This window comes from Dietzia maris, assembly GCF_036287335.1.
Classification (GTDB): domain Bacteria; phylum Actinomycetota; class Actinomycetes; order Mycobacteriales; family Mycobacteriaceae; genus Dietzia; species Dietzia cinnamea.
In genome coordinates this window covers 690,066-802,259 of the sequence record NZ_CP143053.1, presented here as the reverse complement: position 1 = coordinate 802,259, position 112,194 = coordinate 690,066, and the positions used below count along the sequence as shown (strand labels likewise).

General features: G+C 69.3%; 106 protein-coding genes, 1 tRNA gene and 3 pseudogenes (2 of these 110 running past the window's edge). 55 read left to right on the top strand and 55 right to left on the bottom strand.

The features are described from left to right. Together VYL96_RS03675 and VYL96_RS03670 are read right to left on the bottom strand one after the other, a co-directional pair. On the bottom strand, positions 1-818 hold the 5' portion of the coding sequence (locus tag VYL96_RS03675; protein ID WP_131886170.1) for a family 43 glycosylhydrolase. The gene continues 643 nt to the left of window position 1, outside the view; the window shows 818 of its 1,461 coding nt (coding positions 1-818); the start codon lies at positions 816-818; the stop codon falls past the left edge of the window. Between the two features lie 54 nt (positions 819-872). Next, positions 873-2,513 (bottom strand): AMP-binding protein, encoded by a 1,641-nt coding sequence (locus tag VYL96_RS03670; protein ID WP_131886169.1) that lies wholly within the window; start codon positions 2,511-2,513, stop codon positions 873-875. A 147-nt stretch (positions 2,514-2,660) separates the two neighbouring features. Here VYL96_RS03670 and VYL96_RS03665 point away from each other — a divergent pair, with 147 nt between their 5' ends. Beyond that, positions 2,661-3,800 carry an acyl-CoA dehydrogenase family protein gene (locus VYL96_RS03665; protein WP_131886168.1) on the top strand — a complete coding sequence of 380 codons (1,140 nt, stop codon included), beginning with the start codon at positions 2,661-2,663 and terminating at the stop codon, positions 3,798-3,800. A 146-nt stretch (positions 3,801-3,946) separates the two neighbouring features. Further along, on the top strand, positions 3,947-4,510 hold the full coding sequence (idi, locus tag VYL96_RS03660) for an isopentenyl-diphosphate Delta-isomerase (protein ID WP_061229017.1): 564 nt from the start codon (positions 3,947-3,949) through the stop codon (positions 4,508-4,510). A gap of 69 nt (positions 4,511-4,579) precedes the next feature. On the opposite strand, the gene VYL96_RS03655 is transcribed toward idi, so the two are convergent. After that, positions 4,580-5,722: an IS630 family transposase gene (locus tag VYL96_RS03655; RefSeq protein ID WP_061917901.1), complete on the bottom strand. Its 1,143-nt coding sequence runs from the start codon at positions 5,720-5,722 to the stop codon at positions 4,580-4,582. On the opposite strand from VYL96_RS03655, the gene VYL96_RS03650 reads away from it, so the two are divergent. Then, complete coding sequence (locus VYL96_RS03650) at positions 5,721-6,185, top strand: hypothetical protein (RefSeq protein WP_254425955.1); 465 nt, start codon at positions 5,721-5,723, stop codon at positions 6,183-6,185. The genes VYL96_RS03655 and VYL96_RS03650 overlap by 2 nt on opposite strands. On the opposite strand, the gene purD is transcribed toward VYL96_RS03650, so the two are convergent. Further along, entirely contained in the window at positions 6,182-7,438 is a 1,257-nt protein-coding gene (gene purD, locus VYL96_RS03645; RefSeq protein ID WP_061916057.1) for a phosphoribosylamine--glycine ligase, read from the bottom strand. The two genes, VYL96_RS03650 and purD, sit on opposite strands and share 4 nt — an antisense overlap. A gap of 63 nt (positions 7,439-7,501) precedes the next feature. Continuing rightward, positions 7,502-8,215, bottom strand: coding sequence for a TetR/AcrR family transcriptional regulator (locus VYL96_RS03640; RefSeq protein WP_061916885.1), 714 nt, complete (start codon positions 8,213-8,215; stop codon positions 7,502-7,504). A gap of 123 nt (positions 8,216-8,338) precedes the next feature. Between VYL96_RS03640 and VYL96_RS03635 the strand changes: the two genes are divergently transcribed. Then, positions 8,339-8,767 (top strand): HIT family protein, encoded by a 429-nt coding sequence (locus VYL96_RS03635; protein ID WP_061229426.1) that lies wholly within the window; start codon positions 8,339-8,341, stop codon positions 8,765-8,767. 33 nt (positions 8,768-8,800) lie between these two features. On the opposite strand, the gene VYL96_RS03630 is transcribed toward VYL96_RS03635, so the two are convergent. The 3 genes from VYL96_RS03630 to VYL96_RS03620 all read right to left on the bottom strand — a co-directional run bounded on the left by VYL96_RS03630 (position 8,801) and on the right by VYL96_RS03620 (position 9,823). Then, entirely contained in the window at positions 8,801-9,226 is a 426-nt protein-coding gene (locus VYL96_RS03630) for a nuclear transport factor 2 family protein (protein WP_232303149.1), read from the bottom strand. Then, a complete protein-coding gene (locus VYL96_RS03625) occupies positions 9,210-9,584 on the bottom strand; it encodes a nuclear transport factor 2 family protein (RefSeq protein ID WP_061229428.1) in 375 nt (124 codons plus the stop codon). The genes VYL96_RS03630 and VYL96_RS03625 overlap by 17 nt, the downstream gene beginning before the upstream one ends. 166 nt (positions 9,585-9,750) lie before the next feature. Further along, a tRNA-Thr gene (locus VYL96_RS03620) sits at positions 9,751-9,823 on the bottom strand. 79 nt (positions 9,824-9,902) lie between these two features. Here VYL96_RS03620 and VYL96_RS03615 point away from each other — a divergent pair. The 3 genes from VYL96_RS03615 (at position 9,903) to VYL96_RS03605 (ending at position 13,020) form a co-directional block, all read left to right on the top strand. Then, positions 9,903-11,285 carry a threonine/serine exporter family protein gene (locus tag VYL96_RS03615; RefSeq protein WP_243699803.1) on the top strand — a complete coding sequence of 461 codons (1,383 nt, stop codon included), beginning with the start codon at positions 9,903-9,905 and terminating at the stop codon, positions 11,283-11,285. A gap of 69 nt (positions 11,286-11,354) precedes the next feature. After that, entirely contained in the window at positions 11,355-11,537 is a 183-nt protein-coding gene (locus VYL96_RS03610; RefSeq protein ID WP_007633643.1) for a hypothetical protein, read from the top strand. A 34-nt stretch (positions 11,538-11,571) separates the two neighbouring features. After that, on the top strand, positions 11,572-13,020 hold the full coding sequence (locus tag VYL96_RS03605) for an alpha,alpha-trehalose-phosphate synthase (UDP-forming) (RefSeq protein ID WP_131886515.1): 1,449 nt from the start codon (positions 11,572-11,574) through the stop codon (positions 13,018-13,020). 36 nt (positions 13,021-13,056) lie between these two features. Here the strand turns inward: VYL96_RS03605 and VYL96_RS03600 are convergent, their stop codons facing one another. The 12 genes from VYL96_RS03600 to VYL96_RS03545 all read right to left on the bottom strand — a co-directional run bounded on the left by VYL96_RS03600 (position 13,057) and on the right by VYL96_RS03545 (position 24,732). Continuing rightward, on the bottom strand, positions 13,057-13,839 hold the full coding sequence (locus VYL96_RS03600) for a hypothetical protein (RefSeq protein WP_061229430.1): 783 nt from the start codon (positions 13,837-13,839) through the stop codon (positions 13,057-13,059). Beyond that, positions 13,836-14,378, bottom strand: coding sequence for an Rv1363c family protein (locus tag VYL96_RS03595; protein WP_061229431.1), 543 nt, complete (start codon positions 14,376-14,378; stop codon positions 13,836-13,838). Before VYL96_RS03595 ends, VYL96_RS03600 begins: the two co-directional genes overlap by 4 nt. Then, complete coding sequence (locus tag VYL96_RS03590) at positions 14,378-15,796, bottom strand: MCE family protein (RefSeq protein ID WP_061229432.1); 1,419 nt, start codon at positions 15,794-15,796, stop codon at positions 14,378-14,380. The genes VYL96_RS03595 and VYL96_RS03590 overlap by 1 nt, the downstream gene beginning before the upstream one ends. After that, positions 15,793-17,031, bottom strand: coding sequence for an MCE family protein (locus VYL96_RS03585; protein ID WP_061229433.1), 1,239 nt, complete (start codon positions 17,029-17,031; stop codon positions 15,793-15,795). Before VYL96_RS03585 ends, VYL96_RS03590 begins: the two co-directional genes overlap by 4 nt. Further along, positions 17,031-18,296, bottom strand: coding sequence for an MCE family protein (locus VYL96_RS03580; RefSeq protein WP_109148670.1), 1,266 nt, complete (start codon positions 18,294-18,296; stop codon positions 17,031-17,033). Before VYL96_RS03580 ends, VYL96_RS03585 begins: the two co-directional genes overlap by 1 nt. Next, positions 18,293-19,432 (bottom strand): MCE family protein, encoded by a 1,140-nt coding sequence (locus VYL96_RS03575; RefSeq protein ID WP_061229435.1) that lies wholly within the window; start codon positions 19,430-19,432, stop codon positions 18,293-18,295. The genes VYL96_RS03580 and VYL96_RS03575 overlap by 4 nt, the downstream gene beginning before the upstream one ends. Beyond that, positions 19,425-20,480: an MCE family protein gene (locus VYL96_RS03570; protein WP_082767781.1), complete on the bottom strand. Its 1,056-nt coding sequence runs from the start codon at positions 20,478-20,480 to the stop codon at positions 19,425-19,427. Before VYL96_RS03570 ends, VYL96_RS03575 begins: the two co-directional genes overlap by 8 nt. Then, positions 20,477-21,715, bottom strand: a complete 1,239-nt coding sequence (locus VYL96_RS03565; protein ID WP_061229436.1) for an MCE family protein — start codon at positions 21,713-21,715, stop codon at positions 20,477-20,479. Before VYL96_RS03565 ends, VYL96_RS03570 begins: the two co-directional genes overlap by 4 nt. A gap of 10 nt (positions 21,716-21,725) precedes the next feature. Continuing rightward, on the bottom strand, positions 21,726-22,577 hold the full coding sequence (locus tag VYL96_RS03560; RefSeq protein WP_061229437.1) for an MlaE family ABC transporter permease: 852 nt from the start codon (positions 22,575-22,577) through the stop codon (positions 21,726-21,728). Position 22,578: 1 nt separating this feature from the next. Further along, on the bottom strand, positions 22,579-23,343 hold the full coding sequence (locus VYL96_RS03555; protein ID WP_061229438.1) for an MlaE family ABC transporter permease: 765 nt from the start codon (positions 23,341-23,343) through the stop codon (positions 22,579-22,581). A 269-nt stretch (positions 23,344-23,612) separates the two neighbouring features. After that, positions 23,613-24,530, bottom strand: coding sequence for a 3-oxoacyl-ACP reductase (locus VYL96_RS03550; protein WP_061229439.1), 918 nt, complete (start codon positions 24,528-24,530; stop codon positions 23,613-23,615). Positions 24,531-24,537: 7 nt separating this feature from the next. Continuing rightward, positions 24,538-24,732, bottom strand: coding sequence for a ferredoxin (locus VYL96_RS03545; RefSeq protein ID WP_061229450.1), 195 nt, complete (start codon positions 24,730-24,732; stop codon positions 24,538-24,540). A 107-nt stretch (positions 24,733-24,839) separates the two neighbouring features. Between VYL96_RS03545 and VYL96_RS03540 the strand changes: the two genes are divergently transcribed. From VYL96_RS03540 to trhA, 4 genes are read left to right on the top strand one after another with little or no spacing between them, the layout of a single operon-like run. Then, on the top strand, positions 24,840-26,102 hold the full coding sequence (locus tag VYL96_RS03540; protein ID WP_061229440.1) for an acyl-CoA dehydrogenase family protein: 1,263 nt from the start codon (positions 24,840-24,842) through the stop codon (positions 26,100-26,102). 1 nt (position 26,103) lies between these two features. After that, on the top strand, positions 26,104-27,174 hold the full coding sequence (locus VYL96_RS03535) for an acyl-CoA dehydrogenase family protein (protein WP_061916871.1): 1,071 nt from the start codon (positions 26,104-26,106) through the stop codon (positions 27,172-27,174). Then, on the top strand, positions 27,171-28,859 hold the full coding sequence (locus VYL96_RS03530) for an AMP-binding protein (RefSeq protein WP_109148669.1): 1,689 nt from the start codon (positions 27,171-27,173) through the stop codon (positions 28,857-28,859). Before VYL96_RS03535 ends, VYL96_RS03530 begins: the two co-directional genes overlap by 4 nt. A gap of 21 nt (positions 28,860-28,880) precedes the next feature. After that, positions 28,881-29,612: a PAQR family membrane homeostasis protein TrhA gene (trhA, locus tag VYL96_RS03525; protein ID WP_181365941.1), complete on the top strand. Its 732-nt coding sequence runs from the start codon at positions 28,881-28,883 to the stop codon at positions 29,610-29,612. 128 nt (positions 29,613-29,740) lie between these two features. Here the strand turns inward: trhA and VYL96_RS03520 are convergent, their stop codons facing one another. Beyond that, entirely contained in the window at positions 29,741-30,847 is a 1,107-nt protein-coding gene (locus VYL96_RS03520; protein ID WP_061916891.1) for an NAD(P)H-dependent flavin oxidoreductase, read from the bottom strand. A gap of 2 nt (positions 30,848-30,849) precedes the next feature. After that, positions 30,850-32,487 carry an acyl-CoA synthetase gene (locus tag VYL96_RS03515; protein WP_109148668.1) on the bottom strand — a complete coding sequence of 546 codons (1,638 nt, stop codon included), beginning with the start codon at positions 32,485-32,487 and terminating at the stop codon, positions 30,850-30,852. 82 nt (positions 32,488-32,569) lie between these two features. On the opposite strand from VYL96_RS03515, the gene VYL96_RS03510 reads away from it, so the two are divergent. Next, the gene (locus VYL96_RS03510) at positions 32,570-33,376 is read left to right on the top strand and encodes a crotonase/enoyl-CoA hydratase family protein (RefSeq protein WP_061916879.1); all 807 of its coding nucleotides are present in this window, start codon (positions 32,570-32,572) and stop codon (positions 33,374-33,376) included. Between the two features lie 13 nt (positions 33,377-33,389). Here the strand turns inward: VYL96_RS03510 and VYL96_RS03505 are convergent. Continuing rightward, positions 33,390-34,766, bottom strand: a pseudogene (locus tag VYL96_RS03505) (aldehyde dehydrogenase family protein); the annotation flags it as partial. A 230-nt stretch (positions 34,767-34,996) separates the two neighbouring features. Here VYL96_RS03505 and istA point away from each other — a divergent pair. Further along, positions 34,997-36,538, top strand: a complete 1,542-nt coding sequence (istA, locus tag VYL96_RS03500) for an IS21 family transposase (protein WP_109148667.1) — start codon at positions 34,997-34,999, stop codon at positions 36,536-36,538. Then, on the top strand, positions 36,535-37,332 hold the full coding sequence (gene istB, locus VYL96_RS03495) for an IS21-like element helper ATPase IstB (RefSeq protein WP_061917874.1): 798 nt from the start codon (positions 36,535-36,537) through the stop codon (positions 37,330-37,332). The genes istA and istB overlap by 4 nt, the downstream gene beginning before the upstream one ends. A 300-nt stretch (positions 37,333-37,632) precedes the next feature. On the opposite strand, the gene VYL96_RS03490 is transcribed toward istB, so the two are convergent. The 3 genes from VYL96_RS03490 to VYL96_RS03480 form a co-directional block, all read right to left on the bottom strand. Further along, the gene (locus VYL96_RS03490; protein WP_070721325.1) at positions 37,633-37,827 is read right to left on the bottom strand and encodes a hypothetical protein; all 195 of its coding nucleotides are present in this window, start codon (positions 37,825-37,827) and stop codon (positions 37,633-37,635) included. A 39-nt stretch (positions 37,828-37,866) separates the two neighbouring features. After that, positions 37,867-38,547 carry a class F sortase gene (locus VYL96_RS03485; RefSeq protein ID WP_239550776.1) on the bottom strand — a complete coding sequence of 227 codons (681 nt, stop codon included), beginning with the start codon at positions 38,545-38,547 and terminating at the stop codon, positions 37,867-37,869. A 105-nt stretch (positions 38,548-38,652) separates the two neighbouring features. Next, positions 38,653-42,285: a CLIPPER-2 domain-containing protein gene (locus VYL96_RS03480; RefSeq protein WP_456237600.1), complete on the bottom strand. Its 3,633-nt coding sequence runs from the start codon at positions 42,283-42,285 to the stop codon at positions 38,653-38,655. Between the two features lie 123 nt (positions 42,286-42,408). On the opposite strand from VYL96_RS03480, the gene VYL96_RS03475 reads away from it, so the two are divergent. Next, positions 42,409-43,809 (top strand): IS1380 family transposase, encoded by a 1,401-nt coding sequence (locus VYL96_RS03475; protein ID WP_039867814.1) that lies wholly within the window; start codon positions 42,409-42,411, stop codon positions 43,807-43,809. A 118-nt stretch (positions 43,810-43,927) separates the two neighbouring features. Here the strand turns inward: VYL96_RS03475 and VYL96_RS03470 are convergent, their stop codons facing one another. The 4 genes and pseudogenes from VYL96_RS03470 to VYL96_RS03455 form a co-directional block, all read right to left on the bottom strand. Further along, on the bottom strand, positions 43,928-45,172 hold the full coding sequence (locus tag VYL96_RS03470) for an NHL repeat-containing protein (RefSeq protein ID WP_131885715.1): 1,245 nt from the start codon (positions 45,170-45,172) through the stop codon (positions 43,928-43,930). A 174-nt stretch (positions 45,173-45,346) separates the two neighbouring features. Continuing rightward, positions 45,347-45,541: pseudogene (locus tag VYL96_RS03465) on the bottom strand (transposase); the annotation flags it as partial. 133 nt (positions 45,542-45,674) lie between these two features. Beyond that, positions 45,675-47,075, bottom strand: a pseudogene (locus VYL96_RS03460) (IS1380 family transposase). A gap of 76 nt (positions 47,076-47,151) precedes the next feature. Continuing rightward, positions 47,152-48,339 carry an ISL3 family transposase gene (locus tag VYL96_RS03455; protein WP_243699674.1) on the bottom strand — a complete coding sequence of 396 codons (1,188 nt, stop codon included), beginning with the start codon at positions 48,337-48,339 and terminating at the stop codon, positions 47,152-47,154. Here VYL96_RS03455 and VYL96_RS03450 point away from each other — a divergent pair. Then, complete coding sequence (locus VYL96_RS03450; protein ID WP_131885714.1) at positions 48,338-49,258, top strand: IS3 family transposase; 921 nt, start codon at positions 48,338-48,340, stop codon at positions 49,256-49,258. The two genes, VYL96_RS03455 and VYL96_RS03450, sit on opposite strands and share 2 nt — an antisense overlap. Before the next feature lie 80 nt (positions 49,259-49,338). On the opposite strand, the gene VYL96_RS03445 is transcribed toward VYL96_RS03450, so the two are convergent. After that, a complete protein-coding gene (locus VYL96_RS03445) occupies positions 49,339-50,412 on the bottom strand; it encodes an IS630 family transposase (RefSeq protein WP_031264836.1) in 1,074 nt (357 codons plus the stop codon). Positions 50,413-50,484: 72 nt separating this feature from the next. Between VYL96_RS03445 and VYL96_RS03440 the strand changes: the two genes are divergently transcribed. From VYL96_RS03440 to VYL96_RS03430, 3 genes are read left to right on the top strand one after another with little or no spacing between them, the layout of a single operon-like run. Continuing rightward, positions 50,485-51,741 (top strand): HEAT repeat domain-containing protein, encoded by a 1,257-nt coding sequence (locus VYL96_RS03440; protein WP_070722236.1) that lies wholly within the window; start codon positions 50,485-50,487, stop codon positions 51,739-51,741. Then, the gene (locus VYL96_RS03435) at positions 51,738-53,180 is read left to right on the top strand and encodes a glycosyltransferase family 2 protein (RefSeq protein ID WP_131885713.1); all 1,443 of its coding nucleotides are present in this window, start codon (positions 51,738-51,740) and stop codon (positions 53,178-53,180) included. The genes VYL96_RS03440 and VYL96_RS03435 overlap by 4 nt, the downstream gene beginning before the upstream one ends. Continuing rightward, positions 53,177-54,721 carry a sensor histidine kinase gene (locus tag VYL96_RS03430; protein ID WP_061915880.1) on the top strand — a complete coding sequence of 515 codons (1,545 nt, stop codon included), beginning with the start codon at positions 53,177-53,179 and terminating at the stop codon, positions 54,719-54,721. Before VYL96_RS03435 ends, VYL96_RS03430 begins: the two co-directional genes overlap by 4 nt. 6 nt (positions 54,722-54,727) lie before the next feature. Here the strand turns inward: VYL96_RS03430 and VYL96_RS03425 are convergent, their stop codons facing one another. After that, positions 54,728-56,188, bottom strand: coding sequence for an aldehyde dehydrogenase family protein (locus VYL96_RS03425; RefSeq protein ID WP_131885712.1), 1,461 nt, complete (start codon positions 56,186-56,188; stop codon positions 54,728-54,730). A gap of 174 nt (positions 56,189-56,362) precedes the next feature. Between VYL96_RS03425 and VYL96_RS03420 the strand changes: the two genes are divergently transcribed. After that, positions 56,363-57,202, top strand: a complete 840-nt coding sequence (locus VYL96_RS03420) for a hypothetical protein (protein ID WP_061915886.1) — start codon at positions 56,363-56,365, stop codon at positions 57,200-57,202. Positions 57,203-57,304: 102 nt separating this feature from the next. On the opposite strand, the gene VYL96_RS03415 is transcribed toward VYL96_RS03420, so the two are convergent. Further along, positions 57,305-58,900 (bottom strand): acyl-CoA synthetase, encoded by a 1,596-nt coding sequence (locus tag VYL96_RS03415; protein ID WP_181366016.1) that lies wholly within the window; start codon positions 58,898-58,900, stop codon positions 57,305-57,307. A 106-nt stretch (positions 58,901-59,006) separates the two neighbouring features. On the opposite strand from VYL96_RS03415, the gene VYL96_RS03410 reads away from it, so the two are divergent. The 3 genes from VYL96_RS03410 (at position 59,007) to VYL96_RS03400 (ending at position 60,893) form a co-directional block, all read left to right on the top strand. Next, a complete protein-coding gene (locus VYL96_RS03410) occupies positions 59,007-59,885 on the top strand; it encodes a DUF1707 SHOCT-like domain-containing protein (RefSeq protein ID WP_061915890.1) in 879 nt (292 codons plus the stop codon). Positions 59,886-59,955: 70 nt separating this feature from the next. Next, on the top strand, positions 59,956-60,612 hold the full coding sequence (locus VYL96_RS03405) for a DUF1707 SHOCT-like domain-containing protein (RefSeq protein ID WP_061915893.1): 657 nt from the start codon (positions 59,956-59,958) through the stop codon (positions 60,610-60,612). Then, the gene (locus tag VYL96_RS03400; protein ID WP_157076971.1) at positions 60,582-60,893 is read left to right on the top strand and encodes a hypothetical protein; all 312 of its coding nucleotides are present in this window, start codon (positions 60,582-60,584) and stop codon (positions 60,891-60,893) included. Before VYL96_RS03405 ends, VYL96_RS03400 begins: the two co-directional genes overlap by 31 nt. Before the next feature lie 9 nt (positions 60,894-60,902). On the opposite strand, the gene VYL96_RS03395 is transcribed toward VYL96_RS03400, so the two are convergent. The 3 genes from VYL96_RS03395 to VYL96_RS03385 all read right to left on the bottom strand — a co-directional run bounded on the left by VYL96_RS03395 (position 60,903) and on the right by VYL96_RS03385 (position 62,556). Then, entirely contained in the window at positions 60,903-61,157 is a 255-nt protein-coding gene (locus VYL96_RS03395; RefSeq protein ID WP_061227386.1) for a BrnT family toxin, read from the bottom strand. Then, positions 61,139-61,399 (bottom strand): ribbon-helix-helix protein, CopG family, encoded by a 261-nt coding sequence (locus tag VYL96_RS03390; RefSeq protein WP_061227387.1) that lies wholly within the window; start codon positions 61,397-61,399, stop codon positions 61,139-61,141. The genes VYL96_RS03395 and VYL96_RS03390 overlap by 19 nt, the downstream gene beginning before the upstream one ends. A 122-nt stretch (positions 61,400-61,521) precedes the next feature. Then, complete coding sequence (locus VYL96_RS03385; RefSeq protein WP_131885710.1) at positions 61,522-62,556, bottom strand: LLM class F420-dependent oxidoreductase; 1,035 nt, start codon at positions 62,554-62,556, stop codon at positions 61,522-61,524. Positions 62,557-62,622: 66 nt separating this feature from the next. On the opposite strand from VYL96_RS03385, the gene VYL96_RS03380 reads away from it, so the two are divergent. From VYL96_RS03380 to VYL96_RS03360, 5 genes are read left to right on the top strand one after another with little or no spacing between them, the layout of a single operon-like run. Next, entirely contained in the window at positions 62,623-63,660 is a 1,038-nt protein-coding gene (locus VYL96_RS03380; RefSeq protein ID WP_082767556.1) for a Zn-ribbon domain-containing OB-fold protein, read from the top strand. A gap of 10 nt (positions 63,661-63,670) precedes the next feature. Continuing rightward, on the top strand, positions 63,671-64,738 hold the full coding sequence (locus VYL96_RS03375) for a thiolase family protein (RefSeq protein ID WP_061227389.1): 1,068 nt from the start codon (positions 63,671-63,673) through the stop codon (positions 64,736-64,738). Then, entirely contained in the window at positions 64,735-65,919 is a 1,185-nt protein-coding gene (locus VYL96_RS03370; protein WP_061227390.1) for a thiolase family protein, read from the top strand. Before VYL96_RS03375 ends, VYL96_RS03370 begins: the two co-directional genes overlap by 4 nt. Next, complete coding sequence (locus VYL96_RS03365; protein ID WP_131885709.1) at positions 65,916-66,434, top strand: nuclear transport factor 2 family protein; 519 nt, start codon at positions 65,916-65,918, stop codon at positions 66,432-66,434. The genes VYL96_RS03370 and VYL96_RS03365 overlap by 4 nt, the downstream gene beginning before the upstream one ends. Position 66,435: 1 nt before the next feature. Beyond that, positions 66,436-67,341, top strand: a complete 906-nt coding sequence (locus tag VYL96_RS03360) for a TIGR03619 family F420-dependent LLM class oxidoreductase (protein ID WP_061227392.1) — start codon at positions 66,436-66,438, stop codon at positions 67,339-67,341. A gap of 248 nt (positions 67,342-67,589) precedes the next feature. Here VYL96_RS03360 and VYL96_RS03355 read toward each other — a convergent pair whose 3' ends face one another. Then, positions 67,590-68,834: a cytochrome P450 gene (locus VYL96_RS03355; protein WP_061227393.1), complete on the bottom strand. Its 1,245-nt coding sequence runs from the start codon at positions 68,832-68,834 to the stop codon at positions 67,590-67,592. 166 nt (positions 68,835-69,000) lie between these two features. Between VYL96_RS03355 and VYL96_RS03350 the strand changes: the two genes are divergently transcribed. From VYL96_RS03350 to VYL96_RS03335, 4 genes are all read left to right on the top strand, one after another. Continuing rightward, on the top strand, positions 69,001-70,167 hold the full coding sequence (locus tag VYL96_RS03350; RefSeq protein WP_061227394.1) for a steroid 3-ketoacyl-CoA thiolase: 1,167 nt from the start codon (positions 69,001-69,003) through the stop codon (positions 70,165-70,167). Between the two features lies 1 nt (position 70,168). Continuing rightward, on the top strand, positions 70,169-70,756 hold the full coding sequence (locus tag VYL96_RS03345; protein WP_061227395.1) for a GNAT family N-acetyltransferase: 588 nt from the start codon (positions 70,169-70,171) through the stop codon (positions 70,754-70,756). Next, positions 70,753-71,274 (top strand): nitroreductase family deazaflavin-dependent oxidoreductase, encoded by a 522-nt coding sequence (locus VYL96_RS03340; RefSeq protein WP_061227396.1) that lies wholly within the window; start codon positions 70,753-70,755, stop codon positions 71,272-71,274. The genes VYL96_RS03345 and VYL96_RS03340 overlap by 4 nt, the downstream gene beginning before the upstream one ends. A 106-nt stretch (positions 71,275-71,380) precedes the next feature. After that, on the top strand, positions 71,381-72,295 hold the full coding sequence (locus VYL96_RS03335; RefSeq protein ID WP_131885708.1) for a hypothetical protein: 915 nt from the start codon (positions 71,381-71,383) through the stop codon (positions 72,293-72,295). A 253-nt stretch (positions 72,296-72,548) separates the two neighbouring features. Here the strand turns inward: VYL96_RS03335 and VYL96_RS03330 are convergent, their stop codons facing one another. Both VYL96_RS03330 and VYL96_RS03325 read right to left on the bottom strand, forming a co-directional pair. Continuing rightward, positions 72,549-73,466, bottom strand: coding sequence for an SDR family oxidoreductase (locus VYL96_RS03330; protein WP_061227398.1), 918 nt, complete (start codon positions 73,464-73,466; stop codon positions 72,549-72,551). Between the two features lie 42 nt (positions 73,467-73,508). After that, positions 73,509-74,300 carry an SDR family oxidoreductase gene (locus VYL96_RS03325; protein WP_061227399.1) on the bottom strand — a complete coding sequence of 264 codons (792 nt, stop codon included), beginning with the start codon at positions 74,298-74,300 and terminating at the stop codon, positions 73,509-73,511. A gap of 78 nt (positions 74,301-74,378) precedes the next feature. On the opposite strand from VYL96_RS03325, the gene VYL96_RS03320 reads away from it, so the two are divergent. From VYL96_RS03320 to VYL96_RS03295, 6 genes are all read left to right on the top strand, one after another. Then, a complete protein-coding gene (locus tag VYL96_RS03320) occupies positions 74,379-75,155 on the top strand; it encodes an enoyl-CoA hydratase family protein (RefSeq protein WP_131885707.1) in 777 nt (258 codons plus the stop codon). A 114-nt stretch (positions 75,156-75,269) separates the two neighbouring features. Next, complete coding sequence (locus VYL96_RS03315; RefSeq protein WP_243699675.1) at positions 75,270-76,127, top strand: CoA transferase subunit A; 858 nt, start codon at positions 75,270-75,272, stop codon at positions 76,125-76,127. Continuing rightward, complete coding sequence (locus tag VYL96_RS03310; protein ID WP_061227402.1) at positions 76,127-76,897, top strand: CoA-transferase subunit beta; 771 nt, start codon at positions 76,127-76,129, stop codon at positions 76,895-76,897. The genes VYL96_RS03315 and VYL96_RS03310 overlap by 1 nt, the downstream gene beginning before the upstream one ends. Next, positions 76,894-77,976 (top strand): NAD(P)H-dependent flavin oxidoreductase, encoded by a 1,083-nt coding sequence (locus VYL96_RS03305; RefSeq protein ID WP_061227403.1) that lies wholly within the window; start codon positions 76,894-76,896, stop codon positions 77,974-77,976. The genes VYL96_RS03310 and VYL96_RS03305 overlap by 4 nt, the downstream gene beginning before the upstream one ends. A 161-nt stretch (positions 77,977-78,137) precedes the next feature. Beyond that, complete coding sequence (locus tag VYL96_RS03300) at positions 78,138-78,731, top strand: hypothetical protein (RefSeq protein ID WP_061227404.1); 594 nt, start codon at positions 78,138-78,140, stop codon at positions 78,729-78,731. A gap of 166 nt (positions 78,732-78,897) precedes the next feature. Beyond that, the gene (locus VYL96_RS03295) at positions 78,898-79,455 is read left to right on the top strand and encodes a hypothetical protein (RefSeq protein ID WP_061227405.1); all 558 of its coding nucleotides are present in this window, start codon (positions 78,898-78,900) and stop codon (positions 79,453-79,455) included. An 85-nt stretch (positions 79,456-79,540) separates the two neighbouring features. Here the strand turns inward: VYL96_RS03295 and VYL96_RS03290 are convergent, their stop codons facing one another. From VYL96_RS03290 to VYL96_RS03275, 4 genes are all read right to left on the bottom strand, one after another. Then, the gene (locus tag VYL96_RS03290; RefSeq protein ID WP_061227406.1) at positions 79,541-80,710 is read right to left on the bottom strand and encodes an acetyl-CoA C-acetyltransferase; all 1,170 of its coding nucleotides are present in this window, start codon (positions 80,708-80,710) and stop codon (positions 79,541-79,543) included. 27 nt (positions 80,711-80,737) lie between these two features. After that, the gene (locus tag VYL96_RS03285; RefSeq protein WP_061227407.1) at positions 80,738-81,319 is read right to left on the bottom strand and encodes a TetR/AcrR family transcriptional regulator; all 582 of its coding nucleotides are present in this window, start codon (positions 81,317-81,319) and stop codon (positions 80,738-80,740) included. Positions 81,320-81,466: 147 nt separating this feature from the next. After that, positions 81,467-82,273, bottom strand: a complete 807-nt coding sequence (locus VYL96_RS03280; protein ID WP_061227408.1) for an SDR family oxidoreductase — start codon at positions 82,271-82,273, stop codon at positions 81,467-81,469. After that, a complete protein-coding gene (locus VYL96_RS03275) occupies positions 82,270-83,517 on the bottom strand; it encodes an acyl-CoA dehydrogenase family protein (RefSeq protein WP_061227409.1) in 1,248 nt (415 codons plus the stop codon). The genes VYL96_RS03280 and VYL96_RS03275 overlap by 4 nt, the downstream gene beginning before the upstream one ends. A 78-nt stretch (positions 83,518-83,595) precedes the next feature. Between VYL96_RS03275 and VYL96_RS03270 the strand changes: the two genes are divergently transcribed. The 8 genes from VYL96_RS03270 (at position 83,596) to VYL96_RS03235 (ending at position 91,663) form a co-directional block, all read left to right on the top strand. Continuing rightward, positions 83,596-84,450, top strand: coding sequence for a mycofactocin-coupled SDR family oxidoreductase (locus tag VYL96_RS03270; RefSeq protein WP_061227410.1), 855 nt, complete (start codon positions 83,596-83,598; stop codon positions 84,448-84,450). A gap of 39 nt (positions 84,451-84,489) precedes the next feature. Continuing rightward, entirely contained in the window at positions 84,490-86,133 is a 1,644-nt protein-coding gene (locus tag VYL96_RS03265; protein ID WP_131885706.1) for an AMP-binding protein, read from the top strand. After that, on the top strand, positions 86,130-86,402 hold the full coding sequence (locus VYL96_RS03260) for a hypothetical protein (protein WP_243699673.1): 273 nt from the start codon (positions 86,130-86,132) through the stop codon (positions 86,400-86,402). The genes VYL96_RS03265 and VYL96_RS03260 overlap by 4 nt, the downstream gene beginning before the upstream one ends. A gap of 83 nt (positions 86,403-86,485) precedes the next feature. Further along, the gene (locus VYL96_RS03255; RefSeq protein WP_109148484.1) at positions 86,486-87,436 is read left to right on the top strand and encodes an enoyl-CoA hydratase; all 951 of its coding nucleotides are present in this window, start codon (positions 86,486-86,488) and stop codon (positions 87,434-87,436) included. Positions 87,437-87,440: 4 nt separating this feature from the next. Then, a complete protein-coding gene (locus VYL96_RS03250) occupies positions 87,441-88,610 on the top strand; it encodes an acyl-CoA dehydrogenase family protein (RefSeq protein ID WP_061227414.1) in 1,170 nt (389 codons plus the stop codon). A 19-nt stretch (positions 88,611-88,629) separates the two neighbouring features. Next, positions 88,630-89,655: an acyl-CoA dehydrogenase family protein gene (locus VYL96_RS03245; RefSeq protein ID WP_061227415.1), complete on the top strand. Its 1,026-nt coding sequence runs from the start codon at positions 88,630-88,632 to the stop codon at positions 89,653-89,655. Beyond that, positions 89,652-90,818 carry an acyl-CoA dehydrogenase family protein gene (locus VYL96_RS03240; protein WP_061227416.1) on the top strand — a complete coding sequence of 389 codons (1,167 nt, stop codon included), beginning with the start codon at positions 89,652-89,654 and terminating at the stop codon, positions 90,816-90,818. The genes VYL96_RS03245 and VYL96_RS03240 overlap by 4 nt, the downstream gene beginning before the upstream one ends. A gap of 23 nt (positions 90,819-90,841) precedes the next feature. Further along, entirely contained in the window at positions 90,842-91,663 is an 822-nt protein-coding gene (locus VYL96_RS03235) for an inositol monophosphatase family protein (RefSeq protein WP_109148483.1), read from the top strand. Between the two features lie 3 nt (positions 91,664-91,666). On the opposite strand, the gene VYL96_RS03230 is transcribed toward VYL96_RS03235, so the two are convergent. The 5 genes from VYL96_RS03230 to hsaA all read right to left on the bottom strand — a co-directional run bounded on the left by VYL96_RS03230 (position 91,667) and on the right by hsaA (position 96,844). Then, the gene (locus tag VYL96_RS03230; protein WP_109148482.1) at positions 91,667-92,848 is read right to left on the bottom strand and encodes a sulfotransferase family protein; all 1,182 of its coding nucleotides are present in this window, start codon (positions 92,846-92,848) and stop codon (positions 91,667-91,669) included. Between the two features lie 30 nt (positions 92,849-92,878). Continuing rightward, positions 92,879-94,063 (bottom strand): hypothetical protein, encoded by a 1,185-nt coding sequence (locus VYL96_RS03225; protein ID WP_109148481.1) that lies wholly within the window; start codon positions 94,061-94,063, stop codon positions 92,879-92,881. After that, positions 94,060-94,644: a 3-hydroxy-9,10-secoandrosta-1,3,5(10)-triene-9,17-dione monooxygenase reductase subunit gene (gene hsaB / locus VYL96_RS03220; RefSeq protein WP_061227420.1), complete on the bottom strand. Its 585-nt coding sequence runs from the start codon at positions 94,642-94,644 to the stop codon at positions 94,060-94,062. Before hsaB ends, VYL96_RS03225 begins: the two co-directional genes overlap by 4 nt. Positions 94,645-94,732: 88 nt before the next feature. Further along, entirely contained in the window at positions 94,733-95,635 is a 903-nt protein-coding gene (hsaC, locus tag VYL96_RS03215; protein ID WP_061227421.1) for an iron-dependent extradiol dioxygenase HsaC, read from the bottom strand. 33 nt (positions 95,636-95,668) lie between these two features. Next, positions 95,669-96,844: a 3-hydroxy-9,10-secoandrosta-1,3,5(10)-triene-9,17-dione monooxygenase oxygenase subunit gene (hsaA, locus tag VYL96_RS03210; RefSeq protein WP_131885705.1), complete on the bottom strand. Its 1,176-nt coding sequence runs from the start codon at positions 96,842-96,844 to the stop codon at positions 95,669-95,671. Between the two features lie 190 nt (positions 96,845-97,034). On the opposite strand from hsaA, the gene VYL96_RS03205 reads away from it, so the two are divergent. The 4 genes from VYL96_RS03205 to VYL96_RS03190 all read left to right on the top strand — a co-directional run bounded on the left by VYL96_RS03205 (position 97,035) and on the right by VYL96_RS03190 (position 100,050). After that, on the top strand, positions 97,035-98,258 hold the full coding sequence (locus VYL96_RS03205; protein ID WP_061227423.1) for a 3-ketosteroid-9-alpha-monooxygenase, oxygenase component: 1,224 nt from the start codon (positions 97,035-97,037) through the stop codon (positions 98,256-98,258). Then, positions 98,258-98,653 carry a hypothetical protein gene (locus VYL96_RS03200; RefSeq protein WP_061227424.1) on the top strand — a complete coding sequence of 132 codons (396 nt, stop codon included), beginning with the start codon at positions 98,258-98,260 and terminating at the stop codon, positions 98,651-98,653. The genes VYL96_RS03205 and VYL96_RS03200 overlap by 1 nt, the downstream gene beginning before the upstream one ends. 118 nt (positions 98,654-98,771) lie before the next feature. Beyond that, positions 98,772-99,833: a ferredoxin--NADP reductase gene (locus tag VYL96_RS03195; RefSeq protein WP_061227425.1), complete on the top strand. Its 1,062-nt coding sequence runs from the start codon at positions 98,772-98,774 to the stop codon at positions 99,831-99,833. A 7-nt stretch (positions 99,834-99,840) separates the two neighbouring features. Then, positions 99,841-100,050 (top strand): hypothetical protein, encoded by a 210-nt coding sequence (locus tag VYL96_RS03190; protein WP_131885704.1) that lies wholly within the window; start codon positions 99,841-99,843, stop codon positions 100,048-100,050. Between the two features lie 60 nt (positions 100,051-100,110). On the opposite strand, the gene dmpG is transcribed toward VYL96_RS03190, so the two are convergent. From dmpG to VYL96_RS03175, 3 genes are all read right to left on the bottom strand, one after another. After that, positions 100,111-101,175 (bottom strand): 4-hydroxy-2-oxovalerate aldolase, encoded by a 1,065-nt coding sequence (gene dmpG, locus VYL96_RS03185; protein ID WP_131885703.1) that lies wholly within the window; start codon positions 101,173-101,175, stop codon positions 100,111-100,113. 5 nt (positions 101,176-101,180) lie between these two features. Next, on the bottom strand, positions 101,181-102,098 hold the full coding sequence (locus VYL96_RS03180) for an acetaldehyde dehydrogenase (acetylating) (protein WP_131885702.1): 918 nt from the start codon (positions 102,096-102,098) through the stop codon (positions 101,181-101,183). Positions 102,099-102,181: 83 nt separating this feature from the next. After that, the gene (locus VYL96_RS03175; protein ID WP_165928474.1) at positions 102,182-103,717 is read right to left on the bottom strand and encodes an HNH endonuclease signature motif containing protein; all 1,536 of its coding nucleotides are present in this window, start codon (positions 103,715-103,717) and stop codon (positions 102,182-102,184) included. Between the two features lie 121 nt (positions 103,718-103,838). Here VYL96_RS03175 and VYL96_RS03170 point away from each other — a divergent pair, with 121 nt between their 5' ends. Continuing rightward, positions 103,839-104,600 (top strand): IclR family transcriptional regulator, encoded by a 762-nt coding sequence (locus VYL96_RS03170; RefSeq protein WP_131885701.1) that lies wholly within the window; start codon positions 103,839-103,841, stop codon positions 104,598-104,600. On the opposite strand, the gene VYL96_RS03165 is transcribed toward VYL96_RS03170, so the two are convergent. Then, positions 104,597-105,382, bottom strand: a complete 786-nt coding sequence (locus VYL96_RS03165) for a 2-keto-4-pentenoate hydratase (protein ID WP_207913563.1) — start codon at positions 105,380-105,382, stop codon at positions 104,597-104,599. The two genes, VYL96_RS03170 and VYL96_RS03165, sit on opposite strands and share 4 nt — an antisense overlap. A 60-nt stretch (positions 105,383-105,442) precedes the next feature. On the opposite strand from VYL96_RS03165, the gene kstD reads away from it, so the two are divergent. After that, a complete protein-coding gene (gene kstD, locus VYL96_RS03160; protein WP_207913562.1) occupies positions 105,443-107,149 on the top strand; it encodes a 3-oxosteroid 1-dehydrogenase in 1,707 nt (568 codons plus the stop codon). Position 107,150: 1 nt separating this feature from the next. Then, positions 107,151-108,011 carry an enoyl-CoA hydratase ChsH3 gene (locus VYL96_RS03155; protein WP_061227431.1) on the top strand — a complete coding sequence of 287 codons (861 nt, stop codon included), beginning with the start codon at positions 107,151-107,153 and terminating at the stop codon, positions 108,009-108,011. A gap of 17 nt (positions 108,012-108,028) precedes the next feature. On the opposite strand, the gene VYL96_RS03150 is transcribed toward VYL96_RS03155, so the two are convergent. Genes VYL96_RS03150 through VYL96_RS03140 form a run of 3 tightly spaced genes read right to left on the bottom strand, consistent with a single transcriptional unit; the run spans position 108,029 to position 109,714 of the window. Continuing rightward, complete coding sequence (locus VYL96_RS03150) at positions 108,029-109,072, bottom strand: LLM class F420-dependent oxidoreductase (protein ID WP_061227559.1); 1,044 nt, start codon at positions 109,070-109,072, stop codon at positions 108,029-108,031. Positions 109,073-109,082: 10 nt separating this feature from the next. Beyond that, the gene (locus tag VYL96_RS03145) at positions 109,083-109,427 is read right to left on the bottom strand and encodes a hypothetical protein (RefSeq protein ID WP_131885698.1); all 345 of its coding nucleotides are present in this window, start codon (positions 109,425-109,427) and stop codon (positions 109,083-109,085) included. Continuing rightward, positions 109,424-109,714 (bottom strand): hypothetical protein, encoded by a 291-nt coding sequence (locus tag VYL96_RS03140; protein WP_131885697.1) that lies wholly within the window; start codon positions 109,712-109,714, stop codon positions 109,424-109,426. The genes VYL96_RS03145 and VYL96_RS03140 overlap by 4 nt, the downstream gene beginning before the upstream one ends. 34 nt (positions 109,715-109,748) lie before the next feature. Between VYL96_RS03140 and treS the strand changes: the two genes are divergently transcribed. Further along, positions 109,749-111,560 carry a maltose alpha-D-glucosyltransferase gene (gene treS / locus VYL96_RS03135; RefSeq protein ID WP_243699672.1) on the top strand — a complete coding sequence of 604 codons (1,812 nt, stop codon included), beginning with the start codon at positions 109,749-109,751 and terminating at the stop codon, positions 111,558-111,560. Further along, on the top strand, positions 111,557-112,194 hold the 5' end (the start) of the coding sequence (locus VYL96_RS03130) for a maltokinase N-terminal cap-like domain-containing protein (protein WP_131885696.1). Its footprint extends 754 nt past the window's final position; only the first 638 of its 1,392 coding nucleotides appear in the window; the start codon lies at positions 111,557-111,559; its stop codon lies off the right edge, out of view. Before treS ends, VYL96_RS03130 begins: the two co-directional genes overlap by 4 nt.

The window sequence follows — 112,194 nt, the reverse complement described above, 5'->3', positions numbered from 1 at the left end:
TCGCCCGCGCCGCGCTCGAGCAACGGCCGTCCGGTCCTGTCCTCGTACGGGCCGAGGAGGTCGTCCGCGCGTCCGCCGAGCACCCGGTACTGCGACCGCTCGCCGTCGCAACACAGGCCGGCGCTCGTGAACAGGTGGGTGCGCCCGGCGCGGGCGACCACGGCCGGCGCCTCGACGCCCGGCCCCGCGACGAGCACCGGATCGCCGTCCAGTGCGGTGCCTGCGGCGTTCATCGGTACGGCGTGGATGCCCTCGAAGTTGCCCATGAGCATCACCGGGCCGTCCTCGGTGAACACGACCTCCGGGTCCATGGGGTCGAGGTCCTGGTAGGGCTCGTCGGCGCCGTAGCAGACGATCGGGGTGGCGTCGTGGATCCACGGGCCGTCCGGGCCGGGCGCGGTGGCGCGGCCGATGCACGGCGCGGAGCCGCCGGTGGTGTAGTACATGACCGCCCCGGCGTCGGCGAGGTGGACGTCGGGCGCCCACAGCGATGATCCGGCCGGCGCCCACGCGGGCGGCGCGGCGAACGCGTCGCCCACGTACTCCCACTCCACCAGGTCGAAGGACCGGAAGTGCGGCACGAGGCGTCGCCCGGCGCCGTCACCCCAGTCGTCGGAGGTGGCGTGGACGTGGAACGCGCCGTCGGCGCCGCGCTGCACCGAGGGGTCGGGGGCGACCGACGAGATCACGGGGTTGGCCGCGGCCGTCGCGGTGGTGGCCGTGGCGACGGCGGTGGCGGCCACCGTGACCGCCGTGACGAGGGCGACGACGACGAGGGCCGCCGACCCGGGGGAACGGACGGAGGCCGCGGGAGTCATGGGCTGAGGATAGTTCCCCGCGCGCCGGCCCGCAGCACCCCGGTCCGCGACCCGTCAGGCCTGCCCGGAGCGCTCCTTGCGCAGCAGAAAGCGCTGGATCTTGCCCGACGGCGTCTTGGGCAGCTCGCGCACGAAGTGGACCCGGCGGGGGAAGGCATGGGCCGCGAACTCGGTCTTGACCCACTTCTGCAGCGCGGCCTCGGCCTCCGGGCCGCCGTCGACCCCGTCGCGCAGGACGACGTACGCCTCGAGCACCTCGCCCGCGAGCTCGTCGGGCACGCCGATCACCGCGGACTCGAGCACGTCCGGGTGCTTGGCCAGCACGGACTCCACGTCGAAGGGCCCGATGCGGTAGCCGGACATGATGATGACGTCGTCGTCGCGGCTGGAGAAGTAGAAGTGGCCGTCGGCGTCGAGCTTGGCCGCGTCGCCGGTGTAGTACCAGCGGCCGTCCGCGCTGAAGCGCTCGGCGGTCTTCTCCGGCGCCTCGTGGTAGCCGGTGAACCACATGAGCGGGCTGGCGGGCACGTCGATCGCCACGCGGCCCAGCTCTCCGGCCGGCGCCGGATCGTCCGAGTCCGCGGCCAGCACGGTGCACGACCAGCCCGGCAGGGGCACGCCCATCGAGCCGGGGCGGACCTCCTCGCGCAGGGAGTCGTGCCACGGGTTGATGATGAACATGCCGTGCTCGGTCTGCCCGTACTGGTCGCGCACCTCCACACCGAACTGCTCGCGCGACCACTCGATCACCTCGGGGGTGAGCGGCTCGCCGGCGGCCGAGGCGCGGCGGAGCTTCACGTCGGCCGGCGCGATGTCGCGCTTGGCGCGCATGGTCCGGTACACGGTCGGGGCGGCGGCGAAGTTGGTGACGCGGTAGTACTGCAGCACGGCGAAGGCCAGCTCCGGCGTGTAGCGCGCGTGCAACAGCAGACTGCGGCGCCCGACGGCCAGCGGGCCGAGGATGCCGTAGTACAGGCCGTACGCCCAGCCCGGGTCGGCGCCGTTCCAGAACACGTCGTCCGCGCGGACGTCCAGGCCGGTCTCGATGTACTGGTGGAACGCGGCCAGCGCGCGCACCGGCACGACGACGCCCTTCGGGGTGCCCGTGGTGCCGGAGGTGAAGAGCATGACCATGCCGGCGTCCGGGCCGGTGACCGCGGCGGGGCGACCGGGCTCCTGCGCCGCGACGATCGTGGCCAGGTCGAGGTCGCCCTCCCGGGCCTCCGGGCAGTCGGCCAGGCCGGCGACGACGACCGGCACGGACGTGGACTCGAGCTTGCCGCGCTGGTCGGCGTCGGAGACGATCACCTTCGCGTCGCCGCCGGTGATGCGCATCTCGATGGCCGGCCACGCGAACGCGGTGAACAGCGGCATGTGGACGGCGCCGAGCCGCCAGATCCCCATGAGCGTGAACACCAGGTCGGCGGACTTGGACATGAGCGTGGCCACGCGGTTGCCCTCGGCCACCCCCAGCGCGGCCAGTGCGGCGGCGACCTTCTCGCTCTCCGTGCGCAGCTCGGCGTACGTGATGTCGCGGCCGGACAGGTCCGCGTCGATGACGGTGAACGCGACCGCGTCCGGATCGTGTCGGTCGCACAGGAACTCCGCGGCGCTCGCGCCGGGGACGTCGTAGATCGCCAGCAACTCCTCCGGCGACAGGGGCGTGGACGCGGTCGACGCGGTGTTCTCGGTCATAGTCGGCGATTGTGGTCCAGACGACGGGGTGAGCACCACCACCACCCACCGACGGGCACCCCCGCTTTCGGGGCTACAGGGCCCGCGATCCGGACGTGCACTCTAATGGGACCCAGTATCTTTCCCGCACGCACCCGGAGGACCCCCATGGCCGTGGACCGACTGCTCCCCAGCGACGAGGCGTACGAACTCCTCGAGATGACGCGCTCGGTCGCGGACAAGCTCCTCGAGCCGATAGCCGCGGAACACGAGCGGAACCACACCTACCCCGAGGGGCTGTTCGCCCAGCTCGGCGAGGTCGGCCTGCTCGGCCTGCCCTACCCGGAGGAGTTCGGCGGCGGCGATCAGCCCTACGAGGTGTACCTGCAGGTCCTCGAGGAGCTCGGCGCCCGCTGGGCGGCCGTCGCGGTGGCCACGAGCGTCCACGGGCTGTCCTGCTTCCCGCTGGCCACCGCCGGCACCGACGAGCAGAAGGCCGAGTGGCTGCCCGGGCTGCTCGCCGGCGAGCAGATCGGTGCGTACTCGCTGTCCGAGCCGCAGGCCGGATCAGACGCCGCCGCCCTGCGGTGCCGCGCCGAGCGGGACGGTGACGCGTACGTGGTGACCGGCACCAAGTCGTGGATCACCCACGGCGGGATCGCCGACGTCTACAACACCTTCGTCCGCACCGGCGAGGGCTCGCGCGGCATCTCCTGCCTGCTCGTGCCGCGCGACACGGAGAACCTGCACTTCGGCAAGCCCGAGGACAAGATGGGCCTCAACGGCGTGCCCACCACCACGGCCTCCTACGAGGGCGCCCGCATCGACGCCGGCCGGCTCATCGGCGCCGAGGGCGAGGGCCTGCGCATCGCGTTCTCCGCCCTGGACTCGGGCCGCCTCGGGATCGCCGCCGTGGCCACGGGCATCGCACAGCGCGCGCTCGACGACGCGGTGGCCTACGCCAACGAGCGCGAGGCGTTCGGCAAGACCATCATCGGCCACCAGGGACTCGGCTTCCTGCTCGCCGACATGGCCGCGGCCGTGGCCTCGGCCCGCGCGGCGTACCTCGACGCGGCGCGCCGCAAGGACGCCGGCCGGCCGTACTCGCGCGAGGCCTCGATCGCCAAGCTCACCGCCACCGACGCCGCGATGAAGGTGACCACCGACGCCGTGCAGGTCCTGGGCGGCGTGGGCTACACCCGCGAGTTCCCCGTGGAGCGGTACATGCGCGAGGCCAAGATCACCCAGATCTTCGAGGGCACCAACCAGATCCAGCGCCTGGTGATCGCCCGCAGCCTCGCGGGCTGAGGCGCGGGGCCGGCGGCGGGCTGCGGCCCGGGTTCGGCGGCCCGGGGTCGGCGGCCCGGGGTCGGCGGTCGGCGGCCCTCCCCCGAGCGGGCCGTCCGCCCGTCGGCCGCGGTACCGCCACCGGCGGAACTGCCTAGGCTGGCCTCATGTCCTCCCTCTCCGTGCCCGTCACCGGGTCAGCCTCCGGTCCGGTCGAACTGGTCGTCCTCCTCGACGAGGACGGGACGCCGACCGGCACCGCGGACAAGGCCACCGTCCACACCGCCGACACCCCGCTCCACCTGGCGTTCTCGTGTCATGTCGTCGACGACGAGGGCCGCGTCCTCCTCACGAGGCGGGCGCTGAGCAAGCGGACCTGGCCCGGAATCTGGACCAACTCGTTCTGCGGCCACCCCGGTCCGGGCGAGGATCCGATGGAGGCGATCGTCCGGCGGGCCGAGCAGGAACTCGGGACCCGGGTCGACTCCATCGAGACGGCGGTGCCGGATTTCCGGTACCGGGCCGTCGACGACTCGGGGATCGTGGAGAACGAGATCTGTCCGGTGTTCACCGCCCGCATCCGCGCCGACGTGAACCCGCGCGCCGACGAGGTCTGCGCCCACCACTGGGCCCGTCCCGAGGACGTCCGGACGGCGGTCGACGCCACGCCGTTCGCGTTCAGCCCCTGGCTGGTGGCGCAGGTCCCGCACATGGAGCTCTACGCACGCTGATCCGCGCACGGAGCGACCCTCGTGGGGAGCCCGGCCGGCTAGTGGGCATCTCCGTTAGTTCGTCGGGGGTCATGCTGCGCGGAGGGTGCCGTCGTTGTTGAGGCGGTCGAGGTGGCGGTTGAGGTCGTCGCGGGTGTACTTCCAGCCGAACGGTTCGGCGCTTCGGTTGTAGCGATCCTGGAACGCGAGGATGCGTGCGGCGAGATCGTCGAGGTCTGCGAAGTCGCCGGTGGCGATGGCTTTGCGCTGCAGGATCGAGAAGTAGATTTCGACCTGGTTGAGCCACGAGGCGTGCACCGGAAGGTGCACCAGGACCGCGTTGGGAAACGCATGACGCATCCGGTCTTTCGAGGCCTGACCTGCGTGGGATGAGCCGTTGTCGACGACCCAGAACACTCGCTTCGCGGATGCGTATGGCTCTTGGGTCATCACCTGCTCGACCAGTTCGGTGAACGGGGCGATCCCTGTCTTGGGTGCGGTCATCCCCATCACGCGGGCCTGGTGGACGTCGTAGGCGGCGAAGTAGGCCAACGTCCCACCGCGGCGGTACTCGAACTCCACGCGCCGCGGCTGACCGGGCCTGGCGGGAGTCTCGGCGTGACGGCGTTTGAGGGCTTGGAGCTGTGATTTTTCGTCCGCACTGATGACGTACTCATCGTCGCCGAGAGCAACGCCGTTCCAGCGCCGGTGGTACAGGTCCAGCACCCGGGCGGCCTTGACGGCGAAGTCGGGGTCGCGGGGAAAAATCCACGACCGGTGCTGCCACGGCTTGATCGCATCTGCGGCCAGCCAGCGCCCGATCGTCGCCGACGCCACGGGGCGCACCAGCCCTGTGGCCACGGCGTGGGCTCTCAACTCGGCGGCCGACCATCTGGTCAGTGGCAGACCGTGGTCAGCCGGGCGCGTACACGCCAACGCTTTGACCTGGGCGACCTCGACGGGGGTGAACACTCGCGGTCGTCCCGAGCGGGGCCGATCTTTGAGACCCTCCAGGCGCTCGGTGCAGAACCGATGCCGCCACTGGCGCACCGTGTCTTCGCACACCCCGACCTCGCGGGCGATCGCAGCGTTGGCATCACCGGCAGCGGCCGCCAGGACGATCCGGGCTCGCAGTACATCGCGGTGCGCACAACGAGCAGCGTGCGCGCGGCGGGTCAGCACGTCGCGTTCTTTGCCGGACAGGATGACGATAACGGCGCTGGTGGGAGGCATGTTCATTTCTGACGCACCCAGCGGCGCCCGCCAAGCCGCCACGCCGGAACAAGCCGAAAGTCGAGGGCGAGAAACGGCGGCGGCGATGATGGAGACCATGGCCAAGATCCCCGACTCGACACAGACCTCACTGCGACAGAAACTCCTGGCCCGCGCTGCCGAACGGTGGCCCCAGATCCAGGCCCTGCACACCCGCTACCGGGCCGGATTCGCCTACATCGATGCCACCTTGACCGACGGGGACGAAGTCAAGCTCTGCCGACTGCGCTACGCCGGATCAGCCAGCCAGTGGGGTTTTGCGATCTACCGCGCCAGCCACGACGACTACCAGCAAGCCGCCCTGCCAAACGGATGGCCCTCAGGCACTCCCGCAGAAGCCCTCGACACCGCCTGCGGCCTCTATCTCGGCGACCCCACCGCCTGGATCACCGACCCCCGACGAACTAACGGAGATGCCCACTAGCCCGGGACGCTGATGCGTCCCTCTTCCGCGGCGAGACCGATGTCGCGGCGGAAGTGTCCGCCGGGCAGGTCCACCCCGTCGAGGATCCGGTAGGCCTCGGCGCGCGCGGCGGCCAGATCCGGGCCCGTGCCGACGACCGACAGGACGCGGCCGCCGGCGGAGACCAGGCGCCCGTCCGCGTCGCGAGCGGTGCCCGCGTGCAGCACACCCGGCTGCTCCGCGCCCTCGATGAGGTCACCACGGCGCGGCGTCGACGGGTAGTGCTCGGCGGCCAGCACCACGGTCACGGCGGCACCGTCCCGCCACACCAGGGGCGGCAGCTCCGCGAGCCGGCCGGTGGCCACGGCGTGGAGCGTCTCGCCCAGGGGCGACTCGAGCAGCGCCAGCACGGCTTGCGTCTCCGGATCGCCGAAACGGCAGTTGAACTCCACGACCTCGGGGCCCTCGGCGGTGATCGCCAGGCCGGCGTACAGCAGGCCCGAGAAGCCGCAGCCGCGGGCCACCATCTCGCGGGCGACCGGCTCGCAGACCTCGGCGACGATCCTGTCGACCATCCCCGCCGGCAGCCACGGCAGGGGCGTGTACGCGCCCATGCCGCCGGTGTTGGGTCCGCGGTCGCCCTCCCCGACGCGCTTGTGATCCTGCGCGGGCAGCAACGGGACGACCGTCTCCCCGTCGACGAGGCAGAACAGCGAGACCTCGGGGCCGTCGAGGAAGGACTCGAGCAGCACCGGGTGGCCGTCGTCGAGGCAGGCCAGCGCGTGGGCGTGGGCGGCCGCACGATCGGGGGTCACCACGACCCCCTTGCCGGCGGCCAGTCCGTCGTCCTTGACGACCCACGTCGGGCCGAACCGGTCGAGCGCCTCGTCGAGGTCGGCGGGCGAGTCCACGATCTCGGCCCGCGCCGTCCGGACACCCGCGGCCGCCATCACGTCCTTGGCGAACGCCTTGGAGCCCTCGATGCGGGCGGCCTCCGCCGACGGGCCGAAGACCGGGATGCCGGCCTCCCGCAGCACGTCGGCGACGCCGGCCACCAACGGCACCTCGGGCCCGATCACGACGAGGTCGGCACCGATCTTCCGGGCCAGGGCGGTCACCGCAACGGGGTCGGTCACCGCGACCGCGTGACACGTCGCCTGCACCATCCCCGGGTTCCCGGGCGCGGCGTGCAGCTCGGACACCGCGGGGTCCGCCGCGAGGGCGACGAGGAGGGCGTGCTCACGGGCACCGGAACCGATCACGAGAATGCGCACAGCGCCTACAGTAGCGTCGCGCCCGCGCCGCCTCGATCGGGCCCGGATCGAGGCGGTCTCTAGCTAGCCCTCCGCGTCGGCGGTGATATCGCCGGGTTCCGACACCTCGTCGCGGACCCGCAGCCCCTCCTCGGTGAGGAGATCCGTCAGGCACAGGTCGATCGTGCGCGCCGACGCGCTCGCGGCCGACGGCGTGCTCATGGACCTGATGCCGTACATCGCCTGCGCGCTCAGCCCGTCGATCGCGGCCCAGAGCGACAGTTCGTCGTTCACGACGGTGCCGCCCACGAACGTGCCCGCCTCGACGCCCCGGTCGATGAGGGACTGCAGGACCGCGTTGATGTCGTCGGCCCGGGCCCGGACGACCTCGGAGGTGCCCAGGTTCTCCATCATGGTCCGCGCCCACGCCGGTTCCTCGGTCGAGAACTCGACCACCGCGAGCGCGGCGCAGCGCAGCTCGAGATACGACGCGCGGACGGTCCCGGCCTCGTCACCCGCTCTAGCGGCGGCCGCCGCGGCCTCGACACGCTCGATCATCTCGACGAACCCGCGGGAGGCGACCTCCTCGACGAGCTGCTGCCGGTTGGCGAAGTGCCGGTACGCGGCGGTCGCGGACACGCCGATGTGCGGCGCGATCTCGCGGAGGACGATCGCCTTCTCTCCTGAGACCCGGGCCCGCGCGATGGCCTCCTGGATGATGGCGTTGCGGAGGTCGCCGTGGTGATAGGCCTTCTTCTTCACCGCGCCCTCTGCTGGCGCAACACTTGCCTCGACCATGTCGATGCTCCTTCGCGTGAGTAGAGGGCCCGATGCCGTCCGACGAACGGCGGACACTCTATTAGATCACTTGTTACCACTCATCCACCGCAAAGCGCCGAGACGAATCCGTAGTCTGGTGACATGTCGACGGTTTTCAGCAAGATCATCGCCGGTGAACTACCGGGTCGTTTCGTGTGGCAGGACCCCGATGTGGTGGCGTTCCTCACCATCGCGCCGGTCGCACCGGGCCACACCCTCGTCGTCCCGCGGGCGGAGGTCGATCGGTGGACGGATCTCGAGCCCGCACTCCTCACGCGCCTCAACGAGGTCGCGCAGGCCGTCGGCAAGGCGGTCCTCTCCGGCTTCGGGGCGAAGCGGGCCGGCTACCTCATCGCCGGCTTCGAGGTACCCCACACCCACATCCACGTTTTCCCCGCCAACGACATGTCGGGTTTCGACCTGTCGCTCGCGAATCCCGACACACCGGCCGAGGAGGCCGACGCGGCGGCCGCGACCCTCCGACAGTCATTGCGGGATCTCGGTTACGGGCAGTTCGTCCCCGGGGACTGACCCGTATTTCCGGACCGGGTCACCGACCCCGACTCAATGCCCCAGAGCTCGCGTGACGACCCGCATGTCCTGGTAGTCGGTCCACTCCGCGACAAGACCGTCACGAACGACGAAGAACGACCCGACCTCGAGGTGGATCCGCTTACCACCGATCGTGAGATGGGTGGTCCGGTTGATCGCCGCGGTGTTCCCTGAACCGAGGACGTGGTGGATATCGACACCGACGTCCCGGGAGACCTCGGCGTTGAACTCCATCACGTGTCTCAGGCCCTGGTGTCCGTGAACAGTCTGGATTCCCTCCATCGTCAGGACGAGATCAGGAGCGCAGCATGCCCTGGCGGCCTCGAAGTCGCCGGAGAACGCCGCCTCGACCAGCGCCTTCGCCACCTCCCCGGGGCACCCGTAGCGTGGCCGTCGCCCGCCCGTGCCGGCCCCCACCCCGTCATCCGATGACGGCATCGATCGTCTCCATACTCTTGTAGTCCGCCCATCGCGTGACCACCCCGTCCTCCACCTCCACGAAGGAACACCCACGGATCTCGATCCCCCCGCTGGGCAGCGTGAACCGCTCGATCCGACGAAGCGCGACCACACCCTCGGATTCCAGGACCTCCCCCTCCACCCCGATCGTGAGGAAGCCTCCAAGCCGCGCCAGATCGGACACGATGTCGTGGATTCCGTCGTGACCGACGTAGCGTCTGACCTGGCCCGTCGTGTAGACGATCGAAGGGGACGACAATGCGATGGTCCGCTCGGCGTCACCGGCGGCGAGGGCGGCCATCCATGCGATGGCGGTATCTGTGGCGGACTCAGTCATCTCGGCGGCGTCTTCCTGGCGGCGGAATTTGAGAACATTCTACTCACCGGCGTTAACACGCTGACGTTGTCCACTGATCTGCGAATTCTCGCCCGGGGCCGGCATTCCGCGGCCACAACCTTGGCGTGTCCTCTGCATCCGACCGGGCTGCCGGGACGGGCTCGAGAGCTGGAGACGAGACTTGAACTCGCAACCGCCCGATTACAAGTCGGGTGCGCTACCAATTGCGCCACTCCAGCACGGGTCACCGCGCCGTCGCGGGACCCGGCACACATCCTAACCCGGCCACCGTGGGGGCTCTTGACTACGGTGTGCACCGTGGAGACCCGCGACGCACCGGCACCGCTCACCCGCCCCCTGGCGTGGTTGGGACTGCGCAAGTCGGCCATGGACCTGGCGGTCGAACCACCACTGTCCCCCATGGCCCCGGTCGACCTCGACGACGACGGTGCCGTCACCGACGTGCTCAACCTCGCCCTCGAGATCGGCGGGATCCTGCTGTCCTCGGGCGAGGGTGCCGCGGACACCGTCGCCCAGGCGGAGTCCGTGGCGGCGGCGTTCGGGCTCCCCGGCGCGACGGTCGAGGTCACCTTCACGTCGCTGACCATCGGCGTCAACCGGCGACGCGGGCGGCCGCCGATCTCGGTGATCCGGGTGGTCAACTACCGGACCGTCGACATGACGCGGGTGACCCGCGTGTCGCGGCTGATCGACCTCATCGTGCGACGCCAACTCACCGTCGACCAGGCCACGGCGGAGGTCGACAAGATCGTCACCTCGCCGCACCCGCACTCGTTCCGTGTCGCCGTGCTGGGGTGGGCGATGCTCGGCTGCGCGGTCGTCATCCAACTCGGGGGCAGCCCACTGGCGGGGCTCATCTCGATGGTCTCGACGTTCGCCCTCATGTACGCCAACCGGTTCCTGGACGGCCACCGGCTCCCGTCCTTCTTCCAACAGGTCGTGGGCGGGTTCATCGCCGCGGGGTGGGCGTTGGCCGGGTACGCGGCCCTGAGCGACAACTTCATCGAGGTCCAACCGTCCCAGCTGGTGGCGGCGGGGATCATCGTGTTGCTCGCCGGCCTGACCCTCGTCGGCGCGATCGAGGACGCCATCACCGGGTTCCCCGTGACCTCCGCCGGGCGAGGGGTCGAGACGATGGTCATGACCGGAGGGGTCCTCGGCGGGATCACGATCGCGCTCGCGGCATTCGACCGCCTGGGTATGTCCCCTCCCCCGATCGATCCGGCCATCGCCGGCAACGCCGCTGTCCACGTGGCGGTGCTGGCCGCCGGTGTGGGCGCCGCCGGGTTCGCCGTGGCCAGCTACGCGACGGTGCGCGCGACCTGGCTCGCCGCAGCAGTCGGGGCGATGGGCATGCTCATCTACCAGGGCGTCATCGCCACCGGCCTGGGTGTGGTCGTGGGGTCGGCACTCGCCGCCTGCTTCATGGGTCTGTTCGGCGGCATTCTCGCCCGTATCGCGACCGTCCCGCCGCTGGTCGTCACCATCGCCGGCATCACCCCGTTCCTGCCGGGCCTGTCGGTGTACCGCGGCCTGTCCGCGCTGACGAGCGATCAGACGGGTATCGGTCTGGGGCTGATGTTCCAGGCGTTGGCGATCGCGGTGGCGCTGGCCGCCGGGATCGTGTTCGGTGAGTGGGTCACCCGCAATCTGCGCCGGTCGGCCGCCGCCGACCAGTGACGTAGAATCGGCCGCGGACGACGCCGCCAGCCGGCGCTCTCGTCCCCCACCGACCTCAGGAGGACACCGATGGCATCCGCCGCCGCCAGCAAGGAACCCGAACTCGACGATCTGGAGCCGGTCGCCGACGAGACCGCCGATCAGGCCCGCCGGGTCGTGGCCTCGTACTCGGCCGACGCGGACGAGTGCCGGATGCTCCTCGACATGCTGGGGATCGGCCCGGAACCGCAGGTGACGGCGGACGCGGAGTAGGCAGAGCACGACGACTCGAAACGAGGGCACGCGGATGACGAGCGGTACCGGGCAGACGTCGACCGGAGCGGGAGCCGACTTCGTCGTCGTCGCCAACCGACTCCCCGTGGACCTCGTCGTCGATCGGGACGGCACCGAACACTGGAAGGCCAGCCCCGGTGGCCTCGTCACGGCGCTCGAGTCGATCCTCAAGGCCAACGACGGCGCCTGGGTCGGGTGGCCCGGTGTCCCGGACGCCTCCCCCGAGCCGTTCGACGCGGACGGCATCCGTCTCCACTCGGTCACCCTGTCCGCGCGCGACGTCGAGCTCTACTACGAGGGCTTCTCGAACGCCACGCTGTGGCCGCTGTTCCACGACGTCGTGGTGCCGCCCGAGTACCACCGCGAGTGGTGGAACGCCTACCGCGAGGTCAACACGCGCTTCGCCGAGGCCACGGCCGAGGCCGCCGCCGAGGGTGCCACTGTCTGGGTGCAGGACTACCAGCTGCTGCTGGTGCCCGCGCTCCTGCGCGAGCTGCGCCCCGACCTGACCATCGGGTTCTTCCTCCACATCCCGTTCCCGCCCGTCGAGCTGTTCATGCAGCTGCCGTGGCGGACCGAACTCGTCGAGGGCATGCTCGGCGCCGACCTGGTCGGCTTTCATCTGCCCGGCGGTGCGGACAACTTCCGGATCCTCGCCAGCCGGCTGCGCGGCCATCCCTCCGTGCGGCTGCGCTCCGCCCGGGGCCGTGCCTCCGAGATCCGCGTCGGAGACCGCATGGTGCGGGTCGGCGCCTTCCCGATCTCCATCGATTCCGCGTCCGTCGACGCCACCGCCCGCAGCCGCGAGACCCGCGCCCGTGCCTCCCGCCTGCGCGAGGAGTTGGGATCGCCGCGGGTGCTGATGTTGGGCGTCGACCGGCTGGACTACACCAAGGGCATCGACGTCCGCCTGCGGGCGCTGGAGGAGCTGTTCGAGGAGGGCCGTCTGGAGCCCTCGGATGTCACCCTGCTGCAGTTGGCCACGCCGAGCCGCGAGCGCGTCGAGCAATACCAGATCATGCGGTCGCGGATCGAGGAGTCCGTCGGTCGCATCAACGGGTCGTTCGGCGAGATCGGACACCCGGTGGTCACGTACATCCACCGGCCGGTGCCGAAGTCGGAACTGACGGCGTTCTACGCGGCCGCCGACGTCATGCTGGTGACGCCGGTGCGCGACGGCATGAACCTGGTGGCCAAGGAGTACGTGGCCTCGTGCACGGACGGCGACGGCGCATTGGTCTTGAGCGAGTTCGCCGGGGCGGCCGCGGAGCTGCGCCAGGCGTACCTGTGCAATCCGCACGACCTCGACGGCGTCAAGGACGCCATCATGACCGCGGTCAACGACTCCGCCGAGGAGCGTCGCCGCCGCATGCGCACCCTGCGTCGCCAGGTGTTGGGCAACGACGTCCACGCGTGGGCCCGCCGCTTCTTCCAGACGCTCGACGCGACGTCCGGCGACTAGCCTCCCGCCGCGGCCGTCGTGCCGGCCGAGAGGCCTCTACAGTGCCTCGAGTTCGGCGAGCTTCCACGTCCCGTCCTGACGCTCCATGGCCACGCTGAGCCGCGACGCCGAGCTCGCGGCCTCGGGGTTCTCCTTGGTGGAGACCATGCGGTTGAGCATGACCAGCACGGTGACGTGATCGGCGTCCACGACCTCCTGCGGGGCCGCGGCGGCGACGGTCGCGTAGACGGTGGCCTCCTGCTGCTTGGCGGCCGAGGCGACGGTCGGCATGGATTGTTCGACGAACTCGGTCAGGGCCGGGTCAGCGAGCCGGTCGCGCACGGCGGCGAGGTCGGCGTCGACCGTCCGGTGGTCGTAGGTGAACATCTGGGTGGTGATCTCGCGCGCCGCGTCGGTGGCCGCGCGGGGCGCGTCCGCGATCCGCTGTTCGGTGGCCGTGGCCTCACGCGCCTCGACGTACTGCCAGCTCGCGAGACCGGCGACGACGACGAGGAGGACCGACACCACCGACAGGGCCGTGATCAGGGTGCGCCGGCGGGCCGGGTCGAGCGGGGTCCGGGCGGCGGCCGGTGCAGGGGCGGCCCCGGTGGCTCCCGAGTCCTCGGCCGACCCGGCGGACCCGGTGTACCCAGAAGTGTCGACGGCCTCGGAGGTCTCGGTCCGGGGCATGGCCGACATCCCCTCGAAGAGACCGCCGGCGCGGGCGGCTTCGAGTGCGCGTTCCCGCGCGGCGTCGGCCTTGCGCTGGGCGCGCGCGGCGCGTTCGGCTTCACGCTGGGCGCGGCGGGCGGCGCGCACGTCGGAGTTCGGGCTGCTCATGGGATGAAGTTCACCCCCGACACCTTCATCGTGCCGTCGTCGTGCCGGTTGACGGTCACGCGGACGCGGTACTGGCGGTCCTGGTCCTCGTCGGACTTCGGATTGCCGATGGTCTGGTCGATGGCCATGATCACCTCGGCCCGGTCGGGGTAGGAGTGCTCGACCGCCGCCGCCGTCACCACGCCGTCGGCGACGACCTTGGTGGTGGTCACCACGTCCTCATACGAGTCGCGGCGCGGGGCGAACTGCTCCGAGAAGTCGCCCTCGATGAGGCCCACGATCTCGTCGACGTCCTCCGACAGGGTCTCCTGCCGGATGGTCATCAGCTTGGTCATGACGTTGACGGCCGTGTCCTGGTACGCGGCATCGAGCTCGGCCTGCGAGGCCCGGTCCGCCCGGACGTCCGACGCCTGGTTGCGCTCGCCGAGCCACAAACCAGTGGCGACGAGCGCCAGGACCAGGCAGATCGCGGCGATCACCGCAGCCGTGATCAGCCCGGCCCTCCCACCGTCGGTGGAGGCCTGGTCTGGTTGTGGCACTACGCGACTCCATTCGTCATCATGGCGGCCAGGTCGGCGTCCTTGTCGAGCCGACTGTCGGCGCCCAGGTCCAGCTGACGGTACGCGGCGCCGTCCGCGCCAACGTACTCGCCCGTAGACGGGTCGTACACGGCCGCCGAGGTGGTCCCCTCCTGACCTGCGGTGGCGCCCGACGGCACCACGTTCCAGGCGTTCGGATTGTCCCCGGGCGGTCCCACCTCACTGGTGTTCGGCGGGTTGATGCCCTGGGGGACGAAGTCGTCCGCCCGGCACTCCTCAGGGGAGGCGCCGGTGCGGCCCGGGAACTCCATGCATGGCAGGTTGCGCGCACCACGGACGGTCATGGTGGAGTCCTTGGCGATCTTGCAGTAGATCCCGTTGATCTGCGCCGGCACCGTGAGATCCGCCGGGCTGCGCCGGTCCTCGGCGGGCAGGAACCCCGTGGTGCACGGAGGGGGCTCGTTGATCTGCAGGTTGAAGTCAACCTTGATCTGCCCGGTGTCCCTGGCCCCGTCGATGGCGGTGAGCAGCGCCGACACCAGCGCCGGGTAGATCACCAGCAGCTGCTCGATCGAGCGGTTGTAGACCACGCCCACCTCGCCGACGCTCACCAGGTTCGCCACCAGCACGGGCAGAGTGGGCTGGAGGTCGTTGAGCAGTTTGGTGGCCCGGCCCAGTGCGTCGGGTCCCCGCTGGATGATCGAGGTCAGCTGGGGCTCGTTCCCCCGCAGCTGGTCCGTGATGTCCGCGACGTTGCGGGTCCACGCTCGGATCGAATCCGCGGACTCCAGCTGCGAGTCGAGTACCGGCTCGGCGTCGGCGATGAGCCTGCGCGTCACGTCCTCGTTCGTCCTGGCCTCCTCCAGCAGGAGCTGGGCGGAATCCAGGAACTGTTGCAGGTCGCGCGCCGACCCGTTGAACGCGTCGAACGACTCCGAGATCACCCGGCGCATCTTGGCGTCATCGATCGACGCCATGAGCACCGTCGCCTGGTCGAGCACCGGGCCGATGCCCTGCGGCATGTCCACCCTGTCCTCGCCGAGCACCGTGCCGTCGGCGAGCCGGCCCTCGGGGGCCCCCTCGGGGACGAACTCGACGAACTGCTCCCCCACCGCCGAGACGCTGCGGATCTCGGCGCGGACGTTCTCGGGCACATCGGCCCGCGAGTCGAAGTGGAGCTTCGCCATCACCATGCCCGGCTTGAGCGTCACCGAGTCCACCCGGCCGATCGTGTTGCCCAGGTAGGCGACGTTGGCGTTCTCGTACAGCCCGCCGGTGTCCGGCATCTCCAGCGCCACTTCGGTGCGCTTCCAGCCGAGCGCCCGCGGCAGCTGCAGGTAGACCACGGCCATCACGGTGAGCGCCACGACCGTCACCACGGCGAAGACCGTCAGCTGGATCTTGACCAGTCGCGTCATCGGGGGGCCTCCTCGGTCGGTGCCGGGGACTGGTCCGGCGCGGGCGCGGGTGCCTCGCCGGCCGGCGGCTCGGCGGGTTCGGCCGGTGCGACGTCCAGCGCGAACGGGTCCGGCTCCATCGACGAGCCGGGCGCCAGTCCCACGTAGCCCTCCAGGCCCGCCATGCGGTTACCGAACTCGGTACCCAGCAGCAGCGTCTCGCTCAGACGCGGCATCGACATGTCGGCGTGGATGTACAGGTTGGCGTAGTCGCCCCGCAGGAAGTTGTCGATGCCCGACTGCGGGAACGGGAACGTGATGAGCGTGCTCAGCACCTGGGTGAGGTCACGCCCGGAGTTGGCCAGTGCCTCGAGGACCGGGACGAGGTCCTCCAGATTCGCGACGAGGTTCTGCCCGCCGCCGGCATCGATGATCTGGTTGGCCTTGTGGCCGAAATCGCCCAGCGACACCAGGGCCGTGGTGAGCTCCTGTTTCTGGTCGTTGATGAGCTCGAGCGCGGCGGGCATCTGCGAGAGCGCCTTGGCCAGAGTGTCGTTCTGCTCGTCGATCTGCCGGGCCAGGCGGTCCAGGCCCTCCATGGCCGCGATGATGTCGGCCCGCTGGTCGTCGAGACCGCTGACGGTGGTCTCCAGCTGACCGATGACCTCCTTGGCCTCCACCTGCCGTCCGTCGAGGGCGGTGTTGAGCTCCTCGGAGATGGTCGAGAACTGGGCCAGGCCGCCGTCGGTGAGCACCACCGACAGGGCCGAGAGGGTCTGCTCCGTGGTCGGGTAGACGCCCGCCCGCTCGATCGGGATCACGTCACCGTCCGCGAGCGTGCCCTCCGCCCCTCCGTCCGGCGGTGGGAACAGCTCGAGATGCTGCGAGCCGAGGAGGCTGGTCTGCCCGATCTTGGCGTGGGCGTTGGCCGGCAGCCGCACGTCCCCGTTCAGGGTCACCGTGACGATCGCCGTGTAGTCCTCGACCTCCATGTGGCTGATCGAGCCCACGTTGACGTCGTTGACGCGCACCGGCGAGTTACGCGTGATCGTGGTGACGTCGGGCATCTCGATGGTGACCTGGTAGGCCCCGTCTCCGTGGCCCTGCGCCCCGGGCAGGGGCAGTGAGTTGAGCCCGTTCCAGGTACAGCCGGTCCCGGCCAGCAGGACGGCCGCGCCGAGCGCGCCGCCGACCAGCAGCCGGGAACGCCGCGGCCCGTTCCGCTGCGCGCGGTCGCGGGAAGTCGCCTCGGCCATCACGCACCTCCCGTCGGAAGCAGGGTGTCGGTGAGGTTGTCACCCTTGTTGACCACGTTGACCAGCGGATCCGGCTGCGCCGAGGGCGGCTGTACGCCGGGCGGGGTCTGGGTGCCCGGACGCTGCGCCTGGATGATCTGATCCGGCTCCGCGGTCGGGGTGATGGGCGGGGTCACCTGACCGTACGGGTAGTTGGAGGTCAGCGAGTTAAACAGTGGCGCCATGTACTGCGCGCACAGTGCGGCGTCGGACTCCGACGTGTTGTTGTCAAGGCCGGCGATCGCGCCGCAGAGGAAGTTGGCCGGGTTGGCCATCTGGTTAATGGCCAGGATCCCGTGCAGCGTCCCCTGGTACGGCCGGTAGATGTTGTAGAAGTTCGACATCGCGGTGGGCGCCACGTGCAGCATGCCCTCCACATCGGCGCGGCGGTCGCGGACCACCTTGGTGGCCTGGCCCAGCTTGTCCACGCCCACCGACAGGCGGTCGCCGTTGTTCTCGAGGAACCGGTTGATGTCCATGATCGCCAGGTCGAGGTCGCGCAGCGCGGCGTCGATCTGCTCGGTCTGGCCGCTCAGCACCTCCGAGACGCTGGCGAGCTTCCCACCGAAGGAGACGATCTGCTCCTCGCTCTGCGAGAGCGCGGTGACGAACAACTGCAGGTTCTTCAGGGTGGTGAAAAGGTTCTCCCGCCCGTCGGACATGAGCGACATGGTCCGCGAGACCTCGGACAGCGCGTCGCGGATCTCGGCACCGTTGCCCTCGAACATGGAGTCCGCCGAGTCCACGAAGTCGCCGAGCGGGCCGGTCTTCTCGCCCTTCTCCGGGCTCAGCGCCGTGGAGAGCTTCATGAGCTGCTCCTTGACGCCGTCCCACTCGACCGGAACGGCCGTCCGCTCGATGGGGATGACCCCGTCGTCCGGCATCTCGGCCCCGCCGGTGTACGCAGGCGTGAGCTGGATGAACCGTTCGGCGACGAGGGACTGCGCCACGAGCAGCGCATTGGCGTCCTCCGGGACGGCCACGTTCTCGTCCACCTTCATGGTCACCCGCGACATGCCGTCCTCGGTGGTGATGTCGGAGATCGTGCCGACGCGCACCCCGAGCACCCGGACCGTGTCGTCCTTGTAGACCCCCTGCGTGGTGGGGAAGAACGCGGTGATGGTCTTGGTGCGCGAGGAGAACCACCACACCCCGCCGGCGACCAGGGCCACCACGGCGATCAGCGCGATCACCTTGGGGACAGTCGGAGAAAGGAGTCGTCTCATCCCGGAATATTCCCTTCGCCCCACCCGGGGAACTCGTCCAGCAGGGTCGCCTCCGGGACACCGGGCATCGTGGGCTCGCGGACCAGCCCGGGCTCGGGCTGGACACGGTCGTCGATGAGCGGCATGAGGTCACGCACGAGCGTCTGCTGGTAGTGCCCAAGCGAGAGGTTGACCACGTACGCGTTGAACCACGGGCCGGAGGCGACCGCCTCGCCGAGCGCCGTGGAGTACGGCACGATCCGACGCAGGCCCAGGTCGATGTCCTCCCGGTTGCGGATGAGCAGGTCGGAGACCCGCTCGAGCTTGTCGAGCGCGGGTCCGAGCTGCGCCTCGTTGTCCTGGACGACGCCGGACAGCTGCTGGGCGAGCGTGTCGATGTTGGTCACCAGCTCGTTCAACGCCCGCTTGCGCAGGTCGAGCGCGGTGAACAGGGTGTTGCCGTCCACCATCAGCTGGTTGATCTGCTCGTTGCGGCGGCCCAGCACGTCCGTGGTCCCGGCCGCCTTGTCCAGCAGGTCCAACACCGCCTCGTCGCGCTTGTTGAGCGACTGCGACAGCCGGGTGATGCCTTCGATCGCGCCGGCGACCTCCGGTGAGGACTGCTCCATGGTCTCGGACAGCACGTCGAGAGCCTCCTGGACGGAGTCGGTGTCCATGGCCTCGACCGTGTCGCTGAGGTCCCCCAACGCAGAGGTCAGCGAGTACGGCACCGAGGTCCTGTCGAGCGGGATGGTGCGGTCGGCGAGCTCGCCGCGCCCGTCGGAGAACACGGCCAGGGCCCGGCGGCCGAGGATCGAGTCGGTCTTGATCTGGGCCGAGGTGTCGGTCCCCAGGTCGACCTTGGTGCTGATGTCGAAATGCACACGCACCTTGTCGCCGTCGAGCTGGATCTTGCGGACGCTGCCGACCTTCATCCCGGCCACCTGGACCTCGTCGCCGGTGTTGAGCCCGGCGGCGTCGGCCACGTAGGCGGTGGCCCCGTGCATGCCGTTGATGTACGGGATGCGGTCGTAGTTCAGCGAGACGGCCATGAGAACCACCACGCCCGCCACGCCCCACACGCCGATGGCCTTGGGATCGCGGTCGCGGAAGCGCAGCTGCCCCCGGGGTGGCTTGTTGTCCTTGTTCTTACTCATCGGGGAACGCACACCGTCCCGTCTTCTGCTCATACTGCGGCATGAACGAGCTCTTGCCCGTGACCGGGTTGGTGAACTCGACGATCACGCCACAGAGGTAGAACTGGAAAAAGCTGCCGTAGACGCCGAGGCGGCTCATCTTCTCGAAGTCGGACGGCAGCCGGTTGATGACGCCCTCGACGAACTCCTCGTCGTCGTTGATCAGCGTGGCCACGCGGTCGACCTGGGCGATGTCCTGCTTGAGGGAGGGCCGCACGTCCGACAGGAGGGTGGTCATATTGGCGCTCGAGTCGTTGAGCCTGGACACTGACTCGGCGAGCGGCTCCGAGTTGGTGGCCAGCCCGGAGACGAGCTGCTGCAGATCGTCGACGATGGAGTCCACGTTCTCCTGGTTCTCGGACACGGTCGTGAGCACGGACGTGAGGTTGGTGATCACGTCCCCGATGAGCTGGTCGCGGTCGGCGAGGGTCTGGGTGAGCGACGACGTCGCGGCCAGCAGGTCCTGGACGGTCCCGGCCTCCCCCTGGAACACCTTGACGATCGACTCCGAGAGCTGGTTGACCTGGGCCGGGTCGAGTGCCTTGAACAGCGGGCGGAAGCCGCCGAGCAGGGCGTCCAGGTCGAGTGCGGGGGCGGTCTGGTCCAGCGGGATGGTCCCGCCGGGCTCGAGCGGGGTCTGCAGGCCCTCGCCGCGCTTGAGCTCGAGGTAGCGGTCGCCGGTGAGGTTCTCGTACCGCACCACGGCCTCGGTGCTCTGGTGGACCACCTGGTTGCCGGCCACAGTGAACGACACGTTCGCGGTGTTGGCCTCCTCGAGGTCGATCCCGCGGACCTGCCCCACCTCGATACCGGCGATGCGAACCTTGTCCCCGGACTCCAGGCCCGAGACGTCGGCGAAGTGGGCGTTGTAGCGCTCGAAATCGCCCGAGCGGTATTCGCTGAACACCACGATCAGGCCCACCAGGACCAGGATCATGACCGTGGCGAAAATCCCGAGCTTGACGGTGGTCGCTTTCAGCTCGCGCGCGGCGGCGCGGGCGGCGCTCACGGGTTACCTCCGTCCATGCCGAGCATGAGCTGCAGCAGCGTCGGCGGCGCGGGGACGCCCGGCTGCGGCTCCGGCAGCGGGCCCATCAGCGGCTTGTCTCGGGAGGTGAACACGTTGGGCTGGCCCTCCATGACGTTGGTACCGGTGTCGGTGACCACGAACGGGGCGTGCGTCGCCGAGTCCGGGAACGGCAGCCCGTAGCAGTTGGGCCCGGTACTGGCGTTCACCTTGGGCAGGTCCTTGGGGTACTCGTACGCCTTGACGCCCTGCTGGAACCCGGCCCGGAACGCGAGTCCGGACTGGTTGGTCGCGCCGAACGCCTGCCCAGCGCCGGCGACCCCCTGGTTGAGCCCCACGATGAGGCAGGTGAGCATGGGCGAGTACTCGGCCAGCAGGCTGGTGGACGCACGCAGGTCGGCCAGCGTCTTTACCAGCTCGTCGCCGTTCTCCGCCAGCAGTCGCTTGCCTGTCTCACCGGTGCCGATCGCGGAGGCCAGAAGTGCCTCGAAGCGGGCCTGGTTGGCCAGGATGTTTGTGCTCACGTCGGTGCCCGAGTCGAGGACCCGCACGACGTCCGGCGTGACGTCCGCGTACAGGTGGGCCACGCGCGAGCCCTTGGACAGGTCCCGCTGCAGGGTCTCGATCTGCGGGTTGATCTCGTCCAGGTACTCGTTGAGTTCGGTGATGGTCTGGCCGATCTGGTCACCTCGCCCGTCGAGGCCGCCCGAGATCGCACCGAGGGTGGCGTTGAGCTTCTCGGGCTCGATCGCCGTGAGGGTGTCGGTCAGCTCCTCGAACATGGTGTTGACCTCGGTGGTGACGCTGGTGGTCTGCACCACGGTGCCCTTCTCGAGGTGGGTCGGGGCGGGGTCGGCCGGGGGCTCGAAGTCGACGGACTTGGCGCCGAAGATCGTGTTGGACCCGATGGTGACCGGGGAGTTGGAGGGGATAGCCTCGAGCGCGGCCGGGTCCACCTCGATCTCGAGGGTCGCCCCGTCGAACTCCTGCGTGATCCGGGTGACGTTGCCGATCTCCACGCCGCGGGAGCGGACCTTGGCGTCGGCCTCCATGACCAGTCCCGCGCGGTCGCTGCGCACCGTCAGCGGCACGCGGCTGTCGAATGCCCGGACGAACAACAGCAGTGACAGCGCAACCACCACGACGATGACGAGCGCCAGTCCCGCACCGGCGATCCGCCGGGGCGTCGTGTCGCTCCGACTCACCGTCCTCGCCATATCGTCTCTCCTATCCCGACAGATTGAAGTTGCCGTCCCCGCCGTAGATGGCGAGCGAGACGAGGAGGGTCACGGTGACGACGGCGATGAGCGACGTGCGGACGGCGTTACCGACCGCCGAGCCGACGCCCGCGGGGCCGCCCGCGGCGTTGTACCCGTAGTAGGTGTGGATGAGCATGATCGTGATGGCCATCGCGATGGCCTGGACGAAGGACCACAGGATGTCCGTCGGGATGAGGAACGTCGCGAAATAATGGTCGTAGACGCCGCCGGACTGCCCGTAGATGTTGACGGTGGCGAACCGGCTGGCGATGAACGAGGCGATCACCGCGAGCGAGTAGAGCGGCACCACGGCGATCATCCCGGCGACGATGCGGGTGGAGACCAGGTAGGTGATCGAGTCGATCGCCATGACCTCCAGCGCGTCGATCTCCTCCGACACGCGCATGGCGCCGAGCTGGGCCGTGGCCCCGGCGCCGATGGTGGCCGCCAGGCCGATCCCCGCGATCACCGGCGCCGCGATGCGGACGTTGATGAAGGCGGCGAAGAAGCCGGTGAGGGCCTCGACGCCGACGTCGGTGAGCGAGGAGAAGCCCTGGACGGCGATCACGCCGCCGGTGGCCAGGGTGAGGAAGGCGACGATGACGACGGTGCCGCCGATCATGGCCAGTGCCCCTGTCCCCATGGCGATCTCGGCGATGAGCCGGAGCGTCTCCTTGGGGTACTGGGTCAGCGCGCGCGGCGTCGCCACCAGCGCGCGCCAGAAGAACAGCGCGTGGTCGCCGAAATCGTCGAAGCTCTTGACCGCGGAGTTCCGGGCCCGTGACAGGCGCGGGAACCGGGCGGTCTCGATCACCGCCATGTCACGCCCCCAGGACCTTGACGCCGACAGCGGTGATGACGGTGTTGACCACGAACAGGCACATGAAGGCGAAGACGACGGTCTCGTTGACCGCGCTGCCGACCTCCTTCGGCCCGCCGCGGACGTAAAGCCCCTTGTAGCAGGCGACGAGCCCCGCCAGCAGCCCGAACACGCCGGCCTTGATCTGGGCGAGGATCAGCTCGCCGAGCCCGGTCAGCAGGGTGATGCCGTTGACGAACGCGCCCGGGTTGACCCCCTGCAGCAGCACGGAGAACAGGAATCCACCGAGGATGCCGATCGTGCACACCAGTCCGTTGAGCAACAGCGCGACGAACGTCGAGGCCGCCACTCGCGGCACGACGAGCCGCTTGACCGGGTCGATCCCCAGCACCTCCATCGCGTCGATCTCCTCGCGGATGGTGCGCGCGCCGAGGTCGGCACAGATGGCGGTCGCGCCCGCGCCCGCGACGATGAGAACGGTGACCATCGGCCCGACCTGGGTGACGGCACCCAGCGCGGCGCCGGCTCCCGACAGGTCGGCCGCGCCGATCTCACGCAGCAGGATGTTGAGGGTGAAGCTCACCAGGACCGTGAACGGGATGGCCACGAGCACGGTGGCCATGGTCGACACGCGAGCGATGAACCAGGACTGCTCGATGAACTCGCGGCCCTGACGGACGATCGAGGGGAAGGAGACGAACGTGTCGAGGGTCATGGCGAAGAACTCGCCGACGCCTTTGAGCGGAGCATCGAGGACTCTCGCCATTGGTGCCCCCCTCCCGTCTGTCTTCCCTGCGGACCACGCGACACCGGGTCACGAGAGCCGATCCGCTGAACAAGTGACCATTTCTGTGTGATCGCGGTTACACGATATCTAGAACGCGTTCTATCTGGCAAGGGCTTCCCCCCACCCCCGTCCGGAGGCCCCGCCTGCGGTGTCCGGGGAATCTAACACGGCAGGTGGGGCGCTCGAGTCGTCCCCGGTGCGGTCAACTCGCGACCACACCGGGGACGTCACACAGGACGGGGCCCGGGTCAGAGCCTCATGATCTCCGCGGCGGAGAAGGACTTCCCCTCCGGGCGGTCTGACCAGTGCCCGGAGACCGCATCGGCGAACCCGCGGCGATCCCACACACCGCCGGCGGCGTCGAACCGCTTCTCGACCACGGGCGCCTCGACGAGGGCCACCATGCCGCCATATACCACGAACAGCTGGCCGTTGACCTGTGCCGCCGCCGGCGACGCCAGGTACGACACGAGGTCGGCGACACGATCCGGGGAGAGCGGGTCCGGCCCCTCGGACTCGTCCCACGCCTCGAATACACCCTCGGTCATGCCGGTGCGGCCGCGCGGAGCGATCGCGTTGGCCGTGCACCCGATGCGTTCGAGCACCCGGGCCGCGGACAGGGTCAGGGCCGTGATACCCGCCTTGGCCGCACCGTAGTTCGCCTGCCCGGGAGGGCCGAAGAGCCCGGCCTCGGACGAGGTGTTGACCAGTCGCCCGAAGACGGGCCCCTCCGCCTTCTTGCTCTCGGCCCGCCAGTGGGCGGCTGCGTTACGGGTCAGTAGGAAGTGCCCGCGCAGGTGCACCCTTATCACCGCGTCGAAATCCTCGTCCGACATGTTGAACAGCATCTTGTCGCGGGTGATGCCCGCGTTGTTCACCACGACGTGCAGCCCGCCCATCCCGAGCGCGGCCGCCACCATCGCGTCCGCGGTCTCCCGCTCGGAGACGTCGCCCACGACGAGCTCCGCCCTGGCGCCGGCGGCCTCGATGTCCGCGATCACCGAGTCCGTGGCCTCGGAGGACCGGACGTCGTTGATGACGACCGCCGCCGCGCCGGAACGGGCCAGCTCGACCGCCTCCGCGGCACCGAGACCGGAGCCCGACCCGGTCACGACGGCGACCCGCCCGTCCAGCGACAGATCGGCATCCAGGGACTGCTGCGTCATAGTGATGTCACTCCTTGATCTCGAGTGCCGCCATCGGGCACTTCTCCACTGCCTTGCGGGCCCGCTTCTCGAGCTCGGCGGGCACCTCGTCCACGACCACGCGGACGATCTCGTCGTCGTCGCCCAGCTCGAACACCTTGGGCGCCAGGCCGACACACACGGCCTGTCCTTCACAGCGGTCGGGATCGACTTCGATCCTCATGCCGTCCTCCTCGGTCGCACCCACGGCCACCATGGCCGCGAGATGGTTGGATACTATGTGAGTCACGCCACTAGAACGTGTTCCACTCACCGATGAGCTTAGGGCATATGGACATCACCTACACCACCGACCAGGAGCGTCTGCGCGGAGAGCTGCGCGAGTACTTCGCCGCGCTCATGACGCCTGAGCGGCGCGAGGCCTTCACCTCCACCACCGGCGAGTACGGACACGGCGACGCGTACCGCGAGATCGTGGCGGAGATGGGCCGCGACGGCTGGCTCACGCTCGGGTGGCCCGAGGAGTTCGGTGGGAAAAACCGGCCGATGATCGACCAGCTCATCTTCACCGACGAGGCCGCGATCGCCGGCGTGCCGGTCCCGTTCCTGACCATCAACTCCGTCGCGCCGACCATCATGGCGTTCGGCTCGGACGGGCAGAAGAACTACTTCCTGCCCCGGATCAGCCGCGGCGAACTGCACTTCGGTATCGGCTACTCCGAGCCCGACTCCGGAACCGACCTGGCCTCCCTCCGCACGCGCGCGGTGCGCGAGCCCGGCACCGGCGGGTTCGAGGGGCAGGATGTCTACCGGATCAACGGCCAGAAGATGTGGACGTCCCTGGTGGCCTACGCCGACTGGATCTGGCTGGCCGCGCGCACGGATCCGGACGCTCCGCGCCACAAGGGCATCTCGATGATCGTCGTACCCACCGATGCCGAGGGTTTCTCCTGGACCCCCGTGCACACGATGGCCGGCCCGGACACCAGCGCCACCTACTACCAGGACGTGGTCGTCCCCGCGAGCAACCTCGTGGGCCCCGAGCACGGCGGCTGGCCGCTCATGACCAACCAGCTCAACCACGAGCGCGTCGCCCTCACCTCCGCCGGGCCGCTTCAGGCCTCGCTGCGGCGGGTGGTGGCCTGGGCACGCACGACGCCCGGCGCGGACGTGGGTCTGCCGGGCGACGGTCCGGTGATCGAGATCGAATGGGTCCGCGCCCACCTGGCCCGCGTCCACGCGATGGCCGAGTACCTGGCGCTGCGCAACTGGGAGATCGTCTCCGCCGACACCGCCGCGCCCACGCGCATCGCCGCGTCGGCGACCAAGGTGTACGGGACGGAGACGGCCTGCGAGGCCTACCGCCTGCTCATGGAGGTGCTCGGATCGAGCGGTTATCAGCGCGCCCACTCCCCCACCGCCGCCCTGCACGGGCGCATCGAGCGGCTCCACCGCTCGGCGCTCATCCTCACCTTCGGCGGCGGCACCAACGAGGTCCAGCGCGACATCATCGCCACCGCCGGCCTGGGTCTGCCACCGGCGCCCCGGGTCTCCCCCGCTGCCACCGGCGCCGGACCCCGGAAGGAGCTCTGACATGGACTTCTCCGTCGACGACACGACCTCCGAACTCACCGCCCTCGTCCGCGACATGGGCGAGCGTCTGGTCACCGACGAGTCGCTGCGCGAGCTCGACGCCCGGTTCGGCCCCGGCACCGAATCCGGCGGAACCGACCGCGACACCGCCCGGTTCCACGCCCGCTACTGGGAGGAACTGGCCCGGGCCGGCGTCCCGGCCGCCCTCGCCCCGGAGTCGCTCGGCGGCGCCGGACTGGGGGTGATCGGCGAGGCCCTGGTCCTACGCGAGTTGGGCCGGGTCGTCGCCCCGGTCCCCCTGTCCCCCGCGATACGCGCGGCCCACCTGCTCGAGGCGGCCGGGCAGACCGACCGCGCCACCGCCGTGGCGGAGGGGCGCGAGATCGCCGCTGTCGCCGACGGATGGTCCGGCTCCGCACCGGAGGTGGACTGGGCGCCGATCGCCGATGTGATCGTCCGGCCTTCGGCCGACGGCCTACACGTGGCGGACGGCGCGGCGGTCACCGTGGAACGCACGGTCCCCGTCGACTACTCGTGCAGCGGGCTCGTCACCGATGACCCCGGTGACCCCACCGCGCTCGCCGCCGGGGCGCTCGAGTTCGATGCCCTGCGCCGCCGCGTCCACCTTGCCGCCCACCAGTGGGGCGTGATCGAGGCCGCGCTCGAGCGCACCGCCGCGTACGCGAGCACCCGCCACCAGTTCGGTCGCCCCATCGGCACGTTCCAGGCTGTCGCCGCCCGCCTGGCGGACGGGTCCATCGACGTCGACGCCGTCCGGTTGAGCACCCTGCGCGCCGCCTACGAACTCGACGCCTGTAGCGGCGACCCCGGCCCGACCGCACACGCGGCGGTGGCCTCCGCCCACTTCTGGGCCTGCGACGCCGGCCACCGCCTCGCCCACACCACCGTGCACGTCCACGGAGGCGTCGGGCTGGACCGCTCCGAGCCCGCCCACCGCTACTTCCTCGCCGCGAAGGCCGGCGAGTTCCGCCTCGGCGGCGCCACCCGGCAACTGCTCGACCTGGGCGACCTGCTGGCCACCGCGGGCGACCCCTGGGAGTACTCGGCGTGAGCGGCGCGGTGAAGACGATCGCGGAGGTCGCCGCCCAGCCGTTCACCTCCGTCGCCGACGCGGTGCACGCCCTGCGCGCCGTCGGCGACCGCGGAATCTGGTCCGACGGCCGGCTCACGCCCTGGTCGGACGCCGTCGGCGCGGTGGCCGTGCGGATCGCGGCGCTTCGGGAACTGATGACCTCGTCGTCGCCGCCTTCGTCGTCGTCACCATCGTCGTCGTCACCGTCACGCCCGCACATCGGCCTCCTCCTGGCCGGCACACCCGAGTACCTCCACCTGCTCGGCGCGGCGGCGTGCTCGGAGCTCGTCGTGGCCGGGCTCAACCCCACGCGACGCGGCGAGGCTCTGATCCGCGACGCGGCCCTCGCCGACTGCGCGCTCATCCTCACGGGCACCGACAACGAAGCCCTCCTGGATGGGCTCGACCCCGGCGTGCCCGTGGTCTCCGTCGACTCCCCCGAGTGGACCGCACTACTCGACCGGCACGCCGGCGCGGCGCTCCCCGAGGTGGCGGACGTGCCCGTCGGCCCCGACGACCTCGTCGCCCTGGTGTTCACCTCGGGCACGAGCGGCGACCCCAAGGCCGTCCGGATCACGCAGAGCAAGATCTCCGTGCCCGGCCGCATGCTCGCCGAGAGGTTCGGGATCGGTTCGGACGACTGCGTGTACAGCGCGATGCCACTGTTCCACTCCAACGCCGTGATGGTGGCGTGGCCGATCGCCCTGTACTCCGGATGCTCGATCGCACTGCGGCGTCGCTTCTCCGCCTCCAACTGGCTCGACGACGTCCGGCGACACGGATGCACCTTCGCCAACTACGTCGGCGCACCACTGTCCTACATCCTGGCCACCCCCGAGCGACCCGACGACGCCGACAACCCGATGCGCGTGGTCTACGGCAACGAGGCGCCCGCCGACGTGCGTCGCGAGTTCGCCCGGCGCTTCGGCGTCACCGTGGTGGACGGGTTCGGTTCCAGCGAGGGCGGCATCTCCGTCACCCGTACGCCCGGGACCCCCGACGCCGCGCTCGGTCCACTGCCGGACGGGGTGCGGATCGTCGACCCGGAGTCCGGGGACGAGCGCCCCCGCGCCCGCTTCGACGACGCCGGTGTCCTGCTCAATGCCGACGAGGCCGTTGGTGAGATGGTCGCCGACGGGCCGGGCCTGTTCGCCGGGTACTACGGCGACCCCGCCGCCGACGCCGAGAGGATGCGCGGCGGCCGGTTCCACTCCGGTGACCTCGCGTACGTCGACGACGAGGGGTGGGTCTACTTCGCGGGCAGGTCCGGTGGCTGGATGCGCGTCGACGGGGAGAACCTGGCGGCGGCACCCATCGAACGCGTGCTGCGGCGCCACCCCAATGTGGCCGAGGTCGGCGTGTACGCCGTGCCGGCGGAGACAGTGCGCGGTCCGGCCGCGATCGGCGACGCCGTCGCGGCGGCGGTGGTGCTGCGCGAGGGGGTGGACGCCCGGGCGGTGGCGGACGGGTTCGGTGACTTCCTGGCCGCCCAGACCGATCTCGGTCCCAAGCAGTGGCCGTCGCTCCTGCGGGTGACCGCCTCCCTGCCCCGGACGGCCAGCTTCAAGTTCCGGGCCCGGGACCTCAGCTCGCTGGGCGCCGAATCGGCCGGGGACAGGGTCTGGGTCCGCGCCGACGGTGAGGGGGCCTTCACCCCCGGGTGAGGTCGTCGGTAGGTTTGGCGTGTGGACCACGCCGTGAACCCCGACCTGCAGCATCCCGCCGGCGACGGCATCAATGACGATGCCGTCGCCGCCGACGACGACTTCGGCATCTCCGCGCCCGTCCCGCCCAAACCGCTGCTGCGGGGGTGGATCCACGCCGGCACCCTGCCCGTGGCGATCGCGCTGGGCGTCGTGCTCACCGTGCTCGCCGAGGGGACCGCGCTGACCTGGTCCTGCGCCGTGTTCCTGGCGACCTCGACCCTGCTGTTCGGGATCTCGGCCCTGTATCACCGGGTGAACTGGGGGCCACGCGCCGCAGCCCTGATGCGCCGGCTCGACCACTCCAACATCTTCCTGCTCATCGCCGGGACGTACACACCCATGACGGTGGCGGCACTGGAGCCCCCGACCACACAGATCCTGTTGACGCTAGTGTGGTCCGGGGCTCTGCTGGGGATCCTGTTCCGCTTGTTCTGGCTGTCCGCGCCGCGTTGGCTGTACGTCATCCTCTACATCGGCCTGGGCTGGACCGCGGTGTGGTTCGCCGGCGACCTCATCACCGCCAACCTCGCCGCCGTCATCCTGGTGATGGTCGGTGGCGTCGCCTACACCGGCGGCGCGGTGGTCTACGGCCTCAAACGACCGGACCCGGCCCCCGGCGTCTTCGGCTTCCACGAGGTGTTCCACACGTGCACCGTGATCGCGTTCGCCTGCCACTGGGCCGCGATGCTGCTGTTCGTCCTGACCAGCTGACGACCTGCTGACGACCTGACGGCCGAGAATCCGCTATCCCGATTCCGGATCTGCTACCAGAATTGGGCTGGCGGATCCCGAATCGGAGTAGCGGATCTGGCCGATGACGGCGAGACGAGCCCGTCCGGTCAGGCCAGGGTCGCGCGCAGTCGCTCGACGGCGGCCTCGTACTCGGCGACGATCTGCGCCATCGTCTCGGCCACGGGCACCACGCCCTCGAGGGAGCCGATGATCTGCCCTGCCGGCATGGCCACGACCTCGGGATCCTGCGCCTCGGAGATCCGCTGGTGGGCCTCCGCGACGAGGATGTTCTGCAGCGGCATCGGCAGCGGGTCCGGCGCGTCGGCGGCGGCCCACGCCTCGGTCCACTTGCTCTTGAGCAGCCGCGCGGGCTTGCCCGAGTAGATGCGCGTGCGGACGGTGTCGCGGCTGGTCGCGGCCACGAGCGCCTTCTGCATGGCCTGCGACCCGCCGTCCTCGGCGTACTCGGCGGCCGTGAGCCAGCGCGATCCCATCCAGGCGCCCTGCGCGCCCATCCCGATCACGGACGCGACCTGGGTCCCGTCGCCGATACCACCGGCGGCCAGCACCGGGGCCCGGCCGTCGAGGGCCTTGACGATCTCGGGGACCAACACCATCGTCGCGACGTCGCCGGTGTGGCCACCGGCCTCGCCTCCCTGGGCGATCACGATGTCCACCCCGTTGTCGACGTGGGCCAGGGCGTGCTTGGTGGCGCCGGCGAGCGCGGCGACCTTCATCCCGTTCTCGTGGGCGAGGTCGATGATGTGCTTCGGCGGTGAGCCCAACGCGTTGGCGATGAGTACCGGCCGGTGCTTGAGCGACATCTCGACGTGCGACTGGGCGACCGAGTGGAGCCACCCGATGACGCCTGCGTTGTGCTCGGCGTCATCGCCGAGCGGTGGGACGCCGAGGTCGTCGAGGACACGGGAGACGAACGACTTGTGCTCCTCGGGGATCATCGCGGCGATGTCCTCCGGGCTCCCCTCGGTGGGGACCTTGTTGGGCATGACGATGTCCACACCGTAGGGCTTGCCGTCGGTGTTCTCGTCCATCCAGGTGAGCACCTCGTCGAGCTCCGCGGCGTCGTTGTACCGGACGCACCCGAGCACGCCCATGCCGCCGGCACGGGTCACGGCGGCCGCGACGGCCTTGGACGGGGTGAACGAGAAGACGGGGTACTCGATCCCGAACTCCTCCGTGAGGGAAGTGCGAATGCTCACTTGCTGATCTCCTGGCTGTCGTCTGCGGGGCGGGACGCGGCGATGTCCGCGGCCCACCGGTAGTCGGGCTTGCCCGCGGGGTTCCGCTTGACGGCGGGTTCGACCCACAGTGCGCGCGGGCACTTGTAGCGGGCGATCTCCATGCGGGCGCAGGCGTTGAGTTCCTCGATCGGCGGGCACGTGCCGTCGCGGGTCTGGAGGACGGCGGCGACCTGCTGGCCCATCCGCTCGTGCGGGACACCGATCACCAGCGCGTCGTACACGTCCGGGTGGGTCTTGAGCGCGGCCTCGACCTCTTCGGGGTGGACCTTCTCGCCGCCGGTGTTGATGGACACCGAGCCGCGGCCGAGCATGGTGACGGTGCCGTCTTCCTCGACGCGGGCGTCGTCGCCGGGGATCGCGTAGCGCTTGCCGTTATAGGTACGGAAGGTCTCGGCGGTCTTGGCCTCGTCCTTGTAGTAGCCCAGCGGGATGTGACCGGTCCGGGCCACCTTGCCGATGACCGGCGATCCGGGCTGGACCTCGTTGCCGTCGTCGTCGAGCACGGTGGTCTCGCCGTCGATCTTCACGCGCGGACCGCCGGTGTGGGTCTTGCCCTTCTCTGCCAGGGCGATGCCCGAGAAGCCCGTCTCGGAGGAGCCGATGGAGTCCGAGATCATCGCGTTGGGGAAGGCCTCGATGAACTGGTCCTTGACCGAGGGCGAAAAGAGGGCGGCCGAGGACCCGATGTAGAAGAGCGACGAGGGGTCGTACTTCTCCGCGTCCCAGGCCTCGATCATCGGTCGCGCCATCGCGTCACCGGTGATGAACATCAGGTTGATCTTGCGGTCGGTGACCGTTTGCCAGACCGTCTCCGCGTCGAATTCCGGGATGAGCACACTCGTGTGACCAGCGAACAGTGCCATGAGGATCGCCCACTGGGCTCCGCCGTGGATGAGCGGCGGTAGCGCGGCCCGGACCAGCACCCCGCTGTCGGCGGCCTTGTTCGCCAGCTCCCATTCGTCGGCGACCCGCTCCCCCGTGAGGAAGTCGATGCCACCGCCCAGGACCATGAACACGTCCTCCTGGCGCCACATGACGCCCTTGGGTGAACCCGTGGTGCCACCCGTGTAGAGCATGTAGATGTCGTCGTTCGAGCGCTCGCCGAAGTCCCGCTCCGGGGACTGCGCCGCCAGGGCGTCCTCGTAGTGCGCCACGGAGACGCTTTCGGGGACCACCGGGTCCGGTCCGTCGGTCCCGTCCTCGAACACCAGGCAGTGCCGGACCCCCGGGGTCCTGGGCAGTGCCTCGGCCAGGGTCTGCGAGTACCGCCGCTCGTGGATCACCGCGACGGCGTCGGAGTTGTCCAGGAGATACTCGAGCTCGGCAGGGACGTAGCGGAAATTCACGTTGACCATGACCGCGCGGATCTTGAAGATCGCCACCATGGCCTCGACGGCCTCGATGGTGTTGCGGCTGTACACCGCGACCTTGTCGTCGGGCCCCACCCCCACCGACTGCAGGTGGTGGGCGAGTCGGTTGGCACGGTCCTCGAGCTCCCGGAAGCTGAGCTCGCGATCACCCTGCACGAGCACGAGCCGGTCGGGGACGCGGTCCACGCTGTGTTCTACGAGATCTCCGATGGTGTACGCCATGCCCCCAAACTAGAACGTGTTACCTTCCCGTGGTGTGGGTTACATCGAACCCGGCATAAAGAAATCCTCCAGGAGATAGAAGATGACCAGCGCCGCAACCCCCGAGGACCAGCACCTGCTCACCGAGCGGCGGGGGCACGTCCTGATCGTCACCATGAATCGTCCCGAGGCCAGGAACGCCCTGTCGGGCCCGATGATGCGGGGTATGGAAGCCGCCTGGGATCTGGTGGACACCGACCCCGACATCCGGGCGTGCATCCTCACCGGCGCCGGCGGGTTCTTCTGCGCGGGCGCCGACCTCAAGGCCATGAACTCCGACGCCCCCGGGGACAAGTTCGCCGGCGGCGGCTGGGACCTCACGAAGCTCCCGGCCCTGCTCAAGGGCCGTCGACTGAGCAAGCCGCTCATCGCCGCGGTCGAGGGTCCGGCCATCGCGGGCGGCACGGAGATCCTGCAGGGCACCGACATCCGGGTGGCCGGACGCTCGGCGAAGTTCGGCGTCTCGGAGGCCCGCTGGGGCCTGTACCCGCTGGGCGGCTCGGCCGTGCGACTGGTGCGCCAGATCCCGTACACGGTTGCGATGGAGGTCCTGACCACCGGACGCCCCCTCACCGCGGAGGAGGCCGAGCGCTTCGGGCTGATCGGCCACGTGGTGGAGGACGGCGCGGCCCTGGACAAGGCCCTCGAGATCGCCGAGCTCATCGCCGCCAACGGCCCGATCGCGGTCCAGGGGATCATCGAGACGATCCGTCGCACCGAGGGCATGCACGAGGAGGAGGCCTTCAAGGTCGACGCCGAGGTGGGTGGCCGGGTGTTCGCGTCCAAGGACGCCAAGGAGGGCCCCCGCGCCTTCGCGGAGAAGCGCAAGGCGGAGTTCCGCGGGGAGTGACCGCGCGCCCGGACTAGAGCTTGAGGCGCGTCCGCGCGCGCATCGCCCCGAGGTAGATCGACGCCATCCGCTTCTTGCCCTTGATATACGGCGGGGCCACGAATTCGGAGACGTTGGTGTTGAACGAGTGCAGCGCCACGGCCCGCTCGTGCGTGAAGGTCCGGAAGCCGTAGTGACCGTGGTAGCCGCCCATCCCCGAGTTGCCGACGCCGCCGAACGGGATCGCCGACGAGACCATCCCGATCCCGAAGTCATTGCCGTAGATGTTGCCTGAGCGGGTGCGGTCGGCGACGGTCTCGAAGCGCTCGTTCTTGTCCCCGTACCAGTACAGGACGAGCGGGCTGGGACGGGCGGTGATGTAGCGGATCGCCTCGTCGACGCTCTTGTAGCCGAAGACCGTCAGGACGGGGCCGAACACCTCGTCGTCGTCGATCTCCATCTCCGGGGTGACCCCGGTGAGCAAGGTCGGCGCGATCTTGCGCGTCACCGCGTCCGGCAGCCGCTCCCCCGCCGGCGTCGCGTCGCGCTTGACGGCGCCCTTGGCCACGGCGTCGTCGACGAGCCCGACGATCCGCTCATAGTTCGAGGTGTTGATGACGGCCGTGTACTCGGGGTTGCCGACGATCGCGGGCAGGCTGGTGCGCCACTGGTCGAGCACGATGTCGCAGAACGCGTCGACCCGGTCCTCGGGGACAAACACGTAGTCGGGGCACATGCACACCTGGCCACCGTTGACCAGACGGGAGGCGGCGACACTGCGGGCGGCGCGCTCGATGTCCGCGCTGGAGTCCACCAACACGGGGTTCTTGCCGCCGAGCTCAAGCGTGACGGGCGTGAGGTTCTCCGCGGCGTCCTTGGCCACCGACTTTCCGACGGCCGGCGAGCCGGTGAAGAACAGGTGGTCGAACGGCAGGACGGAGAAATCTGAGCCGCGGCCGTGCTCGGGCCCGATCACGGCCAACTCGTCCACGGCAAAGTAGTCGGGCGCGCGCCGGGCGAGCACCTCGGTGGTGTTCGCGGTGACCGACGACGGCCGCAGCATCACGCGGTTGCCGGCGCCGAGCGCGGAGCCGGCCGGGACGATCGTGAGGTACAGCGGGAAGTTCCAGGGGCCCATGATCCCCACGACTCCCTTGGGGTCGTGCCGGACCTGCTGGTGGAACCCGACCCGGTCCAGGACGCGGGAGATCCGGGTGGGCTTCATCCACTTCTTGAGGTGGGAGCGCTGGTGGTCCAGGTCCGGGATCGACGACGCGATATCCGTCAGCGTGGACAGGGTCTCGGGGCGGGAGCCGTAGTCCTCGCGCATCGCCTCGGTGAGCTCGGCGGCGTTGTCCAAGACGAGTCGCTTGAGCCGGGTGATGCGGTCGCGGCGAACCTTGGCGCTGGGCTGCGGGTCCGCGAGGAACGCCTGCTGCTGACGCTCGAGTGACGACGGACACGAGAGACTGCCCGTAGGCGGTCACGAAGGTGCCCGCTGGCGGACGTGAGAGTTGCCCGCTGGCGGTCATGGGATCTGCCCGACACGACATTGTTTCCCGGCCCGCTTGGGCGGTTCGGGGCCCCTCCTCGGGTGCGATAGCGGTGCTCCAAGCGCCCATCGCCCCGAGGAGGGACAACATGAAGTCTGCCGAGGAGATCATGGAAATTCTCGAAGCGTTTGATCTGACAGGGTCGTATCGGGATGCCGGCGAGCTCGCCGGGGTCTCGCACCACACCGTTGCCCGCTATGTGACTGCTCGTGATGCGGGCCGGTTGACCGACAAGCCGGCGGCCCGTCCGCAGTTGATGGACGAGTTCATGCCGAAGGTCGAGGAATGGGTGGAGCGCTCCGGCGGCAAGATCCGCGCGGACGTGGTCCACGACAAGCTGCTCGCGGTGGGGTTCACCGGCTCGGAGCGCACCACGCGTCGGGCGGTGGCGGCGGTGAAGAAGTCCTACCGCGTGGGCCATGCGCGGGTGCACCGGCCCTGGGTGACCGAGCCGGGCCTGTGGTTGCAGTACGACTTCGGTGACGGTCCGGTGATCGACGGGGTCAAGACCGTGCTGTTTTGCGCGTGGCTGGCGTGGTCACGGTTCCGGGTGGTCCTGCCGATCCGCGACAAGACGGCCCCGAGTGTGTTCGCTGCCCTGGATGTGACGTTGCGCCGCCTGGGCGGGGCGCCGACGTATGTGCTGACCGACAACGAGAAGACCGTCACCGTTGAGCACGTGGCCGGGATGGCGGTGCGCAACCCGCAGGTGGTGGCGTTCGCCCGCCACTATGGGGTCACGGTGCTCACGTGCGAGCCCGCGGATCCGGCTTCCAAGGGTGGTAGCGAGTCCACGGTCAAGGTCGCCAAAGCCGACCTGGTGCCCAAGGAGACGAACCTGCGCGGCGAGTACTCCTCGTTCGCTGAGCTGGAGGAGGCCTGCGAGCAGTGGTGCGAGCAGATCAACGACCGGGAGCACCGCGTCACTCGGCGAGCGCCAGCGGAGATGCTCGTCCAGGAACGGGCCCGCCTGCACACCGTGCCGACCGAGGCATACACGGTGGCGCTGGGGGCGACCCGGCAGGTGCCGGTGAACTCGCCGATGGTGACGTTTGAATCCGGACAGTACTCGGTGCCGCACACGCTGCTCGGTCAGACCGTGTGGGTCCGCGCCTATGGTGCCGGCGCCGGCGAGCAGATCGTCGTGGTGCACGTCGGAGCGGATGGGCCGGTGGAGGTGGCCCGCCACCCGCGGGCCACCCCGGGCAGCCCACGACTTGCCGATGCGCACTTCCCGGACGCCCCGGCCGGGGCCCTGCACCGCCAACCCAAGGCCCGCAACGCCGCGGAGGCGGCCTTCCTGGCCCTCGGCGACGGGGCCCGACTGTGGCTGACCGAGGCCGCCGCCGCGGGCACGGCCAGGATGCGGGTGAAGATGGCCGAGGCCGTCGCCCTGGCCAAACTGTTCGACCCGGGCGAGGTCGACTGGGCGCTCGGTCACGCGGCGCTGCACAGCCGGTTCGCCGAGGCCGATCTGCCGTCGATCCTGAACCACCACGCCGCCTCCGGCGGTGCCGGCCAAGCCCACACAGCGGGTGAGGACCGGTCGCTGACCCAGGGCACTTCCGGATGGGCCGCCCTCGGCGGGCAATCACCGGTGGCCGCCGATTCTGAGGAGGTAGACCGATGACCGCCACCGAGGTTCCGGCGCTGGGTGTGCCGGCCAGTCCGCCGCTGCCCGCAGACCTGGATGCCGTGTTGCGGCGCCTGAGACTGCCGCACATTCGCCGCCACGCGCCCGAGGTGATCGCCACCGCCAAAGCCCAACGCTGGGACCCGGCCGAGGTGCTGCGTGCGCTGTTGGCTGAGGAGGCCAGCGGCCGCGACCGGGCCTCGCTGGCCACTCGACGCGCTGCCGCCGGGTTTCCCACTGGCAAGACGTTCGACGCGTGGGACGAGTCCGTCTCCTCGATTCCAGCACCGACTCAACAGGCGTTGCGGACGCTGGAGTGGGTGCACCGCAAGGAGAACCTCGTCGTCTGCGGGCCCTCTGGGACCGGCAAGACGTTCCTGCTCGAGGCCCTCGGGCAGCAGGCGGTCGAGGAGGGACTGAAGGTCTCCTGGTTCACCCTGGAAGACCTCGGCGTTCTCCTGCGCAGTCACCGCGCCGACGACACCGTCACCAAGGCCATCGCCAAGATCCTGCGCGCCGACCTGATCATCGTCGACGACATCGGACTGCTGCCGGTGGCCACCGACGCCGCTGAAGGGCTTTACCGCCTGGTGGACGCCGCCTACGAAAAACGAGCCATCGCGATCAGCTCGAACCTGCACCCGGCCGGCTTCGACGAACTCATGCCCAAGACCATCGCCACCGCGACAGTGGACCGGCTCCTGCACCACGCCCACGTCTGCCAGACCAGCGGCGACTCCGTCCGCCTCTCCCAAGCACTCGCAGGCCAGGGGGTGAAGCCCTTGGCCTGACAACCCGAGGACCCGAGATGGCCAGCCCCTGGGCAGATCCCATGGCCATCTCCGGGCAGATCTGGTGACCGTCACCGGGCAGGTCTCAAGACCGCCCCTGGGCAGAACTCACTGGCCCTTGACACTCGAGAATCTGATCGAGCGTGAGCTCGCGGGCGGTGGGGGTGGTGATGACCATCCGTCCAGGATAGAACGTGTTCTCATCTGATGCGAGGTCGATGACCGAATGGTGTCGGTGGCGGGTGCCTCCGCGGCAGCGAGGCCCGGCGCGTGTGTGCGCCGGGCCCCGCTGCCCCATCGTCAGTCGATCGCGCAGGTCGCCGCGTCGACGGTGCGGGTGCGTCCGTCGACGGTGACGGTGAGTCGGCCCGTTGCGCTGGGGATCCTGGTGGCGCCGGGCAGGTCGGCGGTGCACACCTGCGTCCCGCCTGAGGTGCTCACAACCAGCTGGGGTTGCCCGTCGACCTCGTCGAGTCGGGCGAAGTTCGTTCCCACCCTGACTAGAATGCGACTCGAAGCACAATGCCGTCGAGGTCAGTTCACATGGTCGGCGTAAAGGTAAACGTTGTCCTCATAGTCACCGATGCCATTAATATATTCCAAGTCTCCACCGCAGGTCACAACCGCTAATCTCCGTGGCCCCTCCGGCCCGTCCAGCACACTCTCTTCGACGCCGTCCGCCTTCGGGCGCTCGACCACGTTCGTCACGCGCCACGTTGTGACGGCCCCCTGTTCATCGGAGGTGTGCACAAACTCTCCGGGGCGGATACGCGCCAAGTTGAACAACGCACCGTTGCCCTGGCCGCTCATATTCACGTGTCCGGCGATCAGCACAGTGCCACTATCAGATTCCAATCTTGCACCATCGACCCACTTTCCAACCTGGGTCACATCCAACGGGGGCGTGAGAACCCCGTTCAGCACCGTTGCGTTCAGAATGGGCGCCGTCACACCCAGCGGCCCCAGCGACAGCGTCTCGGGAGGCAACATTGGCGGTGCAGGCTGATCGCCATTTGCGAGCGGCGCACTATCGACGGTGCCTTGCGCAGACGGGCGGGGAGGGTTGGGGTCAATCACGGGAGATGACGGCTCGTCTGTAAAGAACAACATCGCGCCCACGGAGAGCATCGCCACCGCCAGCAGAAGTCCGATGACGCCCGAACCGCGCCGCCATCCGCTCTCGCCACCGCGTTTCACGCGAGATCGCTCAACCATCTTCGTCCTCCCGAGTTCTGCCTACCACGGTAGCCACAGCGAAACGCCCGTTGTTGGGGGAAATTCCCCAACAACGGGCGTCGCGCCTGCTTCACATCACTGCACTTAGCGCACCCGGCGGATGGCCAGCACAGCGCCAGCGCCACCGAGAGCAAGCAGCAGTGCTGCTAGACCAATCGCGGGCGGCGAGGTAAAGACAGTAGACGCTCCACCACCGTCGATCGCGTGCGGACGCTCACCCGAAGCGCCTCCCGACGTGCCGGGAGCCGCAGGGTTAACGGAGGCACCGGGGGCCTCCCGCTGACCGGGGCTACTCGGGACATCCGGGACACCAGGGACATCCGGGGCGCCCGGAGCGTCAGGAACATCCGGATTGCTCGGATTCAGTGAACCCAACGAACCGAGATCCGTCGAACCCGAATTGCTCGAATCAAGCGACCCCAGGGAACCAAGCCCCGCAGATCCCAGCGAGCCGAGGCTTGCCGAACCCGTCGAACCCGAACCCGTCGAACCCGAGCCAGTCGAACCCGTCGAACCCGAACCGGTCGACCCCAGAGAACCAAGCCCCGCAGATCCCAGCGAGCCGAGGCTTGCCGAACCCGAACCCGTCGAACCCGTCGAACCCGAGCCAGTCGAACCCGTCGAACCCGAACCGGTCGACCCCAGAGAACCAAGCCCCGCAGATCCCAGCGAGCCGAGGCTTGCCGAACCCGAACCCGTCGAACCCGTCGAACCCGAACCCGTCGAACCCGAGCCAGTCGAACCCGTCGAACCCGAACCGGTCGACCCCAGAGAACCAAGCCCCGCAGATCCCAGCGAGCCGAGGCTTGCCGAACCCGAACCCGTCGAACCCGTCGAACCCGAGCCAGTCGAACCCGTCGAACCCGAACCGGTCGACCCCAGAGAACCAAGCCCCGCAGATCCCAGCGAGCCGAGGCTTGCCGAACCCGAACCCGTCGAACCCGTCGAACCCGAACCCGTCGAACCCGAGCCAGTCGAACCCGTCGAACCCGAACCGGTCGACCCCAGAGAACCAAGCCCCGCAGATCCCAGCGAGCCGAGGCTTGCCGAACCCGAACCCGTCGAACCCGTCGAACCCGAGCCAGTCGAACCCGTCGAACCCGAACCGGTCGACCCCAGAGAACCAAGCCCCGCAGATCCCAGCGAGCCGAGGCTTGCCGAACCCGAACCCGTCGAACCCGTCGAACCCGAACCGGTCGAACCCAGGGAACCAAGCGAACCGAGGGATCCCAGGGATCCTAGGGAACCCAAGGAACCGAGCGAGCCGACAGATCCCGCCGAACCGAGCGACCCTCCGCAACAGATTCCGTCCTTCTCGAACGTCACAGTCGCACTATCCTCGTTCGACTTCACGTTCTCATCAGCCGGAGTTTTGCCGGTGGCAACTGCCGTGTTGTCGACCTTTCCTGCCTTCGCGTCGTACGTAGTCGTCGTGTAAGTCGCGGTACAGGACGCTGAGTCGCCCGGAGCCAGTTCCGTAACGGGGCACTCGACCACAGGATTCGTTCCGGTGCCGGTGAACTCAAGTTCCGTCACACCCACATCCTTCAGCGTCACATTGCCGATATTCGTGACGACGAATTTGTAAGCGACCTCATCGCCGGCGCTGAGACCGCTCTCAGGCGAAGCTGTCTTGACCAAGGTTAGATCTGACGTCGTTTCGCCCTTCACCTCAGCCGGAGCCTCCGGCGACGTAACCTGCTCGCCCGAGGGCGGAGTACCCACAGCCTTCGCCACGTTCTTCACAACGCCCGCATTGACATCCGCTTGCGTCAACTCATACGTCGCCAAGCAGTTCGTCGACTCGCCCGGCGCCAACTCGCTCGCTTCACACTCGATCTCCGACAGCGTGCCGGTGCCCGAGAAGGTGCCCTCATTCACCGCCACATTCGTCAGCGTGACGTTGCCCGAGTTGGTGACCACGAACCGGTACGTGACCTTCTCGCCTGCCTTCCACGGCGCACCCTCGTCCTGCGCAGCCGTCTTCACCAGACCAATGCCGGCAGCCGTTTCGCCCTTCACCTCAGCCGGAGCCTCCGGCGACGTAACCTGCTCGCCCGAGGGCGGAGTACCCACAGCCTTCGCCACGTTCTTCACAACGCCCGCATTGACATCCGCTTGCGTCAACTCATACGTCGCCAAGCAGTTCGTCGACTCGCCCGGCGCCAACTCGCTCGCTTCACACTCGATCTCCGACAGCGTGCCGGTGCCCGAGAAGGTGCCCTCATTCACCGCCACATTCGTCAGCGTGACGTTGCCCGAGTTGGTGACCACGAACCGGTACGTGACCTTCTCGCCTGCCTTCCACGGCGCACCCTCGTCCTGCGCAGCCGTCTTCACCAGACCAATGCCGGCAGCCGTTTCGCCCTTCACCTCAGCCGGAGCCTCCGGCGACGTAACCTGCTCGCCCGAGGGCGGAGTACCCACAGCCTTCGCCACGTTCTTCACAACGCCCGCATTGACATCCGCTTGCGTCAACTCATACGTCGCCAAGCAGTTCGTCGACTCGCCCGGCGCCAACTCGCTCGCTTCACACTCGATCTCCGACAGCGTGCCGGTGCCCGAGAAGGTGCCCTCATTCACCGCCACATTCGTCAGCGTGACGTTGCCCGAGTTGGTGACCACGAACCGGTACGTGACCTTCTCGCCTGCCTTCCACGGCGCACCCTCGTCCTGCGCAGCCGTCTTCACCAGACCAATGCCGGCAGCCGTTTCGCCCTTCACCTCAGCCGGAGCCTCCGGCGACGTAACCTGCTCGCCCGAGGGCGGAGTACCCACAGCCTTCGCCACGTTCTTCACAACGCCCGCATTGACATCCGCTTGCGTCAACTCATACGTCGCCAAGCAGTTCGTCGACTCGCCCGGCGCCAACTCGCTCGCTTCACACTCGATCTCCGACAGCGTGCCGGTGCCCGAGAAGGTGCCCTCATTCACCGCCACATTCGTCAGCGTGACGTTGCCCGAGTTGGTGACCACGAACCGGTACGTGACCTTCTCGCCTGCCTTCCACGGCGCACCCTCGTCCTGCGCAGCCGTCTTCACCAGACCAATGCCGGCAGCCGTTTCGCCCTTCACCTCAGCCGGAGCCTCCGGCGACGTAACCTGCTCGCCCGAGGGCGGAGTACCCACAGCCTTCGCCACGTTCTTCACAACGCCCGCATTGACATCCGCTTGCGTCAACTCATACGTCGCCAAGCAGTTCGTCGACTCGCCCGGCGCCAACTCGCTCGCTTCACACTCGATCTCCGACAGCGTGCCGGTGCCCGAGAAGGTGCCCTCATTCACCGCCACATTCGTCAGCGTGACGTTGCCCGAGTTGGTGACCACGAACCGGTACGTGACCTTCTCGCCTGCCTTCCACGGCGCACCCTCGTCCTGCGCAGCCGTCTTCACCAGACCAATGCCGGCAGCCGTTTCGCCCTTCACCTCAGCGTCATCCGTTGCCTCAACCTGCACACCCTCGGGGGATGTACCCACTGCCTTCGCAGCGTTTAACACGCTGCCAGTGTCTATATCAGCTTGCGTCAATGTGTACTCCGCAGAGCATTTAGCTTCAGCTCCTACAGCCAGCTCTGCTACGTCACACGTAACCACGGGAGTCGTACCGCTGCCCGAAAACGAGACCTCTTCTACAGCTACATTGGTCAGCGGCTGATTGCCGGTGTTCGTGGCCGTGAACGAGTACTTAACCTTCTGTCCCGCTGCCCACGACCCCATCAACCCCGGTAGTTCACGGGGATCTGCGGATCGCTGGGTGAAAATAGACCGAAGTGCTTCCTGAACAGGGGAAACTGGGACTTGTCTAAGGTTCCTGATCCTCAAGCAGAAAGCACTCGGTAGGTGAAGCGTACTTCGTGGTCGTCTGGTCTGTCGTTCTCCGTCGAGGATGTCGGGGTGATTGCTCATGCCGGGGTCATCGCGCCGCGTCTTCTGGCTGATCGCGTCGGCCTGACCGCCGAGCTGTCGGGGGCCATGGCGCAGCGCCGATCCATCCCGATCCATGACCGTGGCAGGGTGTTGACCGATGTCGCGGTGATGCTCACAGGTGGCGGCACGTCCATCGCCGACATCCGCGTCCTGCGCCACCAATCCACTGTCCTGGGTCCGGTCGCCTCCTCTCCGACGGTGTGGCGCGCCCTGGACGAGGTCACCGCTGGTAAACGCAAAAAGATCCAGGTCGCGCGGGCCCGTACGCGGCGGCATGTGTGGTCCCAGCTGCCCGGCGGGGTGCCGGCCTCCAAGTGCGCGGGCCGGGATCTGGGGGACACGGTCGTGCTCGATGTGGACGCCACCATCGTGGTCACCCACAGCGAGAAAGAACAGAGCGCGCCGACCTACAAGCGCACCTTCGGCTACCACCCGATCGGCGTGTGGTGCGACAACACAGAAGAGTTCCTCGCTGCGAGCTTGCGGCCGGGCAACGCGGGGTCGAACACCGCGGCCGACCACATCGACGTCCTGGGGCAAGCCATCGCCCAGATTCCCGCCGCCCATCGGCGTGATGTGCTGATCCGATCCGACGGCGCCGGCGCCTCCCATGACCTGTTGGAGTGGATCTCCGAGCAGAATCGGATCCGTGGTCGGCGGGTGGAGTACTCGGTCGGCTTCTCGATCACCGCCGGAATCCGCCGGGCCATCGCGATCGCCCCCGACACCGCGTGGGGGCCAGCGGTGAATCAAGACGGCGACCTGAGGCCGGGCGCGGAGATCGCCGAGCTGACTGGACTGCTGCCGCCCAGGATGCTCGCCAAGTGGCCCGACGGGATGCGGGTCATCGTCCGCCGTGAGCGGCCCCACCCCGGCGCCCAGTTGTCGATGTTCGAGGAACTCGACGGGTGGCGCTACCAGGCGTTCGTCACCAACACCGCCACCGGTCAACTGCAGTTCCTCGAGGCCAGGCATCGGGCGCACGCCCGGGTGGAGGACCGGATCCGCCACGCCAAAGACACCGGCCTGGGCCGTCTGCCCTCGCGAGAGTTCGCTCTCAACCAGGCATGGCTGGTGGCGGTGATGATCGCCGCCGACCTCGTCGCCTGGACCCGGATGCTGGCCTGCACCGGCGCCGCCACCATCCTCGCAGCGTGCGAGCCCAAAGCGATGCGCTACCGCTTCCTCCACGTCGCCGCCCTACTGACCCGCAGCAGCCGACGTAGACGGGTCAAAATCCCCGAGACCTGGCCCTGGGCCACCGCCATCGAAGCGGTGTTCCACACGATCGCCGCGATCCCCAAACCGGCCTGACCCCACCTGCCCACCCACGACAGCACCACCCGGAGACCCGCCCACCGGCAGCGCCAGCCGGCGCCCAAACACGTCTACACGACCCGCCGGACACAACATCCGTAGAAACCCGACTCCATCACGCCCCATGAATCAGCGGGGTCAACTCGGCATCTTTCACGAGCTTGATATTTGGTTTCTTAGCTGTGTTTGTGAACCTGCACGACACGCTTCGCCCACTGTCAGGAGTGAATGTCGCTGTTTTTTCTGTCCCTTCAGCGACTGTCACACCCACATCGTCGACACACTTATAACTCGTGTCGTAGTTTGCAAAGTTCGCGGTGCCTGCCGCGGTCTCCGTGACCGTATAGGTCTGGCCAGCCAAGCCCAGAACTGGCCCCACGGAAGCGGTCTGCACGCCTTCAGCGGGGCCGTCAGTGACGGCGGTCGTGCCTTCAGTCAGGCCGGCGCCGGAAATCTCTAGGCCAAATTGGTCTGTGGGTTCAAAGCGCCCCGCGGGGAGATCCTTGTCCAGCTTAATACTGACCGGGTTGCTGCACGAAGCCATGTCGGTCATTTTTGGCCTGTCCGGAACATCACTCTTCAACTGACCGTTGCTCGGATCGACTTGGCGCAGGAAAGCACTGGAACCGACGTACAAGTAACCGTCTGGACCGAACGCGATTGAGTTCGCTGAGGCGAACTGTGGCGTCAAAGCAGTGACCTGGGTCCCGGTTACCGTTACCGAACCCGTCGTAGGCATGGGCCCGTCAACGGACCAGATGCCACCTTCGGCATTTGAGGCGGCGACGACATACATATTTCCGCCAGCGTCGAAAGCGAGGTCACCATTCCTGCCTTTCGAGCCCGGAAGATTGACAGTCATCACCTTAACGGGCGCAACAGCAGGCGTAGCAGGGTTGTAACCGTGAAGCGTGAGGGTGTCGTTGCTGTCACCTAGTCCGCCGTAGTAAAACCAACCGTTGGCGGGGTTGATTGCACCATGGGTAGATGGTGCGACAGGACTTTTAACTTTGGATGTCGTATCCGTCGTAGCATTCCAGTTGTAGACATAGTTCGTAGCGTTATTACCCGATCCTTCGGTCGCGGTATAAATCGCATACGCGCCCCCCGTACCGATACCCAATTGGTTGTGCCGGCTTGAGCCTTCAAGTTTGAAGGAATCTGATGACAACCCGGTCGTAGGATTAATTTTTTTAGCGTAGTTTCCACCTCCATCCACCGAATAGAGTGAGTCACAGGTAAGATTGCCTCGCGCTGCCTGTGCAGTTGAAGCGGGGACGGCGGCAATCGAAACTAGAGCCACCAAAGTGGCTACCACGGTTAAACGCAGACCTTGCATGAGGCCGTTAAGTATCCACATATAGGCACCTTCCCATTTCCAAGTCTCATGACCGTGCGCAACAGCCGTGCTAGCCGAAAGCTTAACCTAATCACGGCAGATGTTAGCGAGCTTCACAGGCTGACCTTCTGTGACATTACACTGATATTCGTCGAGCTCCAACCGTTTATTGGCTCTTCGCATCTGAGCGTGGGGTCAGGTCCGTAGCCCGCCGGCGATGAGGAGCATCCGCAGGCGATAGTTGTCGCGGTTGCGGTAGCCGCGGGCCAGGCGCCGGTGGAGTTCGATGAGGCCATTGATCGCTTCGGTTCCTCCGTTGTTGGAGCGGCCGGTGGTCCAGTACGCGAGGAAGGCGGCCTTCCACTTGCGGAGCGTTCGTCCTAGCCCCGCTGATTCATGGAGTGTGAGGACGGCTTCTGCCGGGTGACGGTGGGTGCGATTGCGTCTATGGGCGTGCGGGAGCGCCGGCTGGCGCTGCCGGTGGCGGGTCTCCGGTGGTGCTGTCGTGGGCGGGTAGGTGAGGTCAGGCGGGTTTGGGGATCGCGGCGATCGTGTTGAACACGGCGACGATAGCGATCGCCCAGGGCCACGTTTCGGGGATTTTCACTCTTCGTCGTCGGCCGCTGCGGGCCAGTCGGGCCGCGGCGTGGAGGAAGCGGTAGCGCAGCGCTTTGGGCTCGCACAACGCCAGGACTGCGGCGTCGCCGGTGCAGGCGAGCATCCGGGTCCAGGCCACGAGGTCAGCGGCGAGCATCACCGCCACCAGCCACGCCTGGTTGAGGGCGAACTCCCGCGAGGGCAGACGGCCCAGGCCGGTGTCTTTGGCGTGGCGGATCCGGTCCTCGACCCGCGCGTGAGCCCGGTGTCTGGCCTCGAGGAATTGGAGCTGGCCGGTGGCGGTTTTGGTGACAAACGCCTGGTAGCGCCACCCGTCGATCTCCTCAAACATCGATAATTGGGCACCCGGGTGGGGCCGCTCGCGGCGGACGATCACCCGCATCCCCGCTGGCCACTTGGCGAGCAGCCCGGGGGCGAGGAATCCGGTCAGTTCGGCAACCTCGGCCCCGTCGCGAATGTCTCCGTCAGGGTTCAGTGCCGGCCCCCACGCTTCCTCGGGGCAGGTCGCGATGGCCCGTCGCACCGGGCCGGTGATGGAGAACCCGACCGAGTACTCCACCCGTCGACCACGGACGCGGTTCTGCTCGGTGACCCAGTTCAGCAGGTCATGGGAGGCGCCGGCGCCGTCGGAGCGGATCAGCAGCTCACGTCGATGGTTGGCGGGGACTTGGGCGATCGCCTGGCCCAGGACCTCGATGTGGTCAGCCGCGGTGTTGGACCCGGCGTTGCCCGGGCGCAGGCTCGCGGCGAGGAACTCCTCTGTGTTGTCGCACCACACACCGATCGGGTGGTACCCGAACGTGCGCTTGTACGTCGGTGCGGCGTTCTCTTTCTCGCTGTGGGTGACCACGATCGTGGCGTCCACATCGAGCACGATCGTCGATCCCAGATCCCGCCCCGCACACGCCGATGCGGGTACTCCGCCGGGCAGTTGGGATCACACATGCCGCCGCGTGCGGGCTCGCGCCACCTGGATCTTCTTGCGCTTGCCGGCGGTGACCTCGTTCAGTGTGCGCCACACCGTCGGGGCCGAGGCCACCGGGCCCAGAGCCTCGGATTGGTGGCGCAGGACGCCGATGTCGGAGATGGACTCGCCGCCATCGGTGAGCATCACCGCCAGGTCGATCAGCACCCGGCCACGGTCATGGATCGGGATGAACCGTCTGCGAGTCATGGCCTTCGACAGTTCGGTGGTCAGCCCCACTCGATCCGCCAGAAGGCGTGGCGCGATGGCTCCGGCGTGGGAGATCACCCCGACACCATCAGCAGTAACGGACAGACCAGACGACCACGAAGTACGCTTCACCTACCGAGTGCTTTCTGTGTGGGGACATGGAACCTTCGACAAGTCCCAGTTTCCCCTGTTCAGGAAGCACTTCGGTCTATTTTCGCCCAGCGATCCGCAGATCCCCGTGAACCACCGGGGCTAGTCGGGCGATTTCCGGGATCGGGCAGGATGGCAAGGTCGCGAGTACCTTCTCCGCAGCGCTGCGCCCGGCTGGCAGGTCTTTGTGGTGGTAGGCCTGTCGGAGTTCGTGGGCGACTTGCCAGGCGATGAACAGTTCCTCGTGTCGGGGGTCGGCGGCCAGGGCCTCGTCGAACCGCCGCCACTGGCGCTCGGTGAGCCTGTCGGGGTCGCAGCGGATGATGGTGCGGATCCCGTAGAGCGGGTCGCCTTTACGTCCGCGGTGGCCGCAGATCTGCTGCTGCAACCTCCGGCGGACCTCGTCCACGGCGCCAAGGGCGAGCTTGACCACGTGGAAAGCGTCGAGAACAGCGGTGGCATCCTCGAGTTCGTCATCGATCGCTCGCTTGTAGCCGTGGAACGGATCCAACGCGGCGATCTCGACGCCGCTGGTGAAACCCTTGCCCCGCGCAGTGAGCCAATCTGCGAACACCACCCCGGAGCGGCCTGGCACGAGGTCGAGCAGCCTGGCCTGTACTTTGCCGTCCCCGTCGCGGGTGAGGTCGACCATCCCGGTCAGTTCCTTGGGGCCGCGCTTACGTCGGGAGACATGGTGCCAGATGTGTTCATCGACGCCGAGGGTGCGGACGCCGTCGAAGCGGGCCGGATCATCGGCCAACGCCTCCAATGCAGCCTTGACCGGCGTCCACACCGTGTGCCACGCGGTACCGAGCTGACGAGCCAGTCCGCTGACGGTGGCGTGCTCCCGGCGCAGCTGTCCCACTGCCCACTCCACGACGCGGGCCGTGGTGGCATGCCGCGGCGAGGCAAGCCCAGGCAGGTTCTCCACGAACGTCACACGTTCGCACGCCCCGCCTGGGCAGACGAAGCGGCGTTTGCGCCAGATGATCGTGACGGGGCGGCCGAACGCGGGGATGTCGACCAGACGCACCACCTGCCGTCCATGCCCCACCCCGGCGGCGCCGCAGTCCGGGCATCCGACCGGTCCCGGCTCGGATTCGACGGTCACCTCCAGGTGCTCGCCACGCAGACGCGCATCAAGGACGTACACGTCGTCGAGCCCGACGAGAAGATCGCAGCGGACACAACGGGGCGCAGGTGCGGTTCCGGTGGCAGACCGGCAGCCCCCGATAGGCTCAGACATGGGTCGAGGCCCTTTCAGGATCGGATGTAGTGGTACTTCCAATCCTTCAGGGCCTCGACCCTCTCGTCTCCCTACCGCCTCACCGGCGTGTCGTCCTCACCCACGCTCAGATGCGAAGAGCCGCTATTACAAATGGCGTGGAAAGTCCCGCTCAGCGCGAGACCTCCGGGACGACGAACTGACCACGCTGATCGAGTGCCTCTACAAGCGTCTCAACGGCCGCCCCGGCGTTCGTCGTATGCGCGCGGAGCTCGCCGCCGGCGGTCACCGGGTCTCTCACAAGCGGGTGTGGCGGCTGATGAAAGCAGCAGGCTTGGAGGGTCGCCACCCGAAAGCGTGGAAGCGAACCACCGTCGCTGGCGACGACCCTGTCGCCGCCCCCGACCTCATCGGTCGCGACTTCACCGCGGCAGAGATGAACACCAAGTGGTGCGGCGATATCACTTACGTGCGGACCTGGAACGGCTGGGCGTACTTGGCCACTGTGATCGATCTGCACTCCCGGATGGTCGTCGGATGGGCCGTGGCCGACCACATGCGTACCGAGTTGGTCACCGACGCACTGGAAATGGCCATCGCTCGACGGCGACCGCCCGGCAAAGTCGTATTCCACAGCGACCGCGGAACCCAATACACGTCCACTGAATTCGACAAGTATTGTACGAAGAACAATATTCGGCGATCACTGGGACGCACCGGCATTTGTTTCGATAATGCGGTCGCAGAATCGTTTTTTGCGAGCTACAAGAAGGAGCTCATCCACACGCGTCCATGGCCCACACTCAAAGCGCTCACAAAGAGCACATTCACTTGGATCGAGGAGTATTACAACCGAGCGCGGCGACATTCAACACTCGGCTACTTGACACCAGCCGAGTTCGAACTAGGATTCAGAGACATCTACGAACTCGCGGCCTAATTCAGGTGGCCACTTTGTCGGGAACACTCCACGTTCAGTCCGAGGGAGCTGCTCCGCCGGGTCGACGCGCTGCTCGGCCGCTAGTGTCGCGTTTCTGAAGTTGGTTTAGGGTTCGCTTTCGCGAGGATCTGTTCGGGGGTTTTAGTCCAGACGAACGGGTGTTTGCGGTCGTTCCAGCCCGTGATGAACTGGCGAATCTTGGCATTGAGGTCCTTGACGGATGTAAAGACACCACGGCGGATGGCCTGCCGGTCGATGATCCCGAACCAGACTTCCACGAGGTTGAGCCAGGATCCGGACGTCGGGGTGAAGTGCACGTGGAACCGCGGATGCTGTGCCAGCCACACCTTCACTGCCGGGGTTTTGTGGGTGGCGTAGTTGTCCATCACCAAGTGCAGGTCAACCTCCGGGTAGGCGCGGTCGAGTTGACGCAGGAACGCCAGGAACTCCTGATGGCGATGCTTCGGCTTGACCGCGCCGGTGACGTGCCCGGTCGCAATGTCCAACGCGGCGAACAGAGTCGTGGTGCCGTGCCGCTTGTAATCGTGGGTGTGCCTTTCGATGCTGCCGGTGCGCATCGGCAGCATCGGCGCGGTCCTATCCAGCGCCTGGATCTGACTCTTCTCGTCAACACACAACACGATCGCGTTGTCCGGTGGCGCCAAGTACAACCCCACCACGTCGGTGACCTTCGCGACCAGTTCGGGATCGGTGGAGAACTTGAACGTTCCGGCCCGCCAAGGCTGCACGCCGAACTTGCGCCACGCCCTGGCCACGGTGGCGTTACCGATCTTCAGATGATCCGCCAGCAGGCGTGAGGACCAGTGCGTCACCCCGTACTTCTTCGGCGGAGGAGTCAACGTCGTGGTGATGATCTTCTGGTCATCTATCCGCTTCGGCCGGCCAGAGCGCGGTTCGTCGAACAGGCCCGCGATCCCATCCGCCTCATACCTGCCTCGCCACTTCCACACCGTCGTCGGCGTCGTTCGCTCCCGGTCAGCGATCCGAGAGTTCGCCTGACCTTCCGCCGCGAGCAGGATGATCCGCGCCCGCATCGCCAACCCCGATTGGATCGACGTTGACCGCGTCCACGACTCCAACTCCTCGCGGTCACCATCACGAAGAATCAAAGCCGGAGCTGGGTTATTGGGCATAACCCATTCTCCCAAACGCCCAAGCATTTAGGAACTAACGACACGCGACACTAGCCCCGCGGGATCCACACCGTGCTGCCCTCCTACGACGACCCCTCGCCCTCCCTGCTCGACGACGTCGCGCCGGAGATCGCCTCCGGCGTCCTCACGGCCTCCCTGTGGGTCCTCATCGCCGCGATCGGCGTACTCGTCGTGGTGATGATCTGGGCGCACGTCGCACGGGTCAGCCGCAGTCGCCGTATCGCACGCGTCCTCGAGCCACTCCGCCCGCGCCTGCTGGCGCTCGCCGCAGACGAGGAGTCCGACGACGAGTCGCTCGGGAAACTCGGCAGATACCGCGAGCGGGTCGTCGACCGGGCCGTCCTCGACCTACTCGGCAAGGTCCGCGGCGGGGCCGCCACCGCGCTGGTCGACATCCTCGACCGGCACGGCACCGTCGAGAGCGCCCTCCGCGGCGTCCACTCGTGGTCCGCCACCACCCGCGCCCGCTCCGCCCAGGTCCTCGGTGCCACCCGGCGCACCGAGTACTCCCCCGTGCTGGCCGGCATGATCTCCGACCGCGACCGGGCCGTGCGCTCGACCGCGGTGCGCGCCCTCGGGGTCCTCGGCGACGCCACCTACGCCGACGCGGTGCTCCGTGCGGTCCGCGAGGTCAAGGGGCTGTCCGGCGTCCCGGCCTACGTCGCCGCCGACGCGCTGCTCGCCATGGGCGACGACGTCCGCGAGGCGGTCCGGCGCGGGCTCGACGACCCGGACCCCGGCGTGCGGTACGTCGCCGCCACCGTCGCCTCGCGTGGGGGCATGGCCTCGCTGCTGCCCAGGGTCCTCCAGATCTTCCGCACCGATCGGGACGAGCGGGTCCGCGCGGCGGCCGCGCGCACTCTCGGGGTGATCGGCGACGCCCGCGTCATCGACGATCTCGGCCGCGCACTGGCCCCCCGCGAACCGGCGGCCGTCCGCCTGGCCGCGGCCACGGCCCTCGGAGAGATCGGTGCCCCCGCAGGTGTCCCGCTCCTGCGCTCGGTGCTGGCCGCCGGCGACCGCCGACTCGCCGAGGTGGCCGCCGGAGCCCTGGCCTCCCTCGGGAGGACCGGCCGCGAGGTTCTCGTCGAGACCCTCCGGCAGGGCGTGCTCCCGCCGGAGATCTCCGTCCGCGACACCGCGGCCACGTCACCCGCCGACCTCGCGGCCCTCGCCTCGCTCGGCGCGGTCACCGCACTCGGCATCCGTGACCGCAGGCCGGACCTGTACGAGATGGCCGCGACCGCCCGCCGGGCCACCGAGAACGACCCGGAACGCGCCCCACAGCAGGAGGATCCCGCCCCGTGATCGAAACCCTCCGCGTGGTGATCGCGACGCTGCTCGACGTGATCGCCTGGCCCATCCTCGTCTATTTCCTGCTCATCAACTCCTCGTACCTGGTGCTCGTGATCGCCGCGGCCGTCGACTTCAGGGGAACGCGTCGTCGTCGTCGTCACTCCGGTCGTGTCGAACGGCTCGGCAGCCACACGGCGCCGGGGGTGTCGGTCGTCGTCCCCGCCTACAACGAGGAGGCCGGCGTCGTCGAGGCCGCCAGGTCCCTCCTCGGACTCCGATATCACCGCCACGAGGTCATCGTCGTCAACGACGGGTCGTCCGACAACACCTTCCGCGTCCTCATCGAGGCGTTCGACCTGGTCCGCGCCGACCGCGAGGTGCCCTACGAGATCCCCACCCGCCAGACCCCCCGCGGCATCTACGTCCCCCGCGACGGCTACACCCGCCTCACGGTCATCGACAAAGCCAACTCCGGCCGCTCCGACTCGATCAACGTCGGCATCAACGCCTCCGTCGAGGACCTCATCATCTGCGCCGACGGTGACTCCCTGCTCGACCCCGACGCCCTGCTCGTCGTCACCGAACCCTTCGCCGACGACCCGCTCCGCACCGCCGCTACCGGCGGCGTCGTCCGGGTCGTCAACGGGTGCACCATCCGCTCCGGACAGATCATCGACGTCCGGATGTCCCGCAACGTGCTCGCCCAGATCCAGGCGCTCGAGTACCTGCGATCGTTTTTCCTCGGCCGCTCCGGATGGTCCAAGCTCCGCGCGCTCATCCTCATCTCCGGGGCTTTCGGCTGCTTCCGCCGTGATCTGCTGGTGGAGGTCGGCGGCCTCGACCCCGATTCCATCGGAGAGGACTTCGAACTGGTCATGCGCATCCACCGCCTGCTGCGGGAGCGCGTCCAAGAGTACAGTGTCACATTCGTGCCCGAGCCGGTGTGCTGGACCGAGGTGCCGGAAACGCTGCCGGTCCTACGTAAGCAGCGCGCCCGCTGGCACCGGGGACTGTGGGAGACCCTCGTCAAACACCGCGTCATGTTCGGCAACCCCCGCTACGGGCGGGCCGGGGTCCTGGCCGTGCCCTACTACTGGGCCTTCGAACTGTTCGCCCCACTCATCGAGGCCGTCGGCCTGGTTCTCATGGTCCTCGGATTCGCTCTCGACCTGGTCAACCCCACCACGTTCTGGCTGTTCCTGGCGGTCGCCTACGGATACGCGATCGTCGTGGCGCTGGCGGCCGCCGCCGTCGACGAGGTGTACTTCTCGCGCTACTACCGTTTCGGGAGTCTGCTCTCGCTCATCAGCTCGGCCGTCCTCGAGAACATCGGCTACCGCCAGCTCCACGTGGTGTGGCGACTGCGCGGCTGGTGGCAGGCACTCCGCGGGACCGAGCAGAACTGGGGCGTCATGACGCGACGCGGATTCACGACCGAGAACGTGTCATGAGCCCGCGCGAGAAGCAGGCGCCCGAGGTCTCGCGGATCCTGCGCGACAAGAGCCGCCGGATGCTGATCCTCGTCGTGGTGGTGGCGCTGCTGGGGCCGCTGATGCTGCTCCTCCAGTACAAGCTCTCGCAGCGCACCAGCACCGTCTACACGCCGGTCGTCGACGCCACGAGCCACCTGGTGATCGCGATGCGGTGGGCCCAGTCCGACCTGCGGATCGATCGCGTCTACGACGTAACGGGGGCGGAGGACCGACTGCGGGCGCTCAAAACCGACTCCGACGAGACGCTCGCCGAGTTGGACCGGCTGATCGGCGACGACGCCGAGTTCACCCCCGCCCTGGCAAGGCTGACCGCATCGTCCGCGAGCTGGTGGTCGTACGCCGACTCGATCGTGGGGATGGAGGAGGGGTACTCGGCCGCCGACGATCCGACCGGCCGCGCGCAATCCGTCAGCGCGCTGGCCGACTTCTCCGAGATGATCGCGGCAGCGGACTCGATCCACACCCTCGCCAGTGACGAGCGCGTCCGGATGCGTGGCCTACGGACCCGGGTGCTGGTCGGCGGCTCGGCAGCGGCCTTAGCGATGACCCTCGCCGACGCCCTCGCGATCGTCCGCGGGACCCGTCGGACCGCCGAAGAGATCGTCGACCCCATCGAGGAGCTGGCCGCCGTGGCCCGACTCGACACGGTTGGCGGCCGGGGCACCCGGGCGCGCACCGACCACGGGCCGGCCGAGGTACGCGCGCTGGCCGAGGCCTTCAACACCCTGCTCGACACGCGGGACGACTATGAGGCCGGGCGCGAGGAGCAGCTCAGCAGGCTCGAGGAGCTGGACCGGCAGAAAGACGCATTCGTCTCCACGGTCAGTCACGAGCTGCGCACTCCGCTCGCGTCGATCGTGGGCTACACGGAGATGCTCTGCGACGGCGACGGCGGGGAGCTGACGAGCGCGCAACATCGCCTGGTCGGGGTGGTCCAACGTAATGCCGACCGCTTGCGCGGTCTCATCGAGGACCTGCTGATCCTCAGCCGCATCGAGGCGCAGAACCTCGATATCGCCCACGAGCGGCTGGACCTCGGCGAGGTGGTGAGGAACGTGACCGAGTCGCTGCAGCCCGCGGCCGACCGCGCGGGCCTGGCGCTGGTCGAACAGGTCGAGCCGGCCGAGGTCATCGGTGACGCCCTCCAGCTGGAGCGGGCCGTGACCAACCTCGTCAGCAACGCGATAAAGTTCACGCTCGGAGGTGGATCGGTCACCGTCGGCCTGACCGTCGACGAGCACGTCGCCACCGTCACGGTCGCCGACACGGGCATCGGCATCCCCGAGGCCGAACAGGAACACCTCGGCACCCGGTTCTTCCGGTCGAGCACCGCCCAGCACCGCTCGATCCCCGGGACCGGCCTGGGGGTGAACATCGTGCAGGCGATCGCCGACGCGCACGGCGGCGGCCTCGACTTCGACTCGGTGGAGGGCGAGGGCACCACGTTCCGGCTGGCGGTCCCCCTGTGGAGCGCCGGCGCCGGGTCGCCCACCACCTGAGCCGGGCTACAACCCCAGCCGCGTCCGCAGTTTCATCGCGCCGAAGTACATCGACGCCTGCCGCTTCTTGTCCGGGCCGAACGGCGGCACCATGAAGTCGGCAGCGGAGTAGTCGAACGAGTGCAGCGCCACCGCCCGCTCGTGCGTGAAGGTCCGGAAGCCGTAGCGGCCGTGGTACGAGCCCATGCCGGAGTTGCCTACGCCGCCGAAGGGGATGGCGGAGGAGACCATGCCGATGCCGAAGTCGTTGCCGTAGATGTTGCCGGAACGGGTGCGGTCGGCCACCGTCTCGAACCGCTCGTTCTTCTCTCCGTACCAGTACAGGACGAGCGGGCTGGGCCGGTCGTTGATGTACCGGATGGGCTCCTCGACGCTCTGGTAGCCGAAGACGGTGAGGACGGGGCCGAACACCTCGTCGGAGTCGATGTCCATCTCGGGCGTCACCCCGGTGAGCAGGGTGGGCGCGATCTTCCGGGTGAGCGCGTCCGGCAGCCGCTCCCCCGTCGGTGCGGCTTCCCGCTTGGTCGCGCCCTTGGCCACGGCGTCGTCCACCAGCCCGACGATCCGCTCGTAGTTCGAGGTGTTGACCGTGGCGGTGTAGTCCGGGTTACCGACGATCGCCGGCAGGGTGCGACGCCACTGGTCCAACACGGTCTCGCAGAACGCGTCGTACTGGTCGTCGTGCACGAACACGTAGTCCGGGCACATGCAGACCTGACCACCGTTGACCAGGCGGGCGGAGGCGATGTTGCGCGCTGCCCGCTCGAGGCCGGCGGAGGCGTCCACGACCACCGGGTTCTTGCCGCCGAGCTCGAGGGTCACCGGGGTGAGGTTCTCGGCGGCGTCCCGGGCGATGGACTTGCCGACGCCGGGCGAGCCGGTAAAGAACAGGTGGTCGTACGGGAGGCGGGAGAAGTCGGATCCGCGGCCGTGTTCGGGGCCGGCAAAGGCCAGCTCGTCGACGGCGAAGTATTCCGGCGCCCGGCTGCAGAGCACCTCCGTGGTGTGCGCGGTGACCGAGCTCGGGCGGATCATCACCCGGTTGCCGGCGGCCAGCGCGGAGCCGGCGGGGACGATCGTGAGGTAGAGCGGGAAGTTCCAGGGGCCGATGATCCCCACGACGCCCTTGGGGTCGTGCCGGATCTGCTGCGTGAAGCCCAGGCGGTCCAGGGCGCGCGAGGGGCGGGTGGGCCTCATCCACTTGCGGACGTGGCCGCGCTGGTGGTCCAGGTCCGGGATCGAGGAGGCGATGTCGGAGAGCGTGGAGAGCGTCTCGGGGCGGGAGCCGTAGTCCTCGCGCATGGCCTCGGTGAGCTCGGCGGCGTTGTCCAGGACGAGCTTCTTGAGCCGGCTGATGCGGTCGCGGCGGATCTTGGCGCCGGGCTGCGGGTCGGCGAGGAAGGACTGCTGCTGCCGCTCGAGGATCTGCGCGAGCGTGAGGTCGCGGGCGGTGGGGGTCGTGGCCATGCCCCCAGGGTAGAACGTGTTCTCGCCATGTGCGAGCCGGCTGGAAGCACGGGACGTTACAGAAGATTCTAAATAGATGAATATTTTCACAAAACTCTTATCGGGTAGCCAATCGCTTGGAGACGTGCTTACATCGCCCATGTCACATCCCTCCACACGTAAGGAAGAGAATCCATGCGCACTCGCGTCACTCTCGCCGCGTTCGCGGTCGCCGCCCTGGCGTCCACTCCCCTCGCCAACGCCCAGTCCGCCGAGTTCATGTTCGAGGCCCAGGCCGCCTCGACCGCGGCCGGCTCCAGCATCCCGGCCGGCTCGCTCGGCTCCATCGGCGCGCCCGAGGACGACGGCCCCGCTCTCGGCACCAACCTGGGTACCGTCGACGGCGACCGCTCGGTCGGCTGCGACGTCAACTGGGTCGCCGAGGCGATCAACGCCCGCACGGTCGGCGAGGGCGACCTCTACCTCGACCGCGACGGCAAGCCGGTCAACAGCCCCGCGAATGGCGGCTTCGTCTCCGAGCTGAGCTCCGGCTTCGACAGCCCCGGCGAGCTGCAGCTCCAGCACTGGATCAACGGCAACACCTTCTACTGGCGTACGCCGGTCGCCACCCAGGTGCCGATCAATGACGCGGTCCTCACCCTGACGTTCCAGCCGAACACCTTCACCGCGGCGCCCACCTCCCAGGACGTCGGCGTGTCGTTCTTCAAGCCGCGTGCGAGTGTGTTCGGCATGCCGGACTACGCTTGGTCCGACAATGCCGGAGAGCCCACCGTCTCCGGCTCGGTCGAGGAGGGCTTCACGCTCACCTACAAGCTCGGCGATCTCGACGCCAAGACGGGCGTCGGCGTCCAGGTCGGCGGCCCCGTCGCCCCCGAGACCAACTCGATGACCGGCACCGCCACCCTGACCGGCACCTACCCGGTCGGCAGCGGCACCTGCACCCCGGTGCAGGGCTCGATCGCCGGCACCCCGCTCGGCTCGCTCGCCGGTTCGCTCGGCGACCTCGGCAGCTGATCCCGCCGCACCCGAGCGCAGCACAGCGCTGACACCGAACATCGCACCCCCTGCCGATCGGCAGGGGGTGCGGTCGTTCTCAGGGCCGGTCCAGGTCCCCGGCTACGCCCAGTACGGATCCTTCAGCGTGCGCTTCATCAGCTTCCCGTTGGCCTGGCGGGGCAGCTCGTCCACCACGTCGATCGAGCGCGGCATCTTGTACTTGGCCAGCCGGGCGCTCAGGTCGGAGAGGATCTGCGCCGTGAGCTCGTCGGACTCGGTGTAGCCCTCCGCCAGCTCGATGACGGCCTTGACCTCCTCGCCCCAGTCGGCGTGCGGGATGCCGAACACGGCGGCGTCGCGGACCGCGTCGTGGCGGGTCATCTCCGCCTCGATCTCGGCCGGGTAGATGTTCACGCCGCCGGAGATGATCATGTCGTTCTTGCGGTCGCAGAGGAACAGGTAGCCGTCCTCATCGACGTACCCGATGTCGCCCATCGTGAACAGATCGCCCACGTAGGTCTTGGCGGTCTTCTCGGCGTCCTGGTGGTACTCGAATCGCGAGCCGTGCATCTGGAGGTACACGTTGCCGGTGTCCCCGGTGGGCACCTCGTTGCCGTCGTCGTCAAGGATCTTGAGGGTGGTGGTGCGCCACGGCCGCCCCACCGATCCCGGCTTGCGCAACCACTCCTCGCCGGTGATGGTGCAACCGCCGCCCTCGGTGCCGGCGTAATACTCCGTGAGCACCGGCCCCCACCAGTCGAGCATCGCCTGCTTGACGTGCTGCGGGCACGGCGCGGCGCCGTGGACGATCGTCCGCAGGCTCGACACGTCGTACGTCGCCCGCACGTCCTCCGGCAGCTCGAGCAGCCGCGAGAACTGCGTGGGCACCATGTGCGACTGCGTGACGCCGTGGGCGTCGATGAGCCGCAGCATCTCCTCCGGCGTCCACTTGTCCATGAGCACCACGGCCTGGCCCAGGTTGAGCGAGATGGCCACAAAGTTGAGCACGGCCGTGTGGTACAGCGGCGAGCCGCAGATGTGGACGTTGTCCGAGCCCTCGATGCCGAAGCCGGCGAAGAAGTAGTAGTTGGGCACCGTCACCTGGTCCGGGCTCGCCCCGGTGAGCGGGCGCCGCACACCCTTGGGCCGGCCGGTGGTGCCGCTGGTGTAGAGCATCGGTGCGCCGAGCGTGCGGTCCCGCGGCAGCGGGTCGGAGCCCTCGGCGGGCGCGGTGAGCTCGGCCAGCGGCCGGAAGCCCGGGACGTCGCCGATCGCGTAGCAGCGCGCGGGGTCGAGCCCGGCCTCGCTCGCGGCGGCGGTGGCCACGTCGGCGAACCGCTCGTCGGCCACGAACACCGTCGAGCCCGAGTTCTCCAGGATGTACGCCACCTCCGGCCCGGTGAGGTGCCAGTTGGCCGGCGCCACGTACAGGCCGATCTCCAGGGCGGCGAAGTACACCTCGAGGAAGCCGATCCCGTTGGGCGCCAGCAGCACGATGCCGTCGCCGGCCGTCAGGCCCAGCGCCTGCAGGCCGCGCGCGTAGCCGTGTGCGGCGTCGGCCAGCTCGCCGAAAATGACCTGGCGGCCCGAGGCCTCGATGACGGCGGTGCGGCCGGGCTCGGCCTGGGCGATGCGATAGACGCTGGTCACGTGCTCCCCGGTGCGGGGGTCGAGGATGCCGGCGTCGGCGGGAACGGACGGGGCGGACGCAGTCATGCCCTCCACACTAGAACGTGTTATCGCCACGACGTCGGAACTTCGGCCCAGCGCGGCACACGACGGCCACACGCCGGGCGCCGGAGGCGGGATTATCCTCGTCGTCATGAGCCCGAATCCCCAACGCCCCTCGCGCTCTCACCAGTCGCCGCGCCGCCGACTCCGCGCGACCGACGCCCAGCGCGACTCGGTGTGGAAGGCCCTCGACGCCGCCATGACCGACGGCCAACTCGACCGCTTCGAGCACCTCGAGCGCACCCGCGCCGTCCACCGCACCACCTACGTGGACGAGCTGCGCCCCCTCGTGGCCGACCTGCAGGGCGTCACCACCGACCTGCCCGACGAGAGCGGCCGCCCGGCCCGCGCCGGGGACGCCGCCGGGCTCGAGAAGCACGGGGGCGAGAAGCCCGCGGGCGACACGCGCCGGCGTCAGTGGCCGGTCGTGGCGGGCGTCGCCGCCGCCCTCGTCGTGCTGGGCGTCGCGGTGGTCGCCTCCCTGCCCCACGACACCCCGGGCCCGGGCCTCCCGTCGATCTCCGCCCCCGCCGAGCCGGGCCCGCTCCACACCAGCGAAGGCCTGGAGCGGATGCTCGCCGCCGCCCGCGAGGAGTTCGGCGACGCCCCGATCGACGTCCTCACCGTCCACGGCAACCGCGCGACCCTGATGTACGAGGACCCCACCGAGCCCGGCAAGCGCCTGTCGCACCAGTTCAGCGGGGGCGAGTGGCAGGAACCCTCGTTCCACTCGCGCACCGAGTCGGCGACCTTCCGGCTCGACGGGATCGACGCCACCACGGTCATGGACGCACTCGAGTCCGCGCCCGCCGAGCTGGGCCGCGAGGGCGCCCCGGTCAGTCACGTCTCGGTGTTCGCCGACGTGTTGGGCGAGCCCGAGTTCACCGTCGCCGTGCACGCCGGCGAACGCCTGGGCACGGTCCGCTACGACCACGACGGCGACGTCCTGCGCGTGGACGCCCCGAACTGATCCCGCCACCGGACCCGGCCGGGCCCGCGCGGGGGTAACGGAATTCTCACCCGCGGCTATCCTCGGGGCCATGGCCACCACCTCTGGTCCGGCGCCCCTCCGGGCCACGGACGCCGATCGCGCCGCCGTGCTCGACGCCCTGGACACGGCCCACGACTCCGGGCATCTCGACCGCGTGGAGCACTACGAACGCGTCCGCGCGGCCACCGCCGCCCGCCACCTCGACGACCTCCGCCCGCTGGTGGCCGACCTCCAGGGCAAGGTCCGCCTCCCCGCCGGCCGCACGCCCGCCCGTCGGACGAACACCTCGTCGTCGTCACCCCACCGCACCACCCCCCTCTCCGCCGAGCAGATCCGCGACATCGAGGTGCCGACGCAGTGGTCCACCCGCAAGAGCGTCGGCGTGGCCGCCGTGGTCCTCGCCGGGGCGCTGGGCCTGTTCCTCGCGCTGGCGCCGCTGAGCGACGACACGCGGCCGATCGACGACCCCGGCGAGTCCGTGATCGCCCGGCCCGCGCCCGCGGGGGACGAGGGGCCGGGGGCGACGACGGCGAGGCCCGCGTCTTCGACACCCCCTCGGCGCTCTCGGCGGAGGGCCTCACCCGCATCCGCGACACCGCACCCGACGCCGCCGGCTCCGAGGTGGCCACCGACCTCGTGGTGTACCCCGAGTACGCGGTCCTCACCTGGCCCGACGTGGAGCACCCCAGCCGCGAGTTCCGCATGACCTACCGCGGGGGCTGGGACGACCGCGACGACTCGCCCGCCTCACCCCTGCCCGACCCGACGTTCCGGATCGCCGACATCGACCCGGCCCTCGTCGCCTCCGTGGTCCGCGGCGCCCCCGAGACCCTCGGGATCCCCGACCCCACCAGCACGTACGTCATCATCGACGCCGACGAGCAGGGCCTGCCCCAGTACCGGGTGTACGTGAGCAACGAGGTCCACCTGAGCGGCTACCTACTCGTGGACCACACCGGAGAGCCCAAGAGCATCCACGCCCCGTAGACGGCCTCCTCAGTCGAGAAGATCCAGGTAAGCCTTCCGAGCCTTCATTGCGTGGATGATCTCGATAGAACCATCGTCATACCGCAGCGCGACGATCTCGAGCACCCGACCCACAGTGTCGAACCCCAGGGCAAGAATGCGTTGTGGATGGTCATCGTCGAGTGGACCGGTCAGCAGCGGAGAATCGAATGCGGTGCGAATCTCCCCTTCGGTCAGGCCATGCTTGAACGCCGACCGCCGGAGGATCACGAGGCCGAGGCCCACTCCGCGAGTGCCCTGCGGATCGCGTCGGACCGGTTGAGGTGCTCGCGCTCCGCACGTGCCATCACGGCTTCGAGCTCAGCGTCCGTCAAACGGACGGGGACGACCTTGGACGTGCCACCCGCGCGAACCGGCCTGCCCATTCGCGGGCGGAGCCATTCCGGGTCATATCCCTTTTCCGCCTCGTCGACCCACTTGTCGATCTGGCTCTCGGTCACATCGCGACCCTCGATCTTCCGCTCCATGGCGACTAGTGTAATACGAATGTCCTCGGCGGTCACCCCCGCGCACGTGCCGTGCCCTAGACGCCCCTTCCAGGGCACCCCAGGTCAGCGCGCCGCCGCGCCGGGGGCCCCGCCGAAGCCCCTCAGTCGAGGAGCGTGGCGAGCTTCTCGATCTCCTCGACCGACCGGCAGGTCACGACGAGCATCGTGATGCCGGCGGCCTCCCACTCGGCGATCTGCTCGCGCACCGACGCCTCGTCGCCGATGATCGCCGTGGCCTCCACCATCTCGTCCGGCACCGCGGCGGCGGCCTCGTCCTTGCGGCCGGCGCGGAACAGGCGGGTGATCTCCTCGACCTCGTCCGCGAAGCCCATGCGGCGGAACGCCTCGGCATGGAAGTTCTTCTCCTCCGCGCCCATGCCGCCGGCGTACAGAGCGGTGAACGGCTTGTAGGCGTCGAGCACCGCGCGGCGGTCGTCGGTGATGTGGAGCTGGCAGAGGAACGCCACCTCGAAGTCCTCGCGGGTGCGGCGCGCGCCCGGGCGGGCGAAGCCCTCGTCGAGCCAGGCGTTGAACTCCGACGCCGTGCGCGGGGAGGCGAGGAAGCCCAGCCAGCCGTCGGCGATCTCCGCGGCCAGCGCCACGTTCTTGGGGCCCTCGGCGCCCAGCCAGATGGGTACGTCCTCGCGCAGCGGGTGGACGATCGACTTGAGCGGCTTGCCCAGACCGGAGGCGTCGTCGCCGGCGTACGGCAGCGTGTAGGCCGGGCCGTCCGAGGTCACGGGTTCCTCGCGCCGCAGGACCTTGCGGATGATGTCGATGTACTCCCGCGTCCGCGCGAGCGGCCTGGCGAACGGCTGGCCGTACCAGCCCTCCACCACCTGCGGCCCCGAGACGCCCAGGCCCAGGCAGAAGCGGCCGCCGGACAGGTGGTCGAGCGTCAGGGTGCTCATCGCGGTGGCCGTGGGCGTGCGCGCCGAGAGCTGCACGACGGCCGTCGACAGGCGGATGTTCTCCGTCATGGAGCCGTACCAGGCCAGCGGCGTGAACGCGTCCGACCCCCACGCCTCGGCCGTAAAGACGGTGTCGAACCCCGCCCGGTCGGCGGCCACTACGAGGTCGGCGTGATCGGTGGGCGGCTGCGCGCCCCAGTATCCGAGCTGCAAGGCGAATTTCATGGACACAGTGTGACCCACGCCGCCGGATCCGCGTGACGCACACCACGAAAAGCCGCCCGGAACTCGATGGAACGTGTTCTACTTACGGGTGTGACGTCCAGAGAGATCGTTGTCGATATCACCTCGCCGGACCAGCCCGTGCTGTCCGCCTCGCTGACGCCGTCCTTCAACTACACCAGGTCGACCGGCCCCGTGCTGGGAGCGTTCTTCACCGGCCTCCGCGACCGCCGCATCGTGGGCACCCGCGACTCCCAAGGCACCGTGCACGTCCCGCCGGTCGAGTTCGACCCGCATACGCGCGCGCCGCTCACCGAGACAGTGGAGGTCGGCTCGGGCGACGGGGTCGGCGGCGTCGTCGTGGCCTGGACCTGGGTTCCCGACCCCACCGAGTTCAACCCGCTCGACACGCCGTTCGCCTGGGCGCTCGTGCGGTTCGACGGCGCGGACACCGCCATGCTCCTGGCCCTGGCAGCTGACGGCCCCGAGGCCGTCAGCACCGGGATGCGCGTGCGCGTGCGGTGGTCGGCCGAGCGACGTGGCGACGTCCACGACATCGCGTGCGTGGTCCCCGAAGGGCACGACGACGACCACACCGACACCGACGCCCCGCCCACTGACGGCGAGCCCGTCACCGGGATCGTCACCCCCATCGGCCTGTCGGTGACCCACACGGCCGCGCCCGCGGAGAGCGAGTTCCTACGCGCCATCGTGCAGGGCCGGATGCTGGGGCGCCGCCGCTCCAACGGCCCCGAGGTCTACGTCCCGCCGCGCGACTACTGCCCGTCCGACGGGGTGGCCATGGGCGAGTACCTCGAGGTCGCCGACGTCGGCACCGTCACCACGTTCGGCATCGTCAACGTGCCGTTCGCGGGGCAAGAGATCAAGCCCCCGTACGTCACGGCCTACATCCTGCTCGACGGCTCCGACGTTCCCGTCCAGCACCTCGTCCTGGGCTGCGAGGCCTCGGAGATGCGGATCGGGATGCGCGTGCGCGCGGTGTGGGCGCCGGAGTCCGAGCGGCCCGCGTCCATGAAGGCCATCACGCACTTCGAGCCCAGCGGTGAGCCCGACACCGATCCCGCCACCGTCGCCACACACCTGTAGAGGACACCTCGTGACCCAGACTGCTCCCCGGGACGTGGCCGTCATCGGTTTCGCCCACGCCCGCCATTCCGAGTCCACGTTCGGCACGACCAACGGTGTCGAGATGCTCGCCCCCGTCTTCGCCGAGTGCTACCGGCAGACCGGCCTCGACCGCACCGACATCGAGTTCTGGTGCTCGGGCTCGTCGGACTACCTGGCCGGCCGCGCCTTCTCCTTCATCTCCGCCGTCGACTCGATCGGCGCCGTGCCGCCGATCTCCGAGTCGCACGTGGAGATGGACGCCGCCTGGGCACTGTTCGAGGCGTACCTCAAGATCGCCGCCGGCCACGCCGACACCGCACTGGTCTACGGCTTCGGAAAGGCCTCCGCCAGCGCGGACCTCGACACCGCGCTCGCACTGCAACTCGACCCCTACACCGTGGCCCCGCTGTGGCCGGGCCGCCATCACGTGGCCGCGCTGCAGGCCCGGTCCGGCATCGACGCCGGGCGCTGGTCGGAGGCCGAGATGGCCGCCGTCGCCGCCCGCGCACACGGCCGGGACGCCACCGAACTCCTGGACGAGCCGTACATCGCCGACCCGCTGCGCCGCCACGACTGCCCGCCCGTCACCGACGGCGCCGCCGCGATCATCCTCGCCGCCGGCGACCGCGCCCGCGAACTGGTCGCCGACCCGGCCTACATCTCGGGGATCGAGCACATCGCCGACTCCGCCGAGTTCGGGGCGCGCGATCTCACGGATTCGCCCTCGGCCCGTGCTGCCGCGGTCCGGGCGAGTGGCTCGTCGTCGTCGTCGGATCGTCCTGACCTCGGCGGCGTCGGCGTCGCCGAGCTGCACACCCAGTACACGCACCAGGAACTGCTCCTCCGCGCGGCGCTGGACCTGCCCAGCGACGTCGTGGTGACCCCGTCGGGCGGCTCGCTGGTCGCCGACCCGCTGTTCTCCGCGGGGCTCGAGCGCATCGGCTACGCCGCCGAGGCCATCTGGTCCGGAGGCACCGAGCGCGCCCTGGCCCACGCGACCAGCGGCCATCTGCTGCAGCAGAACCTCATCTGCCTCCTGGAAGGACGCACCGAATGAGCGCCCACAGCTCCGGCCTGCCCGCCGCCGTGCTCGGCACCGGTCAGACCCACCACGTCTCGCGCCGCACCGACGTCTCCATGGCCGGCCTCTGCCGCGAGGCCATCGACGCCGCCATGGCCGACGCCGGTGTGGGCTGGGACGACATCGACGCGGTGATCGTGGGCAAGGCCCCCGACCTGTTCGAGGGGGTCATGATGCCCGAGTTGATGATGGCCGATGCCCTGGGCGCCGTGGGCAAGCCGCTCCTGCGGGTGCACACCGCCGGCTCCGTCGGCGGATCCACCGCGATCGTGGCCGCCTCCCACGTCCAGTCGGGGCGGTATCGGCGCGTGCTGGCCGTGGCGTGGGAAAAGCAGTCCGAGTCCAACGCCATGTGGGCCCTTTCGCTGCCCGTGCCGTTCACCGCGCCGGTCGGCGCCGGCGCCGGCGGTTACTTCGCCCCGCACGTGCGCTCCTACATCCGGGGCAACGGCGCCCCGGAGCACGTGGGCGCCATGGTCGCGGTCAAGGACCGGCTCAACGGCTCCATCAACCCCTACGCGCACCTCAAGCAGCCCGACATCACCGTCGACACGGTGCTCGAGGGCCAAATGCTGTGGGACCCGATCCGCTTCGACGAGACCTGCCCGTCCTCCGACGGCGCGTGCGCGATCGTGATCGGCGACGCCGAGGCCGCCGAGGCCGTGGAGTCCGCCGGCCGCCAGGTCGCCTGGATCCACGCCACCGCCCTGCGCACCGAGCCGGGCACCTTCGCCGGGCGCGACTACGCCAACCCGCAGGCCAGCCGCGATGCCGCGGCCGCGCTGTGGGCCGAGGCCGGGATCACCAACCCGGCCGAGGAGATCGACGCCGCCGAGATCTACGTCCCGTTCTCCTGGTTCGAGCCGATGTGGCTGGAGAGTCTCGGGTTCGCGGAACCGGGCGAGGGCTGGCGCATGACCGAGTCCGGCGTCACTGCGCGCGACGGCTCGCTGCCGGTCAACCCGTCCGGCGGCGTCCTGTGCTCCAACCCGATCGGAGCCTCGGGCATGCTGCGGTTCGCCGAGGCTGCCCGCCAGGTGATGAATCGCGCCGACGAGCACCAGATCCCCGGCGCCCGGAAGGCCCTCGGGCACGCCTACGGCGGGGGTTCACAGTACTTCTCGATGTGGGTCGTGGGAACGGATCGTAAGCGATGAACAACCCCTACCTGGACGAGTCCGGCCAGTACCGGCCGCTCGAGTTGAGCGAGGCCGCTCTGGCGAGTCCGGCCTACGCCGCCGCCCGCCGATCGTGGGCCGCGACCAACGCCGGTGACCTTGACGCCTGGATCGCCGGCTGGGCGCCCGAGGGCTGCATCGAGGACCCCGTCGGTCCGTCGATGTTCGACGCCGAGGGCGTCGGCCACCGCGGTACCGAGCGGCTTTTGGAGTTCTGGGAAAAGGCCGTGGCCACCCCGGACCACATCGAGTTCCGCTTCGACCGCGGGATCGCCGCCGGCGACGAACTACTGTGCATCGGCACCATGCGCACGCATATGGGCGAGAACATCATGGACATCGACATCGCCGTGGACTACCGCGTCGACTCCGACGGCCGCCTGGTCTCCCTCCGCGCCTTCTGGGAACAGGAGGTCGCGCTGACCTCGGGCCTGCGGCCGCTCACCGACGACGACCGGGCGGCCATCGCCGGCGCACTCCGGAAGGACAACTGAAATGGCACGTGTAGTGGACGTCGAATTCTCCGTCCCGGTCTCATTCTCCCCCGTCGACCAGTACATCTCGATCGCCCGCGGCGCCGAGGCCGCCGGATTCGACCGGGTCGTCCTGCCGGATTCCCTGTTCCATCCGCGTCGTCAGGACAAGGAGTACCCGTACACGCCGGACGGCTCGCGCATGTGGGATGAGAATACCGAGTGGGTCGAGCCACTGATCGCCTCCGCCGCGATGGGCGGGGCCACCTCGACCATCCGGTTCTCCCCGCAGGTGCTCAAGGTCGGGCCGCGGAACCCGCTGCTGTTGACCCGGCAGGTCGCCTCCGTCGCACTGATGACCGGCAGCCGGCTCGACCTGGGCGTGGGGATCGGGTGGGACCCCAACGAGTTCGAATGGTGCGGCGCCCCGTTCAAAGGTCGCGGCAAACGGGTCGACGAGTCGCTGATGATCATGCGCGAGGGACTGAAGGGCGAGTGGATGGAGTTCCACGGCGACCACTTCGACTTCGATGAGCTCATCTTCACCCCGGCCCCGTCCGAGCAGGTGCCGTTCTACGTGGGTGGACACACCGAGATAGCCCTCAAACGTGCGGCACGGATCGGCCAGGGCTGGACCAGCGCGATGATGAAGTTCGACGAGATCGCGGCCACCGTCACGCGCCTGCGCGAGTTGCTCGAGGCCAGCGGCCGCTCGCTCGCCGACCGCGGCGACGGCAAGCCCTTCGCCATCCAGGTGGTCTGCCTGGACAGGTTCGGCACCCGTGGTTTCACCGAGCTGGCCGAGGCCGGGGTCACGGACATCATCGTGTTGCCGTGGATGATCGAGGGACTCGGCTACGACGCCACGGCCCAGCAGAAGATCGATTCGCTCCACCGCTTCGGCGAGAAGTACGGCCTCACCGGCTGACACCCGGCCTGCGGTGCCGATCAGGCGGGCACGTGCGCAGCGATGTCCTGGTACCGCCCGAGCTAGGACAGCCGGTCCCGCTCGGGGCGCCTCCCTCGCCGCGTACGCCTCCCCACCTCCCGCGGGAGCGTCTCCCCCGTGCGAGGGCGACCCCGGAAACACGTCAGCCCCGGCCCGGCCTGCGACAGCAGACGAGACCGGGGCTGCTCGGCCACCGCAGGGTGCGCGGCCGTGGGTGCGGTGTCAGCTCAGTGAATGACCGGGCACTTGAAGTCGACCTTCCAGTCCTGGATGGCGTTGAGCCAGCCCGAACGCAGGCGGGTCGCGTCGCCCATCGAGGTGATGTCGGGCATGTGGTCGGCGATCGCGTTGAAGATCAGCTCGATCTGCAGCTTCGCCAGGTTGGCGCCGATGCAGTAGTGCGGGCCGTTACCGCCGAACGTCAGGTGCGGATTCGGGTCGCGCAGGATGTTGAAGGTGAACGGATCCTCGAAGACGTCCTCGTCGAAGTTCGCCGAGCCGTACATGATCGCGGCACGGTCGCCCTTCTTCATGGTCACGCCGCCGATCTCGACATCCTCGGTGGCGGTGCGCTGGAACGACGAGATCGGCGAGGCCCAGCGGAGGATCTCGTCGTAGGTGGTGTCCGGGCGCTCGGCCTTGAACAGCGCCCACTGGTCCGGGTTGTCCAGGAACGCGATCATCCCGTGGGTCGTGGCGTTACGGGTGGTCTCGTTGCCGGCCACCGCGAGCAGCACCACGAACCAGCCGAACTCGTCCGCGGAGAGCTTCTCGCCGTCAACGTCGGCCTGGACCAACTTGGTCACCAGGTCGTCCCGCGGGTCGACCTCGCGCTTGGCGGCCAGCTCCATGGCGTAGCCGAGGATCTCGGCGTTGGCGGCGTTGGACTCGTCCGCCAGTTCCGGGATGTCGTAGCTGGTCATCTTGTTGGACCACTCGAAAATCTGGTGGCGGTCCTCCTGCGGGATACCGATGAGTTCGGCGATGGCCTGCAGCGGGAGTTCGGAGGCCACCTCGGTGATGAAATCTCCCCCGCCCTTGGCAGCGGCGGTCTCCACGATGTTCCGCGCCTTCTCGGCGAGGTTCTCACGCATCTTCGCGATGTTCCGCGGGGTGAACCCCTTGGAGATGATGCGGCGGTACTTCTTGTGCTCGTCGCCGTCCTGGTTGATGAACAGGAAGCGCGTCATCTCGACGATCTCGCGCTCGGTCCCGGGCGCGAAGCGCGGGATCGCAGTGTTCTCCCAGGTGGAGAACACCTCGTTGGTGCGCCGGGAGATCTCCTTGACGTCTGCGTGCTTGGTGACGACCCAGTAGCCGTCGTCGTCGTACCCGTCCGCGCCCGGCTCGTTGGCGCACCACCAGATCGGCTCGGTCTGCCGCAGGTGCATCCACTCCGGATGCGGAAGTCGCTTCTGGTAGAGCTCCGGGTCGGTGAAGTCGAACCCCTCGGGAATGGTGACTGGCTGCACTGGCACTCCTTGGCCGCGTCGGTTTGCGTCAGGTGTTCGCTCCCACAACCCGGATACTGCGAACCCCTCGCCCGGGCTGTAATCTAGAACACGTTCCACACACCATACTAGAACACGTTCAGCTCCGGCCAGGCCTACCTCCGGCCGGATTCCCGGAAGGAAAACCATGGGAAATCCCGTCATCGTCGAGGCCGTACGCACCCCGATCGGCAAGGCACGCGGCGCGCTGTCGGGCCTCCACCCCGCGCACCTGCTGGGCGCCTCCCAGAAAGAGGTCGTCCGCCGCGCAGGCATCGACGCCACCCTGGTCGAGCAGGTCGTCGGCGGCTGCGTGACCCAGGCCGGCGCACAGGGCAACAACGTCACCCGCGGCGCCTGGCTCGCCTCCGGCCTGCCCTGGCAGACCGCGTGCACGACCATCGACTGTCAGTGCTCGTCCGCGCAGCAGGCCAACCACTTCGTCGCCAACCTCATCCACGCGGGTGCCGTGGACGTCGGCATCGCCTGCGGCGTCGAGTCGATGAGCTGGATCGCGCTCCGCGCGGCCGTCGGCAACGGCGAGAACGGCATGCCCCGCCCCGACGACTGGACGGTGGATCTGCCCGACCAGTTCACGGCCGCCGACCGGATCGCCAAGCGTCGCGGCCTGAGCCGAGCCGATCTCGAGGAGCTGGGCGTCCGGTCGCAGGCCAATGCGCAGCGCGCGTGGGACGAAGGCCGGTTCGATCGCGAAACCTTCGCCGTCGAGGCCCCCGAGCGCCTCAAGGACGGCACCTACACCGGCGAGACGGTGACCGTCACCCGCGATCAGGGCCTGCGGGAGACCACCGCCGAGGCGCTCGCCGGCCTCACGCCGGTCCTCGAGGGCGGCCTGCACACCGCCGGCACCTCGAGCCAGGTGTCCGACGGCTCGGCGGCGGTCCTGCTCATGGACGAGGACGTCGCCAAGGCGCACGGCCTCGAGCCCCGCGCGCGCATCGTCCACCAGGCACTGGTCGGCGGCGAGCCCGAATACCACCTCGACGGCCCGGTCCAGGCCACGCAGCGCGTCCTCGACCGCTCGGGCATGTCGATCTCCGACTTCGATCTCTTCGAATGCAACGAGGCGTTCGCCTCCGTGCTCCTAAGCTGGGCGCAGGTGCACGGGCCCGACATGGACAAGATCAACGTCAACGGAGGGGCCATCGCGATCGGCCACCCCGTCGGCAGCACCGGGTCGCGGCTCATCACCACCGCCCTGCACGAGCTCGAGCGCACGGACGGCGAACGCGCCCTCATCACCATGTGCGCGGGCGGCGCCCAGGCCTCGGCGAGCATCATCGAGAGGATTTGACATGAGCAGCAACGTCATCGAGGCGGCCGCAGGACGTCGGCAGGAGATCTTTGCCGCCATCTCGTCCGCCTCCGGCACGGACGACGCGGTCAAGGCCGTATCCCACCTCCTGGCGGTCTCGACGGACGAGGCGCGCGAGGTTCTGCGCGCCCCGCTCGAGTCGTTCGTCGGCGGCGCCACCGAGCAACCGGACACCTCGAGTCCGTCGAGCTTCGCCCTGCACCCGTTCCGCGACTCGGACGAGCACAGTGCGCTGTACAAGGCGCGCTCGACCGACGCCTCGTCGGCGACGGGCGGCACGTGGGACGAGAGCCGCACGGAGCAGGAGCGCCGCGAGGGGCTGAAACGGATCGACGCCGAGTCGGCGATGTGGTTCGTCGCCGTCGACGGCGCGCGGGGCACCCAGGTGGGCCTCGTGTTCGGCGAGCAGGTCAACGACGGCGATGTTGACGTTGCGATCTGGATCCACCCGGAGGAGCGGAAGAAGGGATACGGCCTGCTGGCGCTCAAGGAGAGCCGCCGTGAGCTCGCGGCGTTCTTCCCCGGCAAGCACGTAATCGTCCGTGCACCCATGGCCGGCGGCAAGTGACGGATCAGCAGCCCGAGACCGGCACCGACGACCCACGGCGTGGCGCGCCGTGGGTCGTCGGCGTGATCAAGGTGATGTCGCGGGCCAACACGTGGCTGTACCAGCGCACGGGCGGTCGGATCGGCGGGACCTGGCGGGTGGGATCGGCGCAGCGGGCGCCGGTCCCGGTGTGTTTGCTGACGACGACGGGGCGCAAATCCGGCGAACCACGCACGGTCCCGTTGCTGCACATCCCGGACGGAGACCGCGTCCTGTTGGTCGCCTCGCAGGGCGGGCTGCCCTCGCATCCGCAGTGGTATCGCAACATCCTGGCGGACCCGTCCGTCACCGTGCAGGTGGGCCGCCGGGTCAGGTCGATGACGGCGAGGGAGGCCACCCCGGGCGAGCGGGCCGAGTTGTGGCCGCGGCTCGTCGAGCGTTACGCGGATTTTGCTGAGTATCAGGCAAACACGAGCCGCGTGATTCCGGTGGTGATCTGCGAGCCCGCGGAGAGGTCGCGCGCCGGCCGGAGTGGTTGATTCGCCAACTTGGTGCACGTCAGCCATGCGTCATCGCCGCGGACACGATGAGGTCGCCTAACGAGTGCACGCCATTGACAAATCTTCATACTCAGAGGATTCTTACGTGACTACGGCCACAACGGGGCCCATGGAGCTGAGAGGATCCACGCCCATCGGCGGTCTGGTCAGCGCGATCACCGGCTCCGCCGGCACCGCGGCCGGCTCCGGCGGCGATCTGGCCGGCGGTTCGGGAAACCTCAACCCACTCAGCGGCTCGTCCGACCTGCCCACGCTCAGCTCGGACCCGCTCTTTGGATCTGCGGCGTTCCCCAGCTCCGCCGGGTTCAACCCGCTCGGCGGTTCGGCTGCGCTCCCGCCGCTGTCCGCCAACTTCCCGGACGGCTCCACCGAGGGCATCGGTGGCTCGGCCGAGAACATCGGTACGGGCGTCTCCGGCTCGCTGACCAACGGATCTGCCGGCGACATCACCGGTCCCCTGGGCGGTTCGATCGACAGCGGCGGGTCGCTCGAGCCGGTCATCGGCTCGGTCGTCGCGGGCGATGTCACCGAGAACATCGCGGGCTCGATCGGCAACCTCTCCGACTCGCTGTCCGATCCGGACACCGGGCTGCTCGGCTCGCTGACCGGCAACGGCGGCTCGACCGGCGGCAGCGCCGATGTCCTCACCGGCTCCTTCGGCGACCTCACCGAGGTCAACGGTTCGCTCACGTCGCTCACCGGCTCGATCGAGAACGCCTTCGACATGAGCACCGCCTCGACCAACCTCGGCTCGAGGGACGGTGCGATGTCCTCCCTCGAGACTGTCAGCAGTGTCGAGGCGAGCGTCGGCGGCCTGCTGCCGATCCTGTCGCTGGGCGGCGCTGCCGCCCTCGGCGGCGCAGCCGTCGGTGCCGCCGCAGGCGCCAACGTCCAGCTTCCGCCGCTGCCGGGCTTCCCGCTGTGCGACCTGCCGCAGGCGCAGATCGATCAGCTCGCCGGCCTCGGCTCGGTCGACGCACAGAACTGCCCGCGCCCCTGATCTGATCCGGCCTCGGCCGCCACACGCCCTCTGATCAGAGGAGCCCTGCACCCCTTTAGGTGCGGGGCTCCCTCTTGTTCGCTCACGGTGTGCTCTCGACACCCGAACCTCGGTTGAAAGATAACCGTCACGCCCTGCACGACTTCGGATGCGATTCCAGACCGGATTCTCGACCAATCTGTCTTGCAGGAGGACGGCGATGTCTTGCAACCGCGCGGGCCGGGCGCGGGGGTGCGCAGGACCCGGCGTCAGGTCAGCGGACGCCGTAGACGGGGACCGGGGCCGGCGACTCGGACAGCAGACGCGGGACCACGGAGCCGAGCTCGGCCGGATCCCACTTGGCGCCCTTGTCCTCGGAGGCGGCGCGCTGCCAGCCGTCGCAAACGGTGACCTTGCCGCCCTCGACCTCGAAGACGCGGCCGGAGACATCGCCGGACTCCTCCGAACCCAGCCACACCACGAGCGGCGAGATGTTGGCGGCGTCCATCACGTCGAACGAGCCGTCCTCGGGGGCGGCCATCTGCGCGGCCATGGCCTCACCGGCGGAGGTGGTCATGCGGGTGCGGGCGGACGGGGCGATCGCGTTGGCGGTGACGCCGTAGCCCTTCATCTCGGCCGCGGTCTGGATGGTCAGCAGCGCGATGCCGGCCTTGGCGGTCGCGTAGTTGCCCTGGCCCACCGAGCCGAAAAGGCCGGCGCCGGACGACGTGTTGATGACCCGCGCCTGGCGCGCACGGCTGGCCTTGGACTCCGCGCGCCAGTACTCGGCGGCGTGACGTAGCGGCGCGTAGTGGCCCTTGAGGTGCACGTTGATGACGTTGTCCCAGTCGCTCTCGTTCATACCGACGAGCATCTTGTCGCGCAGGAAGCCGGCGTTGTTGACCAGCACATCGAGGCCACCGAAGGTGTCGATAGCCTGCTGGACGAGGTCGCGGGCACCCTCCCACGAGGAGATGTCGTTGCCGTTGACGACGGCGTCGCCGCCGGCGGCCTTGATCTCCGCCACGACCTGCTCCGCCGGGGACTCGCCGACGTTCGACCCGTCCAGGCCGGCGCCGAGGTCGTTCACGACGACCTTCGCCCCCTCGGCGGCGAAGGCCAGCGCGTGCTCACGGCCGATTCCGCGGCCGGCGCCGGTGACGATGACGACGCGTCCGTCGCAGATTCCCATTGATGTCTCCTTTGTTGAGGTGGGCGGTGCGGGTGCTGTGGGTCAGTGCTTGTTCGCGGCGGTGGAGGCCGCCAGGAACGCGGGCTTCTCGCCGCCGCCGTGGACCAGCAGTTCGGCGCCGGTGATATACGCGGCCAGGGGCGAGGCGAGGAACGCGGCGGCGCGGCCCACGTCGACCGGCTCGGCCATGCGCCCCATGGGGATGGTGGCGTCGACGGCGGCCACCCCCTCGGCGTCGCCGTAGTGCATTTCGGCGAGCTCGGTCTTCACGGGTCCGACGACGACGGAGTTCACGCGCACGAGCGGGGCCCATTCGACGGCCAGTGACCCGGTGAGCGAGTCGATGCCGGCCTTGGCCGCGCCGTAGGAGGCGGTGCCGGGCGACGGCCGGTGGCCGGAGACCGAGGAGATGTTGACGATCGCGCCGCCGGTCGGGCCGCCGGGGCGGTCGGCGGTCATGGCCCGGTGGGCTTTCTGCGAGACGGTGAGCGCGGACAGCAGGTTGAGGGCCACGATCTTGGAGTGGAAGTTCGCGCTGGCGTCGGCGGCCAGCGCGAACGGGGCGCCGCCGGCGTTGTTGACCACCACGTCGAGCCGGCCGTGCTTGTCGACGATCGCGTCGATCATCGCCCGCACCGCCTCTGGGTCCCGGAGGTCGGCGGAGTGGAACTCGAGGTCCGCGACGTCGGAGCCCTCGTCCGCGGGTCGCCGCGCGCAGGTGACGACGACGGCGCCGGCATCGGAGAACACACGGCTGATTCCGGCTCCGACGCCCCGGACCCCTCCGGTGACGAGGACTACCTTCCCCGCCAGGCCAAGATCGATGTTCGTCATGCGTGCTAGCCTACCAAGCAAGCGTTTGGTTAGTCACCGGGCCGCCTCGGGCGGGCGGTAGCGTGCGAAGGGAGCACCATGGGCATCACGGTCGACAAGGGGGCTGACGGCATCGCGACCGTCACCGTCGACTATCCCCCCGTCAACGCCATCCCGTCCGCGGGCTGGTTCGAACTCGGCGAGCAGATCCTCGCCGTCGGCAACGACCCCGCGGTCCACGTCGTGATCCTGCGGGCCGAGGGCCGCGGCTTCAACGCCGGCGTGGATATCAAGGAGATGCAGGACTTCGAGGGCTTCGACCACCTGCTGGCCGCCAACCGCGGCTGCTACGTGGCCTTCAACTCCGTCTACGAGTGCGCGGTCCCGGTGATCGCCGCGGTGAACGGCTTCTGCGTGGGCGGCGGCATCGGGCTCGTCGGCAACGCGGACTGCATCGTCGCCTCGGACGACGCGGTGTTCGGCCTGCCGGAGGTGGACCGCGGCGCGCTCGGCGCGGCCACGCACCTGGCGCGCATGGTCCCGCCGCACATGATGCGCACCCTGTACTTCACCTCCCGCAACGTCACCGCGCAGCAGCTCCACAACTGGGGAACCGTGTACGAGGTGGTCCCCCGTGACCGCCTCGACGCGGCGGCCCGCGAGCTGGCGGAGGCGATCGCCGCCAAGGACACCCGCGTGATCCGGGCGGCCAAGGAGGCCATCAATCACATCGATCCGGTCGACGTGAAGTCGTCGTACCGCATGGAGCAGGGCTTCACGTTCGAACTCAACCTCGCGGGCGTGTCCGACGAGCACCGCGACGAGTTCGTCGCCACCGGAAAGAACCTGGACAAGCGTGACAACAAGCATGCGTGACAACAAGGCTGACGAGACGGCCGGAAGGACGGGCGAGAAGAAGTGACCACGACCCCCACCCCGCGCGACAAGCGCACGAGTCTGGACGATGCGGTGGCGCGCCTGGAGAGCGGCATGACCATCGGCATCGGCGGCTGGGGCTCGCGGCGTAAGCCGATGGCCCTGGTGCGCGCGATCCTGCGCCGCGAGGACCTCGCGGACCTGACCGTGATCACCTACGGCGGCCCGGACCTGGGCCTGCTGTGCTCGGCCGGCAAGGTCTCCAAGGCCTACTACGGTTTCGTCACCCTGGACTCGGCCCCGTTCTACGACCCGTGGTTCGCGCGCCGCCGCACCGAGGGCGCGATCATCGCCCGCGAGATGGACGAAGGCATGGTCCGCGCCGGGCTCACCGCCGCCGCGCAGCGCCTGCCGTTCCTGCCCACGCGCGCCGGTCTGGGTTCCGACGTCTTCCGCTTCTGGGGCGACGAGCTCAAGACCGTCGACTCGCCCTACCCGGTGGACGGCAAGACCGAGACGCTGGTCGCGATGCCGGCCCTGCGCATGGACGCGGCCCTGATCCACCTCGACAAGGCCGACAAGCACGGCAACGCCGCGTTCACCGGCGCGGACGGCTACTTCGACGACCTGTACGCCATGGCCGCCGACACCGTCCTGCTCGAGGCCGATGAGATCGTCGACTCCGCCGACGCTCTCATGAACGAGGTCGGACCGCAGCGCATGCTGATCAGCCGCATGTTCGTCGACACCATCTCAGAGGCACCGAATGGCGCCCACTTCACCTTCGCCGGTGGCTACGCCCGCGACGAGGCGTTCCAGAAGCACTACGCCGCGTCCGCGAAGGACGAGGACTCGTGGAAGGCGTTCGTCGACGAGTTCCTGTCCGGGACCGAGGAGGACTATCAGAAGGCCGTCACCGCGTTCGCGGAGAAGGCCGCTGCCGAGAAGGCCGCCGAGAAGGGAGCCAAGTGATGTCCGACGTCACCGCCCAGTCCGCCACGAGGGCCGAGTACTGCGCTGTCGCGTGCGCGGAGATCTTCGCCGGTGCCGGCGAGATCTTCGCCTCCCCCATGACCCCGATGGCCACCATCGGCGCGCGTCTGGCCCGGCTCACCACCGAGCCCGACCTGCTCATCACCGATGGCGAGTACCGCTTCCTCGGTCAGACCCCGCCGCTGGGCAAGACCATCGACTTCGAGGGCTACATCCCGTTCCCCCGCGTCTTCGACGTCCTGCAGGCCGGCACCCGCCACGTCGTGATGGGCGCCAACCAGATCGACCGGTTCGGCAACCAGAACCTATCCGCCTTCGGTGACGACGTGCAGAAGCCGACCCGCCAGATGTTCGGCCTGCGCGGGGCCCCCGGCAACACGATCAACCACGCCACCAGCTACTGGGTCGGCAAGCACTCCTCGCGCGTGTTCACCGAGAAGGTCGACGTGGTCTGCGGCATCGGCTACGACCGCTACACGGAGGGCGACCCGGCGTTCCGCTACCACCATCTCCACCGCGTGGTCTCCAACCTCGGCGTGTTCGACTTCGGCGGCACCGACCACAGCATGCGCGCGCTGAGCCTGCACCCGGGCGTGACCGCCGACGAGGTCGCCGAGAGCACCGGTTTCGTTATCGAGGGCCTCGCCGACGCAGCGGTCACCCGCGATCCCTCGGCCGAGGAGCTGCGCATCATTCGTGAGGTGCTGGACCCCCGCGGGTTCCGCGACCGTGAGGTGTCAGCCGCGTGAGCGCTCCCACCATCACGACCGCGTTCACCGAGCTCGTCGGCGTCCAATACCCCATAGTCCAGACGGGCATGGGCTGGGTCTCCGGACCCGAATTGACCGCCGCGACCGCCAACGCCGGCGGTCTGGGCATCATCGCCTCGGCCACGATGACCTACGCCGAGCTCGAGGACGCCATCGTGCGGACGAAGAAGCTCACCGGCAAGCCCTTCGGCGTCAACCTCCGGGCGGACGCCGAGGACGCCGCCGAGCGGTGCGAGCTGCTGATCCGCCACGGGGTGAAGGTCGCGTCGTTCGCCCTCGCGCCCAAGCCGGAGCTGATCGCCAGGCTCAAGGAGAACGGCCTCGTCGTCGTCCCCTCCATCGGTGCCGCTAAGCACGCCGTCAAGGTCGCCTCCTGGGGCGCCGACGCGGTTATCGTCCAGGGCGGTGAGGGCGGCGGACACACCGGCCAGGTCGCCACCACCCTCCTGCTCCCCAGCGTCATCGACGCGCTCGGCGGCGCGGGGAACACCTCGATCCCCGTCGTGGCCGGCGGCGGGTTCTTCGACGGACGCGGCCTGGTCGCGGCGCTGTCCTACGGCGCCGCCGGCGTCGCGATGGGAACACGGTTCCTCCTCACCAGCGATTCGCAGGTGCCGGACGCGGTGAAGAAGCAATACCTCGAGCGGGGTCTGCAGGACACGGTCGTCTCCACCCGCGTCGATGGCATGCCGCACCGCGTCCTGCGGACGGGCCTGGTCAACGCGCTGGAGTCCGGAAGCCCCCTCAAGGGGCTGACCGCGGCGGTGCAGAACGCTAATAAGTTCAAGTCCATGACGGGCATGAAGTGGCAGCAGCTCGCCAGGGACGGCCTCAACATGAAGAAGGCCACCGACCGCACCTGGCAGCAGATCGTCATGGCCGCCAACACGCCCATGCTGCTCAAGGCCGGCCTGGTCGAGGGCAACACCGATGCCGGTGTGCTCGCATCCGGGCAGGTCGTCGGCATGATCGACGACCTGCCGAGCTGCGACGAGCTGATCCAGCGGATCATGACGCAGGCACACGAGCGTCTCGCGGCGCTCCGCGCCCTGGGTTGACGGCCCGCTCGACCGTCGCCACCGACGCACCCGCACGGCCCTCTGGGTCGGCGGGTTCGTCGTATTTGGTGCGTACCCGGAACATGAGGGGAGTCTTGGCATATCCTGAGAAACGTCCCCGCACGCGCGGGCTCATATCCCCCACCCCTCCCGGAGGACCCATGACTTCTGTTCGTACCGCCGTCCGCGCGGCCGCCGTCCTCGGCGCCACCGCCGCCCTGACCGTCGCCGGTGCCGGCGCGGCGTCGGCCGCCACCGCATCGAGCCCTGTCGTCGAGGGCAACACGATTTCCATCACCTTCGAGAATGACGGTCTCGGAGATGTCGCTACCTGCGTCGCCGCCGTCGCACCCACAGCTGAAGCCGCAACCTTCGCCAGCAAGCTCGCCGCCATCTCGACCCTCGACCTCGGTGCAATCACCGAGCTTCTGAGTGGCGACACCGTCGCCACGTTCCTTCGCAGCCCGCTGAATTCACCCATCGCCAATGTCACTCTCGGCGACGTGACCGTCTCGGCCACGGTCGAGTCCGGCGTCTACTCCGCCGTTACCTACTGCGTGCCCGGCGAGCCGTCCATCACCCCGCTCGTCGTGGTCGGCAACCCGCTTGACGCAGCTCTCGGCAGCCTGGGCGCGATGAGCTCCGGCGAGGGTGCTGGCCTCGACACCCTCTCGTCCGTCCTCGGCGGAGGAGACACTGAAGGCGCACTCGACCTGGGCACTCTCTCTTCTGCACAGGGCGAGACCGAGAACTGACCTCAATCGCGCTAAATCGCGTCCCACGCTGCCCGGCCGGGTCCGCCCCGGCCGGGCATCGTCGTTCACCGGGCGGACGGCCTGCGCCTGTGTAACACTGAGCGCAACCTGAGCGACAGGTGTGATGAGCACCACCGACCATCCTTTACCTCACGTAGGACTGCCCATGTCCCTCGCAAAGAAGATCGCCGCAGGATTCGCCGCCGTCGGCATGGCCGCCGGCCTCACCGTCGCCGGCGCCGGTGCCGCGAACGCCGCGGTCCCGGTTCCGCACGTGTTCGGCAACCAGGTCGTCGTCGACATCACGCAGCCGCTGCCGGGCCAGACGTGCCTCGGCATGCTCGTCCCGCCCGCCGCGGGTGCTGACGTGGCCGGCGCGGCCATCGCCGGGGGCGGCGATCTCATGGCCATCATCCGGACGCTCGGCAACCGCGGCGACGTGGTCGCGCTGCGCGGCCCGGGCGTGCCCGGCATCTTCACCCTCCCCATGACGCTGCCCGGTCAGCCGGGCCGGCTGGTCGCCGAGAACGTGCCGTCCAACGTCTACGCGCTCGCGGTGATCTGCCTGAGCAACAACGGCCCGGCCGAGCCGCACCTGTTCCCCGCCGTGGTCGGCGGTCCGCTGGACGCGTTCGCCGGTAGCGCTGGTGGCAGCACCGGAATCACCCCCGCTCCCGTCCAGGGCGGCGGCACCACCGGCTCCCTCAACGGCCTCGGCTCCTGACGCACCGCATGCCCGGCCTCGCCGGCGCAGAGAGAAGGGCCCCGCACCGGGTGGTGCGGGGCCCTTCTCCATGTCAGTGGCGCTGTCAGGCGTCCAGTCGCTCGATGATCGTGACGTTGGCGGTGCCGCCGCCCTCGCACATGGTCTGCAGGCCGTAGCGGCCGCCGCTGCGCTCGAGTTCGTTGAGCATCGTGGCGAACAGCTTGGCTCCCGTGGCGCCGAGCGGGTGGCCCAGGGCGATGCCGCCGCCGTTGGGGTTGACGCGGGCCGGGTCGGCGCCCGTCTCCTTGATCCAGGCGAGGACGACGGGGGCGAACGCCTCGTTGATCTCCACGACGTCGATGTCGTCGATCGACAGGCCGGTCTTCTCCAGCGCCCACTTGGTGGCGGGGATCGGCGCGGAGAGCATCATCACCGGGTCGTCGCCGCGAACGGTGAGGTGATGGATGCGGGCGCGGGGCTTGAGCCCGTACTTCTCGACGGCCTCGGCGGAGGCCAACAGGCCGGCGGAGGCGCCGTCACAGATCTGGGAGGCGACGGCGGCGGTGAGCGAACCACCCTCGGCCAGCACCGGCAGGGAGGCCATCTTCTCGAGGGTGGTCTCCCGGGTGGTCTCGTCGGCCTCGAGGCCTGCCATCGGCACGTACTCGTTCGCGAAGCGGCCGGCGGCGATCGCGGCACGAGCGCGCTCGTGCGACTGGAGGGCCCACTTCTCCATCTCCTCGCGCGAGATGCCCCACTTGTCGGCCATCATCTGCGCGCCGTTGAACTGGGAGATCTCCTGGGAGCCGAAGCGCTCGACCCAGCCGGTGGAGCCGGTGAACGGGTCGTCGAAGCCGAACTCGCGGCCGGCGAGCATGGCCGAGGAGATGGGCAGGGCGCTCATGTTCTGCACGCCACCGAACAGGATGACGTCCTGGGTGCCGGACCAGATGGCCTGGGCGCCGAAGTGGATGGCCTGCTGGCTCGAGCCGCACTGGCGGTCGACGGTGGTGCCCGGCACGCCGAGCGGCATCCCGGCGGCGAGCCACGCGGAGCGGGCGATGTTTCCGGCCTGGGGGCCGATGGTGTCGACGCAGCCGAAGATGACGTCGTCGACGACCTCCGGGTCGATCCCGGTGCGCTCGACGACGGACCGGATCACGTGCGCGCCGAGGTCGGCCGGGTGCTGCCCCGACAGGCTTCCGGCGCGCTTGCCGACGGGGGTGCGGACGGCGTCGATCACGTAGGCCTCACGGCCGGTCACGCTGGTCATGGATCTCCTCGGGGTGGGTGAGAAAGGTCAGCCGACGGTGAGGCCGTCGAGAACGATGTTGAGGTACTGGTCGGCGATCGCCGCGTGGTCGTTGTCGTCGTCTGGCCGGTACCAGCGGACGGCGACCCACACGGTGTCGCGGAGGAAGCGGTAAGTCAGGCGCACGTCGAGGTCGCCCCGGAAATCCCCGGACTCCATCCCCCGCCTCAGCACGTCGGTCCACATCTCGCGGAACTCGGTGTTGCGCTCGCGCAGGTAGTCGAATCGCGGGTTGCCGCGGAGGTGCTTGAGCTCGTCCTGGTAGATGGCCACCTCGTTGCGGTCGCGGTGGATGGCCTCGAACGACGCGCGGACCAGCGCTTCCAGGGTCGCGCGCGGGCCGAGCCCGGAGCCGACGATCCTTCGGTACTCGCCGAAGAGCGCGTCGAGGAAGCCACGCAGGATCTCGTCGACGATCGCCTCCTTGGAGGCGAAGTGGTGGTACAGACTTCCCGAGAGGATGCCCGCGGCGTCGGCGATGTCGCGGACGGTGGTCGCGCGCAGGCCGCGTTCTGCGAAGAGTTCCGCCGCGATGGACAGGAGTTCCTCACGCCTGGTCGTACTGCTCATGCGCCCACACTACCAACCAAGCACTTGCTAGGTAACGGCGTGCCCTCCGCATCTCGTGCGATCGAGACGCCCTGGGACGCCAGAGCCCTGTCGCTCATGGTGTGGATAACATTCATCCAGCAATCCGGCTGGTTAGTGGAAGCGGCGTCAGGCGCGCTGCGAGGAGATGGAGACGACCTCACCGGTGAGGTAGGTGGTGTAGTCGCTGGCGAGCATCGCGATGGTGGCGGCGACCTCCCACACGTCGGCGGCGCGGCCGAAGGCCTCCTTGGCGGCGAGTTCGTCGAGCAGCTCGGCCGAGGCGGACTTCTCGAGGAACTTGTGGCGCGCGATGGACGGGGCGATCGCGTTGATACGCACTCCGAAGTCCGCGCCCTCGATGGCCGAGCACCGCGTCAGGGCCATGACACCGGCCTTCGCGGCCGCGTAGTGGGCCTGGGCGCGCTGGGCGCGCCAGCCCAGGACGGAGGCGTTGTTGACGATCACACCGTTGTGCGGGGCGTCGCGGAAGTAGCGCAGCGCGGCGCGGGTGGCGCGGAATGTGCCGTTGAGCGTGATGTCGAGGACGCGGTCCCAATCCTCGTCGGTCATGTCGACCAGCTCGGTCTCGCCACCCAGTCCGGCGTTGTTGATGAGCACGTCGATGCGGCCGAGCTTCTCGGCGGCGCCGGAGATCAGCGCGTCGACATCGGAGGTGGACTGCACGTTGCAGGTGATCGCCTCGAACTGCTTCTCGGGGAACTCCGCGGCGAGCGCGTCGCGGGCCTCGTTCATGCGCCGCTCGTGGAAGTCGGAGACCAGGACGTCGGCGCCCTCGAGCGCGGCTCGACGGGCCGCGGAGAAGCCGATGCCGGTGCCGGCGGCGGCCGTCACGATGACCTTCTTGCCCTTGAGCAGCCCGTGGCCCGGGGTCTCCTCGGGGACCGCTGCGAGGGGGGACTTGTGTTGGGTCATGACGGCCTGGCCTCTCGGGGTAGTCCGAGCACGCGCTCGGAGATGATGTTGCGCTGGATCTCGTTGGATCCGCCGTAGATGGTGTCGGAGCGGGTGAACAGGAAGAGTCGCTGCCACTGGGCGAGCTCGAGGTTCTCCGGGTCGCGGAGGTCGTTGGGGACGCCCTCGGAGGTATGGGTGGGCCCGGTGAGCGACTCGGCGCCCTGGACCTCCATCGCGAGTTCTCCCAGGTCGCGGTGCCAGTTGGCCCAGAGCAGCTTGGCCGCGGAGGCGTTGCCGCCGGAGGAGTCGCGCTCGGCGAGCGTGCGCAGCGCGTGGGCGCGGATCACCTTGAGGCCGATCCACGCGCGGGTGATGCGCTCGCGCACGGCGGGCACCTCGGCGCTGCCGTTGGCGCGCGCCATGGCGGTGATCTGCTCGAGTTCGCGGGCGAAGCCGACCTGCTGGCCGAGCGTGGACACGCCACGCTCGAACTCGAGCAGGGTCATGGCCACCTTCCAGCCCTCGCCGCGCTCCCCCACGATCATCTCCGCATCGGTGACGGCGTCGTCGAAGAAGACCTCGTTGAACTCGGAGGTCCCGGTGAGCTGCTGGATGGGACGGATCTCCACGCCGGGCTGGTCGAGCGGGACGAGCAGGAAGCTCAGGCCCTTGTGGCGGCTCGTCCCCTCCTCGGTACGGGCCACGACGAACGCCCACTGGCTCAGGTGGGCGAGCGAGGTCCACACTTTCTGACCGTGCAGGTGCCACTTGCCGTCCTCGCCCAGCCGGGCGGTGGTGGCGACGTTGGCCAGGTCGGATCCTGCGCCCGGTTCCGAATAGCCCTGCGCCCACAGTTCGGTGACGTCGATGATCCGCGGCAGGAATCGGTCCTTCTGCTCCCGGGTCCCGTGGGCGATCAGGGTCGGGCCGAGGAGCGTCTCACCGAGGTGGGACACCCGCGCCGGGGCGTCCGCCTTGGCGTACTCCTCGTGGAACCGCACCTGCTGGCTCAGCGACGCACCGCGCCCGCCGTGCTCGACCGGCCAGCCGACGCAGGTCCACCCCGCCGCCGCCATGTGCCGCTCCCAGGCGAGGCGTTGCGGGAAGAACTCGTGTTCGCTGCCGGGGCCGCCGACGCCCTTGATCTCGGCGAACTCGCCGACGAGGTTGGCATCCAACCAGGTGCGGAACTCCGCCGCGAACTCGTCGTCGGTCATCTCCGACGCGGGCGTGCACTTCTCGGGTGCCGAACTCTCGGTCATACGCCCACACTACCAAGCACTTGCTTGGTTTGCCGGAACCGCCCTCCGCCCACGCCGGGATCGGTTTGGATGACGCCCATGAACTCCCCGTCTCAGCCCCTGTCCGGCAAGGTCGCCTTCATCACCGGCGCCGCGCGCGCCCAGGGTCGGGCCCATGCGGTCCGCCTCGCCTCGGAGGGCGCGGACCTCGTCGTCGTCGACGTCTGCGCGCCGGTGTCCGGGTCCGCCACCTATCCCGCACCCACGCCGGACGACCTGGCCGAGACCGTCCGCCTCGTGGAGGAGACCGGCCGGCGCGCGATCTCGGCGGTCCTCGACATCCGCGACCTGGGCGCGCTGCAGGATCTCGTCGCCCGCACGATCTCCACCTTCGGACGGTTGGACATCCTGGTCGCCAACGCCGCCGTGCTCAGCTGGGGGCGACTGTGGGAGATGCCGGAGGACGACTGGGACACGGTCATCGGCGTCAACCTCAGCGGCACGTGGCGGACGATCCGTGCCGCGGTGCCGGCGATGATCGAGGCGGGAAACGGCGGGTCGATCATCATCGTCAGCTCGTCCGCGGGCCTCAAGGCGACGCCCGGGAACGGGCACTACTCGGCCTCGAAGGCCGGCCTGGTGGCGTTGACCAACGCCCTCGCACTCGAGGTGGGCGAGTTCGGCATCCGCGTCAACTCGATCCACCCCTACTCGGTGGACACGCCGATGATCGATCCCGAGGGCATGGCCGACCTCTTCGGCCGCTTCCCGTCGTTCCTCCACAGCTTCTCGCCGATGCCCCTGAAGAACGCCCGCGTGGACGGCGCGAGCACGCTCGCCGACTTCATGCCGCCCGAGGAGGTCTCCGAGGTGGTCTCCTACCTCGCCGGCGACGGTTCGCGGTCGATCTCCGGTGTCCAGCTCACGGTCGACCGGGGAGCGCTCAAGTACTGACGCCGCCAAACCAAGCACTTGCTTGGTAGGGTGCGGGCCATGAGCACCACCGTGGAGACCACCCCCGCCGCCCTGCGTCGCGCGGCCCGGTCGTGGCCGGAGCGCGAGGCGATCGTCGACGTGCAGCCCGGCCAGGACACCCGCTGGACGTGGGCCCACCTGCTCGACGAGGTCCGCCGGTTCGCCGCCGGCCTCGTCTTGCGCGGGCTCGCCCCCGGTGACCGCGTGGTGATCTGGGCGCCCAACACCCGCCACTGGGTGGTCGCGGCGCTGGGCGTGCAGTTCGCGGGAGGCACCGTCGTCCCTGCGAACACGCGCTACACCGGGAGCGAGACGCTGGAGATCATCCAGCGCACCCACGCGGTGGCGGCCGTGGTCGCGGGGACGTTCCTCGGCACCGAGCGGATCGTCGACCTCGTCGACGCCGCCGGGGCCACCGACGCCACCGGGGCCACCGGGGCCACCGGGGCCACCGGGGCCACCGCCGGCCCGCTCGCGGGGGCCACCTCGCTGCGCACGATCGTCCGCATCCCCCTCGACGCCGGCGATACGGTCCGCGCGGGCGCGGGCGCCGCCGGGGGCGTCGACGTCCTCGACTTCGACGACCTCCGCGCGCTGGCCACCGACGACCTGCTCGCCCGGGCCGACGCCCGCGCGGACGCGGTGACGGGCGACGACGTCGCCGACATCCTGTTCACCTCCGGCACCACCGGTAAGAGCAAGGGTGTCGTGGCCCTGCACCGCCAGACCGTCGCGGGCTCGCGCGCGTGGGGCTCAAACAACGGGCTGACGGACCGGGACGGCTACCTCATCGCCAACCCGTTCTTCCACAGCTTCGGCTACAAGGCGGGCTTCCTGGCGTGCGTCCTGTTCGGGGTGACCATCGTCCCGCTGTCGGTCTACTCGACCACCGAGACCATGCGGCTGATCCGAGACGAGAAGATCACGATCCTCACCGGTGCGCCGACGATCTTCCAGACCCTGCTCGACGACCCGGCCCGCGGCGACTACGACCTGTCGTCGCTCCGCGTGGCGGTGACCGGCGCGTCGGTCGTGCCGGTGGCGCTCATCGAGCGGATGCAGTCCGACCTGGGCCTGGAGACGGTTATCACCGCGTACGGACAGACCGAGACGATGGGCTTCATCACCACCACCCGGACCGGCGACGACGATGTCACGGTCTCCACCACGTGTGGCCGCGCCTACCCCGGCATGGAGATCCGCATCGGCGAGCACGGCGAGATCCTGACCCGCGGCGAGATGGTCATGCAGGGCTACCTCGACGACCCGGAGAACACCGCCAAGACCATCGACCCGGACGGGTGGCTGCACACCGGCGACGTGGGCGAGATCGACGCCGACGGCAACCTGCGCATCACCGACCGGCTCAAGGACATGTATATCAACGGCGGCTTCAACGTCTATCCGGCGGAGATCGAGCAGACCCTCGCCCGCCTGGACGGCGTGGTGGAGTCGGCCGTGATCGGCGTCCCGGACGACCGGATGGGCGAGGTCGGCAAGGCGTTCATCGTCCGCCGCGAGGACTCGACCCTCAACGAACAGGAAGTACTGGACTTCTGTAGAGAACAACTGGCCAACTTCAAACGGCCGCGGACGGTGGAGTTCGTCGAGTCACTTCCGCGAAACGCCTCGGGCAAGGTCCTCAAGACCGAGCTTCGATGAGCACCCCGGTTGGTCGGCGCCGCGCCGTGGTGGTCACCGGGGCGTCGGGCGGGATCGGCGCGGCGGTCGCCCGCCGCCTGGCCGCCGAGTTCCCCAACGCGCCGGTGGTGCTCGGGCACCGCTCGACCGAACCGGCCGGCCTGACCGCCGAGCTGGCGGCGCGGTCGAGCAACTCGTGCGCGGACTCGCCGCAGAGGAGGGACGCTTCGGGGTGCGCGGGGTTCATCTCGGGCCAGAAGCTCGACGTGGACGGCGGATACGGCGTCTGATCGGGACTGTCTGAACCGGGCCGCGGGGCCACGTCCGGTACAGTACCAACCAAGCACTTGCTAGGTAAGGAGAGTCCCAGGTCATGACCGATGCACCCATCCCCCCGGTCCTCGGGGTCGACGACCTCGGGTCGGACACGCAGCCGGTGGCCTACGAGGTCTCCGACGGCACCGCGTACGTCACGCTCAACCGCCCCGACTTCCGCAACGCGCAGAACTCGGTGATGACGTACTCGCTGGACAACGCGTTCATCAAGGCCGTGGAGGACGACTCGGTCAAGGTGATCGTCCTGCGCGCGGCCGGCAAGCACTTCTCGGCCGGCCACGACATCGGCACGCCCGAGCGCGATCACCACGTCGAGTACCCCAACCGCGCCGCGATCTGGTGGGACCACACCACCCGCGGCGGCGGCGACCGGCGCCTGGCGCGTGAGACCGAGGTCTACGTCCAGATGTGCCGCCGCTGGCGGGAGATCCCCAAGCCGATGATCGCCCAGGTGCACGGCGCCTGCATCGCCGGCGGGCTCATGCTCGCGTGGGTCTGCGACTTCATCGTGGCCGCCGACGACGCGTTCTTCTCCGACCCCGTCGTGAAGATGGGCATCCCGGGCGTCGAGTACTTCGCCCACGCCTTCGTGCTGGGCCCGCGCCGCGCGAAGGAGATCCTCTACACCGGTCGCAGGTTCGGCGCGGCCGAGGCGCTCGAGTGGGGGATGCTCAACCACGTCGTGCCCCGCGACGAGCTGCAGGCCAAGGTCGACTCGATCGCCGAGGAGATCAAGGCCATGCCGGCGTTCGGGCTGACGCTCGCCAAGAAGGTCATCAATGCGAACGAGGACCAGATGGGGCTGCAGACCTCGCTGGACACGGCGTTCGGCTGGCACATGTTCGCGCACTCCGCCAACGCCGAGCCTGACGACACCGACTCGTTCTCCGCGTCCCTGGGCGGGATGGACGCCCGCTCCATGCGCGACAGCGCCAACACCGGTTCGACGGGCGGCCCCGCGCCGTCCGGCGAGAAGAAGGAAGGCTGACACCGTGGATCTGGATCTCGACGCCTCGACGCAGGAGTTCCGCCTCGAGGTCCGGCAGTGGCTGGCCGAGAACGTGCCGTCCGAGCCGCTGCCGCACATGGACACCCGCGAGGGCTTCGAGGCCCACCGCGAGTGGGAGCGGACGATGGCCGACGCCCGCATGTCGGTCGTGTCGTGGCCCGAGGAGTTCGGCGGGCGCGACTGCGGCCTGGTCAACTGGGTCGTCTTCGAGGAGGAGTACTTCCGCGCCGGCGCGCCGCTGCGGGTGAGCCAGAACGGCATCTTCCTGCTGGCCCCGACCCTGTTCGACCACGCCTCCCCCGAGCAGCTCGCGCACATCATGCCGCGCATGGCCCGGGCCGACGACATCTGGGCGCAGGCGTGGTCCGAGCCCGAGGCCGGGTCCGACCTGGCCTCGCTGCGCTCGACCGCGAAGAAGGTCGACGGCGGCTGGGTCCTCAACGGGCAGAAGGTGTGGTCGACCCGCGCCTCGTTCGCGGACAAGGGCTTCGGGCTGTTCCGCACCGATCCGGACGAGCCGCGCCACAAGGGCCTGACCTACTTCATGTTCGACCTGCGGGCCGAGGGTGTCACCGTGCGCCCGATCGATCAGCTCGACGGGCTGCCCGGCTTCGCCGAGCTGTTCCTCGAGGACGTCTTCGTGCCCGACGACCCGGCGGACCCCGCCTCCTCCGGCGTGATCGGCGAGGTCAACCAGGGCTGGAAGGTTGCCATGTCCACCGCGAACAACGAGCGCGGCCTGTCCCTGCGCTCCCCGGGACGCTTCCTCGCCACCACCGACCGCCTGCTCGAGCTGTGGGACTCCCGCGAGGGCGACCTCGACGACCGGACCCGCGGCGCCCTGGCCGACCGCGTGGTCGACGCGTGGATCGGCTCCCGCGCCTACGAGCTGAGCACGTGGAACACCGTCACCAAGCTCACGGGCGGCGCCAACCTGGGCTTCGAGTCCTCGATCAACAAGGTCTTCTGGTCGGACTGGGACATCGCGACCCACGAGACCGCCCTGGACGTCCTCGGCACCGCCGGCGAGCTCGCCGGCGAGCAGTGGATGGACGGCTACCTGTTCGCCCTCGCCGGCCCCATCTACGCGGGCACCAACGAGGTCCAGAAGAACATCATCGCCGAGCGACTCCTCGGCCTCCCGCGCGGCTGAGAAGGCGGTTTCACACATCATGCAGTTCGCACTCGATCCCGAGATCATCGACTTCGCCGGCAGCATCGACTCCCTGCTGGCCAAGTCCGACATGCCCGCGGTGATCCGCGCCTGGGCTGACGGCGACACCGCCCCCGGCACCGCCGTGTGGGGACGCGTCGCCGAGACGGGCGCCGCCGCCCTGCTCGTCGACGAGGCCGCCGGCGGTGCCGGGGCCACCGCGGTGGAGGCCGTGGTCGCGCTCGAGGTCCTGGGCCGCCACGCGGTGCCGGGCCCCGTCGTGGAGACCGTCATGGTCGCGCCGCGCATCGCCGCCGCGCTCGGTGGCGACTCCGACGCCGGGGACGTGGCCGGCGAGATCGCCGGCGGCGCGCTCGCGTCCGTCGCCGCGCCCGGGGTGTCGCCGTTCGCGCCGGACCCCCACGTCGCGCAGTACCTGTGGGCGGTGTCCGACGACGAGGTGTTCACGGCCGAGGCCGGAGAGACCCGTCGCTCGGTCGACCGGGCCCGCACGGTGGCCACGCCGACCGCCGGGGCCCGCGCGGCGGCGGTGAGCACCACGGACCTCGTCAACCACGGGGCCCTCGGCACCGCGGCCCAGCTCCAGGGGCTCGGCCAGGCCATGCTCACGACGAGCGTCGACTACGCCAAGCAGCGCAAGCAGTACGGCAAGCTCATCGGCGAGTACCAGGCGCTCAAGCACCAGCTCGCCGAGGTCGCGATCGCGCTGGAGATGGCCCGCCCGCTGCTGTGGGCCGGAGCCCTGGCGATCGCCGAGAACCCCGGCGACCCCGGCGCCGCGGTCCGCGACGTCTCCGCCGCCCGCGTGGCCGTGGCCGACGCCGCCTACCTGTCCGCCCGCACCGCCCTGCAGGTCCACGGCGCGATCGGCTACACGCTCGAGCACGACCTCGGCCTGTGGCTGACCAAGACCCGCGCCCTGCAGACCGCGTGGGGCACGCAGAGCTACCACCGCGGCCGGGTCCTGGACTCGCTGCGCGCGGGCTCCGCGGCCCCCGCCGACGCCGCGGGGGCGGCCCGATGAGCGCCCCTGCCGCCCCGGCGACCGCCTCCCCCGGCGTGGACACCGAGGAGCAGGCCGCCCTGCGCCAGTCGGTGGCCGCGCTGCTGGAGAAGAAGTCCGATTCCGCGGCGGTCCGCGCGGCGTTCGCCTCTGCCGACGGGTACGACCCCGCCCTGTGGTCGACGCTGGTCGACCAGATCGGTGCCGCCGCCCTGTCCGTGCCCGAGGACTACGACGGCGCCGGGGCGACCTGGGTCGAGACGCACCTGGTGTGCGAGGAGCTGGGCCGCCGCCTCACTCCGTCGCCGATGCTCGGCTCCGCCGTCCTCGCCGCCCAGGCCGTGCTCGCCTCCGGCGACGAGGCCGCGTGCGCGCGCCTGCTGCCCGGCATCGCCGCCGGCGAGGTGGCCGCGCTGTGCTGGGCCGGCCGCGACGGCTGGGCCACACCGGGCGTCCGCGCGGACGGGGGACCCGAGGCGGCGAGCGCGACGCTGTCCGGCACCGCCCACCACGTGCTCGGCGCCGACACCGCCGCGACGCTGCTGGTCGTGGCCGTCGCGGGCGACACCGTGGGGCTGTTCGAGCTGCCCGCCGACGCCGACGGGGTCACCATCACCCGCGTACCGGTCATGGACCCCACCCGCACCCTGTCACGCGTGGAGTTCGACGGCGCCAGCGCGACCGCGATCGCGACCCGGCCGAGCTTCCTGTCGCGCCTGCGCGCGGCGGCGTGGGCGGCGATCTCCGCCGAGCAGGTCGGCGCCGCGCGCGCCGTGCTGGACTCGACCGTGCAGTACACGCAGGAGCGCAAGCAGTTCGGCCGGGTCATCGGCTCGTTCCAGGCGCTCAAGCACCGCATGGCCGACATGTACGTCAAAGTCGAGACCGCCCGCTCGCTGTCCTACTCCGCCGCCGCGCTGGTGGCGCAGTTCCAGGCCCTCGGCGACGGACCCGACGCCGACGAGGCCGCCTTCGCCGCGGAGATCGAGGCGGCCGCCGCCAAGGTCTACTGCTCGGAGGCACTGCAGTGGATCTCCGGGGAGTCGATCCAGCTCCACGGTGGCGTCGGCATCACCTGGGAGTACGACGCGCACCTGTACTTCAAGCGGGCGCACGGCACGGCGCAGCTGCTCGGGCAGCCCCACGAGCTCCTCTCCGCGCTCGAGGTGGCGGCGGGCATGTAGGCGGGGCCTCTAGAATCGGCCGCATGACCCCCTTCCCCGCGCATGGACGGACCAATGACCAGCGGTCGGCCGAGGACCTCGCGGCCCAGGCCGGACGCCTGCTCACCGACCTCCGGGTCTCCAGGGTGGCGCCCGAAGATCTGGGCGAGTTCGCCGAGGGCGAGGCCCGGTCCGTCATCCTCGACCGCCTCGCGGTCGCGCGGCCCGATGACCTCGTGTATGGCGAGTGGGACCCCGACTCCCGCGCCCGGCTGGAGGCCGACCGGGTGTGGTTCGTCGACCCCCTCGACGGGATGCGCTCCTACGTGACCGAGGGGCGCCCCGACTGGGCCGTGCACGTCGCGCTGTGGGAGTCCGGCCCCGAGGGCGTCGGCGGGATCACCGCCTGCGCGATCGCCATGCCCGCCTACGGCAGGGTCCTCACCGGACGCGGCGCCACCACGTACCAGCCGATGTCGATCATCCGCGGCCCCCGGCCCGGGCCTCTCGTGCCGCCCCGCGATGACACCCGTCTGCGCATCGCCGTCTCCGAGGCCGAGCCGCCCGCGTTCGCCGAGGATCTCGCCGCCAAACTCGACGCGTCCCTCGTGCACCTCGGGTCCGGCGGCGGCAAGACCGCCACCGTGCTCGAGGGCGAGTGCGACGCGTACATCCACACCAGCGGTCACCACCAGTGGGACTCCGCCGCGACCGTCGGAGTGGTGCAGCAGCGCGGCCTGCACGCCAGCGCCCTGGACGGCAGCGAACTGGTTTACAACGTCGAGGAGATCGAGTTCCCCGATCTGCTCGTCTGCACCCGCGAGGTCGCCGACCGCGTCATCGAGGCGGTCGCCGAGTACCTCTGAGCGTCAGGCGTCGAGCCCCCGGTATCCGGCGAAGCGCTCGGCGATCCGCTCCTCGCTGAGGCCGTAGTCGGCGAGCGTGTAGCGGTGAGCGGGCGCCCGGTCCCCGGAGAGGCTCCGCTCGTTCTCCGCGACCACGGCCGCGCGCACGTCCTCCGACAGCTCCGTGCCCGCCGCGGCGTATACATGCTCGACCACGCCGGCGGGGTCGTCCATCAACTCGTGGTGGTCGACGTCGACGAACGTCGCCCTCGACGCCGGGTCCGCCTCGTGCTGGGCGCGGGCGGCGTCGAACGTCTCGACCCCCCGTGCCCACAGGTCCAGCTGCGAGGAGCCGATGTACTCCGGGGTGAAGCGCGTGGACCAGTCGGCGGCCGTCCGGTGCGCGAGCGAGCACATCGACGCCATCGACTTCCGCGGGTCGCGGTGCGTCTGCACCACCACCGCGTCGGGGTACACCTCGAGCAGCGCGTCGAGCGCGAACAGGTGACTGGGGTTCTTGAGCACCCAGCGCCGGTCGGGGTCGCCTCCCCCGATGAGCTGCAGGTTGCGCTCGTGCCGGCGGTACGCGGGCACCCAGTCGACGCCGGTCAGCCACTGCGAGTAGCCGTCGAGCCGCGCCAGGCATTCGTACGACACCGAGGTCAGCGACTGCCGCAGCAGCTGCCAGCACTCCTCGAGGTCGTCGGCGGAGAGGTAGTGCACACCGCCGTAGTCGGGGTTCTCGGCCATGAATCCGGAGTACAGGTCGCGCAGGCCGACGTAGGCGGGGTCGTCCTCCCACGTCTCGCGCGGGGGCCGTGGCTGCGGGACCTCGGTCAACCACAGCTCGAGCCCCTGGTTGGCCGGGTCGGCTCCCAGGAGCCGGTGCAACGCCGTGGTGCCGGTCCGGGGCAACCCGGTGACGACGACGGGCCGCTCGATCGCCACCTCCGCTCCCGCGGGGTCGGACGCGAGGGCCGACGTCGACAGGAGCCTCGCGGTCAGCGCTCCCTTGAGCACGGAGCGCCAGTACTTGCTCCCGGCTGGGGTCAGCCCCGCGTCCGAGTGCAGGGAATCGAGCAGAACGCCCAGAGCCTCCCGGTGGCGGTCCTCGCCGTCGCCGAAGTCCTCGAGCCCCACGGTGCGCGAGGCGCTGGCGTGGAGATCGTCGACGGTCCCGACGTGGACCCGGTCTTCAACGCTCACGACAGTCCCCTTCTCACGACAGTCCCCTTCTCACGACAATCCGCGCCGGGCGAACGCCTGCTGACGCGCGGCGATCCGCTCACGCCACTGCTCCCCGGTCACGCTCAACTCGTCGTGGCACGGGACCTCGTCGGGCACCCGGTCGAACGGTATGACCTTCATCGTGGGGCCGAGCTCCGGGCCGATGGGCCCGTCGGTCCGCTGCCACCGGAACTGCATGATGCCCTCTCGGCGGCCGAGCGTCTCGACCCAGTTGGCCAGCCCGGGATCGCGCTCGGACACCACCAGGTGGATGAGCCCGTCGGAGGTGACCTGCGCCTGGTCCGCGGTGAGACTCGTCTGGTGGTGCACGTATTCCAGCGAGGCGTACCACATACTGCCCAGCTGGAAGCCCTGGTACGGCACGCCGGCATCGGGCACCGAGATGACGATCGCCTCGTCCGGGCCGAGCTCGAAGATCCCGGCGGACGAGAACTGGGTGGTGAGCCCCCCCGGGGTCTGCCGGGGCACGTTGAGAGTATTGCGCGGCTGCTCGCCGAAGAACCAACCGGGGAAGGCCAGCCACGTCTGCAGCCGCCCGACGAGCGCCTCGGCGAGCTTGGCATAGAACTTCTCCTGCCCCGCGAGCGAGACGGGTTCCGGCGCGGTGCCGACCGTATCGAGTCTGCGGATGATCGCCGACCCGGCCTCCTCCCGGCTCCAGTCGGAGAACACCTCGCGGACGGCGATCATCGACGACCCAGGGTGCAGCACCACGTAGCCGGGGTCGCCCTCGTCGTCTTCGTACCTCGCCGGTCCCAGGCGGAAGCCATACCGTCCCCGCTCGTCGATCTCAAGACGACGGTCGTCGAACGCCGCGTGCGACGCGGCGCGCTCGTCGGCCGAGTACGTCCCCGCCATGACCTGGAACGACAGGTCCGCCGTGGTGCCGCGGCGGCCTTCGATGGCGTACTCCGCGCCGTCGGCGAGGTTGGCGTAGTAGTACAGCGTGTCCGGGTTATCCAGTCCCATCTTGGTGTACGGGCCCGTCGCCTCGAACAACTGCGGGTGCGTGCGTCCGCGGTGCTGGCCCGTTTCTATCGCCCCGCGGATCGTCCCGAGCAGGTACTCGAGTCCCTCGGCCACGTCCTCGTCGGTGCGCACGTGCGGCGCCGACCGGATGACCTCCTCCGCATCCGCCAGCGCCTTCGCCAGCGGCCCGGTCACCCCGCTCACAGCCAGGTGTAACTGTCGGCAGAGGTGATGAAGTTGGCCAACTCCTCCTGCTCGGGCGTCGGATCCACGACGTCTTCCTCGATGCTGAGGTAGGCGCCGCGGTAGAACAGCAGCGGGCGGATGTCCCGCTTGGTCGGGCCGAGGTTGTCGACCCGACCAAGCACGATCCAGTGGTCCCCGCCGTCGAGGACCTGGTCGATCTCGCAGTCCAACCACGCCATGACGCCCTTGATCACCGGCGAACCGAGTGGGCTCGGTCCCCAGTCGATCTCGGCGAACTTGTCGTCCCCGCGGCGGCCGAACGTCGAGGAGACGTCCTCCTGGTCCTCGGAGAGAATGTTCACCGCGAACCGGCCCGCCTTCTCGATGCCCTTCCACGACCCCGACGTCTTCATCGGGCAGAACAGCACGAGCGGCGGCTCCAGCGACAACGCCGAGAACGACTGGCACGCGAAGCCCACCGGCTTGTCGTCCTCGACCGCGGTGATGACGGTGATGCCCGTACAGAACTGGCCCAGCGCGTCACGCAGTTCACGGCTGCTGAAGGACTGCCCCTTCGGGCGTTCGTCGGTGCTGCTCATGGGGGTCGGTCCTTCCTGGACTGAAGATCGTCGGGGTGGGCGCGTCGACGGCCGGGCCCCGCGGGGGTACGGGGCCCAGCCTAGGCAACTACTTGTGGCCGACGGAGAAGTCGTGACCCCACAGGCTCACGGCCGTGGACTCGCGGGCGACCCACTTCTCGTCGTCCTCCACCTGCTGGCCCTCGCAGCCGTACTCGCAGTCGAAGCCGCCGGGCGTCTTCATGTAGAAACTCAGCATCTTGTCGTTGACGTGCCGCCCGAGCGAGGCCGACAACCGGATCTTCTTGCGCATGGCCCGGTCGAGCGCCAGCCCGACGTCGTCCGCCGTACCGACCTCCACCATGAGGTGGATGATCCCGGTCGGGTTGGGAAACGGCGTGAACGCGAGCGAGTGGTGGCGCGGGTTGCACCCGAGGAACCGGAGCCACGCCGGCTCGCCGTCGGCCGGGCGGCCGACGATCTCCGGCGGCAGGCTCATCGAGTCGCGCAGGGAGAAGCCCAGCACGTCCCTGTAGAACTCGAGCGCGGCGGCCTCGTCCGGCGTGGACAGCACGATGTGGCCCGCGCCCTGGTCGCCGGTCACGAACTCGTGGCCGTACGGCGTCGGGATGCGCCGGTGCTGCAGCGCGATGGTGTGGTAGATCTCCAGCGTGAACCCGGCCGGGTCCTGGCAGGTGATCAGCCCGCGCACCTCGCGGTCACGCTTGACCTCGGCCGGCGCATCCTCCCACGGCACCCCGGCCGCGTCGAGGCGCCGCTTGACGTCCTCGAACTCGCCCTCATTGGCGCACTCCCAGCCGACCGCGGAGAGCTCGTCCTCCCCGCCGGGGACGATGATCCACCGGTGCGGATGGTCATCCATCCGGAAGTAGAGGGCGTCGGGGTCCTCGCCCGAGCCCACGACGAAGCCCAGAACCTTGGTGCCGTACTCGCGCCAGGCGTCCATGTCCGTGGCGAAGACCCGGACGTACCCGAAACTGCTGATCGCCATAAATGCCAGTCCTCTCGATCCGCCGACGACGGATCAGACCATCGAGTCGGTGACCTTCTCGCCGAACTCGTTCTGCCCATACATGATGTACGCCTTCGTCGCCTCGTTGGCGGCGTGGACCCTACCCGCGTTGGCGTCGCGCCAGAACCGCTGGATCGGCGAGCTCACCTCGAGCGCGCGGGCACCGGAGTTCTGGAACAGCAGCCCGATCGCGTCGATCGCGCGTTGCGTGGCGCGGACCTGGTCGCGGCGAGCGCGCGTGCGGATGTCCATGCCCGGTAAATCCCCGGCACTTATGAGGTCCTGCTCCTCACGCACGTTGCGCATGAGCTGCAGCCACGCGGCGTCGATGTCGCCGGCGGCCTCGGCCAGACGGACCTTCGCGAACGGGTCGTCCTTGACCTTGGTCCCGAACGCGGCGCGGACCCGTTCCTGCTGGTGTGAGCGGTGGACGTCGTAGCAACCGAACGCCATGCCGACGATCGGCGTGGAGATGGTGGTGGGATGGATGGTGCCCCACGGCATCTTGTAGATCGGGTTGGTGTTGACCTCGAGCCCCGGCGCCTTGGTGGCGGCCATGAGACCGAAGGACAGGACACGGTGCTCGGGGATCAGCGCGTCGGAGACGACGATGTCGTTGGACCCGGTGCCCTTGAGGCCGACGACGTGCCACACGTCGACGATCTCGTACTGGGACTTCTCGACCAGGAAGGTGCAGAAGTCCACGATCTTGTCGTTCTCGTCGAGGACCGGACCGCCGACGAAGACCCAGTCGGCGTGGTCACTTCCCGAGGACCACGACCACTTGCCGTTGAGCACCAGCCCGTCGTCGGTCTTCTTGGCCGCGCCCATCGGGGCGTACGACGACGAAATCCGCACGGTCGGGTCCTCGCCCCAGACGTCCTCCTGTGCCTGCTGCGGGAACAGCGCCAGGTGCCAGTTGTGAATGCCGAGGATGCTCGCGCACCAACCGGTGGACGGGCACGCGGTCGCGATCGTCATGGCGGCGGTGTAGAAGGTTTCCATGTCCGCCTCGTAGCCGCCCCACTGGGCCGGCTGACAGAGCCTGAAGAAGCCGGCCTCATCGAGCTCCGCGATGTTCTGCGGGTGGACCTTGCGCAGGTCCTCGGTCTCCTGGGCGCGCTCGGCGAAACCGGGCAGCAGGGCCTTGATGCGGTCGATGACCTCGTGGGAGGCGTACTCGCTCATGTGTACCTCTCTGGCAGTGCGTGGGAGTGATGCGGTCTAGGCTAGAACACGTTACAGTTTTGCACCAGGCAACCCCTAGCAGGCGGAACACCCTGGCACCCCGTGCCAGCACGAACGCTCCCTGGTTGTGGCCCGCCACCTCATTCTATAACCTGTTCTCATACGGCTCGCGCCACTCAGGAGGATCATCATGACCGCACCCGGTTCGGCCCCCGGAGCCGTCCGCGAAATCGATACCGGCGAGGTCCGGGATCGGTACGCGCGCGGATGGCACTGCATCGGCACCGCCAAGGAGTTCACCGACGGCGAGCCCCACTCCATCCAGGCCTTCGGCACCAAGCTCGTGGTGTGGGCGAACGACGAGGGCGAGATCAACGTCCTCGACGCCTACTGCCGCCACCTGGGTGGGGACCTGTCCGACGGCTCCATCAAGGACGGCAACATCGCCTGCCCTTTCCACGACTGGCGCTGGGGCGGCGACGGCAAGTGCAAGGGCATCCCGTACGCCAAGCGCGTGCCCCTGCGCGCCAAGACCCGCTCCTGGATCACCAACGTCCAGTCCGGCCAGGTCTTCGTGTGGCACGACCACGAGGGCAAACCGCCGCAGCCCGAGGACGCCATCCCCGCGATCCCCGAGTACGAGACCGGCGAGTGGACCGACTGGCAGTGGAACCGCCTCGTGATCGAGGGGTCCAACTGCATGGAGATCGTCGACAACGTGGTCGACATGGCGCACTTCTACTACATCCACTACGCCTTCCCGACCTACTTCAAGAACGTCTTCGAGGGCCAGAAGGCGACCCAGTACCTCAACACCAAGGGGCGTCCCGACCACGACCCGTCCGGCGGAAAGTACGGGGACACGCTGCTCGAATCCGAGGCCTCCTACTTCGGCCCGGCGTACATGATCAACCCGCTCAAGCAGATGTACGGCGGCTTCGAAACTGAGGCCATCCTCATCAACTGCCACTACCCGATCGACCAGAACTCGTTCGTGCTGATGTACGGGCTGTCGGTCAAGAAGCCCCGGGGCTTCGACGACGCCACCTCCGAGAAGATGGCCGCCAAGATCGCGACCTTCTTCGGCGAGGGCTTCCTCCAGGACGTCCGCATCTGGCAGCGCAAGTCCCAGATCGCCAACCCGCTCCTCTGCGAGGAGGACGGCCCCGTCTACCAGCTCCGCCGCTGGTACGAGCAGTTCTACGTGGACCGCGACAAGGTGACGCCGGAGATGACCGAGCGCTTCGAGTTCGAGGTCGACACCACCGCCGCCAACCAGTACTGGGAGAAGGAGGTCGCCGAGAACATGCGCAGGCAGGAGGCCGGTGAGGCCGAGATCTCCGACGAGCAGACCCAGTACACCGGCATGGCAGAGGTCGCCGGCGAGGCGGGCGCCACCCGGTCGCAGAACTGATGTTCAAGAAGAACGACGCGCGGCGCGCGCCGACCTGGGACGACACCGACCCGGCGCGCGCCGCGCGACTCCACTCGTACACCGACCTCGACCGCGAGACCTACACACGAGCGGGCTTCCAACCCGTCGAGTGCCGTAGCTGCGGGGCGTGCGTCTCGGTTCGCAAGAACAGCGAGAAGCACACGTCCATCCAGTGGACCGAGGGCAGCGACCGCACGTGCCCCGTACTCACCGACTGGCGCGCGGGCGGCGAACGGCCGGAGGGTGAGGACACCTGCCCCCGGATGCTGGCGAGCATCCGCTACGCCTACGCGGAGGGTCTGCTGACCATCTCCGAGGGCGTGGACCCGGCCGACGACGAACACATGGTCAACCCGCTGTTCGTCCCCGAGTGACACCGCAACGGCACAGGACTTCCACTGAGTGGGAAGCGCTCGGTGGAGGTCGCCGCCGTCTGCGACAGTGCCCTGCGACCCCCGTCCCCCGCGTATCAAAGCGATAGGCTCCGCATCCATGACCGACACCCCACAGCTCGGCTCCTTCGTCCGCGCACTCACGATCGCAGACGTGATCGAGGAGACCGCCGACGCCAAGTCGATCGTCTTCGACATCCCCGCAGGCGGCGAAGACGACTTCAGGTACACCCCGGGGCAGTTCCTCACCCTGCGGATCCCGAGCGACCGGACGGGTTCCGTCGCGCGCTGCTACTCCCTGTCGAGCTCCCCCACCGAGGACGCCCGTCTCAAGGTGACCGTCAAGCGCACGATCGACGGCTACGGCTCCAACTGGCTGTGCGACAACGCCGCGGCCGGCATGAGCATGCACGTGCTCGCACCGTCCGGCATCTTCACCCCCAAGAACCTCGACCAGGACTTCATCCTCCTGGCCGCCGGATCCGGCATCACCCCGGTGATGTCGATCCTCAAGTCCGCGCTCGCGCAGGGCACCGGCCACATCGTCATGGTGTACGCCAACCGCGACGAGAATTCGGTCATCTTCAAGGACGAGCTGCAGGACCTGCAGCGCAAGAACCCCGACCGCCTCACGGTCGTCCACTGGCTCGAGTCCGTCTCCGGCATCCCCACCGCCGAGATGATCGGCAACCTCCTCCAGCCGGTCGCCGCCAAGCGCCACTCCTACATCTGTGGCCCCGCGCCGTTCATGGAGACCGTCAAGAACGGCCTGCGCCGCTCCGGCGCCGACATGCACCTCATCCACACCGAGGTGTTCTCCTCCATCGAGGGAGACCCGTTCGCGGAGATCGTCATCGACGACTCCCCCGGCGAGGACGGGGCCGGCCCGGCCACCGCGATCGTCGAGCTCGACGACGAGGTGCACGAGGTGCCCTGGCCACGTCAGACCCCCCTCCTCGACGTCCTGCTCTCCAAGGGCATCAAGGCGCCGTTCTCCTGCCGCAAGGGCGAGTGCTCCGCGTGCGCCTGCATCCTCAAGTCCGGTGAGGTCGAGATGATCCACAACGGGATCCTCGACCCCGAGGAGGTCGAAGAGGGTTACGTCCTGAGCTGTCAGCTCCTGCCCAAGACCGACCGCGTCGAGGTTTCCTACTCCGAGTGAGTCCACGGTGCTGACCACCGCCCACGACGCCGACCCGTTGATCGTGCTCGCACCTGTCTACGCGACCCGCATCCTCGGGCGGCGTCAGATCGTCCGGGCGATCCGTTCCGTTCGCGGGCGCGTAGCCTCCGTCGTCGTCGTCGTCGGACTCTCCCCCGCCGACGACCCCGGGCGCGGTGACCTGGACCCCGTGTCGAGCGTGGTGGAGAAGGTCTGACACGACCGCAGCCGCGCACCTTCCGGATCAGGTGCGCGGCTGCTGCGGGCGGGGCGAGGATCAGGCGTTCGCCAGTTCCTTCCGGATCTCCAACGCGATGTCGATGAGCTGGTCCTCCTGGCCGCCGACCAGACGACGCTCGCCGGCACGGATGAGGATCTCCGACGCGGGCACGTTGTAGCGCTGCGCGTGACCCTCGGCGTGCTTGAGGAACGACGAGTAGCAGCCCGCGTAGCCGAGCATCATGGCCTGGCGGTCGACGACGCACTCGGTGGGCATGAGCGGACGGACGACATCCTCGGCCGCGTCGGCGATCTTGAAGAAGTCGATGCCGGTGCGGATATCGAGCTTGTCGCAGCACCCGACGAGCGCCTCGACAGGCGTGTTGCCCGCGCCCGCGCCGAAGCGGCGGGTCGAGCCGTCGATCTGCTGCGCACCCGCGCGGATGGCCATGATCGAATTGCCCACGCCGATGTCGAGGTTCTCGTGGCCGTGGAAACCCACCTGGGCGTCCTCACCGAGCTCCGCGACGAGCGCGGAGACACGGTCGGAGACCTGGTCCATGACCAGCGCGCCGGCCGAGTCGACGATGTAGACGCACTGACAGCCGGCGTCGGCCATGATGCGCGCCTGCTTGGCCAGCACCTCCGGCGGCTGGCTGTGGCTCATCATGAGGAAGCCGACGGTCTCGAGGCCGAGCTCCCGTGCGTAGCCGAAGTGTTGGATGGAGACGTCGGCCTCGGTGCAGTGCGTGGCGACGCGGCAGATGGAACCGCCGTTGTCGCGCGCCTTGAGGATGTCGTCTTTGATGCCCAGCCCGGGCAGCGTGAGGAACGCGATCCTGGCCTGCTTGGCGGTCTCCGCCGCCGCCTTGATGAGCTCCTGGTCGTAGGACTTGGCGAAGCCGTAGTTGAACGACGCGCCGCCGAGTCCGTCGCCGTGGGTGACCTCGATGACCGGCACGCCGGCACCGTCGAGAGCCGCGACGACGTTGCGGACGTCCTCGACCGTGAACTGGTGGCGCTTGTGGTGGGAGCCGTCGCGGAGAGAGGAGTCGGTGATACGGATGTCGAGTTCGTCGCTGTAGGCGCGGGCCTGTGCGTTGAGCGGGTTGGTCTTGTCCATGTCTGTCACACTCCGAGCTTGCTCTTGGCGATCTCTTCGCCCACCTTCGCGGCGGCGGCGGTCATGATGTCGAGGTTGCCGGCGTAGGGCGGCAGGAAATCGCCCGCGCCCTCGACCTCGGCGAAGATCGCCACGCGGGCCATGCCGCCGGTGATCTCGGTGGGCGGGTCGAACTGCGGCTCCTGGAGCAGCCGGTAGCCCGGCACGTACTCCTGGATCTCCTTCTCGCGCTTGCGGATGGCGGTGGTGATGAGGTCGTGGTCCGCGTCCTCGGGGATCGAACAGAAGATCGTGTCGCGCATGATCATGGGCGGCTCGGCCGGGTTGAGGATGATGATGGCCTTGCCCTGCTTGGCGCCGCCGACCTTCTCGATGGCCATCTTGGTGGTCTGAGTGAACTCGTCGATGTTGGCGCGGGTGCCGGGGCCGGCGGACTCGCTGGACACCGAGGCGACGATCTCCGCGTAGTCGACGGGGACGACCGATGAGACGGCGTGGACCATCGGGATGGTTGCCTGGCCGCCGCACGTGACCATGTTGGTGTTGGGCGCGTCGAGGTACTCGCGGAGGTTGGCGGGCGGGATGACCATGGGACCGACGGCCGCGGGCGTCAGGTCGATGGCGACGATGCCGGCGGCTTCGTACTTGGGCGCGTACTCCTTGTGCACGTACGCGCTGGTGGCCTCGAAGAGGAGGTCGGGCTTCTCGCCGCCGGCATCGATGGAGGCGAGCAGTTCGTCGGCGCCGCCGGCCATGCAGGTGAGGCCGTGTTCGGCGGCGCGCTTCATACCCTCGGACTCGGCGTCGATGCCGATCATCCACTTGGGCTCGATGTACTCACTGCGCTCAAGCTTGTACATGAGGTCGGTGCCGATGTTGCCGGACCCCACGATCGCTGCTGTGAGCTTGGTCTTCTCTGTCATGAGAGCAGTGTCATGCGCGGGGATCACGTGCCACAAACGGCTGTGCCACTCAACGGAACAACTGCATGGGCCAGCGGTGTCTACTAGGCGGGTCGCCCGCGGGACCGCTCCGTCCCCGGCGGGTTGGTGATGTACCCGTCCGCGGAGATCAGCCGGTCGGCGTAGTCCTCCCACGCCCGTTCCCGAATACCGTCGCGGGCGCGGGCCAACGGGCCCCGTGGTCTGGTGCGGTGCCGGTGACCGGTCTCTGTGAGGATGATCAGCTCACCGAGCGGGCCGGGACGGTAGGCGTTGGTACCGAACGTCTTCTCGCGGTGGTGCTTGCGGCAGAGGCACACGAGGTTCCATTCGAGGGTCGGGCCACCGAGTTCCGGATCGCGCTTGTTGAACGCGATCACATGATCCACGTCGCAGTCCTTCGCCGGCACCGAACACCCCGGGTGCCGGCACGTACCGTCCCGGAGGCGGATCCGCTCCGCCATGGCCGGGCTGATCAGGTATCGCAGTGCGTGGTCCGGCGAGTCGACGGCGCCGGGCGCGGGGTCGATCAGCTCGAAGCGCACGCTGGCGTCGTCGCCCTCCAGGAGCTGCTGGCAGAGCCAGTTGTAGCTGCTGTACGCGCCGTGGACGAACTCGACCCGGTTGGGGAGCCCCTGCGCGGCCGCGGTGATCACGCTGATCCGGATCGCCTGCCCGGCGTTCGCGGCGTTACCTAGCGACGGCCGCGGCAGGTCCGCGCCCGCTCGGACATCGCCGAGCTCGATCGCTCCTTCATCCGCGACTTCACCGCTGACCGCGTCGCCGCTGCCCGCGCCATCATCGCCCGCGCCGCTCGGATCGCCGCTGTTCGCGTACACCGCCAGCGACGCGAGGGCGTCCGCCCGAAGCTGATCCAGCGTCCCGGGAACGCCGTCCTCCGACGCGGCGCGCGCCTCGGCTTCGATGCGCCCACGCAACAACTCCGCCTCCGCCAGGGGCAGCTTCGCCAAGAGGTCGGTCATACCGTTGCGGCCGGTCCGGAACCGCACCTTGCGGGAAGCGAGGGCCTCGGCCTCCGCCTCCTCCGCCCCGGCGGGGTCGAACCGGCCGACGAGCTCGTCGATCCGCGAGTCCACCGCGTCGCGACTCGGCCGGTCCCCGCCCTCCAGGTCTCCGGTGAGACCGGCCATCAACTCGTCCTCCACGTCGGAGACGATCGAGTCGGGCACACCAGCCAACTTGCAGGCGATATCGATGGCTAGTTGCTCGGGCACCAACCCCCGGTCGACCGAGGACCTCAGGCGCGACAGCCGGGAGTGGATCTGCACTCCGGCCGTGACCAGTCGCTCGGCGTGCCAGCACGTGAGCTGACACGCCGCCGCCAGATGGTCCCGGGCCCGCGACTCCGGAGCGAGCCGCGCATAGGCCGGCCGCGGCGACGCCTCGCGGCGCTCCGCGTCGGCTGCCTCCGCCTCCGCCGCGCGGGAGAACTGCTGGACGAGCATGTGCGCGGCCTCCAACCGCGTGGCACCGGCCCGGTTCTGTGCCAGCGTCGCCGCCCGCGCCGCGTCACTGACCGCCTTCATGTCGGCAGTGCCGAGTGGATCGGAGACGGCGAACAACGGCTTCGCTTCCGACATCTTCACCACCCCCACGCCGCCTCAGTAGAACGTATATACGACCCTAATCGGCGCGCAGGAATAGCGCAAGCGTTCGATTCAACGACCCCGGCGTGTCCGACCCGCGCGCTACACTCACCGCATGACCGAGCCGCCCACCTCCCCCGTCGATCGCGCCTTCGAGGTGCTGCGTGTGACGGCGGCGGGCACCGGGATGACCCTGAGCGAGATAGCGCGGGAGACGGGGCTGGCCAAGTCCACGGCGCTGCGATTGCTCACCGCCCTCGAGCGCAACGACGCGGTGACGCGGATCGGCCAGCGCTACCGGCTCGGGCCGCTGGTCCAGGAACTGGACCCGATCCCCGTCTCGCCTGAATATGAGCGGATTCGGCGGGCACTCACGCCGTTCCTCGCGCACCTCTTCGAGGCCACGCGCGCGACCGTCCACCTGGCCACCCTGCACGGGGACGAGGTGGTCTATCTCAACAAACTGCACGGCCCACGCCCGATCCCGTCACCGTCACGGATCGGGGGCGGGCTACCCGCGTACTGCACGGGGGTGGGAAAGGCGATGCTGGCGTTCGACGAGGATGCCGCCGGCCGCGTCGCGCGGTGGCCGATGATCGCGTGGACCGAGACCACACTGACCTCGCCCGACGCGCTGGAGGTGGAGCTCGGCGAGATCCGCCGGAAGAAGCGCGCGGTGGACCGCGCCGAGCTCACCCCCGGGCTGTACTGCGTGGCGGCGCCGGTGTTCGACGACGACGAGGAGGGCGCCGGCGGCACACGGGCAGTAGCTGCCCTGTCCGCGAGCGCGGCGGACGAGAGCGCCCTGGCCCGGCTCGAACCGCTGGTCACCCGCGCGGCCGCGGCAGCCGGGCGCGCCCTGAGCTCGGACCGTTAGCGGAACGCCATCGTCACGTCGCCCAGGCCCGCGAACTCCGCACGGAAGGTGTCGCCCGGCGTCGCGTCCATCGCGCGAATGGCGGTGCCCGGGAGGATGATGTCGCCCTTGCGCAGTCGGACGCCGAATTTCGCGACCGTCGAGGCCAACCATCCCACCGAGTTCAGCGGGTTGCCCAACACCGCGTCGGAGCGGCCCGAGGCGAGGAACTCGCCGTTCTTGTAGAGCGTCGCATCGATCGCGGCCACGTCGATGTCCGCCAGACGCACGCGCTGCCGGCCGATGACGTAACCGCACGACGAGGCGTTGTCCGCGATCGTGTCCGGCAGCTTGATCTTCCAGTCGCGGATCCGGGAGTCGATGAGCTCGATCGACGGGACGACCCACTCGATCGCCGCCGCGGCCTCCTCCTGCGAGCACCCCTCCGGCGGGATGTCAGCACCCAAGATGAAGCCCACCTCCACCTCGACGCGCGGGAAACAGAAGCGCGCCGCCTCGATCGGCGCGCCCTCCGGATACTCCATGGTGTCGAGCAGGTGACCGTAGTCGGGCTCGTCGACGCCCATCATCTCCTGCATCGCCTTGGACGCCAGACCCACCTTGTGGCCGGTGACGACTGCACCGGCGTCGAGCTTGCGGCGAATGTTGACGAGTTGGATCTCGAACGCGTCGTCAGCATTCATGTCCGGATAGTCGTCGGTCAGCGGGGCGATCGGCGAGACGTCGGTCTCGGCGTCCCACAGTCGCTGGGCCAGAGTGGCGCGGGTCTCCTCGGTGAGCATGACGGGCATGCTACCTGGGGCGTCTGGCGTGACGACGATCAGTTCTATAACGTGTTCTACATGGCAGACCAGGAATTCGACGTCGTCGTCGTCGGCAGCGGTGGAGCAGGCATGACGGCCGCCCTCGCGGCAGCAAAGAAGGGCCTCAGCGTGGTCCTCGTGGAGAAGGCCCCGCACTACGGAGGCTCCACCGCCCGCTCCGGCGGCGGCGTGTGGATCCCCAACAACTCGGTGCTCCAGCGCGACGGTGTCCTCGACACCCCCGAGGCCGCGCGGACCTACCTCCGTTCGATCGTCGGCGACGTCGTCCCGGCCGAGCGGATCGACACCTACGTCGACCGCGGGCCCGAGGTCCTCGACTTCGTCCTCGCCAACTCCCCGCTCCGGTTGGAGTGGGTCAAGGACTACTCCGACTACTACCCCGAGGCTCCCGGCGGTCGCCTCGGAGGCCGGTCCGTCGAGCCGAAGCCGTTCGACCTACGACAACTGGGGTCCGAAGCCGACAAGCTCGAGCCCGGTTACGCCAAGGCCCCGGCGAACATGGTGGTCATGCAGTCCGACTACCGGTGGCTCAACCTGCTGCAGCGGCCGACCACCAAGGGCATCCGCCGCTCGATCAAGGTGTCGCTGCGGATGTTCCTCGCGAAGGCCCGGGGGCAGAACTCAGTGGGCATGGGCCGGGCGCTCATCGCCGGCCTGCGCAAGGGCCTGCTCGACGCGGGCGTGCCGATGTGGCTCGAGACGCCCATGACCGGTCTGGTCACCGAGGGTTCCGGCAACGAGGAGCGGGTCGTCGGCATCACCGCGATGCGGAACGGTGAGGAGGTCACGCTGCGCGCGCGCCTCGGCGTGGTGATGGGCTCCGGTGGATTCGAGCACAACCAGGAGATGCGGGACAAGTACCAGCGTCAGCCCATCCCCACCGACTGGACCGTGGGTGCGGCCGCCAACACCGGTGAGGGCATCGAGGCCATGGAGCAGGTCGGCGCCGAGCTGTCCTTCATGGAGGACGCCTGGTGGGGTCCCACCATCATGCTCCCGCGTGGTCCGTGGTTCGCGCTGGCCGAGAGGTCCCTGCCCTGCTCGTTCATGGTCAACCCGCGCGGTGAGCGCTTCATGAACGAGTCGCTGCCCTATGTCGAGGCAGGCCACAGGATGTACGGCGGCGAGTACGGCCAGGGTGAGGGCCCGGCCGAGAACCTGCCAGCCTGGATCATCTTCGACCAGGAGTACAAGAACCGGTACCTCTTCGCCGGTCTGCAGGCCAAGCAGCCGCTGCCCAGGAAGTGGCTGGCGACGGAGAACTTCCACAAGGCGGACACCCTCGCCGAGCTCGCCGAACTCATCGGCGTACCGGCCGACGCCCTCGAGCGCACCGCCGAGCGCTTCAACGGTTTCGCCGAGAAGGGCCGCGACGAGGACTTCCAGCGCGGTCAGTCGGGCTACGACCACTACTACGGGGACCCGACCAACAAGCCCAACCCGAGCCTCGGCCCCGTCCGCAAGGCCCCGTTCTACGCGGCCACGATGGTGCCCGGCGACCTCGGCACCAAGGGCGGCGCCAACACGGACGTCCACGGCCGTGTGCTGCGTGAGGACGGCTCCGTGATCGAGGGACTCTACGCCGCGGGCAACGCGTCCTCGCCGGTCATGGGCCACACCTACGCCGGCCCGGGCGCCACCATCGGACCCGCCATGGTGTTCGGTTACCTCGCCGTCGAGCACATGCTCGCCTCCACCCCCTCCACCCAGAAGACGGGAGTCTGACGTGCCGATCGATCTCGACACAGCCCTCGGGGCACAGCTGCCCTCCCAGGAATTCTCCTGGACCGCCTCCGACGTGGCGCTCTACGCACTGTCCGTGGGCGCGGCCGCCGACCCCACGGACACCACAGGGCTGGAGTATGTCCACGACTCCGCGCCCAAGGTGCTGCCGTCGTTCGCCACCGTCGCGGCGACGATGAACGTCACCGAGGCGCCGAAGGTGTCGTTCCCGGGTGTGGAGATCGACCTGGCGAAGGTCGTCCACGGCAGCCAGTCCGTGACGCTGCACCGCCCCATCCCGGCCGCCGGCACCGCCGTGACCACCACGAAGATCGCCGAGATCCAGGACAAGGGGTCGGCCGCGGTGATCATCCAGGAGTCCGAGACGGTCTCCGCCGACGGCGAGAAGCTGTGGACCTCCCGGTCCGGCATCTTCGCGAAGGGCGAGGGCGGCTTCGGCGGCGAGCGCGGAACGTCGGAGAAGGTCGAGTACCCCGAGCGGGACGCCGACCACACCATCGAGGTGGCCACGCTCCCCCAGCAGGCGCTGTTCTACCGCCTGTGTGGTGACCGCAACCCGTTGCACTCGGACCCCGCGTTCGCCGAGGCCGCCGGGTTCCCGCGTCCGATCCTGCACGGCCTGTGCTCGTACGGGGTGGTCCTGCGTGCGGTGGTCGACGAGGTGCTGGGCGGCGACGTCTCCCGCGTCAGCGGGTACGGCGTCACCTTCGGCGGCATCTTCTTCCCCGGCGAGACCATGCGCGTCCGCGTGTGGGAGGAGGGCTCGCGCCTGCTCGTGGCGGCCACCGTCGCGGAGCGCGACGACGCCCCCGTGTTGAAGAACGTGGTGGTCGAGCTCGCCTGACCGGCGCCCAGCGCAGGTCAGCACATCTCGCGGAACTGCTCCACGAGGCGCAGTCGGCCGGGCGCGTCGAGGGCCATGGGGACCACGGTGAGCGTGGTGGCGCCCGCCTCGCGGAACGCCTCGACCCGCTCGGCGACGTATCCGGCGGGCCCGATGAGGGAGACCGAGCGGACCAGCTCGTCGGGGACCGCCGCTGCAGCCTCTTCCTTCTTGCCGTCCAGGTAGAGGTCCTGGATGCGGGCGGCCTCGTCCTCGTAGCCGTAGCGGCACGCGAGCTCGTTGTAGAAGTTCTTACCGCGCGCGCCCATGCCACCGATGTAGAGGGCCAGGTGCGGCCGGACGAGGTCGAGGTAGAAGGGCACCTCGGCCTCGTCGCAGATCGCCAGGGCGGGGCCGGCGTAGACGTCGAGCTCGCCGAGCGACGGGTCGCGCTTCGCCCTGCCCGCCGCCAGGGCGTCACCCCACGCGAGGTGCGCCTTCTCCGGGTGGAAGAACAGCGGCTGCCAGCCGTTCGCGACCTCGGCGGCCAGTTCGACGTTCTTGGGCCCGAGCGCGGCCAGGACGATCGGGATGGTCGAGCGCACCGGATGGTTGATGAGCTTGAGCGGCTTGCCCAGCCCGGTGCCCTGGTCGGCGGGCAGCGGGATCTGGTACTTCTTCCCGTCGTGGACGACCTTCTCGCGGCGCCACACCTTGCGGCAGATCTCGATCACCTCGCGCGTGCGGGCCAGCGGCGCGTCGTACTTCACGCCATGGAAGCCCTCCACGACCTGCGGGCCCGAGGCGCCCAGGCCCAGCACGAACCGGCCGTCGGAGACGAAGTCCAGCCCGGCCGCGGTCATGGCGGTGAGCGTGGGCGTCCGGGTGTAGATCTGCAGGATCCCCGACGCCAGCTCCATGGTGGAGGTCTTGGCCGCGAGGTAGCCGAGCTGGCTCACGGCATCGAACGAGTACGCCTCCGGGACGAACGCGATGTCCAGTCCCGCCCTCTCGAGGTCGGCGGCCTCCGCGGCCGTCTCGGCGAACCCGCCGCTGTAGTTCAAAGCCATTCCGATGCGCATGCGCGTCACGCTACCGGGGCGTGGGCATGCCGCTGATCACCGCGTCGACCTCCCCGCCGATGCGTACGAAGACCCCGACCCGGCGGCGCAGGGGCGTGTCCGCGCGCTCGTAGCCCACGAGGCGGTACCCGGCGTCCGCCGCGACGGCGAGGACGGTGGCCTCGGGGAGGTCGATGTCCGAGGTGGGGACGACGACGAGGTCGCCACCGCGCAACATCCGGGCCAACCGCAGCCGGCGCGCACGGTCATCCCCCCGACGCCGCCACCACCGGCGGGCGGCGATCACCGCGGCGGCGATCACCCACGCGAGCAGCGGGAGCAGTGCCAGGACCGTGAGCACCCAGCCGGGGCTCACCGCAGGTCACCGGTCGGATGGGCGTCCCCGCCGCGGACGAAGTGCATCGGCTCGAGCCACGGGCCCCGCTGGACGAGTGCCCGCGCGCCCCCGACGGTTTCCCAGCCCCTGGACCGGGCCGCCGCGTAGACGACCGCCCTCGGCAACCGCAGCTCCCACGGGCGGAGGACCACCTCGTCGTCGTCGCCGTCCAACCGCACGGCGAGCGCACGGGCGCGCCGGCCGTGCCGGCCCCGGAAGGCCCGCACCACGCCGCGGACCCGCTCGGTCGGGTCGATTTTCCGCATGCACCGGATCGTACGGGGCCGTAGGCTCGCCGACATGGCACCCAAGCCGCGCCTGCAGTCCGAGTCCCGCCCCGTCGATTCACGCGCCGCCGACCCGCGGCCGGCCGACCCCGAGCTCACCGACGACGGGCACGTCGTCGAGCCCAGCGCGGACGACTACCGTCACGCCACCGAACTCGAGATCAACCACGACTGGTACAAGTCCGCGGTGTTCTACGAGGTCCTGGTCCGGGCCTTCTACGACTCGGACGGCAACGGCACCGGCGACCTCCGTGGTCTCATCGAGAAGCTCGACTACCTCGAGTGGCTGGGCGTCGACTGCCTGTGGCTGCCGCCGTTCTACGACTCGCCGCTGCGCGACGGCGGGTACGACATCCGCGATTTCCGCACCGTGCTGCCGGAGTTCGGCACCGTCGAGGACTTCGTGGAACTCCTCGAGCAGGCCCACAGTCGCGGGATCCGGGTGATCACCGACCTGGTCATGAACCACACCTCCGACGCCCACGCATGGTTCCAGGAGTCCCGCGCCGACCCGACCGGCCCGTACGGCGACTTCTACGTGTGGTCCGACGACGACACGCGGTACCCCGAGGCCCGCATCATCTTCGTCGACACCGAGTCCTCCAACTGGACCTATGACCCGGTACGCGGGCAGTTCTACTGGCACCGCTTCTTCTCCCACCAGCCCGACCTCAACTACGACAACCCCGAGGTCCAGGAGGCGATGATCGACGTCCTGCGCTTCTGGTTGGACCTGGGCATCGACGGCTTCCGCTTGGACGCCGTGCCGTACCTGTTCGAGCGCGACGGCACCAACTGCGAGAACCTGCCCGAGACGCACGAGTTCCTGCGCAGGTGCCGGGCCGTGGTCGAGGAGGAGTTCCCGGGTCGCGTGCTGCTGGCCGAGGCCAACCAGTGGCCCGACGACGTGGTGGACTACTTCGGCGAGTCCGAGGTGGGCGACGAGTGCCACATGGCGTTCCACTTCCCGCTCATGCCTCGGATCTTCATGGCGGTGCGGCGGCAGTCCAGGTTCCCCGTCACCGAGATCCTCGCCCACACCCCCGACATCCCGTCCTCGGCGCAGTGGGCGATCTTCCTGCGCAACCACGACGAGCTCACGCTCGAGATGGTCACCGACGAGGAACGCGACTACATGTACGCGGAGTACGCCAAGGACCCGCGGATGAAGGCCAACATCGGCATCCGCCGGCGCCTGGCCCCGCTGCTCGACGGCGACACCAACCAGCTCGAGCTGTTCACCGCACTGCTGCTCAGCCTCCCCGGCTCGCCCATGCTGTACTACGGCGACGAGATCGGCATGGGCGACAACATCTGGCTCGGCGACCGCGATGCCGTCCGCACTCCGATGCAGTGGAGCCCCGACCGCAATGCCGGGTTCTCCCGCTGTGATCCGGGCCGGTTGTACCTGCCCGCGATCATGGACCCCCTGTATGGCTACCAGGGCGTCAACGTGGAGGCGCAGATGAACTCCACCGCCAGCCTGCTGCACTGGACGCGGCGCATGATCCACGTCCGCAAGGACCACCCCGCGTTCGGGCTGGGCGAGTTCGTCGACCTCGGCGGCTCCAACCCGTCCATCCTGTCCTACCTGCGCACGCTCGAGGGCGCCGACGGCGAGCCCGACGTCATCCTCTGCGTCAACAACCTGTCCCGGTTCCCGCAGGCCGTGCGTCTGGACCTGGCCGAGTTCGCCGGCCGCCAACCGCACGAGCTCACGGGCGGGGTGCCGTTCCCCGAGATCGACGCCGACCCGTACCAGCTCACGCTGCCCGGGTACGGCTTCTACTGGCTCGAACTGCGCAGCCCGGAGGAGGGACCGTGAGTATCGCCCCCGTCGACGACGACGCCCTGGCCCGACTGCTCACGGACTGGCTGCCCGAGCAACGCTGGTTTGCCGGCAAGGGACTCGAGCTCAGCGGCGTGCGGGTCGCCCGACGCGCCGTGATGCTGGACGATCCGGAGGTGCTGGTCGAGCACCTTCTCGTGGACCTCGAGGTGGACGGTCGGCCACAGCGTTATCAGGTGCCCATCGCCACCGCGCCGGAGCTGCCGGGTGACCGACGGGCGTTCCCGTTGACCCCGGAGGGCGCCTCCCCCGTGATCTACGACGGACTGCGCGACCCCCGCGGCACCGAGTCCCTGCTCCGCCACCTGGCCGGGCAGGACGAGGTCGGCGGGCTGCGGTTCCGACTGGTCCCCGGCGCCACGCTGCCCGAGCCCACGTGGGGGCGGCTGCTGGAGGGTGAGCAGTCCAACTCGTCGCTGGTGTACGGCGACGACCTCATGGTCAAGGTGTTCCGGCTGGTCCAGCCGGGCGTGAACCCCGACGTGGAGCTGCACGCCGCGCTGGCCGACCGGGAGTGCCCGGCGGTGGCGGCGCTGCGGGGATGGGTGGAACTGAGCGGCGACGGGGACGACGGCGAGGGGGGCGACACCGGAAACGGGCCCACGACCCT

Bases quoted from the DNA above. Each gene is read 5' to 3' on its own strand.
- VYL96_RS03285 (WP_061227407.1), bottom strand. From the start codon at position 81,319: ATGAGCAGTACGACCAGGCGTGAGGAACTCCTGTCCATCGCGGCGGAA.
- VYL96_RS03510 (WP_061916879.1), top strand. From the start codon at position 32,570: ATGACCAGCGCCGCAACCCCCGAGGACCAGCACCTGCTCACCGAGCGG.
- VYL96_RS03405 (WP_061915893.1), top strand. From the start codon at position 59,956: ATGGCCACCACCTCTGGTCCGGCGCCCCTCCGGGCCACGGACGCCGAT.
- VYL96_RS03425 (WP_131885712.1), bottom strand. From the start codon at position 56,188: ATGGCCACGACCCCCACCGCCCGCGACCTCACGCTCGCGCAGATCCTC.
- VYL96_RS03360 (WP_061227392.1), top strand. From the start codon at position 66,436: ATGGCACGTGTAGTGGACGTCGAATTCTCCGTCCCGGTCTCATTCTCC.
- VYL96_RS03270 (WP_061227410.1), top strand. From the start codon at position 83,596: ATGAACTCCCCGTCTCAGCCCCTGTCCGGCAAGGTCGCCTTCATCACC.
- VYL96_RS03480 (WP_456237600.1), bottom strand. From the start codon at position 42,285: ATGGGGTCGTGGGCAGCGGGACAGAAGGTTAAGTACTCGTTCACGGCC.
- VYL96_RS03470 (WP_131885715.1), bottom strand. From the start codon at position 45,172: ATGTGGATACTTAACGGCCTCATGCAAGGTCTGCGTTTAACCGTGGTA.
- VYL96_RS03295 (WP_061227405.1), top strand. From the start codon at position 78,898: ATGTCCCTCGCAAAGAAGATCGCCGCAGGATTCGCCGCCGTCGGCATG.
- VYL96_RS03410 (WP_061915890.1), top strand. From the start codon at position 59,007: ATGAGCCCGAATCCCCAACGCCCCTCGCGCTCTCACCAGTCGCCGCGC.
- VYL96_RS03290 (WP_061227406.1), bottom strand. From the start codon at position 80,710: ATGACCAGCGTGACCGGCCGTGAGGCCTACGTGATCGACGCCGTCCGC.
- VYL96_RS03345 (WP_061227395.1), top strand. From the start codon at position 70,169: ATGAGCAGCAACGTCATCGAGGCGGCCGCAGGACGTCGGCAGGAGATC.
- VYL96_RS03365 (WP_131885709.1), top strand. From the start codon at position 65,916: ATGAACAACCCCTACCTGGACGAGTCCGGCCAGTACCGGCCGCTCGAG.
- VYL96_RS03255 (WP_109148484.1), top strand. From the start codon at position 86,486: ATGACCGATGCACCCATCCCCCCGGTCCTCGGGGTCGACGACCTCGGG.
- VYL96_RS03640 (WP_061916885.1), bottom strand. From the start codon at position 8,215: ATGGTCGAGGCAAGTGTTGCGCCAGCAGAGGGCGCGGTGAAGAAGAAG.
- VYL96_RS03610 (WP_007633643.1), top strand. From the start codon at position 11,355: ATGGCATCCGCCGCCGCCAGCAAGGAACCCGAACTCGACGATCTGGAG.
- VYL96_RS03455 (WP_243699674.1), bottom strand. From the start codon at position 48,339: ATGTCTGAGCCTATCGGGGGCTGCCGGTCTGCCACCGGAACCGCACCT.
- hsaB (WP_061227420.1), bottom strand. From the start codon at position 94,644: ATGAGCAGCACCGACGAACGCCCGAAGGGGCAGTCCTTCAGCAGCCGT.
- VYL96_RS03485 (WP_239550776.1), bottom strand. From the start codon at position 38,547: ATGGTTGAGCGATCTCGCGTGAAACGCGGTGGCGAGAGCGGATGGCGG.
- VYL96_RS03350 (WP_061227394.1), top strand. From the start codon at position 69,001: ATGGGAAATCCCGTCATCGTCGAGGCCGTACGCACCCCGATCGGCAAG.
- istB (WP_061917874.1), top strand. From the start codon at position 36,535: ATGACCGCCACCGAGGTTCCGGCGCTGGGTGTGCCGGCCAGTCCGCCG.
- VYL96_RS03315 (WP_243699675.1), top strand. From the start codon at position 75,270: ATGACCATCGGCATCGGCGGCTGGGGCTCGCGGCGTAAGCCGATGGCC.
- VYL96_RS03140 (WP_131885697.1), bottom strand. From the start codon at position 109,714: ATGCGGAAAATCGACCCGACCGAGCGGGTCCGCGGCGTGGTGCGGGCC.
- VYL96_RS03280 (WP_061227408.1), bottom strand. From the start codon at position 82,273: ATGACCCAACACAAGTCCCCCCTCGCAGCGGTCCCCGAGGAGACCCCG.
- VYL96_RS03585 (WP_061229433.1), bottom strand. From the start codon at position 17,031: ATGGCCGAGGCGACTTCCCGCGACCGCGCGCAGCGGAACGGGCCGCGG.
- VYL96_RS03605 (WP_131886515.1), top strand. From the start codon at position 11,572: ATGACGAGCGGTACCGGGCAGACGTCGACCGGAGCGGGAGCCGACTTC.
- VYL96_RS03565 (WP_061229436.1), bottom strand. From the start codon at position 21,715: ATGGCGAGGACGGTGAGTCGGAGCGACACGACGCCCCGGCGGATCGCC.
- VYL96_RS03420 (WP_061915886.1), top strand. From the start codon at position 56,363: ATGCGCACTCGCGTCACTCTCGCCGCGTTCGCGGTCGCCGCCCTGGCG.
- VYL96_RS03390 (WP_061227387.1), bottom strand. From the start codon at position 61,399: ATGGAGCGGAAGATCGAGGGTCGCGATGTGACCGAGAGCCAGATCGAC.
- VYL96_RS03445 (WP_031264836.1), bottom strand. From the start codon at position 50,412: ATGCCCAATAACCCAGCTCCGGCTTTGATTCTTCGTGATGGTGACCGC.
- VYL96_RS03635 (WP_061229426.1), top strand. From the start codon at position 8,339: ATGTCGACGGTTTTCAGCAAGATCATCGCCGGTGAACTACCGGGTCGT.
- VYL96_RS03555 (WP_061229438.1), bottom strand. From the start codon at position 23,343: ATGGCGAGAGTCCTCGATGCTCCGCTCAAAGGCGTCGGCGAGTTCTTC.
- VYL96_RS03415 (WP_181366016.1), bottom strand. From the start codon at position 58,900: ATGACTGCGTCCGCCCCGTCCGTTCCCGCCGACGCCGGCATCCTCGAC.
- VYL96_RS03245 (WP_061227415.1), top strand. From the start codon at position 88,630: ATGCAGTTCGCACTCGATCCCGAGATCATCGACTTCGCCGGCAGCATC.
- VYL96_RS03165 (WP_207913563.1), bottom strand. From the start codon at position 105,382: ATGCTCACCGAGGAGACCCGCGCCACTCTGGCCCAGCGACTGTGGGAC.
- VYL96_RS03580 (WP_109148670.1), bottom strand. From the start codon at position 18,296: ATGAGACGACTCCTTTCTCCGACTGTCCCCAAGGTGATCGCGCTGATC.
- idi (WP_061229017.1), top strand. From the start codon at position 3,947: ATGTCCTCCCTCTCCGTGCCCGTCACCGGGTCAGCCTCCGGTCCGGTC.
- VYL96_RS03320 (WP_131885707.1), top strand. From the start codon at position 74,379: ATGGGCATCACGGTCGACAAGGGGGCTGACGGCATCGCGACCGTCACC.
- VYL96_RS03550 (WP_061229439.1), bottom strand. From the start codon at position 24,530: ATGACGCAGCAGTCCCTGGATGCCGATCTGTCGCTGGACGGGCGGGTC.
- VYL96_RS03625 (WP_061229428.1), bottom strand. From the start codon at position 9,584: ATGACTGAGTCCGCCACAGATACCGCCATCGCATGGATGGCCGCCCTC.
- VYL96_RS03370 (WP_061227390.1), top strand. From the start codon at position 64,735: ATGAGCGCCCACAGCTCCGGCCTGCCCGCCGCCGTGCTCGGCACCGGT.
- VYL96_RS03235 (WP_109148483.1), top strand. From the start codon at position 90,842: ATGACCCCCTTCCCCGCGCATGGACGGACCAATGACCAGCGGTCGGCC.
- VYL96_RS03630 (WP_232303149.1), bottom strand. From the start codon at position 9,226: ATGCCGTCATCGGATGACGGGGTGGGGGCCGGCACGGGCGGGCGACGG.
- VYL96_RS03170 (WP_131885701.1), top strand. From the start codon at position 103,839: ATGACCGAGCCGCCCACCTCCCCCGTCGATCGCGCCTTCGAGGTGCTG.
- VYL96_RS03300 (WP_061227404.1), top strand. From the start codon at position 78,138: ATGACTTCTGTTCGTACCGCCGTCCGCGCGGCCGCCGTCCTCGGCGCC.
- VYL96_RS03430 (WP_061915880.1), top strand. From the start codon at position 53,177: ATGAGCCCGCGCGAGAAGCAGGCGCCCGAGGTCTCGCGGATCCTGCGC.
- VYL96_RS03545 (WP_061229450.1), bottom strand. From the start codon at position 24,732: ATGAGGATCGAAGTCGATCCCGACCGCTGTGAAGGACAGGCCGTGTGT.
- VYL96_RS03600 (WP_061229430.1), bottom strand. From the start codon at position 13,839: ATGAGCAGCCCGAACTCCGACGTGCGCGCCGCCCGCCGCGCCCAGCGT.
- VYL96_RS03670 (WP_131886169.1), bottom strand. From the start codon at position 2,513: ATGACCGAGAACACCGCGTCGACCGCGTCCACGCCCCTGTCGCCGGAG.
- dmpG (WP_131885703.1), bottom strand. From the start codon at position 101,175: ATGGACAAGACCAACCCGCTCAACGCACAGGCCCGCGCCTACAGCGAC.
- VYL96_RS03655 (WP_061917901.1), bottom strand. From the start codon at position 5,722: ATGCCTCCCACCAGCGCCGTTATCGTCATCCTGTCCGGCAAAGAACGC.
- VYL96_RS03205 (WP_061227423.1), top strand. From the start codon at position 97,035: ATGACCGCACCCGGTTCGGCCCCCGGAGCCGTCCGCGAAATCGATACC.
- VYL96_RS03195 (WP_061227425.1), top strand. From the start codon at position 98,772: ATGACCGACACCCCACAGCTCGGCTCCTTCGTCCGCGCACTCACGATC.
- VYL96_RS03540 (WP_061229440.1), top strand. From the start codon at position 24,840: ATGGACATCACCTACACCACCGACCAGGAGCGTCTGCGCGGAGAGCTG.
- VYL96_RS03450 (WP_131885714.1), top strand. From the start codon at position 48,338: ATGGGTCGAGGCCCTTTCAGGATCGGATGTAGTGGTACTTCCAATCCT.
- VYL96_RS03560 (WP_061229437.1), bottom strand. From the start codon at position 22,577: ATGGCGGTGATCGAGACCGCCCGGTTCCCGCGCCTGTCACGGGCCCGG.
- kstD (WP_207913562.1), top strand. From the start codon at position 105,443: ATGGCAGACCAGGAATTCGACGTCGTCGTCGTCGGCAGCGGTGGAGCA.
- istA (WP_109148667.1), top strand. From the start codon at position 34,997: ATGAAGTCTGCCGAGGAGATCATGGAAATTCTCGAAGCGTTTGATCTG.
- hsaC (WP_061227421.1), bottom strand. From the start codon at position 95,635: ATGGCGATCAGCAGTTTCGGGTACGTCCGGGTCTTCGCCACGGACATG.
- VYL96_RS03330 (WP_061227398.1), bottom strand. From the start codon at position 73,466: ATGGGAATCTGCGACGGACGCGTCGTCATCGTCACCGGCGCCGGCCGC.
- VYL96_RS03265 (WP_131885706.1), top strand. From the start codon at position 84,490: ATGAGCACCACCGTGGAGACCACCCCCGCCGCCCTGCGTCGCGCGGCC.
- VYL96_RS03385 (WP_131885710.1), bottom strand. From the start codon at position 62,556: ATGAAATTCGCCTTGCAGCTCGGATACTGGGGCGCGCAGCCGCCCACC.
- VYL96_RS03325 (WP_061227399.1), bottom strand. From the start codon at position 74,300: ATGACGAACATCGATCTTGGCCTGGCGGGGAAGGTAGTCCTCGTCACC.
- treS (WP_243699672.1), top strand. From the start codon at position 109,749: ATGGCACCCAAGCCGCGCCTGCAGTCCGAGTCCCGCCCCGTCGATTCA.
- VYL96_RS03575 (WP_061229435.1), bottom strand. From the start codon at position 19,432: ATGAGTAAGAACAAGGACAACAAGCCACCCCGGGGGCAGCTGCGCTTC.
- VYL96_RS03650 (WP_254425955.1), top strand. From the start codon at position 5,721: ATGTTCATTTCTGACGCACCCAGCGGCGCCCGCCAAGCCGCCACGCCG.
- VYL96_RS03150 (WP_061227559.1), bottom strand. From the start codon at position 109,072: ATGCGCATCGGAATGGCTTTGAACTACAGCGGCGGGTTCGCCGAGACG.
- hsaA (WP_131885705.1), bottom strand. From the start codon at position 96,844: ATGAGCGAGTACGCCTCCCACGAGGTCATCGACCGCATCAAGGCCCTG.
- VYL96_RS03535 (WP_061916871.1), top strand. From the start codon at position 26,104: ATGGACTTCTCCGTCGACGACACGACCTCCGAACTCACCGCCCTCGTC.
- VYL96_RS03260 (WP_243699673.1), top strand. From the start codon at position 86,130: ATGAGCACCCCGGTTGGTCGGCGCCGCGCCGTGGTGGTCACCGGGGCG.
- VYL96_RS03180 (WP_131885702.1), bottom strand. From the start codon at position 102,098: ATGACAGAGAAGACCAAGCTCACAGCAGCGATCGTGGGGTCCGGCAAC.
- VYL96_RS03240 (WP_061227416.1), top strand. From the start codon at position 89,652: ATGAGCGCCCCTGCCGCCCCGGCGACCGCCTCCCCCGGCGTGGACACC.
- VYL96_RS03310 (WP_061227402.1), top strand. From the start codon at position 76,127: ATGTCCGACGTCACCGCCCAGTCCGCCACGAGGGCCGAGTACTGCGCT.
- VYL96_RS03380 (WP_082767556.1), top strand. From the start codon at position 62,623: ATGGAACGTGTTCTACTTACGGGTGTGACGTCCAGAGAGATCGTTGTC.
- VYL96_RS03590 (WP_061229432.1), bottom strand. From the start codon at position 15,796: ATGACGCGACTGGTCAAGATCCAGCTGACGGTCTTCGCCGTGGTGACG.
- VYL96_RS03665 (WP_131886168.1), top strand. From the start codon at position 2,661: ATGGCCGTGGACCGACTGCTCCCCAGCGACGAGGCGTACGAACTCCTC.
- VYL96_RS03200 (WP_061227424.1), top strand. From the start codon at position 98,258: ATGTTCAAGAAGAACGACGCGCGGCGCGCGCCGACCTGGGACGACACC.
- VYL96_RS03175 (WP_165928474.1), bottom strand. From the start codon at position 103,717: ATGTCGGAAGCGAAGCCGTTGTTCGCCGTCTCCGATCCACTCGGCACT.
- VYL96_RS03515 (WP_109148668.1), bottom strand. From the start codon at position 32,487: ATGGCGTACACCATCGGAGATCTCGTAGAACACAGCGTGGACCGCGTC.
- VYL96_RS03275 (WP_061227409.1), bottom strand. From the start codon at position 83,517: ATGACCGAGAGTTCGGCACCCGAGAAGTGCACGCCCGCGTCGGAGATG.